Raw genomic sequence first — 98,844 nt, 5'->3', positions numbered from 1 at the left:
GGATAACGGGTAACGGATAATGGATAGCGGGTAACGGGTAACGGATAACGGATAACGGATAACGGATAACGGATAACGGATAACGGATAACGGATAACGGATAACGGATAACGGATAACGGATAACGGATAACGGATAACGGATAACAGCCTAAACAATGCTTCAATGCCACAGTAAATGTGATTCTTATTTCTGGACGGTTCTTTAGGCCTTGTAAAAAGTAGCCTGCTGTTCATCAACACTATAAATAAATAGTATTTTTATATAGGATATCCAGCCGGTTCCATAAACAGTCAAACCGGAATAGGCATCTTCATAATATGAGCCAAATACTGACCATCGCCCGCCCTGACGATTGGCATCTTCATCTGCGTGACAACAGCGCTTTAAGCGAAACCGTTGCCGCCACCGCCAGAACCTTCGCCAGAGCCATCATCATGCCGAACCTGGTGCCACCGGTGATTGATGCTGAAATGGCCAGCCAATACAAATCCAGAATTATTCAACACATTCCCGCCCAGTATGCATTTCAGCCATTAATGGTGATTTACCTGACGGATCGCACCACCCGGCAAACCATCCTGGATGCCCACAATCGGGGTGATGTGGTGGCAGCCAAGCTCTACCCTGCCGGTGCCACCACCAACTCGGCTTCTGGCGTGACAGATCTGGATAATGTTCAGGAAGCGCTGGAAGCCATGGCGGAGTGCGGCATGCCGTTACTGGTTCACGGTGAAGTCACCGATGCGGAGATCGACATATTTGACCGGGAAAAAGCGTTTATTGACCGCCATCTGATCAAACTGGCTGAGAAACTTCCTACTTTGAAGATCGTGATGGAGCATATCACGACGGCGGACGCTGCCGAGTTTGTGCGCGACGGACGAGATAATCTGGCAGCAACCATTACCGCACACCATTTACTGTACAATCGCAATCATATGCTGGTTGGCGGTATCAAACCTCATTACTACTGCCTGCCCATTCTCAAGCGAAACCGTCATCAGCAGGCACTGCTTGAAGCTGCCACCAGTGGCAATTCACGCTTCTTTCTAGGCACCGATTCTGCGCCTCACGCCGTTGAGGCCAAAGAGTCCGCCTGCGGCTGTGCCGGCTGCTATACCGCCCCCGCAGCCATCGAGCTATATGCCGAAGCCTTTGAAGGCATGGGTGCGCTGGATAAGCTGGAAGGATTTGCCAGTTTCTTCGGCCCAGACTTTTATGGTCTGCCCAGAAACCGTGATACCATCACCCTCATGAAAGAAGAGTGGGTCATGCCAGACTCCATTCCACTCGGAGATAACCGGGTGAAACCTCTGAGAGCCGGCGAAACCATTTTCTGGAAAATCAAGTAACTGGCGACTCAAAACTGATTAAGGAGACACCCCTTGCGGGCCGACGACAGCCATTCCATGGCCAGCCGATTCCGGGGCTTTCTGCCCGTGGTGGTTGATGTGGAAACCGGCGGCTTCAATGCCGCCACTGATGCTCTGCTGGAAATTGCTGTAACTGTTATCGAAATGGATGAACACGGCTTCGTCCATCCCGGTGAGTCTCAGTCTTTCCATATCAAACCCTTTGAAGGGGCCAATATCGAGAAAGCCGCTATCGACTTTATTGGTATTGACCCTTTTCACCCCCTGCGAATTGCCAGCGAAGAAGAAGATGCCATGAACCGCATCTTCAAAACCGTGCGCAAAGCGGTAAAAAGCCAGGGCTGTAGCCGTGCCGTTCTAGTCGGCCATAATGCGGCCTTTGATCTGGGGTTTGTCATGGCGGCAGCGGAACGGTGCGATGCCAAACGCAACCCATTCCATCCGTTTTCCTGCTTTGATACGGCAACGCTGGCCGGGCTTGCCTTTGGGCAAACCGTGTTAGCCAAAGCCTGTGCTGAAGCGGATATTGATTTCGATAAGGCTGAAGCGCATTCCGCGCGGTACGATACCGAAAAGACCGCCGAGCTTTTCTGCACCATTGTTAATCAGTGGAAGAATCTGGGGGGCTGGCAATAAGTATTAGATGGAGCTCAGCCTTGGGCTCCATCGTCCTGAACAGCACAAAATTTCCATTTACCTCTCCCCTCCTCTACTTAAGTTGAATAGCCGTATCCCCCTCCCACAACATAAGCTTTGGCTAATTCAATTTCATTCCATCCTATGAGGGAACGACACTGGTTATTACGGGCTACCCGTATCAACTTTAAGGTGATTTCATGATGGAATATTACTAAGGTAGGGGATAAAGCCATGTCAAACATAAAACGAGAAGCATCAGTTCAGGATCGAATTAAAACCTTCGAGGCATTAAGTCATCCAAAATATAAGGGAAAATCACAATCACGCTCTGCATCCCATAATTCTGAAAATAAAATACCTAAACAGCCTTCGCTATCAGATAGAATCAATGCACTGCTGAATGGTGGAGTTACTACACCAACTAAAGATAGAACTATTACTCACAAATCAAGTTCAATACCAAGTAATGAACACAATAATAAAGCACCGAAAACCAAACCAACACCAGAAGCTCAAGCACCTCTTAGCTCCTGGAAAGTAACAGGCAATCAGAGCCACTCAAAACAGCGTACTGAATCAAGCGTGACTAGCACTGCTAGCATTCACAATAAAACAGTGGCACAAGCCAAAACCAATCCAATTAAAACTACTCCAACCAGAATTGCACGCAGCGTTCGAAAACAAATATTGAATTCAATCTCTGGCATAAAAGTAAAACCGATGCCCCTATCCGCCAACTTGGAAAACAAATCAATACAGTTCGCCACTGCAGGTAATATTGCACCAGTTGTGAATAATAAGGCCTTGACTACACCTATCGATCGCTCTGTGGTCAAGAGCATAAAAGTAGAACACCCTGCTCCTACCAAGATAAATACTCTACGTGAACAAATCAGAAAAGCGCATCAGGAAGGTCTACTCAAGGGTATTCAGCGAACTCAATTGGATGCCCTGCGTACAAAACAGCTCAAGAATGCAGGTATTGACCATTATAGCGTCGTGATATCTGGCGCAGGTCCTGCTGGCTTGATGGCTGCCATTAGTCAAGCAGATAAGAACCGCACAGTTTGTGTATATGAATCCCGTAACGAAGACACCTGGGATATAAGATCCTCAGTATTGCGCATTAAAACATCAACGATTAATAATTTAATTAATATATTATCTAAGTTGGAAAGCAAAACAGGTTCGGATTTTGTATTTTCACACAAAGAAAAGCGGAGTAAAACACACCCAAAAAGCTTACTAAAGATCAAAAAAGATCTGGCATGGGCAAAAAAATTGTCGAAAATAGACAGCATCAGCACCATCCAAACTGATGTCCTCCAACGCATATACATGAAATATATCAATGTATTTTATCCAGAACTTATTCATATCATATATAGCGATAAGCTGGAAAAATTTGACCCATGGTTACAAACAGCCCAGTTAAGTCAATCTGGAAAAACAGTCGCCTTCGACTCGATCATTCATGCAAATGGTGGTAATAGCGATACACACCCAAAAATTTCAGAGCAATTAGGTGAAAAGATAGAGTATGTTAAAGCTGTGACTCACTTGCAAGGAAGAGCACAAGCAGCTTACCTAAACCACCCAACTTTCAACTTCACAGGCCACCTGTCTCAAAACCATAAAATCGTTGAAGACGAAAAAAGTAAACTAAGGGCGCTGGGTTGGTCTAAAACTACTTTTCCAGAAACCTATATATTTCCAGCTAACCCTACCTCACGTAAAATTTGGATATGTGGACAATGCCCGGATAACCTGACACCTGAACAACACTTGCAATGGAATACATTGATATGTCAGCTGGCCCTGCCTGCGGAAAAACGCAAACAACTGAGAAACCCAAGCCCTATAGAAATAAAAAATCCAACAGATCGCTCTCAAAAGAAGCTTAAAATTAGTGCCTCAATCTTTACTCTAAATAAGAGGATCATTAAACAAAGTACTACCAATCTACCGTTTGGAAAGTCAACCGTTATTGGCGATGCCAGAGAGACCGCAAATTTTATATTAGGAGAAGGCATTTCCAACATAGAAAGACACGTAAATAGTATGAATATCCCACAACCTTATCGTAATCAGATGGGAGATAACTGAGTAATAAGGGTAGGGGCAAATAAGAAATTCCCAGCGTCATCCCCGCGAAGGCGGGGATCCATTGTCATAAACGGCACTACAGGTTGGGATACCATCTTAAAAAATCGGTTTTGTTCGATAAATAGCTCGCTATTCGCCTTTCAAAACCGATTTTCTATCATCTCCACTACGTCACTATGCTCGATCAGGCTCAGCTTCAGAAATCGTAACGAAACTTGAAGCTGTAGTTATCAGAGCTGAAGTCATCTTTGTGCACGCGATCGTACGCTGCACTCAGAGACACATGATCACCGGCGGAGATATCAACACTCAAGCCAACCTCAAGGCTGTCACGTTCTTTGCTGGAGCCTTTCAGCTTATAGTCGTCTCCGGCAAAGGAAATGTCTTTATTGAGGGTATCTTTCAACACATCACGGAAGTACATAACGCTCAGACGTGGAGTGATGTAAACGCCACTTTCTTCTCTGGACAGAACCGTACTGAAAGCAGCACCGACACCCAGATCCATCTGCTTGAAATCAGCTGCGCCGGAGCTGTTGCCATTATAAGAGCCGTCATTATCATCTTTGTATTTGAAGCTGTCGAGATCGACATAGGTCATACGGGTGCTAACCATTGGCTCCAGCATGGCGTTGCCAACTGGCATATAGAAGCCAACAGTACCCTTGGCGCCTAACTGCCAGGAATCGTACTCAGCGGTTTCTGCGGCAGAACCGGCCCATATCTTACTCTCATGGTTTGAAGTACCTAGCGATAAACTGCCATCGACATACATGTCTTCCTGCTGCCAGATACTATAGAGTGACCCCATATAGGATTGAACAGAATCATTCTGGTCTCGGTTATTATTAAAGTCAGTATCGGAGTTACCGTAACTGAATGCCAAGCCAACGGTAACACCGTCGATATCACGGTCCGCACCAATGGTGAAGCCACGGAGTTTACCGTCATAGCCTAAGTCAGCACCATCAGATTTCTGCTCTGATTTGCCAAAAATACCCTGAACCCAGAATCCATCTGCAGAGAACATATCACCGGTGTTCACACCGGTTCTAACCGCTGCACCACGGCTGGAAATATTGCCAGAAACCGCATTGGCCATATCGACACCCGCCTCGGCATCGGCGCCGGAATCGTCTGGGCGGATTTTGTTGAGGTAGTCAGCCAGAGCAGCTTCACTTCCAATATTAAGAACAAGCGATCCGTAGAGTTCTTCGATATCTGAAATATCACCGGAGGTGATACCTCGCTGGAATTTTTCAGCAATTTGCTGAACCACATCAGGGAAGCCGAGTCCTGCAACAATGTCATCAACGGAGTTGGTTTCGATATCGACAACAATCCCTGTAGACGTCACCCTGGGATTGGTTATTTTTAATAGAATATTGCCCGCTTCTACACTAATTGAATCAGTCGCAGGATCGAAAGCACTTTCATCTTCTCCATCCTTGAATTGAAGTGTTCCTGAAGCAAGTGTGGGTAGGCCATCGCTATCAAAAACAATCAGGCTCATCAAAGGCACGTTTGTCACACTCAAACCTTCAATATTAACCCCCTCTATTGCTGTCAATGCTTCAAGGCCAGCAATACCGGCATCGGTTCTCAGGATAGTAGGGCTTGCTGATACTTTGATAACCGTTGAGGCGTCAACAACAAAGTTACCACCGCTAGTTGATAGCCCGAGCTCTGCATCTTCAAAGCTAAATTCTGTAGTACCACCGGCAGTATTAAAACTACCACCGTTCAAGCGACTACCACTTCGCAAAACCATGGTGCCTGTATTAGTAACTGAAGTACTTTGAACTAAAGAGTTCTGAAACTTGACATAAGCTACCCCTGAGTTTGAAAAGTTCAAACTCCCCACACCGTTAACCGACACCACACCGTTAATAAGGCCGTTATTGGTCACGCTTAAGTCGCCTGAAGCACTATTGTACTGAAGGGCGGTAGCCCCTGAAATTTGACCATTATTGATGACACTTTCAATGCCATCACCAATGACTAAACCGATTGCGGGCTCAAGGGCTTCTGTCTCGGTATTATCGGCGTCAGAAATAATGGAACCATTGATAACAACATCACCAGGAACAGCTCCACCTATCGTTAACGCCGTTCCTTCGCCACCTGTGTAGTTGGCAGACTGATCAAAAATCAAATCATCTTCGCCAGTCAAACCTGACGCGACATAAGTTTCATTAGCTCCACCTTCACTGACAGTTTCATCAGCATAAACCGAAGGTGCCACCCCATAAATAACACCAGCAATCGCCAACCCTAGCGCTTTCTTCCTTAAATGGTTCATCAACCACTCCCTGTCTATAAGCTATTCAAATAGGAACCCTGATCAGAAGTCAGCTGCCTGAAAACGACTTCGGCCAGCCAGCACTCAGGCTGAGATTCCTGATCCTCATAGTTATATCAACAGGTAGAGCAAAAAAATGAGTGTAAAATTCAGATTTTTTTACTGAATGAAGCAGCCAAACACAAATCGATTCAACTCAGGGTCGTGCCTTGCGCTTATAGATAATAAAAAGCCAGCTTGGTTTACCCTCAGAGCGCCTTGCAGGATCGCACCGGTATCTTAAGTAACGCCCTCCAATGCTCTACCCACCCTTCCTGATGACTGGCTCCGGCGACGATTTCACCTCGAATGCACTCAGGTTCCGGGAAGCTGGCTCTGTAGGCATCAAACACAACAGGGGGAATGGCATTATCCTCAGCACCCACCAAATGCAGCTGCGGAATACGCTTCAATTTATCAATAACGTTGGCTGGCGATGCCGCATCCGCCATAGGGGAGACATTATGAAGACGATTAACATGGTGTGGATCAAGATTCCCGGCAATCGTTCTGACAGAACGGATGTCGTCACGACCGGCGGCCACCAGAAGCGCGAGGGTAGCGCCACCAGAATAACCAATCAGCTCAATGTGCTGATAATTGCCCTTCTGCTTTAGAGCATCAATAACCTGGGCAAGGCTCACAATCGCTGACTGGCTGTATCGTTGGTCTGTCCAGGTGCTTACTTTACAGTTCTCCCCCTTAACGTACTGACATGGACGTGCGACATAAGCCTTATCCTCATAGGTATCAGCAGTCATCAGATTGAGAACTAATGGATTCACAGGGGTTGGGTCCATGGATGGCCGGTTTCGTCTGGCCCAGGCTCTGCCATCTCCTTCAATATAAATCCTTAGAACGTCATTCTTGCTAGAAAGCACATGTACCGTTTGCAGCGAGTATTCCTGCCCGATCACAACCTCTGCCTTTCCCCCTAAGTCAGTGGCTATATTGCGAATAAACAAAGAGTGATCAACCCTGCTTGAACAGCCACCGAGGATAAGTAATAGGATACCTATCAAAAGCGGGAAACAATTTGTTGAGATATGGTGTTTGCAACGCATCATATAAAGGCACGCCAAATGTCTTATCCTATCATTGGGTCACTTTTAAAGGGCAGGCTTGGGGTGTCATCACCCGGATATACAATTGATTGGATGGCCAATTGATAACCGCTCCTAGGAGCCTGTCGGACTTAGCACTGACCTACTGCGAAAAAGCCGGATTTGGCCAGTTTTTATGCTCCTTTTCGTTGAATAGCTCGCTATTCGCCTCAAACGAGCATAAAAACTGACTCAAACCGGACTTTTTCTCGCTACGGTCGGCTAAGTCCGACAGGCTCCTAGCTCTTGATACTCACAGCATCCTTTTCCAGCATCAAAAGCCAGCGCTTCATATTCAGGCCATGTGCGTACCCAGTCATACTGCCATTTTTCCCAATCGCTCGATGGCAGGGAACAATAATCGCCACCGGATTAGCACCATTAGCTGCACCGACAGCCCTTGAAGCGTTAGGGCGATGTATTTTTCTGGCGATATCCACATAGGAGCAGGTTTCACCATAAGTAATCTGCATCAAGGCCTGCCATACCGATTGTTGGAACTCGGTTCCCTGCAGGTCAAGGGCGACAGAAAATGCGGTTAAATTACCGGCAAAATAATCGGTCAGCTCTTTGATGGCTACCTTCAAATACTCTGAAATTTTATCACGATCCAGTACAGCAGGTTGATGATCAGCGGTTAACGGAATGTCATCATCGGGCAGAATGGACGAAATGCCTTTAGCGGTTGCCGTCACTTTCAAGACACCAACCGGAGTGCTTATTCTCCGATGACCTTCGACCACCGTCTTATGATTTACACCCCAGACAATTGCATCCATCAACCACACCTTCTACTTTGGTTATTCTGATTTAAAGGTTGTAAAGCCGAGCCAGATACTCCGCAACAGCATGATCATTACAGTGCCCGGTTTGCTCATAACCTGCCAACTGTTTGACCAGCGTCGGATCACTATTCCCCATCACCACACCTTTGCCGACCAGCGAGAGCATTTCCAGATCATTCATACCATCACCAAACGCGATGGCATCTTTCAGTTCCAAGCCTTTTAATTTCAGAACTTCTGAAAGTGCAGAACCTTTATGCACCCCAGACGCCATGATTTCAAAGCACTCCGGGAGAGAATACGCCATAGATAGCTGATCACCAAATAGCTCGGTGGCTTTTTCCGATATCGGCAAAAGGTCGGACTGCGAAGGCGCAATAAAAAAGATCTTTTGCACATTATGGCTGCCCATTCGATCAAAATCAGTCACCTGATAAGTGAAGCCACTTTCTTTATGAAACGCTTTCAGCTCATCCAGCTCAACTTCTAATAACCACTGTTCACCCTGATACACATTCGTGTGTGTGTTAGCGGCATGGGGTTTGCGTAAATCTAGCAGTGACGGAACCAGCTCCGGGCGAATATCGTGCTGGATAATCATTTCACCCTGAGGATTATGAACCCGGGCGCCATTACTGGTGATCAGGTACATATCCACACCGAGCTGTGCGCGAATACGCTCCACATCCTGATAGTGCCGACCTGTGGCAAAGATAAACTTGATGCCCTGTTGGCTTAACGTCTGAATGACTTCGCGGGTTCGGGGTGACAGTTCGTGCTGTTTATTGAGAAGGGTACCGTCTAAGTCGGAAACAACCACTGGATACATTGACTACCTCTGGAGAGTCCGTTTTATAAGCTCGCACAGTTAGGGGCAGCGACCAGCTCACCAGCAGTCAGCAAACCTATCTAATCTGACGATCTTTATGCCTCTTAAATTAAAGCCAGATAGCCTATTAATCAATGAGTAGTTTTCTCCCTCAAGAATACGCCTTACCAGTGTTAACCAAAAAAACTGCCGTATGTTTATCTTTTGTGGAACTAATATCCTTAATCTCAATCTAATCAGCAGAACGTAAACAATGAGAATCGGTAATGGATAACTCATCACAAATAGTACCAACGACTTCAGAAAACCTAAAGTACCCGACACAGGAGCAGACACCTCATAACTCAGGCAGTCGCTCAACTGCATCAGGGCGTAGCGTTTCATCCCTGTATTCCAGCCAAACATATTGTAATCAACAAAAAAAAGAACTGACTAGATACGGAAGGCAGCATGACTCTCGCACTGTAGACCAAGCAGCAGGAACAGCATCCCAAATAAATCTCAGTCAGCGAGATAGAGCCGCAAACACAGAAGACCTATGCAATGCTGCCAACAAACTGACTCCATATTTTCAACCTGAACATCGTTTACAGCTTTTGAACGCTCTTGCCAAAAATCTCGATGTATCCCATACACGCTTTTACGAGACTGCTGTCAATAACGATAAACAGCAGGTCAACGAAGCTCTATATCAGATCCTGCATCATTACACAAAGATGAAAGGCTCCGAAGCAACCTGCAACCATTTAAATCAGGGTATTGAGAAAACGACCAATCAATTGAATGCTATTCTTCATCGAATCAATACCAACGCACCACCATCCTATGATGGGAGTGATGATCAACTGAATCAGATTCAGTACCCCGATTCGCCTCTTACTGAAGCCAACAAGCAGCAAAAAACCAATGTCAAACACATTTACTATGCAAGAGAATCATTGATTATTTTCGCTTATTCACCACTCGGTCTATATACTCCTTTGAAGCACAGCCTTGCATCACATTTAAAGTGCGTACTCCCTAATGTAGAGCGAGTATTCGACGACCAAAGCAGCCGCAGCCTGCCAATGACTGAACAATTTTACCAATTATTTCATGAGCTCTTTATCAAACGAATGCCAGTAGACGACACCATTGAAAATCTGGTTACCATTGTTGAAAACATCAAACTGGACATGAATAAAAAGCGTCAGGAGTTTCAGGATATCCAGCATGATCGTTCGAACGAGTTATCGTACCCGCTATCAAACTTAAGACTAGACATGCCACCCCCTGCTTACGAACTCTCCGCCTCAATGGGGTCAGATTTCCCGAACCCGCAACATCAAGCAACAGGTGATGAAATCAAGGCTATTTGGGAATCGCTCCTGGAAGAGTGCAATATAGAAAGCGATGAACTCAATCGCAAAATATTGAAGAGTAAAGATCACAAATTATCGGCATTTGTTGACGCGTTTTCAAGCGCATGTGACATTGACAGACAGGCAGTTCAAAATGAAATTCTAACCAGCACCGGAAACCCTTTTTACCCGCTACTACAGACCAGCAGGCAGGAGCCTGAAAAGATTCTGACAGTGCTACGCAATTTCAATCGCAATCTGGAAGAAGACCTGTACTCAGCAGCCCAACAAACACCAGCACGATATCTTGAAACCGATCTATAATTCTTTTGAAGTCAGGCTCCTCCATTGCCATATGCGCCACTCAGCACAAAACACTCAAAATCAGGAAAATAAAAGCGAGTCATCTTTGACTGACACTTTGATAGTATCACCCGGCTTATACTGACCAGACAATATTGCCTCAGCCAGAGGGTTTTCAATACTGCGCTGGATCGCACGTTTTAGTGGACGTGCGCCGTATACCGGGTCGAATCCAACTTCTGCCAGCTGATCCAGAGCCTCATCAGACAGTTCAAGTTTAAGGTTATTCTCTGCCAGCCGTCGATCCAGATTTGCTAATTGGATGCTGGCAATGGCTTTGATCTGACTTGCCGCCAATGGATGGAACACCACTACTTCATCAATGCGGTTAACAAACTCAGGGCGGAAGTGGGTACCCACTACTTCAACCAATGTCTCTTTCAAATCTTCAAAGTTGGTTTCACCGTCTTTGTTCTGGAAGGTTTGAATCAAATCTGAACCCAGATTTGATGTCATAACAATCACCGTATTTTTGAAATCGACGGTTCTGCCCTGTCCATCAGTTAAACGACCATCTTCCAATACCTGCAGCAGAATAGTGAACACATCCGGGTGCGCCTTTTCCACTTCGTCCAGAAGTACCAGAGAATACGGCTTACGACGTACGGCTTCTGTCAGATAGCCACCTTCTTCATAGCCAACGTATCCCGGAGGTGCGCCCAATAGGCGAGAGACGGAATGCTTCTCCATAAATTCTGACATATCGATTCGGACAATGGCATCTTCCGTATCAAACAGGAATTCCGCCAGTGACTTACAAAGCTCCGTTTTACCCACACCGGTTGGGCCAAGAAACATAAATGAGCCATTGGGTCGGTTTGGATCTGCAAGGCCTGCTCTTGAACGGCGCACTGCGTTGGCAACAGCAACCACCGCTTCATCCTGACCAATCACTCGATTGTGCAGAACGTCTTCCATCTGAAGCAATTTCTCTTTTTCGCCTTCCAGCATTTTGGCGACAGGAATACCAGTCCACTTAGACACCACATCGGCAATCTGTTCATCGGTAACGCGATTTCGCAGCAACTGATTTTCGCCGCTTTCTACCGCATCGGCCTGTGCCAGTTTCTTATCCAGCTCTGGTAATGCGCCGTACTGAATTTCTGACATTTTGGTGAGATCGCCGGAACGTTTAGCGGCTTCCAACTCGATCAATAGTTTTTCTTTTTCTTCACGGAGTTTTTGTCCGCCTTGCAGCTGTGCTTTCTCGGCTTTCCAGACATCTTCCATGTCGGAATATTCACGTTCCAGCTCAGTAACCTGATCGTTGAGTTTCGACAAGCGCTCTTTGGACGCGGCATCGTCTTCTTTCTTCAGGGCTTCCTGTTCGATTTTCAATTGAATTAACCGACGTTCCAGCTTATCCATGGCTTCCGGCTTGGAATCCATCTCCATGCGGATTCGGCTGGCAGCTTCATCAATCAAGTCGATGGCTTTATCCGGCAGCTGTCGGTCCGTAATGTACCGTTGAGATAATTTAACGGATGCAATAATAGCTGGGTCGGTAATATCAACACCGTGGTGCGCTTCGTAACGTTCTTTCAAGCCACGAAGAATGGCTATGGCGTCTTCTTCGGTCGGCTCATCCACCAGCACTTTCTGGAAGCGTCGTTCAAGGGCTGCGTCTTTTTCAATGTATTTACGATATTCGTCCAGTGTCGTCGCTCCGACACAGTGCAATTCACCACGAGCCAGCGCAGGCTTTAACATATTACCTGCATCCATAGCACCATCACCTTTACCGGCACCGACCATGGTGTGGATTTCATCGATAAAGAGAATGATCTGACCTTCCTGCTTTGAAAGATCGTTTAACACGGCTTTTAACCGCTCTTCAAATTCACCACGAAATTTCGCACCGGCAATCAAGGAGCCCATATCCAGAGATAAAAGACGTTTGCCTTTTAAACCTTCCGGAACTTCACCATTGATAATCCGCTGAGCCAGCCCTTCCACAATGGCGGTTTTACCAACACCGGGTTCGCCGATAATAACAGGGTTGTTTTTGGTTCTGCGTTGAAGCACCTGAACGGTACGACGAATTTCATCGTCACGGCCGATCACCGGGTCGAGCTTGCCCGCTTCAGCCAGTTCAGTGAGGTCAACGGTGTATTTATTCAGAGAATCCCGATTATCTTCTGCATTAGCGTCATTAATTGAGGCACCGCCACGGATATTCTTGATGGCATTTTCCAGCGCTTTTTTACTGACACCCTGACTGGTCAGCAATTTGCCAATATCGCCCTCGTCTTCCATCATCACCAGTAGCATGGTTTCACTGGAGATAAATTGATCGCCGGCGTTCTGGGCTTTTTTATCCGCCAGATTCAGCATTCGGTAGAGGGGTTGGGAAGTTTGAATGTCACCGGTGGGCGTGCCGACCTGAGCCAGGTTTTCCAGCATGCCGTTCAGGTCACTGCGTAAGGTAGATACATCAAACCCGACCTGCATTAACAGCGGCCTGACCGAACCGCCTTTCTGATCAATCATTGCCAGCAGAAGATGTACGGGTTCAATCTGGCTGTTGTCTTTACCAATGGCCAGTGATTGAGCATCGGCCAGAGCAGATTGAAGCTTGCTGGTCAGTCGATCCATTCTCATGAAAAACCTCCCGGGTAAGAAAAATTACCTGTCGACACCTTTTAATATGGCGCTAGACGGGCGTAATTCAAGGCAGATGTTTCATATCTGTCGGAACTTATCCGTTATGATTGAATCCAAATCAGAGAAGCCATTCTTCCGGAAGTTTTGCCATCCCTTCGATAGGAATAAAACTGGTCTTGCTGATCAAACGTGCAGAAGCCTCCACCGTATATTTGCTGAACACCCATTCGATTCAACCGTCTGGTTGCCAGCGCATAAAGATCCGCAAACCAGCGGTCGCCTTTCCCGGGGATGAAAGCAGCTTCGCAACCCGCATCTGCTGTCAGAAACTGTTCTCGTACTTCAGGCCCCACTTCAAAATTTGACTGGCTGATGGCCGGCCCAAGCCAAGCCATGACAGTGGCCGGCGCAACGTTCATGGCTGTTACCGTAGACTCCAGCACACCGCTCACCAATCCCTTCCAACCAGCGTGAGCCGCGGCGACGACAGAGCCATTAACATTGGTGAACAACACCGGCAAACAATCAGCAGTTAACACGGCGGCAGACATACCCGGCTGACTGGAAACAGACGCATCCGCTTCCACTTCCTGATCACTGGTCGCTACATCAGCCACCTCGATGCCGTGAATCTGCTTTAGCCACAAAGGTGACTCTGCCAGCTTCAGATCATCCTGCAGTTGCTGTCGATTGGCCTGAATGACATCAACAGCCTCACCGGAATACAGCCCCAGGTTAAAAGCAGAAAACCCATCTTGCACATCAAAGCCTTCGCTCTGGCGGGTAGTGACCACCGCTTTAATATGGGAAGGGGCTGGCCAATCAACAGGAAGGTATCGTTTATTATTCACAGCATCGTGCCCTGTTTTGTCTAAGGGTAACGGTAGTAAGCAAATTACCACTGATTCGTCATTCCCGCGAAGGCGGGAATCTACCATGACAATGGATCCCCGCCTTCGCGGGGATGACGCTGGGAATTTCTTATTTGCCGCTACCCTAACCTGAAGGTTCACTGTTTTGTGGAACCTCCTGACTGTTTAGAGTTGTTCCGGCTTTGGCTCATTCGCCGCAAGAGAATCCAGCAGAGCCTGAAAATCGTCCGTTAAAGGGACTTCCCATTCCATGTATTCGCCAGAGGCTGGATGAATCAAGCCTAATTGACGCGCATGAAGCGCCTGACGACGGAAAGTACGAAGCATCGCTTCCAGCGCTTCCGGGCAGGATTTCGGCAATTTCAAACCACCGCCGTACAGATCATCGCCAACCAGAGGGTAACGCTGATGACTCATGTGCACACGAATCTGATGCGTTCTGCCGGTTTCCAATTGTAGGCGAATATGGGTGAACGACTTAAAACGCTTGAGCACACGATAGTGCGTGATGGCCGTTTTACCACCACGCACCACCGCCATTTTCAAACGATTCTGGGGATGGCGGCCAATAGGCGCATCCACAACGCCACCACTGGTCATCACACCTCTAACCACCGCTTCATATTCACGATGCACTGTTCGGTCCTGCAGCTGAGCCACCAGATCACCATGGGCTTCATGAGTGCGGGCAACCACCATCAGGCCGGTGGTGTCTTTGTCCAGTCGGTGCACAATACCAGCACGGGGAATGGCGGCATTATCCGGATAATGGTAAAGCAGTGCGTTCAGCAACGTGCCGGTGTAATTACCTGCTGCCGGGTGAACGACCAGGCCCGCCGGCTTATTGATGACAATAATGTCATCATCTTCATAAACAATATCCAGAGGAATATTTTCCGCCTGCCATTGCTTGTCGTTTTCAATTTCAACGGAAAGCGTCAGTTGCTCACCGCCGTACAGTTTATCTTTTGGCTTTCGGGATTCACCGTCCACCAACAGATGACCATCTCGAATCCACTCCTGCAATTTTGCCCGGGAAAATCCGGAAAAACTGGCGGCAGCCACCTGATCAAAGCGTCGGCCACCGAGATCATCAGGGACCGTTACGCTCTCTTGTATGGTTTTAACAACATCACCCATTCGGGACTCTCTACTCAAAAAACATCGACTCAAAAACAGGCAGTACCGTGTTAATCATACAAATGGCAAGCTTAGCCTTTTGCGATAACGGCATACTGTGTTTAAATGCAGTGATAACAGTGTTCGAAAGTTTACCACAAGAGACTATTCAGAAGAGATTATTCACAAGCGCCATGACATTACTGAATTACAAATTGCCCAGGTTCTTTTCACCTCTTGTGATCAAAACCACGATATTCAGATCAGTAGCCGTAACACTGACAGCACTTATTCTTGCCGGCTGTGCTTCTTCCGGTTCCGATGATGAACAACTGCCAGAGTCCCTCTCTGAAGCGGAACTCTATCAAATGGCCAGTAAATCCATTGATGATGGCCGCTATTCAGAAGCCGTGAAATCTCTGCGCACTCTCGAATCCCGCTACCCTTTCGGTGCGTTTGCCGAGCAGGCACAGCTGGACATCATTTACGCCTACTTCAAAAACACCGAGCCTGAAGCGTCCAAAGCAGCGGCAGACCGTTTTATCCGGCTGCATCCTCAGCACCCTGATGCCGACTACGCCTATTACATGAAAGGCCTGGCATCCAACACCGCCGCTATGGGCTTGCTGGAACGCTATCTGCCATTGGACCTGACCCGTCGTGATCCTGGTCAGGCGCGGGTTTCTTTTAATGAGTTTTCTGAACTATTAAGCCGCTATCCGGAAAGTAAATACGCTCCGGATGCTCGCCAGAGAATGATTGCCCTACGTAACCGTCTGGCTGAATATGAAATCCACGCTGCCAATTTCTATCTGAAGCGCAAAGAGTATGTGGCTGCCATTAACCGCGGGCAATACGTAGTAGAGAACATGCAGCAGACGCCTGCCGTGCCAGAAGCGTTGAGCATTATGGTTGAAGGGTATCAGCACCTGAATCTGACTCAACCAGCCACTCAGGCATTGGCGGTACTGAAACTGAACTACCCGGATCACCCATCACTGGATGCTGAGGGTAACTTTACCGGATACAAGGTATTCGATGATGTTGATCCATCCATCTGGAGCACGCTGACCTTTGGCTTGATTGGAGGCAGTAAACAGGAGCAGTCTCCTCTGTCGGCACCACAGCCTCCTCAGGCAAATTAATCGCTTCTTCTGTTCTGGTGCAGAAAATACTGCACCAGAACATTCCAACAGAATCCCAACATACCCAAAATCATGACCAAGACTGTTAACTGCCCTCATTGTTCCAAAGCTGTGAAATGGATTCCGGAAAACAAATATCGCCCCTTCTGTTGTGAGCGCTGCAAGCTGATTGATTTAGGTGCCTGGGCGAAGGAAGAGCACGCGATTCCCGGTGACCCTGCATTTGATGATTTAATGTCAGAAGAGATGGATGATTTTCCAACCAGACATTAACGACTGTTTATAAAAAAGCCGGGATTTGACTCTCGGCTCTTGTGTTATTTTCCTCAGTCAGACGAAAAGAAGTATCTGCTTCAGGCATTGGCCTCCAATTGCTCCGTGAGATCAATAACAGTAATAACCGATTCATCTGATGCGACGCTGTCTGTTTCTGAACCGCTTGAAAAGTCTGAAGCGTTCTGTTCTGACTGCTGTTGAGGAGCTGTGCTATCAGTATTGCTATCGATTGTGTCAGGTGTTTCGCTGGTATCAAAATATTCGTCATCACCTTCATCACCGTCAAATTCATCAAATGACCCTGGTGCTAAATTATTCATCTGAGGATCTCGTAGATATTCTTCAAGCCCTTGTTTCTCAAACTCTAGCTGACTGATTTCTGCATTTTTCTGATCTATGGTCACAGACAGTTCCTCAATCTCCTTATTTTTTTCTGCCAGCTCAGCCGCTTGCTCCCCCAACTGCTCCTTTATTTTCAGCTTGTCGGTCTTTAGCTCAGCTATAGACACCCCAGCGCGCTCTAAACTCAGTGACAGATTACTTTTCTCGAGCATGAGAGCAGAGTGTTCCTGATCGACTTTAGCACGTTGCGCCACATCTAATTTGAGCTGACATTGTTCATCCGCTAATCGGGCTGTAATCTCACGAACTTCGTCTTCTTTTGCAGCGAGACTTTGCCTTAATCCATCTATTTCCGCGCTATACGTTTCAACTTCAGCTTTGTGCTGAGACACAGTGTGATCTAATTGAGCTTCTGTGCGTCTTAACTCATCTTCAAGGGTCATAGACTCCTCATTTATTTCCAATAATTTTTTATTGAGAAAATTAACTTGCTCTGTACTTACGCCGAGTTCTTGTTCGACACCAGCCAGTTCGTTCTGCGCTTTATTTAAAGCAGTTTTCAGCTCATCATTCAGCCTTGTTAATTCAGTTCTCTGCTCTCCTATCAGCTTGTTTTTCTGTTTGTACAACTCAAATACTTCAAAAGTCTGTTGTTGAAAGCCGTTTACTATCTCGCCAATTGCTTCCCATTTTCTAACTTCAATCTCTTTCTTTGCACAAAACTCATCCAGCTTTACATACTGCTTTTTGTTATCTTGTAATTCTTCAGTGAGAGCGCTCAACTGCTCGCCCTTTTCTTTGATAGTTAAATTAGCCGTTGTAACTTCTGTTTCTAAAGCAGCCACTTTATCTTTTAAGGATGCAGCTTCATCTTTTAAGGATGCAGCTTCATCTTCTGTCTTTTTTAGTGGCTCAGATAAGGGTATTTTTTTCTGTACCCGCTCAGCCGAAATCACCGAACACTTCCGCTGATAGAGCGGTTTTCCAGTACATAGAATATACAGTCTGTTGACAGGCTCCAGAGCAAGAGAGCCAAGCGCTACTGTGCTTGCAGCAATGAAAGCTATCGTATTCACAAGCACATTGCATTTACGCCCAAAAATACTACGTACACCATGAAAAACATTCACACAAAGCCATTTCGAGCCCGACTCCTGCTCAGTCTGCAGTTGCTGCTGAGCCGTGGATGTTTGATTCAATTGAGTTTGAGTTGCTCCTGTAACCGGCATTAGTTCCTCTCTTATTCAACAATGAATTTATTGTACTGATGTTTTAGAGAGGGAGACTTTTAATTGGTTCCTTGGTCAATTATTCTAATTTAGAATAAAAAAATCATCTTATATTATAAAAAAACCCAAATTGCATGAATAGCAGCAACACCTTGAGCCCCTTTACTCTGGGCGACATCAATGTCTACTTCATCCATACCACCAAGCCAGTAAACCGGCAGCGCTGCACAGACTGTTAGTTGCTCAGCCATTTCATGTCCCAACGGCGCAGTCTCTGGGTGAGATCTCGTTTTGTTCACCGGAGAGACAGTGATGAAATCCATCCCAAGCGCCTGCGCTCTCTTAACCTGACGCTCGTCGTGACAGGATGCAGCCAGCAGCTTGCCATTGTGCTCTTTTGGATAATCTGTACACTCATCCAACTGGCGAGTCGTCAAATGAAGGCCGTGGCACCAAGACTCTTGAAGAAGCGCCAGATCGCCTTTGATCAGTAACGTGCCTGATTGTGCTTTAACCCGTTCAGAGAGTTCTCTAGCCATGTCGAGATAAACATTGCGCTCCAACCAAGGTGCTCGAAATTGAATTAAACGAATACCCTTGTCTAACGCAGCTGACACCTTTTGAAAAAGTTCGACCTTTTCATCAAAATGCCCTGTAATCATATAGCGATCAGGCAATGTAAATGCCCTGAGAATCGCTTTATTAGCTTCAGGAAATTCGTACTCGTCTAGACGAGAGGCTTCCACCCATTCTATGATTTGCCTCTCATTGCCTCTGGCGCACCCTGTAATACCTCTGACGATCCAGGCGTCCAAACGCACTGTTCTATCCGGGTAGTCATGACGGAGACAAATAAGCGGCTTGAAACGTTCCACTTCGATCGCTAATTCTTCTCTAAGCTCACGCTTCAAAGCCTCTGTCACTAACTCTCCGGGTTCAACCTTGCCGCCCGGAAACTCCCAGAGCCCGCCCATATGCTTACTATTCGGTCGTTTTGCCAGCAAAATCCGACCGTCATCACCAAGAATGACACCGACAGCCACATGAATGATTTTTTTATTGGCGATTTCAGGTTCGATATTCAGCATTGATCTTCACATAGTCATGGGATAAATCGGTGGTCCAGATCTCTTCAACGGCCTTGCCTTGCCCGAGCGCAATTCGAATGGTGATGGACTCCTGGCTCATTATCTTCTGACCTGCGGCTTCCGTGTAACCTGCGGCAGGCTGTCCACTGTTCACAATGGCAACATCATCCAGCCAGATAGACACCTGATCAACATCCAGTGTTGCAACGGGCGCTCTGCCCACCGCAGCCAGAATACGACCCCAGTTCGGATCACTGGCGAACAAAGCCGTTTTCACCAGCGGTGAATGCGCCACTGTGTAGGCAACCTCTAATGAATCTTGCTGGCTCGCTCCACCTTCGACACGAACCGTGACAAACTTAGTAGCGCCTTCACCATCTTTCACAATGGCTTGAGCAAGCTCAACAGACACTTCCTTTAGATTTTGGATGAATTTTTGCGCCAGATCGGATTCACTGGCATCGATAACGTCATTCCCCGCAGCACCGGTGGCTACCAGCATAAAACTGTCGTTAGTGGAGGTATCACCATCAATGGTAATTCGATTGAACGATTGGTTAGCGATGTCTCTCAATAACAACTGAAGGTAGTTCTGGTCCACAGCCACATCCGTTGCAATAAATGCCAGCATGGTGGCCATATCCGGCTTAATCATGCCTGCGCCTTTGCTCATGCCGGAAATTGTGTACAACTTACCTTCATGCACAAACTGACGGGATGCACCTTTCGGCCGGGTGTCTGTGGTCATGATACCTTCAGCCGCGCAGTACCAGTTATCTTCCTGTATATTCTCCAATGCACCGGGAATACCCTTACAAAGGCGATCAACCGGCAACTGCTCACCAATCACACCGGTAGAAAACGGAAGCACTTTATTTTCGTCAATACCGGCAACTCTGGCCAACTCAAGGGTTGTTATTTTTGCTGCAGCCATGCCGGCATCGCCAGTACCGGCATTGGCATTACCCGTGTTTACCAAAAAGTATTCAGGATCATTAGAGAGTCTTGCGCGACTAAGGTGTACCGGTGCAGCACAGAATCGATTACGGGTAAAAACACCGGCAACAGAGCTGTCTGAATCCCAGTTCATAATGACGAGATCACGTCTTCCGGGTTTTCGGATTCCCGCCATCGCAGTGCCCAGGCGAAACCCTTTTACGGGTTTCACTTCAACCCACTCATCGACTCCCGTTGCCATCAATGACTCCCACTTTATGCTTAAGTTGTTATAAGAAGCGTTGCAATAAAAAAAACGGGTCAGCTCTTAAAAGAACTGACCCGCAGTTTATGCCAGAAAATACAGTAGTGACAAATTACCCGTCAGTGATCAGGCAATTTTACCGTGACACTGCTTGTACTTTTTACCAGAGCCACATGGGCATGCATCGTTACGACCCACTTTGCGACCTTCACGAACAAAGGGTTGATGCGCTTCGGTATCTGGCGCTTCTTCACCAGACTCTCCTTCTACCACTTGAGCCTGAGCATGTTCAAACTGCATTCGACGAGCCATCTCTTCACGACGCTGGCTTTCCATCTCGGCAGTCCGATCATCTTCCTGAACCTGAACGTGGGAGATAATACGAATAGTGTCGTATTTAATATCTTCCAGCATTTGCTGGAACAGCTCAAAAGCTTCGCGTTTGTATTCCTGCTTAGGGTTTTTCTGGGCGTAACCACGCAGATGTATGCCCTGACGCAGATGATCCATAGTGGCCAGATGCTCTTTCCACTTATCATCGAGAATACGCAGTAAAATATGCTTCTCAAAATTACGCAGCACTTCAGCACCGGCCAGTTCTTCCTTCTTGCGATAGGAATCAATCACCGTTTGCAGGATACGCTCACGCAGCGCCTCTTCATCTAAGCGATCATCGTCGTCCAACCATTGTTGAACCGGCATCCGCTCATTCAGCTCACTGCCCAGTTTTTCTTCAAGGCCTTTCACATCCCACTGCTCCTCAAGGCTCTGAGGTGGAATGTACTGACTGATCAGATCATGCACCACATCTTCACGGAGTGCTTCGATACTGGAAGATACATCATCGGCGTTCAGTAGTTCATCGCGCTGGGTGTACACCACTTTACGTTGATCGTTCGCGACATCATCGTATTCCAGCAGCTGCTTACGAATATCGAAGTTGCGGCCTTCCACCTTACGTTGGGCTTTTTCGATGGCGTTGGTCACCATGCGGTGCTCAATCGCTTCACCCTTTTCCATACCCAGGGCTTTCATAAAGTTCTTCACCCGCTCCGAGGCAAAGATGCGCATCAGGCTGTCTTCCAGAGACAGATAGAAGCGGGATGAACCCGGATCACCCTGACGACCGGAACGACCACGCAGCTGGTTATCAATCCGGCGGGATTCGTGACGTTCAGTACCAATAATGTGCAAACCACCGGCTTCCAACACTTCTTTATGAAGCTTCTGCCAATCTGCTTTAACCTTATCGATCTGTTCTTGAGTTGGGTTATCCAACTCGGCCACTTCGGATTTCCAGTTGCCACCGAGCATGATGTCGGTACCACGACCCGCCATGTTGGTGGCAATGGTAACGGCACCCGGACGACCCGCCTGGGCAATAATCTCGGCTTCTTTTTCGTGGAATTTGGCGTTCAGTACCTGATGGGGAATGCCTGCCTTTTCCAAAGCCTGAGACAAGTGCTCGGAAGAATCGATTGAAGCTGTACCCACCAGAATTGGACGACGGGCGACTACCGTTTCTTTGATATCTTCAATAATAGCTTCGTATTTTTCGGCAATGGTCAGATACACCAGATCATTGCCATCCTGACGCACCATTTCTTTATGGGTTGGGATAACAATAACGTCAAGGCCGTAAATCTGACGGAATTCAAAGGCTTCGGTATCCGCTGTACCGGTCATGCCTGACAGTTTGTCGTAGTTACGGAAGTAATTCTGGAAGGTGGTGGAAGCCAAAGTCTGACTTTCTGCCTGAATGTTCAGGCCTTCTTTGGCTTCAATGGCCTGATGCAGACCTTCTGACAAACGACGCCCCGGCATGGAACGACCCGTGTGCTCATCAACCAGCATCACTTCATTGTTCTGTACAATATATTCAACGTTACGGGTAAACAGCACGTGTGCTTTCAGAGCCGAGTTGACATGGTGCAACAGGTTCAGGTTGTTCGATGCATACAGGCTTTCACCTTCTGGCAGCAGACCTTCTTTTTGCAGAACTTCTTCGACAAACTGATGCCCCAGCTCATTTAGCTCAACCTGACGACTCTTTTCGTCTACTGAATAGTGGCCGGTGAGTTCTGACACATCAACTTCACGGGGATCCTGATCTTCTGGCAATGGATCCTGGCGCTTTAGCATCGGTACCAGTAGATTCATACGACGATAGAGTTCGGAGGAATCTTCAGCAGGACCGGAGATAATCAGAGGCGTTCGGGCTTCATCAATCAGGATGGAGTCCACCTCGTCAACAATAGAGAAGAAGAGTTCACGTTGGAAACGATCTTCTTTTCTGAATGCCATGTTGTCACGGAGGTAATCAAAACCAAACTCGTTGTTGGTACCGTAGGTGATATCGGCTTTGTAGGCTTCTCTTTTTTCTTCCGGGTCCTGCTGTGGCACGACAATGCCCACACTCATGCCGAGAAACTCATAGAGAGGACGCATCCAGTTAGCATCACGACGTGCCAGGTAGTCGTTTACCGTAACCACGTGTACGCCTTTACCAGGAATAGCGTTCAGATAAGCAGGCAGCGTAGCAACGAGTGTTTTACCTTCACCGGTGCGCATTTCTGCAATATGACCTTCGTTAAGGGTCATACCACCGATCAGCTGAACGTCGAAGTGACGCATCCCCATGATTCGCTTACCCGCTTCCCGCACCACGGCGAAAGCTTCAGGCAGCATATCATCCAGGGTTTCCCCCTTTTCAAACCGCTCACGAAATTCCGCAGTCTTTCCCTTGAGCTCTTCATCACTCAGGGCTGCCAGACTTTCTTCAAGAGCATTGATGGATTTGACAGTTTTGCCCATCCGCTTGAGCTGGCGGTCGTTACGACTACCAAATATTTTCTTAATTAATGAAGCAAACATAAGTTGTTAACAGTCTCACACTCTGTTTCCGGAGCCGCCCTCCTACCAACAAATCCGGGCTGGAGCAGACAAGCGCGTAATAGCCCAACATTCTATGACAATCAAAGCAAAGTCTCATCTATATTAGCTGTATTTCTTTCTAGCAAGACGCTGTATGACGAAAAGGTCAGTATTTGGGGAGTGTATAGTGGACTTAATCAGCGCAGGATTGTGCTTTTTGCGCTCAATAATATAAAGTCTAAAAAAACATAAAGCCCTATAAAAAGGGCTTTATGAGATAGAAACAAATGGACGACAGAATCAAAGAGCTACTTACTGGCTCTGTAAATATATTTGGCTGGATCCTGTGGCTGTCCATCTTTCAACACTTCAAAATGCACATGAGGGCCTGTTGAGCGACCAGAACTCCCCATTTTGGCAAGAGCCTCGCCTCTGGAGACGATATCACCCACTTTCACCAGGCTTTCTTCATTATGGGCGTAACGGGTCAGGTATCCATTACCATGATTAACTTCCACCAGAAGCCCAAAGCCTGACCTTTTGCCAGACCAGACAACCACGCCAGCTGCCACTGAAATCACTTCCGAGCCACGCTTACCGGCAAAATCCACACCGTTATGCCAGGCTGGCCGACCAGTAAAGGGGTCCGTTCTGCGACCATAGCGGGAAGAAAGCCAACCTTTGCGAACAGGCAGGCCTGCAAGGAATGAATCATCATAAATGGTGCGATTGGAAATCAGACGATCAAGCAGATCAAGTTGCTGCTCACGGCTTTCAATCTGGCCAGATAGCTGATCAATAGCATCCATTAAGGTCAGCTGATGAAAGGCTTCGTCGGACGGCATTAAATCCTGCGGACCACCAATGGCTGGGGCTTCGCTGAAATCAAACTCACCATCATTCAGTTTGGCTTTGGTAGTTAACCGCTCTCCCAGAGCATCCAGACGAGTCAAACGACCTTGCAGCTCAGACATCCGAAGCATCAGAGCATCAACCTGATGCTGAGTCTGTTGCCTAACTATACCGATATCCTGCTGCTGTAACTCAATCACCTGCTTCCAGTTTGCAACGCCTTCCTGCGTCAAAAAATCAGCATGGCCGCGCTTCATCCAGAAATAGGTGACACTGCTGCCGAGAGCGGCTATCAACAGAAGAACACAGCCGAGCATCATACCAAAGCCCACGCTACTCCCAGCCATAGTTCTTGTGCGTGAGTGCTTTTCGTCTACAACTATGATCTTCATCTTTGACCCTTAATTCTTGATAACAAACAGGCTACACCTGTCAGCCCCAGAGGTATTTCACATGATCGACAGCTGAATGTGCAAGTACGGATATCAATTTTATCGTTGAAAATCATCATTCTTTTAATTTTTGTACAGATTCCAACAACAGGGGAACTCCCTGAAGATAGATTTTGGTAAGTGTTACACACAAAAACAGGGCCGCACTAAGCGACCCAACCCAGACTGCTTACGCAGTCTGCAAAGTATCATGATTCAGATCGGGACAAACAGCTCTATCAGGCGGGAACTGCTGCAGGCTTCTGGTAAGCGATTGGAGAAACCTCGGCATCTTCAAAGGTGACGATTTCCCAGAGATGCTCATTGGCCAGAATTTCTCTTACCAGTTTGTTGTTCAGCCCATGGCCAGACTTATAACCGATAAACTCACCAATCAGGCTATGGCCCATCAGGTAAAGATCACCAATCGCATCCAGCATTTTGTGCTTAACAAATTCATCGTGATAACGCAGGCCATCTTCGTTAAGTATGCGATAGTCATCAACAACAACGGCGTTATCCACACTGCCACCCAGAGCCAGGTTCTGGGAACGCATGTACTCAACATCGCGAATAAAACCGAAAGTACGAGCACGACTCACTTCTTTCACAAAGGAAGTACTGGAAAAGTCGATACTGGCAGTCTGTGAGCGGCTAGTAAATACCGGATGGTCAAAATCAATCGTGAAGCTGACTTTAAAGCCGTTGAACGGCTTGAAGGTAGCGGTTTTATCGCCATCCTTTACGGTCACTTCTTTTTTGATCCGGATAAATTTCTTAGGTGCATTCTGTTCTTGAATGCCTGCAGACTGAAGCAGGAAGACAAAAGGGCCTGCGCTTCCGTCCATAATAGGCACTTCATGGGCGCTAACTTCAACATAGGCATTATCGATACCCAGGCCAGCCATCGCAGAAAGCAGATGCTCAACAGTATCAACTCGAACACCATCTTTGTGCAGAGAGGTGCACAGTGTCGTCTGACCAACATTCAGGCCAAACGCAGGAATCTCAACGACCGGTTCCAGGTCGGTACGGCAAAAGATGATGCCGGTATCCACAGGTGCAGGTTTCAGGGTGAGATAAACTTTCTCACCAGAGTGCAAACCCACTCCTGTCGCTCTAATAATGTTTTTAAGTGTACGTTGTCTGATCATGATAAGGGTGTTCCGCGACCTTTACAGGCCTATATTCTTTGGATGCAACGTAGCATTGTAACAAAAGTAACATTTGACACAAGTTCACATTGCCACATCCAATTTAGTCTGCCTGCCGTCTTAAGAACGCTGGGATATCAAGATAGTCAACACTGTCTCCAGAGGAAGAGGGCCGCTTAGTCTCGCTACGCTGCTCAAGGCCTTCCTCATGTTTCTTTCTCTGTTCACGAATCAGAGGAGACACATCCAGACCTTTGTAATCCACGCTACCGTCGTTCTTTTTAGGCGCCGGTTTTTCGACAACCTTCAGAGGCTCTCTGGCTCCCGCAATACCAATACCGGTAGCAACAACGGTGACTCTGAGTTCGTCAGTCAATTCAGGATCAATAACTGTGCCAATAACCACGGTCGCATCATTCGATGCAAACTGGTTAACCACTTCACCCACCTGATTGTATTCACCAACCGTAAAGTCCAGACCTGCGGTAATATTGACCAGCACGCCTTTAGCGCCTTCCAGATCAACATCCTCAAGAAGCGGGCTGCGAATGGCTTTCTCAGCTGCTTCACCTGCACGACCTGAGCCAGTAGCAACACCTGTGCCCATCATCGCCATGCCCATTTCAGACATAACTGTGCGCACATCGGCAAAGTCAACGTTAATCAAGCCGTCTCGAGTAATCAGTTCCGAAATGCCTTGCACAGCGCCGAGCAATACATCATTAGCTGCACCAAAAGCGTTCAGCAGGCTGACATCGCTGCCCAAAACTGGCAACAGCTTCTCGTTAGGGATAGTAATCAGAGAGTCAACATGTTCCTGCAACTCTTTCAAACCTTCTTCAGCAATAGCCATACGACGCTTGCCTTCGAAACCAAACGGCTTGGTCACGACCGCTACCGTCAGCGCACCCATTTCACGGGCAATCTGAGCAACCACTGGTGCTGCACCGGTACCCGTACCACCGCCCATACCAGCAGCGATGAATATCATATCTGCGCCTTTGAGCAGCTCGGCAATACGTTCACGGTCTTCCATCGCCGCTTCACGGCCTACATTCGGATTGGCACCAGCACCCAGCCCGCGAGTGATAGAAGCACCCAACTGCAGATGAGTATGCGCCTGAACGTGTTGCTTTTTCAGTGCCTGAGCATCTGTATTTGCACAGACAAACTCAACCCCTTCAAGCTGGCTCTTGAGCATATGAACAACAGCATTACCACCGCCGCCACCAACGCCAATCACTTTGATGACCGCTTCCTGCGGTACGCTATCCACCAATTCAAACATGGTCATCTCCTTTTTATCACCCTTAATCTAACAAATTCAGAGCAATGCCGTCACCGATATTTACAGCACGCCGCCGCAGTATCAAAAAAGCATCAGAAATTCTGAAACCAGCGCTTCATTTTCTCAACAAGCCTGGTTTCCTGATTTTTACCTGGAACCGCCTTTTTCAGACCGTCCTTTTGCATTTTCTGTCCGTAATGCAGTAACCCGACACCTGTCGAATAAATCGGATTATTCACTACATCACTTAACCCTTTTACCGCCTGGGGAACCCCCAGCCTGACTGGCATATGGAAAATCTCTTCCGCCAACTCAATAGCGCCTTCAATTTTTGAGGTGCCACCGGTCAGCACAATACCCGCTGGAATCAAGTCCTCAAAGCCACTTCGACGGATTTCCGCATTTATTAATGTGAATAATTCGTCATAACGCGGCTCCACTACTTCCGCCAATGCCTGTCTTGACAACTCTCGGGGTGCCCGATCACCAACACTGGGGACTTTTATGGTTTCATCCGCCCCCGCCAGTTGCGCCAATGCACAGGCGTATTTAATCTTTATATCTTCTGCATTCTGGGTCGGTGTTCTCAAAGCCATGGCAATGTCATTGGTCACCTGATCACCCGCTATCGGAATCACTGCCGTATGACGAATAGCCCCTTCAGTAAAGATGGCTATATCGGTAGTACCACCGCCAATATCCACCATACAAACACCCAGTTCTTTCTCATCTTCAGAAAGCACTGAATAACTGGATGCCAGCTGCTCAAGAATAATGTCGTCGACTTCAAGACCACAGCGTCGTATACAGTTTTCAATATTCTGAGCCGCATTGACGGCACAGGTCACCAAATGAACCTTGGCTTCCAGTCTTACACCAGACATACCTTGAGGCTCTTTAATGCCTTCCTGGTTATCGATGGCATATTCCTGAGGCAGAATGTGCAAAATCCGCTGATCAGCCGGAATAGCTACGGCCTGAGCTGCATCAATTACCCGATCCACATCAGCACCATTCACCTCTCGCTCACGTATTGCCACGATACCGTGAGAGTTGAGGCTTTTAATATGGCTGCCTGCAATGCCGGCATAAACAGAGTGAATCTGACAGCCAGCCATCAGCTCAGCCTCTTCAACGGCACGTTTTATTGCGTGTACTGTGGAGTCGATATTAACCACAACACCCCGCTTCAGCCCACGGGAAGTATGCGAGCCGATGCCAATGACTTCAATGTCACCTTCAGCATTGAGTTCGCCGACAATAGCCACTACTTTGGAGGTGCCTATGTCCAACCCAACGATCAATCTTCCATTTTCCACCGCTGTCATGGCATCAACCTTCCCAAACGTCTCTATCCATCATAAGCCTGCGTCTGCTGCAGCCTTTTTTCGCCAGGCTACTGCAGCACCGTTCAAATATCGTAGATCTACCCGGTCAACCTCAGACCATCGCGATTCAAGTCTGGTGTGGTACAACCGCGTAAACCGCTGCAATCTTTCCATCTGTCGATCACGGCCAATATTGACCTGAACGTGACCAATAACAAACGACCATGAACCACTGTCTTTACGGGTGAGTGCTTTTAACCTCAACCCAATGGGGCGCAGCAGCTGACCAACAGCCAAATACTGCTGCATCACCTCTTCTGCGGACTCATCAGCACCGGCCAGAACAGGCACATCCGAAAAACCCTCAAGGCTATTCGGCTCGAATACCACACCTTCATTACTGATCAGGCGGTGCTTTCCCCATCTTGCTATGGCCTGCCGCTCTTCCAGATTAACCATGACACTGTCAGGCCACTGTTTTCTGACGGATGCTTCCTTCACCCAAGGCAAACCAAGCAATGCCTCTTGCATCGACTCAAGATCGAGACTGAAAAATCGCGCCTGCAGCATGGGCTCAAGCGCTTTTTCAACATCCTGTCTGGACTGGTGCTCAAACCCTGAATGCACTTCAACTCGTGCTATCGGCTGATTCAACCAGTCCATAATTCGCGGGGCAAAAGCCAACACCCCTGATATAAACGCTGCAGAAATCATCAACTGCAGCACTCTTTTCCAGTTCAAACTTCGCTTTTCCGGTTTATCCAAAAGCGATGCCGTCGGGCTTCTCGTTGCCCCTCTGGATGAACTGGAATGACCAAACGCCGCCATTCAACCTTACCTACCGCTGGCGGTGTTCAGTATCTCAACAATCAGATCATCAAAAGATAACCCGGCAGCATTGGCCGCCATGGGCACAAGACTATGATCGGTCATGCCTGGGATGGTATTCACTTCCAGCAACCAAAAACGTCCCTGCTGATCCTGCATGAAATCTACACGCCCCCAGCCTTCACAACCGATGGATTCAAAAGCCGTCAGGGCAATGGCCTGCAGCTCTTGCTCTTTCACCTCGGTCAGACCGCTAGGCAAATGGTAGCGGGTAGAATCCGATAAGTATTTCGCTTCGTAGTCATAAAATTCACTGGTTGCCTCTACCCGAATAGCAGGCAACACCTGACCATTAAGAATACCTACAGTGAATTCCGGACCATCAATGAACGACTCCACCAATACAGGCCCTTTATGCTCACCGGCACGGCGACAGGCGGCTTCGAGATCCTGACGACGATCAACTCGACTAATCCCAACACTGGAACCTTCCAAGGAAGGCTTCACAAATGCAGGCAACAGAGTTTCTGCGTATTCAAGACTATCGATATTGTCAAAATCCGTAATCAGCGCAAACTCAGCCGTTGGCAGACCAATAGACTGCCATAGCAGTTTACAACGATACTTATCCATGGCCAGAGCGGATGCCATCACACCACTACCAGTGTATGGAATACCCATGCTTTCCAGGAAGCCCTGCATAGTACCGTCTTCACCACCACGACCGTGAAGCGCAATAAATGCCAGATCCGGCTTGTAATTCAGTAACTGCTCGACATAACGCTCTGCTGAGTTGTGTTCAGCCGTGTCAATCAACAAGCATTCCACACCCTGACTTTTCAGGGAGTCAAAAATGCGCTGACCACTGTTCAGACTCACTTCCCGCTCCGCAGAGTGACCACCATAAAGTACAGCAACCTTGCCAAAGGATGCTGGATCAAACGGATCATCGCTCCGGTCGTACTTCATGCACTATATCCCTTTTCCTGAAAAAACGTGAGCTATACCCGTCGCCTTTCAAGTTGCTACTTTGTTGGCTGCGCTCGCTCACCCCAATCACCTACTACTTGTAGGCTCATGGGGATTCACTCGGTTGCCGCCGCGTAGCAACTTGAAATCCTTTGGGTATATATCAAATGTGAACCAGAACACATTATTGCCCAGAAGGCAGCTTCAATTCACTGCGTGCAAGCCGCAATGCGAGTGCTCCAATATCACCAGCACCCTGTGCCAATAGAAGATCGCCGTCCTGCAGCACATCCGCCAACACTGACTCAACATCTTCCGGACGACTGACAAATATCGGATCAATCTGTCCACGCTGACGAATACTGCGACATAGCGCCCGGCCATCAGCACCGGGAATTGGCTCTTCTCCTGCGGGATAAACCTCCATCAACAGAAGCACATCCACCTTGGAAAGCACATCCACAAAATCTTCATACAGGTCGCGGGTACGGGAATAACGGTGAGGCTGATAAATCATCACCAGTCGTTTATCTTCCCAACCATCACGCACTGCTTTAATCGTTGCATCCACTTCAGTAGGATGATGACCGTAGTCGTCTACCAACATTACCTCGCCAGCGGACGTATTGAAATCACCCAATACCTGAAAACGTCGACCAACACCATCAAAAAGACTCAAACCTTCTGCTATCACTTGATCCGGCACACCTTCATCCGCCGCTGTAGCAAAAGTGGCCAAGGCATTTAATACATTATGCCTGCCGGGTATTCCCAGCTCTACAGTTACTGGCTTGCTGTCAACGGACGCATCCTGGATCGATGGGCGAACCACCTCGAATGTAGTGTTCATGCCTTTCTGTCGTACGTTTATCGCACGATAATCTGCATCTTCGCTAAAACCGTAAGTAATAACCTGTCGTTTAATTTCCGGGATGAGCTCCCGAACCACAGGGCAATCAATGCAAACGATGGCAACACCATAAAAAGGCAGGTTATGAAGAAAGTCCACAAAGGTCTTCTTCAACTTACCAAAATCACCATCGTATGTAGACATATGGTCTGCATCGATGTTGGTAACAATGGAAACCATTGGCTGAAGATGCAAGAACGATGCATCGGATTCATCCGCCTCGGCCACCAGATAGCGACTGCCACCAAGCTTGGCGTTGGTACCAGCGGAATTCAAACGGCCACCGATAACGAACGTTGGATCCATTCCACTGAACCCAAGAACAGAAGCCAGTAAACTGGTGGTTGTGGTTTTGCCGTGGGTACCGGCAACAGCAATGCCGTGTCGATAGCGCATCAATTCCGCCAGCATCTGCGCTCTTGGCACGATAGGTAAACGACGACTTTCCGCTTCAACCACTTCAGGGTTGTCACTGGAAACCGCTGTAGACGTGACAATCACATCCGCATGGGCAATATTCTCAGCATGGTGGCCAATAAATACTTCAATACCAAGCGACTCCAGTCGTTCAGTGACCGCAGAGGCGCGGATATCTGAACCGGAAATCTGGTAACCCTGATTCAGTAGAACCTCGGAAATCCCACACATGCCGGAGCCGCCAATCCCGACAAAATGAATTTTACGAATCCGGCGCATTTCCGGCACGGCGACGACTGGAATTCGACTCTTTAGATCAGGCATAAGAAACCTCCTGGCCAGCCGCTTCAAGGCAGTTTCGAACCACGTCTGTTGTCGCTTGGGGCAGACCGGCTGATTTTGCTGAGGAGGCCATTACTTCAAGCTGAGCCGGATCATCCATCCACTCAACTATGTTTTTTGTTAATGCATCGATATCCAGATCGTGCTGTTGAATCATCAGGGCCGCACCTTGCTTAACCAGATACTGACCATTGACCGTCTGATGGTCATCCACCGCGTGGGGAAATGGCACCAGAATCGCTGGCTTACCCGCTGCGGCAAGCTCTGCCACCGTCAACGCGCCGGAGCGACAAAGTACCAGATCCGCCCATTCATAGGCTTGCGCCATGTCATCAATAAATGGAGCAACCCTGCAATCAGAGTCATTACCGGAGAAGCCCTGCTGCTGATATTGAGCCAGGCACTGCTCGTAGGTTGCTTTACCGGTTTGATGCCAGATTTCCAGTCGATTGTTACATCGCTTCATCAGTTCTGGCATTAACTCATTGATCGCCAGTGCACCACGGCTACCACCCACCACTAAAAGACGAAGTGGGCTATGGGGTTTATTGGCTCTAACGGCAGCGATCTCAGAACGCACTGGATTACCAGTCAAAACCGTTTTACCAGCGACGGATGGCAACGCTGCAAATGCATCCGGAAATGCCTCCAGCACACGTGTCGCAACCCGGGCTAACAATTTATTGGTCAGCCCTGCGACTGCATTCTGTTCGTGAATGATCAAAGGAATGCCCAGCAAACGGGCAGCAACACCGCCCGGTCCCGCTGCGTAGCCACCCATACCAATGACACACACGGGTTTCTGAGTTCTTAACACTTGAATCGCTTTAATTAATGACTTCATCAGACGCCAGGGCGCCTTTACAAAAAAGCCAACCCCTTTGCCACGCAACCCCGTCACCGGGATAAAGCTGATTTCAATGCCATGTTTTGGCACCAGCTCTGCTTCCATACTGCCGGGTGTGCCCAACCAATGGATCCTGTAGCCAGACTTTTCTAACTCATGGGCGGTAGCCAGTCCCGGAAAAATATGACCTCCAGTGCCACCCGCCATAATCATCACGACCGGTATCTGGAGCGATGACGAATCAGACATATCGCCTCCTTCCACCAATGATGCTTTGTGATGTTGTTTCAACCGTACGCTCCAATTCCTGTCGAGTTTTCTGCTCACTCGCTTTGCGACCAGCTACCGGTTTTTCTTCTACGGCTTTCGCCAGTCGTCGTTCATGATCAATCCGAAACAGAATGCCAAACGCCATGCAATTGACAATCATGCTACTGCCACCGTAACTGATCAGTGGCAAAGCCAATCCTTTAGTGGGCAGTAGTCCGGTATTTACACCAATATTGATAAATGCCTGGCTGGCGAACAACAGCGCAATACCGTAGGCCACATACGCGTGAAACAGTAGCCCTTTCGACTCAGCTCTTGAACCGATATGCAAAGAGCGCCATGCCACAAACAGAAACAACCCTAAAATCAGCAAGGAGCCAATAACGCCAAACTCCTCCGCCAGCACCGCAAATACAAAATCGGTATGAGCCTCGGGGAGATAAAATAGTTTCTGAATACTATTACCGAGCCCTTGCCCAAACCAGGCTCCGCGCCCAAAGGCAATCAAAGCCTGAGTCAACTGATAACCACTGCCATAGGCATGAGCCCAAGGGTCCATATACGATGTGATACGAGCCATTCGATACGGCTCCATCCAGATCAACAAAACGATCAGAAGTATCACCACACCGATCATGGCCAGGAACTGATGAAAACGAGCTCCCGCCATAAATATCATGCCCATCACTGCCACAGTAAGAACCACAAGGGCACCAAGATCCGGCTCTGCCAGTAACAGCAATGCCAAACCAAACATAACCACCATGGGCTTAATAAAGCCGCTCCACTGAGTACGAACTTCATCCAAGTGACGAACCAGATAGCCCGACATATAGATAACCACACAGAGCTTTGCTACTTCGGAAGCCTGCAGGTTGAAAAAGCCCAAAGGAATCCAACGAACACTGCCGTTTATCTCACGACCAACCACCAGCACAAGCAATAGCAGGGAAAAAGCAATCAGAAGACCGACCCAGCTGAATTGACGGATACGGTTCATGGGCATCAAGGTCATCACGGCCATGACCACCAAACCAACCGCCATAAACACCAGCTGTTTCAACACAATTTTTGCCGGGTCACCAAAAGTCTCTTGAGACACATCCATGGATGCCGATCCCACCAGCACCAAACCGATGGCCAGCAACGCAAACACCGAACCCAGCAGAATCATATCAACGCTCATTAGCGCTGATGGCTCTTGTGGCGCTGACGGCTCCTGTGGTGCGCCCGGTTTTGTGCGGGCTAAATGATGGCGTACCCGCTTCAGCATTCTTTCAACCTGTTAAGTAATCCATTTACCTGGGCGGTAAATTGTTCACCTCGATCTTCAAAACTTTTAAACATATCAAAACTGGCACACGCAGGCGCCAATAGAACCCCATCACCGGAGTCCGATAAATCTGCGGCCAATCTGACAGCCCTTTCAAGGTCACTGGCCGAATGTGTTTGCGCGGCTCCTTTCAAAGCATCACCAATCACCGGGCCATCTCTGCCAATCAGTATTACGTGTGACACATAACGCTGCACAGAAGGTCGCAATTCTGAAAAATCAGCACCTTTGCCATCGCCGCCGGCAATCAATATCACCTTTCCTGTTAAGCCAGTACCCAAGCCTTCAATAGCCGCCACTGCTGCTCCAACATTGGTGGCTTTGGAATCATTAAACCAGGCAACACCGTCAGCCTCACCAATCCACTGACAACGATGCTCCAGACCGGGGAAGCGCTTAACTGCTTCATACATTGCCTTTGGGTCAATCCCTGCTGCTTCCGCCAACGCCATAGCCGCCAGAGCATTCAGGTGATTGTGAGTTCCCTTGAGTTTCATCGCCTGAGTATTGAGTAGCTTATTCAATCCTTTACTCAACCAAACACCATCGTCGTCTGACAACAAGCCCATCTGACCAAGATCAGGCGACAGCGCAGTAAAACTCACACCACCGGCCGTGACCGGCAACAACGGCGATGTCAATGGATCATCACGGTTGTAGACGGCTGTCGCACAACCACGATAGATCCGTTGTTTTGCCTGATGATAGTCAGAAAGTGTCGTATAACGATCCATGTGATCAGGGCTAAGGTTAAGCACTGTAGCAGCAGTAGCACGTAAACTGTGCGTGGTTTCCAGCTGGAAACTGGACAGCTCCAGCACGTAGACATCAATAGACGAATCGTCCAGCAACTCAAGAGCGGGCGTGCCTATATTGCCCCCAACGCCTGGCTTTAAGCCGGCTTCCAGAACCATTTCACCCACAAGCGTGGTGACTGTACTCTTTCCATTGGAACCCGTAATGGCAATAACGGGTTTCTCTGGTGCAGTGCTATTAACGGCTCGGCAAAACAGTTCAATGTCACCAATAGCTTGAGCGCCATGCTCAATGGCTCGCGCAATCGCTGGCTCTGCAAGGGCAATACCCGGGCTGACAACCAGCTCATCCGCCGCCATCAACCACGCCTCATTAAAACCACCGGTATGGAGAGGTATTTCAGGAAACTCCTGACGACACTCTTCCTGCCCGGGCGGGTTCTCACGGGTATCGATAATCTTGAAGGGTAACCCCTGACGATAAAGATAGCGGGCACAGGAGAGTCCAGTCATACCAAGACCGATAATAACCCGATTACAACTTGAGCCTATTAACTCTACCTGCTTATTATTCATGTTCAGTATTCATTGCGTTGCTGCTCACAATCCCGTTACCTTTTGATACTCAGCACAAGCTGATCATCGAATCTTCAGTGATGCCAGACCAATCAGAACCAGCACAATAGTAATAATCCAGAAGCGAACAATAACCCGCGGCTCTGGCCAGCCTTTCAATTCAAAGTGATGGTGCAGCGGTGCCATACGAAATATACGACGACCGGTTAACTTATAAGACCCCACCTGCAAAATCACAGATACGGTTTCCATCACAAAAACACCGCCCATAATGATCAGCACAATTTCCTGTCGGACAATCACGGCAATGACACCCAGCGCAGCACCAAGCGCCAGAGCACCCACGTCGCCCATAAAGACCTGAGCCGGGTACGTGTTAAACCAGAGAAAACCAAGACCCGCTCCAGCAATCGCACCACAGAAGATCATGATTTCACCAGAACCTGACACAGCAGGAATCAACAAATATTGGGCAAAACTCGCGTGACCACTAAGGTAGGCAAACACCGCCAGCGCCGAAGCGACCATAACGGTTGGCAAAATCGCGAGTCCGTCCAACCCGTCTGTCAGGTTGACAGCATTACTGGAGCCCACAATGGTGAGATACGCCAGAACAATAAAGAATGGGCCTAGTTCAATCGTGAGATTTTTGAAGAACGGAATAATCAGCGTCGTTTCAGTGGCAGAAGGTGCGGTATAAAATAGAAAAATAGCAGCACCCAGCCCAGCCAGTGATTGCCAGAACATTTTCCAGCGTGCCGGCAAACCACGGGAGTTTTTCTCCACCACCTTACGATAATCATCCACCCAGCCAACGGCACCAAAAATACCGGTCACTACGAGAACCACCCAAACATAACGATTACTGAGATCAGACCAAAGCAACGTACTGATGGCAATACACACCAGAATCAGCGCGCCACCCATGGTGGGCGTTCCCGCTTTACTGAGGTGAGATTGCGGACCATCGCTACGCACAGACTGACCAATCTGATAAAAGCTCAACTTACGAATAAAGTGAGGCCCCAACCACAAACTCATCGCCAGTGCCGTCAATACACCGAGAATCCCTCTCAAGGTCAGATATTTGAAGACACCAAATCCATGGTAAAACTGTGATAAATAGTCTGCCAACCAAAGCAGCATCAGGCTTCTCCCTTCTCATCAGCTCCAGCCAGAGCCTCTACAATTTCCGTCATATTTACGCCACGTGACCCTTTAACCATGACCGAAACCGGCTCAGAGTGATCAGCACCAAGGTACTCATTCAGCCAATTCACCAGCTGAGGTTTTTCTGCAAAATGATGCCCGTCACCAAACGCCTCACTGGCCAGATGAGCAGAAGCACCAAAACTCAAAAATTTATGCACGCCCTGTGCTTTCGCATAGCGGCCAACATCTTGATGACGCTCATCTGAAACTTCACCAAGATCCAGCATATCCCCAAGCACCATGATTTTGATGCCTTCACAGTCAGCCAACTGATCAACGGCGGCCAACGTCGCTTTCGGATTGGCATTGTAGGTCTCGTCAATCAGCACTGCACCACTTTCATGGGCAAAACGTTGACCACGTCGCTGAAATGGTCGGGCATTTTCAAGCCCGCGGGCAATAATGTCCAGCGTCAACCCTTGAGCCATGGCAACTGCTGCCGCGCAACAGGCATTAGAAATCTGATGACGCCCCCAGAATGCGAGCTGAACTGATTGCTGAATCGCATTATCAGCCCCATCATTAAAATGAAGGGTAAAGCGTGTTCCCAGCTGATTTGGCGTAATATCGCTGGCAAACACATTGGCTGCTGCCTGCTCGCTGCTAAAGCTCACTACCGTGCGCTCGTTTGACTGCAAAGCTCGAGCCTGCCACTGGGGGAAGAAATGATCGTCCATATTAAGGACGGCGATACCATCCGCTGACAGCGCATCCAGAATATAACCTTTCTCTTGAGCAACTCCCGCCACGGTTTTCAAATCTGCCAGATGGGTTTCCGCGGCATTGGTAATCAGTGAAATATCCGGCCGGCCGAGATTGGCAATGTACTCAATCTCTCCGGGGGCGCTGGTGCCCATTTCAATGACCGCGAATTGATGATCACTGTTAATTTTCAACAACGTTAACGGAACACCCAGATCATTATTCAGGTTGCCTTCCGTCGCCAGAGTCGAACCCACCTCGGAGAAAATCGCCTGCAACATCTCTTTAACCGATGTTTTGCCACAGGAGCCCGTTACACCAACCAGACAACCTTCAAAAGCATCACGATTGGCAGCACCAAGTAAACCCAATGCCTGACGGGCATCAGTAACGACAATTTGCGGAATGGGCGAACCTTCACACACCTTTTCTGTCAATGCCGCCACCGCTCCAGAATCGGCGGCTTGAGCAAGGTAATGATGACCATCAAAACGCGGCCCTTTAATGGCAACAAACAAATCGCCAGACGTCAGCGTTCGTGTATCAATACTGACACCGGAAACCAGCAGCGATGCAGAGGCCACATCAACCAGCTCACCGTCAACAACACTGGCAACCTTGGAAAGCGACATAGGCTTAATCATCAAAGTCCACCTTCTTGCACACTTTCACTAAGTTGGGCTGAACTATTCCCGGATAACAAGGCTGCTTCAACCTGCTCTGCATCATCAAAATGATGGCGGACACCGTTGATCTCCTGATAATTCTCATGGCCTTTACCGGCGATCACGATAATGTCACCAGCACGAGCGCTTCTGATTGTGGAATGTATGGCAGTAGCACGATCAGGGATCACCGTGAGTCGTTGAGCAGCATCGTTATCGATACCTTCCTGTGCATCCGAGAGAATCTGATTCGGGTCTTCCGTTCTCGGATTATCACTGGTCAACACTGCTCTACCAGCACCTTTCAATGCCGCATTCGTCATTAAGGGACGCTTACCCCGGTCTCGATCACCACCACAACCATATACACAGACAATTTTGCCGGTAACTGGTTCGTTATTTTTTAACGCCCGTGAATGTTCTTGCAGTGATGTCAGTACACTTTCAATAGCGTCCGGCGTGTGAGCGTAGTCAACCAACACCAAAGGCTTATCGCCGCCGCCAAAGCGTTGCACTCTTCCTGGTGGGGTCGACATATCAGGCACAGCTGCCAGCAGTTGGTCAATGGCGTAACCTTGAACACCCAGTGCCGCAATAACGGCAAGCAGATTCTCCAGATTAAAACGCCCAAGCAGAGAGGTATTTAATAACCCACCGCCCCACGGCGTGTGAAGCATTGCCCTGAAACCTTCCGGCAGCACTTCAATCTCACTCAGATACACATCTGCCGACGCATCCTCCAAAGACCAGGTTGTGATCTGTGCGCCTGCAGGACAGGCAGCCATCATTTGCCCGGAGAAAACATCATCCTTGCCAATCACTGCAAAGCGGAACTGACACTGGGAAAACAGTTTTGCCTTAGCATCAACATACGCTTCAAGAGTGCCGTGGTAATCAAGGTGATCACGACTGATGTGAGTAAATAGCGCCACTTCAAAATGAATAGCATCGACTCGCCCCTGATCAAGACCATGGGATGACACTTCCATGGCCAGCGATGAAACGGACTCAGAGACAAGCTGATCAAGATAGCGCTGAAGGGAAACCACATCTCCGGTGGTATTCAACGATGTTTCTAACTGACCGGGTAAGCCTTTACCCACCGTTCCCATCAGGGCGCAGGGTTCGCCTAGCAGTCGCAATAGATCAGAGATAAACCAGCAACAGGAGGTTTTACCATTCGTGCCGGTAACCCCCATCACCTTCAGGCCTTTAGATGGGTGCCGATAAAACCGATCAGCCAACGCTCCCATCCTGTCTTTCAAACCAGGCACTAAAAAAACATTGTCGTTTTTGCGAATGTCAAACTGTTCAAACCCACTGTCGTCCACCAGAACAGCCGCCGCACCTTTCTCTAAAGCGCTGACAATATACTGCCTGCCATCAGACATAACCCCTGGCACAGCAATAAACAACTCACCCCCGATAATCTTGCGACTATCGAGGGTCAGATCGGTTACTTCTTTGTCTACAGCGACCGGGGGTAACTGCAACCCGGTGAGCACGCTGTTCAGCGTCTTCTCTTTATCAGCTGTCATTGCCTGTTTACTTCAACCTTTCTTTAACCTTTCTTTAAAGAGCTGAGCCTTGTTGCGCTATGGCGCGGCTCCATCATTTGGCCATCTGGCGTCAATCGCCAAGGCACATAGGCCATACTTCTGGCCGAATCATTCATTGCTCTGTCGATTGGCTCAACACCTAACAGCCTGAGCGCGCCAGCCGCCACATTGGAAAACACCGGTGCCGCCGTCAAACCACCGTAGTAGGTCTGTCCGATGGGATCATCAATCACAACAACGATGGCCAGTCGCGGATCATCAATGGGCGCAAGACCGGCGAACATACCGATATAACGGTCTTTGCTATAACCATTTTTGCCAACCTTCCGAGCGGTACCGGTTTTACCGCCTACTTCAAAAGCATCAATTCGTGCTCGCCCACCGGTACCACCGTGCACTACTTCCCGAAGCATTTTTCTCAGATCATCAGCAATCCGTTGATCCATTACACGAACACCGTCGGGTATGACGTCACGCTTGATTAAAGACACCGGCCGTAAAACACCGCCAGATCCCAGAACGGTATAAGCCTGAGCCAACTGCAGTGGCGTTACGGTTAAGCCATAACCAAACGACAATGTCGCTATTTCAATATCACTCCAGCGATCTCTGAATGGCAGATAACCTGAGCTCTCCCCAGGAAAACCAGTTCCCGTACTTTGACCCAGTCCTACTCGCTGTAATAACTCCAAAACTTTGTCTGGTCCAATAGCCAGCGCCATTTTTGAAACACCGACGTTACTGGACTTGCGCAACACTGTCGTAATATCAATAGAGCCATAGTTCCTGGGGTCTCTAACTTTATCCCGCCCCAGTCGCATAACGCCTGGTGAAGTATTGATCACCGACGTTTTCTGAAACTGACCACTTTCCAGAGCAGCCGCCACAGTAAACGGCTTTAAGGTGGAGCCCGGTTCAACCATGTCCGTGACCACCCGGTTACGCATTTTATAGGCCTGCATATCCGAACGGTTGTTCGGGTTATAGGCAGGCTGATTCACCATGGCTAACACTTCGCCGGTCTTCACATCCAGCATCACCAGAGAACCGGCACTGGCACGATGCTTCTCTACCGCCTGCTTCAACTCCCGATACGCCATGTATTGAAGCCGAAGATCAATACTGAGCATCAGCTCTTTACCGGGGCTGGCACTTTCCATCAATTCCGCTTGACGAGCCAACTGACCTTTTCGATCTTTCAACACCCGTCGCTTGCCCGGTTGGCCAGACAACCAATCATTGTAGGCTAACTCCAGGCCTTCCTGACCGGTTTCATCGATATCAGTAAAACCAACCAGGTGAGCCGTCACCTCCGCCGCCGGATAATAACGACGTTGCTCATCCGTTGCCTGAACGCCAGGCACTTTCAACTTCACAATGGCAGCGCCCTGCTCTGGAGTCATATGGCGCTTCAAGTACATAAAGTCTTTGTTCTTATTAACCTCAACCCGATCCGACAACCACTTATGGGGCACATCCAGCGCTTTCGCCAAATCCGCCCAGCGATCTTTGGCTTTATAAAGATCTTCCGGGTCGGCCCAGATCGTAACCACCGGCGTACTCACCGCCAGCGGATCACCATTGCGATCAAAGATGACGCCACGGTGTGCTGAGACCGGTTCATAACGAACGGACCGCTTATCACCCTCATTTTGCAGAAAGTGGCGATCAATCAGCTGCAAATCAACAACACGATAACCCAGAGCCAGACCTACAATAAGCAGGACGCCCTGCAACATTTTCAGGCGCCACTTATGAGTTGCCGCTTTTTTCACTCGCGAGAAAAAGCCGGGTCTTTTCTCGGATTCAGAACGCCTGTTGTACTGAACTCTTCGTCCCTGACTCATGGCAAAACCATTTCAATCTGATGGTTAGCGGGCACATCCATGCCCAGTTTACTTCTGGCGATCTTCTCAACCCGGGCCGGAGCCGTCAGGGTGCTGTGCTCCAACAACAGTCGTCCCCACTCAATCTGGGCATTGTTTTTATTATCAAACTCCTGCTGCATCCGGTTATGCAGGCGGCGATTTTCATAGGAAACGTAACCCACAGCCAGCCCCGAAATCACCACCAGCAACAACAACACCAAAGGCAATGCATAGGTCTGAAATATTCGGATGCCAAACAGGCCACTCTCCACCACAAGCGTTTTCATCAGGCGAGTTTTTCCGCCACACGCATCACCGCACTTCGAGAGCGAGGATTTTCAGCAACTTCTTCTTTGGATGGCTTAATCGCCTTACCCAGACTTTTCATACGTTTATTCAGTTGATCTTCTCTTACTGGTAACCAGCTGGGCAGGTCATCACCCTTTTCCTGCTTACGGATAAAACGTTTAGCAATTCGATCTTCCAGCGAGTGGAAGCTAATAACCACCAGGCGACCACCGGGCTTCAGCTTTTCCAATGCTCGATCAAGACAATCAATCAGATCATCCAGCTCACGGTTAATATGAATCCGAATCGCCTGAAACGCCCTGGTGGCAGGGTGCTTGCCTTTTTCCCGACTCGGACAGGCCGCAGCGATGATATCCGCCAAACGCTTGGTAGTTAAAATCGGCTCAATGTCCCGTTCCCTGACGATGGCACGAGCCATTCTTCTGGAAAAGCGGTCCTCACCGTACTCCCAGATCACTTTACTGATCTCCTGCTCTTCCGCCCGGGCCAACCACTGGGCTGCACTTTCGCCCTGCTGATGATTCATCCGCATATCCAGCGGGCCATTATTCATAAAACTGAACCCCCGCTCCGGATCATCCAGCTGCGGGGAAGAAACACCCAGGTCCAGTAAAATACCATCCACAGGCTCATCGCCATTAACAGCATCTACTTCTATAAAGGAACCATGATGAATAGAGAATCTTGAATCATCGCCAGCAAGGCTTTCACCGGTCGCGATGGCGGCTGGGTCTTTATCAATACCAATCAGACGCCCCTGTTCTGAAAGAGATTGCAAAATCAGGCGACTGTGCCCACCCCGGCCAAAGGTGCCATCCACATAGACACCGGAAGGATCCGTCAGTAACGCATCGACAGCTTCATGGAGCATGACGGTTTTATGCACAGCAGCCTTGAGCTCATCAGAATCCTTGAGCGGACTTTGGGTCGACTCAACTTCCAGGCTCTGACTTTCGACAGCTTCTAACGATTTCATAAACTCATTCACTAAATGAGCGGCTACCACAGGTAACCGCTCCTTATAAAGAAAGAGACTGCAGTTCTGCCGGTATTTCATCCGACTCACTGGCCTCTTTCAAATATTGATCCCGACGATCGTTCCAGCACTGTTCATCCCAGAGTTCAAACTTTTTACCCTGGCCCAATAGAATGCTGCGCTTTTCAAGACCGGCATAATCCCGCAACAGTGGCGGCACTAATATGCGTCCACTGCCGTCCAACTCAAGATCCGTAGCGTGACCAATAAGCAGCCTTTGAATCCGGCGGGTCATGGGATGAAAACTGGGTAATGATTCAATCTTCTGTTGAATCAGCTCCCATTCATCAAGAGGGTAAATCAGAAGGCAAGGTTCATCCGTATCAATGGTTGCCACCAGTGCGCCATCACAACGCTCCCGCAGCACACTCCGGTACCGGGCAGGTATTGCCAGACGCCCCTTGGCATCCAGATTGATGGCGTTAACACCTCGAAACAAGCAACCTTCTCCCTGGCTCGATAGATTGAAAACGCCTACTGCCTACGCACCCAAAGAACAAGCCTTATCCATAAGGAAAACCCGCAACGGATTAGGTATGTTCATCACACTCAACCCATCACATCCCACTTTAATCCACTTTTCACCACTACAGCACACTATAGGAATCTGAAAAACCCACGTCAAGGGATGGAACTCACTCGTTCGCAAAGTATGAGACAACCAACTTCCATAAGGGTTTCATAGAAAAAGAACGCTCTTAGAACTTCAGTCTGTAAAAACAGAGAAAATCGGACAGCGTCATCCGGCCGGCAAGCCAGATATACGACAGATAAAAAGAAACAGGAAAAAAAAGAAGTCGCGAGCCGGCCTGTAAGCCGGGTTCTGTCCAGCCTGTAAAACAGGCCTGGGCAATCATTCATCTGGGATGTCTGTCACCAGACACCTCAAGCAACCTACCCGAATCCAGTGCGGGACACACCTATAGGATTCCTATTTGGTCTTGCTCCAGGCGGGGTTTACCGTGCCATGAACTGTTGCCAGTCATGCGGTGCGCTCTTACCGCACCCTTTCACCCTTACCGGTCAACGCTCGAAAGCGTGACTTAGGCGGTCTACTCTCTGCTGCACTTTCCGTAGGCTTTCGCCCCCCAGGCGTTACCTGGCGCCCTACCCTATGGAGCCCGGACTTTCCTCCACCTATTAATTCCGAAGATGCATTATCCAAAGAAATAACAAACAGCGATTGCCCGGCCAGCTCGCGGCCGCGAATATTACTTGCCTGCGAGCCGATAAGCAAGTTTATCTCAATCGTTATCTTTTAATGTAAGACCATGCTCGTAAAGGGCTTTTTTGCGCAGCCCGGTCAAATCGGCAACCACGGCAGCGGCCTTTTTGATAGGAAGCTCTTCCAACAGGCGCTGAAGCATTTTTTCCGCTTCTGGTGTAATCTCAGATACGGCTTCCTTTTTACAACCGTCCACCAAAATAACAAACTCACCACGCTGCTGATTACTATCCGATTTAACAATATCCAGCACATCAGACACCGAACCGGCCAACACCGTTTCAAAGGTTTTGGTGATTTCCCGGGCGATCACAATATAGTGTTCATCGCCCAGCACCGCCTGCAAGTCTTCAAGGGAATCCAGAATACGGTGAGGCGATTCATAAACACCCCAGGTATGTTCAAAAGCCGACAAAACTTCCATCCGCTTTCGACGGGCACCAGATTTAGCCGGCAAAAAACCTTCAAAGAAAAAACGATCTGTGGGTAAGCCACTGACCGACAATGCCGCCACAAAAGCACAAGCACCCGGCACCGGCACCACCCGAAAACCCGCCTCACGCACTGCTCTCACCAAATAAAAGCCAGGATCGGAAATCAACGGCGTGCCCGCATCACTGATCAGCGCCACAGACTCACCATTACGCATTCGGTTTACAATCGAATCTGCCTGCTGCCGCTCATTATGATCATGACAGGGAATTAATGGTGTATTGATACCAAAATGACTCATTAATCGCTTACTGTGCCGGGTATCTTCCGCTGCAATCACATCAACCCGCTCAAGCACCTCAACAGCCCTGGGCGTCATATCCCCAAGATTACCAATCGGTGTCGATACTATATAAAGGAGGGATTCTGTCATGAGAGATGGGAACTCATAAAAATTTCGACTATCTTACCATCTTTTGGTAGAGACAAAGAGCTTACCCTATAGTGTCGATTCCAACGGCTGTGTACAATAAGACAATTATTACAGTACTCTCAGTACTCTCAATATTCCCAGTACTCCCAGCCCCAGAGAGCCAAGCACAATTACCAATGATGAACTTTATCACCGCGCTACTTTCAAAACTGAAAGCTGAACGATTGCAGGAAAAACTCCCCGCTGTTGCCATGGCGCTGCTAGTTCCTGTGCTAATCACAGCCTGTTCATCAACGCTCGGGGGGAAATCATCTTCTTTAACGCAACCTAAAAGCATTGAACAGCAATTGGTTGAAGTGGCTAAATTCAGTTATCCGGAAAGAGCCAGCTTGACACTGGAACTGACCAGCCAGCTGGCCAATGACAATCCTGCAAGAGCCAAGCAGGTGCTCGACGAATTGCCCTATGATCAGCTACCAAAAACCATTCAGGCAAAGTTGGCCATTCAGCAAGCTCAACTGGCACAGGCCAATAACAAAGACTGGGCTATTTTTGACTGGCTGGACAGAGAAGCCGTCATCATCAGCAACGATCGCAACATCAACGCACAGTCCCACATTCTTAAAGCCCTCGCTTACGGTCGCTTTGGAGAACATCAGGCGTCACTGGATGAGTGGATTCTGGCTGGGCCATATCTGACAGACAGTGAAAAGCAACCTTATTACGATCGCTTTTGGCAAACCCTGCTACACGTTTCACCGGAGCGTTTGAACCTACTCCACCAACAGGAACGCTCCAGAGCCATGAAAGGCTGGCTCTCACTGGCTCTCATCTATCAAACAGGCACAAGTCTCGATCAACAACTGGCGGGGCTTGAACAATGGAAACAGGAATGGGCAACCCATCCTGCAAAACAGTTTCTGCCGGGGGACTTTGAGGTTCTTAAAGGCAGCTCTGCTGAGCGCCCAGACCGAATTGCCGTACTGCTTCCCCTCACTGGCAGGCTGGAGAAGATGGGTGCCGCCGTACGCGATGGCATGATGGCGGCTCACTTCGAGGCGATCCAAAGCGGAGAACAGCTGACCGAGCTTCAGTTTTACGACACTCATGGCAGCAACATTAATGACCTTGCCTATCGAGCTATTAATGAAGGCGCTCAGCTGATCATTGGCCCTCTGAATAAATCGAACGTCAAAGAACTCAGCAGCGATATCACCAGCAGAGTCCCTGTTCTGGCGCTGAACTATATCGATGATCATACCGACGAAACAGCTGCACCTCAGTTAAATCAACCACAAAACCAGTACCAGAAACTGTACCAATTTGGCCTGTCCGCTGAAGATGAAGCCGTATTAGCAGCCCACAGAGCCCGGCTGGACGGTCATCAAAGAGCCCTGCTGATCACCCCGAAAACCGAGTGGGGCAAACGGGTAAACACTGCATTCCAAAATCAGTGGTTAGCACTGGGCGGCGAGATTGTCGGCTCCGGTGAGTTTGAAGGAAAAACCCAGTTCAGCAGCCTTGCCGGCTGGCTCATGCACACCGACCAGAGTGAAGCCAGAGCACGACAGTTAAACCGGGTATTGGGCGAAAGCCTGGGCTTCCAGGCAAGGCGTCGTCAGGATGTGGATATGGTCTTTATTGGCGCCACACCTCAGGAAGCTCGCCAAATCAAACCTGCACTCGCCTACCAGTACGCCAGCAGTGTGCCAGTATACGCAACATCCAGTGTTTTCTCCGGTGTCAGCAACAAAACACAGGATCAGGACATGAATGGCATTCGCGTACCTATCATGCCATGGCTCCTGCCGGAAACTCACTTACCTTTAAAACGTCAGATCAACAGCCAATGGCAACAATCACGCAGCCAGCTGGGCACACTTTACGCCCTCGGTGTTGATGCTTATAACCTTTACCCCAGACTGCAGCAACTGGTTGCACTGCAAGGCAGCCAACTCCACGGCATGACCGGCTCTCTCAGCATTAACACCGATGGCAAAGTACAACGTGAACTCTCCTGGCAGATTTTCAAGAATGGCAACCTGTCACCACTGCCAATCATTAAGCCGAAGGAAACTGAAAAGCCACTGACCGTCAGCACCATGGATTTCCTACCACCTGAGTACCGCACCACAACGCCTGATGTTCTGGAAACTGAATCTCAGGAATAACCCTGGGCTTCAGGCCGAGAATCAGGCTCTGCGCTATCTGAAGCAGCAGGGCCTGAAATCTGTCGCTAGAAACTTTGCCTGCAAATCTGGCGAGATTGACCTCATCATGCTGGATAATGAAAAACTGATCTTTATCGAAGTGCGTTTTCGCAGTAAAAGCAACTTCGGTTCCGCCGCTCAAACCATCAACCACCACAAACAGACAAAAATCAGAAAGACGGCCGCCGTTTATTTGCAAAACCACCGTCAGCACAATCACAGAATTTGTCGATTTGACGTAATCGCCATTGATAACAGTGACGCCAAATGCGAAAACACTTTAAAATGGATTAAAAATGCGTTTTAGTGAAGACTAACTTTAGATTGATTAATTTTTCACAACCATCCATCTGATGTGTGACAACAGGAGCAACATGAAAACCCTACCGGTTTTCATCTCAGGATTTCAGGCATGCATGAACGTATAACCCAGCATTTCTCCGACAGCATTGACGCCAAAATCCGTTCAGCTGACGCACTGCCACCCGTTATTGCCGAAGCCGCTGAAATGATGGTTCAATCACTGTTAAGTGAAGGAAAGGTCATGGCCTGCGGTAATGGTGGCGCTGCTGGTGACGCTCAACACTTCGTCTCTGAACTGCTCAACCGTTTTGATCGTGAGCGCCCGGCGCTGCCCGCATTGTCTCTTTGTGCCGACAGCATGACCATGAGCTCCATTGCCAACGACTCCAGCTTTAATGATGTTTACTCAAAACAAATTAGAGCACTGGGCCAGGAAGGCGACATTCTGCTGGTCGTTTCGGCCCATGGAAATTGTCCGAACATGGTGAAAGCCATTCAGGCAGCACACGACAGAAACATTAATGTTGTTGCTCTTACCGGGAAAGACGGCGGTGATATGTCCAGACTGCTGCACCCGGAAGAGGTGGAAATCCGAGTGCCGGACAACAACCCTCACCGCATTCAAGAAGTTCACACACTGATTATTCACTGCCTGTGCGATCTCATTGATGAAATGCTGTTTTCCGGTGAATAAATAATACCAATGACTGATACTGCTTTTCTAATTTAAACAAAGGGGGAACCATGAAACCAATCAGAACCGTACTTCTGGCTGGCGTACTGGCTCTGTTAGGTGGCTGCGCCGTACTCGTTGACTCGGTTAATGAAGAGCCCGTTAACATTGATCACACGAAGCGCACCTGGGGAGCCTGGGTAGACGACCAGACCATTGAAACCGTCACGGCAGTCAATATCAACAAAGCCGATCCGGAACTCAGAACATCACGAGTGAAAGTGGTTAGCTTTAATGGCACCGTCCTTCTTGTCGGGCAAGTGCCCAGTGAAAGATTGCGCTTACTGGCTGGCACTACTGCCCAGAATACGGAGACAGTGCGGAAGGTTTATAACGAATTAACCGTCGGCAAAAATGCAGATATTATTGATCAGAGCAACGACAGCTGGCTGACCACGAAAATTAAAACGTCGATGGTCACCAATGAGTCCATCAACGCCGATCAAATCAAAGTGAATACCGAAAAAGGTACGGTTTATTTATTGGGCCTGGTCACACCGCAAATGGCGCATGAAGCGGTCACTTTGGCAGCCAATACCTACGGCGTTAAAAAAGTCGTTAAAGTGTTTGAGTACATAAATAAGTAGCATAATAAATAACGGAGGCTCTCTACCCAATGGCACTGACTTAAGCTTCTAACCCTTGGTAACTAAGGACTCGCCCGGAAAGAAAATCGACCATATAAAGTCAAACCAAAGTTTCAGGTTTTATGCAGGTCAGGAATTTACATTGTCGTAAACTTCAAGTAGTCAAAGCATCTGATTCAAACTGTTTCGAGGTATTTTGATTCTGTGAGGTTTTCAGCAGCGTTCAAAATCTCTGATTGTAAATCTTCTGATTTTTACTTTGGGGCCAGTCGTACTGGCTGCAAATTTACGCCACAGTTTAACCATTTTACGGGCTTACGCAGCTAAGTCGGGTAAGGGCTGGTCTTTCTCCAGCCCTCCCCACAGCACCCGGCATGCGTGTCCGCACCGGGCGGCTCACCGAGGATGGTGAAACCTGATCCACAAGCCTTTCAATGAAATAAGCCCAAGTTTAGCGGGGTAACTGTTGTTGAGCGCTTGATTAACTGCATAGGTTTTACTCAAACGGTAATATCCTTTGCTGCTGGCTGCGATCATGGCGGCTTTGACTTTATCAACGCCTAACCTGACCAGATTTCTGAAACGGGTTTTCGGCTTGCGCCATTGCTTTAAGAAACAGCAACGAATTCGCCGACGTATCCATTGATCCAGTTTGGGGATTGACCGGCAATATTCCGATAACCGGAAGTAACCCATCCAACCCCGAACATTTAAGGAAATCGATCCAGATCGAGATTACATAGATCAATATATTGAGGACTCATTAGTAAAATTGGGGTGCAAAAATATAGAAGAATGCATAACAAATCAATCAAATGGGGAGCAGTAAACTGCGCCTTTTATTGAGGCGTTAGCCGACCTATCACTGAACGTAATTACTAACTAATTATTTCAAAAGCCAACAATATTTTAAGCGCATTAACAAACACTTACTTTAGAAGAAAAAGCTTGACAAAAAAAGGCAAGCGGAAACAGTTAAACAGTAACTAATACTGGATTGAGCATCATTGCCAAGTCCAATGCCTCTTAAAAGACCAATGCTAGCAAATAATACAGAAACAGGAATGCAAATGGCAGCACCAGCTTCCAAAATAGGAGATACAGTATTAGCATTGACCATGGAAACAGCACAAGCAAAACAAGCAGCAACGCCAACAAGGCCACCCATAACGCCACTGCGTACTGTGCTTTCTGGAGGGTCGGGGACAAATATTGTTCGATCTGCAAGTGCCCGAAATGAAGTTTGCCATCCTGATAATTCTGCAGGAAAGGTATCTAAACAACACACAGGACATATAATACTCACCCTAGCCCACGTATTTATGCAGCTCCGACCAAACGCATGCTGACAGTTAAGTCTAAAAGCATCATGCCCTGTAGACTCATCATATGGTTCACGACAAATACAGCAAAGATCCTCTGTTGAATATGGAATGTCCATAAATTAATACGCTCTACTTTAATTATTTATTACTTTGATTATTTATTACTTTGATTATTTATTACTTTGATTATTTATTATGACTCTAAATAATCCATAAAGTTCAAAAATTAGGTTTTTATCATGCCGGTCGGCTAAATCGGGTAAGGGCTGGTCTTTCTCCAACCCTCCCCACAGCACCCGGCATGCGGGTCCGCACCGAGCGGTTCGCCGAGGATGGAGAAACCTGATCCATAAGTATTTCAATGAAATAAGCCCAAGTTTAGTGAGGTAACTGTTGTTGAGCGCTTGATTAACTGCATAGGTTTTACTCAAAAGGTAATATCCTCTGCTGCTGGCAGCGATCATGGTTGCTTAGATTTTATCAACGCCTAAGCTGACCAGATTCTTAAAACGGGTTTTCGGCTTACGCCATTGCTTTAGGAAGCAGCAACGAATTCGCCGACGTATCAATTGATCCAGTTTGAGGATTGGCCGGTAATATTCCGATAACCGGAAGTAACCCATCCAACCCCGAACATATTCCGCCAATTTGCGTATCCGATGCGCCATTGAGACACCCCAGCGACGCTTGGTCAGCTTGAGTATTTTATATTCGAACTGGTCCAGAGCCTTCTGTGTCCACCGAATTTTCTTCCCTGTGAAGGTGAAACTCAGGAATTCGCTTTCTGACATCAGGCTCTCGATATCAGAGCATCGTGATTGACCGTATGACCGCCATGAAAGGTGGGAAGTCTGGTTTTGCAGGCGCAAAAACCAGCCAAAGAATTTACTCAGATCAACGTCAACCGCGTAATTCAGCCCGCTGTTGATCAGTTGCTTAACCTGACAAACTCCATCGTGTGCTGAATGAGTCTGTCCATCATGGTAGGGATACCCAACAAGCGTTCACCACCATCCGGCTTTTCTATGACATGCCGGAGTACTGGTGAAGGTTGGTAGGTTCCGTCCAATAAGGCTTGGCGTACTGAAGGCCAATGCTGCTTGGCAAAGTCTGGGTAAGCGTCAATGGTCATTCCGTCTATGCCCGGACAACCCTTGTTGCTTTTGACTCGTTTCTCGGCTCTGGCTCCTGCTTCGCTCTACCTCCTGCATCCATGCAGTCGCATGCACTGGCCAGATTGGCCGGTTCAAGTACGCAACTTAATAGATCATGGTTCAAAGCTGGTTAAAGATTCAGTCGCCAAGTACGGTGAGTCGCCGGACGGCTACATCGCCTTGAGGGAATCAGTCTCCTCTTTGTCATCGGTGTTAGGCCCTTCGCTGGTGACATTCCATCGGTTAACGACTGTTGTCTACCAACTACGCGATAACTGCTCCTGCGTTACTCTAGCTCCTGCATCCATGCAGTCGTATGGCTTCTGCTGATAAGGCCATGGATGGCCTGTATGCCGACTATTTAAGCCAAGAAGGCAGGAGCAATTTTCGGTCTTCTGTTCAATCACCAACAGGGTTTTACCCCTGCGGCGCTATTGGTTGCCATCGGGTTTGCTCGAACAGAATGATGAGTAACTGTTCGCCGAGCCTGTTGTAACCAGTGGCTGAGAACTGAGAATTATCAATCGCATGTTGAATAGATCTCCCCGCTCTTTATAAACAAGAGGGAACATGAACTTTCAGTGCACAAAGCTTCCGCGTCCTGCTCACGCCCCTCACCTGCATCCATGCAGGCGACCGCCGCATTTACCCTGTCTCACGAACCGGAGGGCTTTGTGATCTTTGGCTCACTCGCCCAGAAACTTGGCCTTATATGCGATTTCTGTACGTCGGCTCGCACCTTCGCCTAAAGTACCTACTTTTGGTGCACTCAGACTGCCTCCGCACAGCCCTTCGCGGGACTGCACTTGCCTTAAGCTAGTGGTGGTTGTCATCAGCAGGCGTCTTTACCGCCAGTCAGATGTAGGTTCTCCCACAGGGGACTTTCACCCCACTAGTTCATGCCCATGCCGGGCGTACCAAAAACTTCAAGTTCGTTCCGGGCTTCGCCCTCCATCGGACGCGCCTACGGCGCGCCGCTTAAGTTGGCGTTAGCTGCTGTATTTCTTCCAAAGTTGCAAACCCGTGAGCATTACTGCGTTGGAAGTTTTTTTTGTTCTGTTCTATCCGGTTAGGAGGTTCCACAAATTATTCCCATCTACAAATTTAGCGCCCGGAAATGATTGATTTCAGTCTTCCCCAGAGTGACTTAGGTGCCGATTTGGAATCAATGGGATTCCAATATTGCGCCGAAAAACCGAAGGAGGAGGTTCTATGGCGCTCTCAGTGCGGATAACGACCGCCCGGGGAGGATCCCGGTCGAGTTACAGGGACAGTGGCTGAGACAGGAACGGCTTCATCTGCATTGCCAGCGGCAGCGCATCGATCGCCCGATTCACCGGTGACCCGTCGGCGTCCAGGTTCTCGACCAGGCGGCTCCGGATGCTGGCCCGGCACCAGTGCTCCAGGGAATGGACTTGAAGTGCTGGGGGGATGAAAGTCCGCAGGGTCTTGGCGATCTCCCGGTGGCCCTTGTTAACCGCCTGCTCCAGTGCATCCAGTGCATCCAGTGCATCCAGTGCATCCAGTGCATCCAGTGACTGAGCGGGCGTGGCACCGTTGGCCATCAGGGTCCGGACGATCTCCAGGTGGCCATTGTTAGCCGCCGACCACAGTGCATACGTTGACTCAGCGGGCTTGGCACCGTTGGCTACCAGGGTCTGGACAACCTCCAGGTGGCCATTGTTAGCCGCCGACCACAGTGCACTCGATAACTGAGAGGGCTTGGCAACGTTGGCCAGCAGGGTCCGGACGACCTCCAGGTGGCCATGTTCAGCCGCCAGATCCAGAGCTAACATTGACTCAGCGAGCGTGGCACCGTTGGCCACCAGGATCTGGACGACCTCCAGGTGGCCTTTTTCAGCCGCCCGCTGCAGTGCACCCCGTGACTGAGCGGGCGAGGCACCGTTGGCCACCAGGGTCCGGACGACCTCCTGGTGGCCATTGATAGCCGCCAGCTGCAGTGCACCCGGTAACTGAGCGGGCGTGGCACCCTTGGCCAGCAGGGTCAGGACGACCCACAGGTGGCCATGGCAAGCCGCCAGCTCCAGTGCACACGGTGACTGAGCGGGCGTGGCACCCTTGGCCAGCAGGGTCCGGACGACCTCAAGGTGGCCATTACTAGCCGCCCAATTCAGTGCGAACGGTGATACAGCGGTATTGGCACCTTTGTCCAGCAGGGTCTGGACGACCTTCAGGTGGCCATTTTTAGCCGCCAACTCCAGTGCCTTCGGTAACTCCGCGTTCTTGGTACTTTTGTCCAGCAGGACCTGGACGACCTCCAAGTGGCCATTTTCAGCCGCCAACTCCAGTGCCTTCGGTGACTCCGCGTGCTCGGCACCATTGTCCAGCAAGGCCTGGACGACCTCCAGGTGGCCATTTTCAGCCGCCAACTCCAGTGCCTTCGGTGACTCAGCGGGCTCGGCACCGTTGTCCAGCAGGGCCTGGACGACCTCCTGGTGGCCATTTTCAGCCGCCAACTCCAGTGCCTTCGGTGACTCATAGGGCTTGGCACCGTTGTCCAGCAGGATCTGGACGACCTCCTGGTGGCCATTTTCAGCCGCCAGCTCCAGTGCCAACGGTGACTCAGCGGGCTTGGCATCGTTGTCCAGCAGGATCTGGACGACCTCCTGGTGGCCATTTTGAGCCGCCAGCTCCAGTGCCTTCGGTGACTCGGCGGGCTCGGCACCTTTGTCCAGCAGGGCCTGGACGACCTTCAGGTGGCCATTTTGAGCCGCCAGCTCCAGTGCTTTCGGTGACTCAGCGGGCGTGGCACCGTTGGCCAGCAGGGCCTTGACGACCTTCAGGTGGCCCTTTTCAGCCGCCCATTTCAGTGCTTTCGGTGACTTAGCGGGCGTGGCACCGTTGGCCAGCAGGATCTGGACGACCTTCAGGTGGCCATTGCTAGCCGCCATCTGCAGTGCACCCGGTGACTCAGCGGCCTTGGCACCTTTGTCCAGCAGGATCCGGACGACCTCCAGGCGGCCCTCTTCAGCCGCCAAAAACAGTGCTAACCATGATGACTTAGCGAACGCCAGTGGGCTCTTGATAAGCTCCAGGTAGCCATTGCGAGGCTCCCAATGCGATGCGTTATATTTTTCTATATCCATTATTCTATTCCTTACTCCTTACTCCTTACTCCTTACTCCTTACTCCTTACTCCTTACTCCTTTTACTTAGTTTGTTTTTTGCTTAGAAAGTTCCCCCCCCTGCAGGCCAGGGCTGATCTCGCGTTCGAGAAAAACGGCTCCCGCCTTATTGATTTTCGCAAATGTGATAAAAAGCTGGGCAGCAAAGATGGTTTATTTAAACTGACACGGCCAGTTCGCCCCAGCTGGATGAGTAGTGAACTTTATGCGCAGATCCCCGAAGAGCTTGCACCTTTTGGACGTTGAAAAATACCCCCGTACAGAAATTATCGTACTGTATCTGAAGCGCTGGCATGTTGAGACAGATATAAATGTCATCAAAACAATCATGAAAATGGATATGCTGCGCTGCAAAAGTCCGGCCATGGTGAGAAAAGAAATACCCATCAACTTTCTGGTATACAACCTGATACGATCCTTGATGGGGCGCGCAGCGAAGCATGTTGATAAAGATCCACGAGAGATCAGCTTCAAAGCAGCACAGGACACGCTGGTATCATTCCTTCAGATGCTATTGGGGGCAATGGGCGAGAGTCTGGAAACGAAAGTAATCAATATGCTGGAAATCATAGGCCAGCATATTGTTGGCAATCGATCAGGGAGGTCGGAGCCGAGAGTGGTTAAGAAACGTCCGAAACCGCACAAAAAGCTACAACACCCCAGATCACAGGCACGCAGACTCAAGAGATACCAAGGGAAGTGAGCTTAAGTCAGTGCCATTGGGCTCTCTGCCTCCGCTTTTTATTCATCCATCGCCTTACGGTTTCAGTATCAACACTGAAGCCGCCTCAGCATCCAAATCCACCTTGCGGTACTCACCACTCACATAGGTTGCAGCCTGATCATCATAATGATGGTCGAACGGGTTACCGCTCTGCCCACCGGGCAAAATACTCAGTGATTTTTGTGGCGCACTGAAATCCAATAAGCGGCGGGTTGAAGGCCCGGAAGTCACCCATTGCATTCCGGTACTTAATTTCTGCGACAGGTTGTTAGGCACCGCATGGGAACCATCCACGGCAACAGGACCAAGATTAAACAAGTGATTCAATGGCTGAACGGAACCCAGCGGGTGTTTCTGCTCAAACAAGTGAACTTCGCTCCACTGCCAACCCGAACTGTCTCCACCCAGATTTTCAGTTAACCGATTCATAGCAATATCAAACGCCTGGTTAACAACCTCTTTACGGGATTGAGCCTTACCCTGATTACTCCACCATGAATTCTCTGATAAACCAATTAACTGATAAAAGCCATGATCTGAACGACGGGTACGAACAAAGAGCTTAAACAACTCTTCGCCCAATTCATCAGCAAAGGTCTGCTCAAACAGGGCAAACTGCCACTCAGTAAAGAGCGTTGCCGCCACAGAATCCAAAGTAAACGCGCCTTGCCAAGCATTCAATGCTTCTAATAATTCCGGAGATAATCGCTGCTTTTGCGCCGGATCCAATTCAGCAAGCATGATCGACAGAGCATCCGCCGCGTACTCACTGCGAATATTCAGCTGATTATTTTTTTCATTTTCAAGGTTGGTAACCCCTTGGCCAGCAATATCATCAATCAGCAATTCTGCCCGGGCAGGAAGGTTGTAATAACCCGGCATCATAACACCTTCATAAGCGTCAGGGCGCTGATTCGCCGACACAATAAAACCTTCTGGTGGGTTTAATTTGTGCGGGTTATAGCTGAAATCATAAAAGCCTGTGGGTAAATCCTGATTAGAAGAGCCATCCATAATTTTCCAGGGCGCCACATGATCCGGTCTGACAGGAACCAATCCTGCTGACCACCAGGCAATATTGTCATCCGTATCCGCATACATAAAGTTAAGGCCCGGTGCATGCACCTGTTTCAGCGCTTCACCAAAGGCGTCCACAGACTCCGCTCGGCTTAACTCATAAAAAGCATTCATCAATGGATTCGGTGTTTTCAAAAAAGCCCACCAAAGAGAAACCGGTTGAGCATTATCAAATCCTTTGTAGACATCATTGATAATAGGACCGATAGAGCTGGTTCTCACGGTAATATCTACTGGGCTACTGTCTTTTACCTGAATCGTCTCGTTAATCAGCGTTAGATCTTCATAACCTTCTTCACGCTTAACCTGATTCACATTCTGCGGATTTACCTGCTCAAGATAGAAATCCATATCGTCGTTCTGGAACATGGTAACGCCCCAACCAAAACGACGGTTATGCCCCATCAAGGCCACCGGCACCAACGCTTGATGGAAGCCATAAAATTCATAATCTCCAGAAACCAGATGCGCTTCGTACCAAACACCCGGCGCTGAGAATGAAATATGAGGATCACTGGCCAGAATAGGTTTACCATTTTTTGTTTGAGAACCACTGATCGCCCAGGCATTACTGCCTTCCAGCTGACCAAGTTCCTGATCGAGAATAGAGGCATTACCCAACTTTGCTAAAGATTCATAGGTTGCACTGTCCAATGGATGATTGGCAGAACCCGCAGGCATATCCAGATCAAAAATAGCCAGATACTCTTCGCCCAGCTGATCAGCGATAAACGTCATCACCGGTTCAGTCCTGAAACCCACGGCAAAACTGTAAGCAAGGTATCCAGAAACACTGATTGAATCTTCAGGCTTGAACGGCCTTGGTGTTAGGCCCAACACATCAAACTCTACCGGGAGGTTCCCCTGATCCTGAAAAGCATTAACTCCAGCGATGTATTGCTCAAGCGCCCGCCAGCTGTTCGACGATTTATCAATATCTGCCACATATTGTTTGGCATGACGATGAATGCCAACCGTGCGAAATAAACGATCGGTGTCTACCAGTTTCTCACCAAACATTTCCGCCAGTTGTCCCTGAGCCAGGCGACGCATCAATTCCATCTGAAACAGGCGATCCTGTGCATGCACATAGCCAAGAGCAAAGTAAAGATCGGCTTCTGATTTGGCCTCAATCCTGGGCACACCAAACTCGTTATATTGAACAGTAATACTGTCCACCAGACCATCCAGGCTAACGTCACCGTCACGCTGCGTCTGATATTGAAACTGGGTTATCCACACCACAGCCGTGATAAGCACCAGCACCAATACAGCCAGTAGTTTCTTGATACTTGAAATCATCAGATACTCTTAATTGTTTTTGTTAGTAGTCGTATAAACGGCAAATAAGGAACCATAGTACAATTTTATACAAGCTAGCTTATACAACAGCAGGCCGCACAAAACAATCCCACCGAATCACTGCTTCTAAAAACAGAACCATCGTGGAACTTTTATACATCGCATGGCTCTAACCTTCCGATTATTTATTCATAACCATCCAGAAAAGCTCTCCCGGAGGAAAGGATGCCATTATCGGTTAGCCTGTCATCAAGCCAACCACCAGAGCTTTTCGGTGCTGATTCAAAAACCAAATCTGATGCCGAAAACACAAAGCCTTATCTTCCACGCGCTCTTACGCCATTGCCGCAGCATCCCCCATTATCAGAAAGAAAAATGGCTCATATCCCTTCTGATAAAGCGGTTCGCAGGTATTACAACATTGAAAATGACTCAGACCGCCAGAGTATTATCCAGTCATTCCGGGAGTGGCATCGCACCCAAGGGGCAGGCAATGGCAAGCATGGCAAACAGGTATTTTATATAGGCTCTCCGGATGACCTGGATAAACATTCTGAGCGACTCTTCCGGCAAACGCCGATCACCCTGATTATCGATTTTACTTCCATGGAGCCTGGAGCCGGAGAAATCGCCCGTTTTAACGATTTGCTTGAAACCCCGGCAAAATTGAATGGCCACCCCATCAGTCATCACGTCAATCTGGTCATCCTTAACAACAGCAACACCGCTCAACTCCTGGGACCTGATTCATGGCGCCGAATCAAGGTGGGTTTTCCTCTAGGCTCACCACAGGATTACGCCGGCCACAATACAACCGACAACCAGACCCTGCTGCTAAATGCCATAAAGCCCTTGCCTTCAATGGCTGATAATACAGCCTCTATGAAAACACTCTCTTTTTATGGCGATGAAAAATCCTGGGAAAGAGTATTGTTCGGTGAATACCAGTCCGATAACAATCATCAGTTTCATTACCTGCCAGGGTTGTTATTCACCCTGCAACCCGGCGAAACGCTTCTTTTTCAAGATGCCCCATGGCAAAACACCCAGTTCAAGTCTGCCCTGAGCGAAGTGCTTCGAGAGGGCGGTTACGAGGCAGCAGACGGCCAGTGGTATTCGGTGAGCCCTGAGATAAAGCTCTATAGAAGCGACTATTCCGAGGCGCTATTGACTCAGGATAAAGCGAAACACCGTTTCGCCAACTACGATTCAGAAACAAGTCACGTGTCGTTAAACCGGCAAACGATAGAATTCCTGACTACACAGGGTCATATAAACGACTATGGACATATACAAAGCATTAACCCCCTCGCCGAGCTCTGCAAACACAGTGAGCAACTGTGCATTACAGAAAGTCTGTCGCTGCAACAATGGCATCGGGTGTTGGATCTGCTGTCCAAAATACCGGAGAATCATCGACCTGTCTTGGTAGAAGCAGCACCTGACTCATCATCGCAACCAGAGTCCGGGCTAAAGATCATCTATCGTAACGATGATAACAAGCCCGATCCATCAACCGCCGATTTCTCTTACCAGTTCACCGAAGCGGACAACCGTGACGGGCTATTTGAACAGATCGAAATAGAGAATACCAAAGCGCAACGGTTCATCGTAAAACAGAGCTCACTTCTGCAGGCCATTAAAGCGGAAAAGCATGTTCATATTCATGCCTCCAGTGATAACCCGCAGGCGATTGCACACTGGTCAACATTAAATGATTCACCCGCATTTTTACTCATTAATGGCAAAAAAGTGATACTTCCCAGTGCGTCCGTCACATTGTTTGTCAATCAGGTTCGCCCTGGCTCATCGAATAAACCCACCGCCTCTGAGGCCTACACCCGGGTATTCGAGTTCTGGGATCAACCGGGCAATCACGATAAAACAGCCAAAGAGATTATCGCAGGCTTCCCGGAGATTGCTCAAGCGTTCGAGCAGGAAACAACTCGTTTAGCATCGGATAAGGAAGCCCATTCCCGAATTCAGAAGGAGCCTGATTTGTTTTCTACCTTGTTCCTACTGCGTGGCTATCTGAAAGAGATTACCGGGAAGTCAGACAAACACCCAGATTGGAACATATCATTTGAACGATTGGTGCATGCATGTTGTTGCTTTGATGCTGTTATTGACAGACCATTGAACACGTCCAATAATCCCGCCGTTGCTTACACTCTTCCAGTAAGATCACACTTAATGAGTTTGCTCCATTCAAGCTGCATTGGCGATGAGAACCTATACGGTTACATATCTGCGCAATTAAAGAGCGCACAATGTACCAACGCAATAGACTGGTTCGAACCTATAGAAACAACTGATCAAAATGAGCTCGCATATGAATTCACAAAACCCGCTGCTGACAAGTTTAGCTTTTCTTTATGGTTAAAGCGCCATCAGGCAACTGATCGTACTTTGTTAGAGAATACATTCAGGGCGTCAGCCCCAAGCTTACAAAATATCCACACTCTGCCTCATAGTTTCTCAGCCCCCTCCAATGAGGCTTTAACTGATTTGGCAAAATACCTGACGGGGACTGCTAAATCAAAACAACAGACTGAAGCTCTGGCCGGAAGGCTGAGCATCAATATAAAGGAAACTGAAAACCTACCCTACTACAGGGGTTTGATCGGAAAGATCATGGAGCCATATTTTTCACTTTATTCTACATCCATCCGCAATGTCTCCTTATTTGATTTTTTTGCTCTGTTGAAATACGCCAGTACAATGTTCGCAGCAAACCAACTATGTGATAACGCCGATGTAAATTATACGGATGTGATATCCACTTTTGAACAGAAAATGAATGAGGCTATTAATCTTGCTGGTAACGCTCCTGAAAGAAAACAAATATTAGCGCAAAACACCAGGATAGCCGCACACGCGTTGCTTGGTCAGGTAACCATTAGTTATTTTCAGCTTTATAGCGCTTTGCACACATTGTGCGCCCGCCTTTCATCTGAACCCATCATTCTTCTTGGGCTGCCAACTTCAGGCCGTCTTCATAAAAATGAACTAAGTGCACTATTCGAAAGTTACCGATATTGCCCCAAAAACTTTCGACACATAATCGATCATTACTCGTACAAGGAAGTTTATCAGGATCACCAAAACTCCCCAGAGCACTTGTTTACCCAGCAGGCGTTCGATAACAACTGCCAGTCGAGCCACAGCATCGACGGCCCTGTGCTGGCATGGGCCAAAGACAACAACCCGCCCCTGCTGATTCTCCATGGCGTGGATCGCGCACCGGCAGAAATACTGGAACCCCTCAGCGGGCTACAACAACACCCACCCCGGTTGTGCTTTGGGGGCGAGTCTATTCCCCTGACCGAAAAGCATAAAGTGGTCATGATCTGCGATCTCGACCATATCAATAGCCCCTCTCTGGCAGCACTGTTTCCGGAAGCGGTACAGCGGGTCGCCATCCCCCGGGAAGATGCACAAATGCAGGCTCAATTCACACTGCTCCCCCGACTGGATGGCCCTTTCCTGGCGCGAAGCCAATACGCCTGCGCCTGTATTCTTGCTCTGTTCAATCAATATCAAGCCTTGAATCCTGACCATCCCATGGGCAGTAGCGACCTTGAGGATATTCTCAGTTATATGACCTTCGCCGTACAACGAGCGCTGGATAACACCCCCTCTCTGACTCTGACCGAAGCGCACATTCATGCGCTGACATTACAAGCAACCGAGCTATACCTTGGCAGTACCATACCGGCAGAACGCCAGCAGGCTCTGGCTACAGTGAAAGACACCTTCCGACAACAGTTTCCCTGCGACGACGACATACTGGCACCGGTCAATGTCCAATTTAACGATTTTCTCACACTTCTGAAAAAGAATAACCCTGATATCGATCTGGAAACCGATGCCGTTGTTAAACTGGTGCGCCAATACTGGCAGAGTTTGATAACACGCTCTGGCGGCAAAATCATTACCGTGGTTGAAGGGCCAGCAGGCTGGGGCAAGGATCTGATCATTAACCGGGTGCTGACTCTGTGGCTCAAGCTCAACAGCCAGCTAAGCAACCGCTACCATCATGTAAACGCCAGTCCGGGACAGTGGCAAACCATTCTGAAAACAAACGAAGTCGCCATGAGTCAGGGCGAAATGATGGTGATCAGCGAATTAAACATCATCCCCCCGGATCAGCTGGAAAGCTTATTCCGCTTGATTGACTGCACCCCCAAAACACCGGGATATCAATTATTTGCCACGGTGAACCCTCCGTCCGGTTTTCCGGGACGAGAAGAACTGACTCAATTTTCCAAAAGCTGTGCCCGAGTGGTGCTGTTGAACCCATTGGATCTGGAAGCAATAACCGGGGTTATTACCCGTACCAGGCAACGTATTGGTCTGAACTCAGGTCACTGCGACAACGGCAAACATCACGATCGCTGGCTGGCCAGACACTTTTACACACTGACCCGTCTTCTACAGCAGGCAGAGCTGAGCATTTTACCGGGCATGGCGGAATTGATCACCCTGGTTCACAGCGTTTCAGAAGTCCCGAACCATCAATGGCCAGAGGTATTTGCCCGGCGGTTCGCCCTGGAGCTGGGGCTGCTGAACCTTTCCATGGCGGATCTGATAAACAAAGCCAGACAATTGCCGGAGGCAGTCACTGCCCGCACACCAACCACTCAATCCAACCCAGCTGAACTGACGGGCAAAACACATTCCGGCGCTGAAACAGCATTGGTTCAACAGACTCGGGAGCAACGACTGGTTGAGCTTAGCGGCCTTCCGGAATTTATGGTGCTTCCGGAAAAATACCCTTTACTGACCCGTGACCACCTTATTACAAAACCGATGTTTCCACATTACGGCAATTGCAATGCATTGGATGCTCCATCTCACCCCATGAGCACCATTTTTAAAACTGATAACATCCGCAAGGCGATAGAACAAACAACAGGTCAAACGGTAAATGGGGATGTCACTTTATTCAATGAATACCATTTCAGAACGTTGTTTCATTCTAACCGTTACGACACCCATGACTATCGATTAACTCTCTGGAGGCTGACGTTCAGCCTCCCTACCGTTTTCACCCAACCAATATGCCCGGTATCGGACGGTGTCACACCGATCAACCCCTCCCTTCAGAAAGGTAAAAAAGCGAATACGCAGTCTGCCAGGGAAAAAGAGACCGCGGTCAAAAGTAGCTACGAGGCCAAGGTATCTCATAACTGGCAACCATTACCGGGGCTAAGTTCTGCCGATAAACTGTTGAGCCTGAGCTGCCCTCCAAACATCAAACTGGAAACCGCCCGCAGCAAAGCAACTGGCCAGTTGTTGATTCGCCTTGATCCATCCATTGAGCAACAGACAGTATCGTTGAAACTAGTGTTCTGGATAGAACCCTGCTTCACACAACAGCCAAATCCAGTAACGGAGGTATCCCCTGACATCGAATTACTGGATAATGATATTCAAAACAGGTTAAAAACGAAGCTGTTTAAAACGAAGCTGTTTAAAACGAAGCTGTTTAAAACAAAGCTGTTTAAAACGAAGCTGTTTAAAAACAGTCCCCGAAATAAAATCGATAGTCGCCATGAACTGAAAAAAATCGGGGAGACCCAAAATCTGGCTGAAAGAATGCAAAAGCTGGCCACCTGGCTCAAAAGCTTCGATGACCAGTACGATAGCACTGGTAATGATCTCAATACCCTTTTGGACCTGATTAAACATAAAAGCGGTACTTGCGTGCACCGATCCATAATCTTTGAGCTCCTGGCTCGCTACTGGGGCATACCTGCCCGGCAAGCTGGCAATAGCATTCACCGTTTTGTTGAATACAGCCTGGACAACCGAAACACCTGGATTAAGGCAGACCTCTCCGGGGTTGGCAATTTCAGCATGACAACAGAACCGTTTCAGGATTATGAACCTGACATACAAAAGCTACAGAACTTGCCGGAAGAACTAGCAAAGGATGATCGGGAGCATTCATCGTCACCCACCTTGTTGGAGGGCAGAAAAAGAGAGTATCTCGCTACCAATAATACCATTCCGCCAATAGAGAAATTTAGACAATCCCTTTCAGACGAAAAAAAACAAATTATCAGTGACTGGAACAATAGCTACACGCCAAATAGCATCGAAGCAATCAAGTACGCCCCAGAAGACGCGTACTCATTTGAAGCAACTGCATTGAAGTTCGCTGCGCTTATACTGGAGACTGAGCAACTGGATGCCCCGCAGGAAACAATTACTGAACTCCAACAGTTAATCGAGCAAACTCCACAATCAACGGCCAGCGTGTATTTACACAATCGTTTGCGACACTTCCTGTTATCTGATCACTACCACTCGCTGCTGATGCACAATGCCAGTCATATTTCGCTATTGACAAAGACTCTGGATAATCTTTCTCTTCACAACAGGGAGTCTCTGATCCGCAGTTTCGTTACCGCGCTGTGTCACAAAGACAGACTTATCTCACCGGCCCTGGCGGAAATTGCCCTAGGCTATCTTAAAGAATGTTCAGACCAGTACAGCCCATGGATTATCAGAGCCCGGGAAAGTCTGACCCAAAAGCAGCCGGATATCACGCAGCTATATCAAATGCTTGATCAAAAACTGGATCAACCGCTTGCCGATTTCTATCAGCACACCCTGACGAAACCCCAAGCCTGGCCCGAACTGCCAGCAGCGCAAAAACAACCTTCCAATTCTTCACAAACGACGTTGGATCACTGCAAACATCTGAACAGCCTCCTGGCGTGCTCTCGAACCGGCGACGCCTGGCAAGCCGAGCCCAATGGCACCGCGCCCGATATCGATAGATTACTTCGCCGTGAAAAGTGCTATAGAAAACTGACCACGAAAGTTGCCCGAAAACCGGCCATTATTCATATGGATGCCAGTTTATACGACACACTTAACGGGATATTTGCCAGCAAACATCAGGGGGTAGACGTAGAGCACGAATGCACTCAATACAGTGAAGGTTATTCAGCTATCGACACCTCCTTTTCCAAAAGAAGTTGTGATAGCGCTGCCTCAAATCATCAACAAGAGACATCTCCTCTAACTTTTCCATGGACATTATTTGACACGACGCTTAATGATTTTTTGAATACATTACGAAGACAACAAGGATTCGATCAGTGGCGCTGGATTCTTTCCCAAGGCTCAGAAACTGACACCAAAGCCAAGGAAACAAAACTCCAACCCGGCTGTTACAGCACACCTCCTGAAGCAATACACCTGAAACAATTCAAGCGCTGCCACCCTGTCAGCGAGCCCTGGAATCTGGACAGTGCACGCCTGAAATCTGCATTAAAAATGCAATCAGCTGCGGTATTACAAACCCGAGAACTGTGCACTATTTTCCAGAATTTCCTGAATGATCATTAGTCATTCTGGCGGCTCCGTTAGAGCCTATCGGTGATAGATTTCGCTAATAGCACCATTGATTTTTATCGCTGAAGATCTCGGCTAATACCTAGATCGAATCTCCTTTTGAGCTGATAGCATGAAGCCATAAATCAGCCCCTACCCAAAAAAGGCTGACTTAACTAAACGACTTCTGCTGTTTGATTTCGAGGATCAATATAATGAAAGGCATTCAAATCACTGCCAGCGACAATAGCGCCCTGATCAATTCCATCTGGTTGCTGGATGAAGCCGCAGGCGAAGCTCGGCTGATCTGTGCAAAAACGGATGATTTCAAGCAAGATGAAGTCGTTTCTCTGGAAACTCTGGGTCAGTTCGAATCCCGTGATTTGGAGCTGGAAGTACAGGAAACTGCTGTTCGTGAAGGCGGGCAGCACTTGAACGTCAACGTCCTCTCCCGTGAAATGCTGGAAGAAGCCGCGGCAAACCCTGAGAAATACCCATCTCTGACCATCCGCGTTTCCGGTTATGCAGTGCGCTTCAACTCACTGACACCAGAACAACAACGGGATGTTATTACCCGCACATTTACTCAAAATATGTGATGCATACTTTAAACGACCACAACCTGTGGTCGTTTTTACTCACGGCTACATACCATTCCTATAGGTCTTGTGATCTATCACACCACTGGAACGGACGTGAATCAACCCCGCCGAATACTCTCTAAGCAGCTTCAAACAGTAATCCACTCGCTCACCAAGATGCTCATCGCCCTCCGCATCTTTTCCTGCGAACACTTGACCTACGTTTCTGATAATCAAATGCTCCGGCAGATAGCAGATACGACAATTCTTGTAACCACTCACTCTTAACTCATCCACCGGGTAAGAGCCGCCCTGCCCTGCAGATATCGTAGTGATCAGTGCTGGCTTGTGACCTAGCTCCGCAGCACCAAATAAGAGAAAGAAGTTCTTCAAACCCGGGGGTACCATGCCATTCCACTCAGGAGAAATGACAATCAGGGCGTCTGCCGACTGCAATGTCTGTTTCCAGGGTGCCAAACGCGCCTTCCAGTCTTCATTACCAGCCCAGATCGACTCATCCCAAAGCGGTAGTGGATTGCCCGCTAAAGAAAGAACCTCAACACTGTCAAATAACGATAAGGTTTGAACCCTGTCCTGCAAATGCCTTCCTATGCGTTCACTTTCTGAGTTTTTACGATGACTACCGCTGATTATTGCAAGCTTCATTTTTATTCCTATTGGACAACCCACGTTTTCTCATGCACTTCCAGTGGCTGCTTGACGCATGACTGGAAAACAAACAATAAATCTTGAACATAAAAAAGCCGGTTCATTTTAAAATGAACCGGCTTTTTTACCAGTAAACGTCACTTCACCACTTTAAGATGAGGTCGTCCTGGCTTAGGCGGTTTAGAAGGTTCATCCGTCGCTTCAGGCTCATCAGTTTCCTGCTCCTGAAACACGTCTTCTTCCTCTTCATAGGGCTCAGTTTCAAACACCATGCCCTGTCCATTCTCCTGAGCGTAGATAGCCATCAGGGCTGGAATCGGTACAACAATCGTAAGAGCGCGACCACCAAAGCGGCCATCAAACATAACGAAGTCATTAGCGATATTCAGAGTTCGCACCGCAGTGGGAGAAATATTCAGAACAATCTGACCATCCTTAACATATTCCTGAGGTACCTCAACACCTGGTCGATGAGCATCCACCAGAATGTAAGGGGTACAATCATTATCAAGAATCCACTCGTACAACGCTCTAGCAATGTACGAACGACTACTGGTCATTGTCATATCTATCTCCGGGCCACCACTCTATGCTCAGAACCTTTTGCGACAGCATTACTGATCACAAACACGCTTACTCGCGCATTTCCTTTTCAAACTCAGAAAGGCTTTCCTGGAATGATTCGCGCTCAAACAGACGATCAGCATAGTCCAGAATTGACTTGCCCTGTTTCGGCAGCTCAACACCCAGAATCGGCAAACGCCAGAGAATCGGTGCAACGCAGCAATCAACCAGAGTGAACTCTTCACTCATAAAGAACGGCATTTCTGCAAAGATTGGCTCCACCGCCAACAGGCTTTCACGCAGCTCTTTACGAGCACGAGCCGCCGGCGTCTCTTTGGTCGCCGGATTCAGAATAGTGTCCACCAGGGCACACCAGTCTTTCTGAATACGGTGCATCATCAAACGGCTCTGGGCACGACTGACCGGATACACTGGCAACAGTGGTGGGTGCGGGAAACGCTCGTCAAGATACTCCATCATGACGTTTGGTTCATACAGAACCAGCTCCCGATCAACCAAAGTCGGCACATTGTTATAAGGGTTCAGATCGGAAAGCTCCCTGGGTGGGTTTTCCGGGCTTACATTCTGAACATCAACAGCAACGCCCTTCTCAGCAAGGACGATGCGAACCCGGTGACAATAATGGTCAACTGGATCCGAGAAAAAAATCATGGATGACTTTTTGGCAACTACGGCCATGAAGTACCCCCGCCTTCATGAAAAGGATGAGAGAATTCGGCAACAATCCCTACCGATCGGTCATTAGCAACTTTTCTAACCACTGCTGATCACTGATCGATGGGAAATTCAGCCGCCCGTGAAATAACGGTGTATCATAGCAAACTTTGCCTACATCATCATAGCCCTGCTTGCGTCAATTCCGAAAGATTCCTCCGAAACACCGCTATTCCCCCCAACTATTTTACTCACTTCACCATGCAGAGGGGGAAATACTCATCAAAAAGCCTACTCTGAAACCGTTTCTTCATTTGCACCGTATAGGCTGATCTGATAACCATAAGGGTCTGTTGACGTTTCGTTGCGTGCTCAGCGGATCAGGGCGCACCTATAACTAGGCGCAGCATCGCAGGAATGCTTTTTGCCTTTCAAGATGCTGGAACGACGGGATAGGGGCGCCCTGATCCGCCCTTCGGGTGACTCAGAAAAACGCCACCCGCTTTGTCAGGCTTGCTTGGCGTAGGATAACTACGCACGGCACAACCCTTTCGCGCGCTTGACGTTTTTCTGAGTCACTGAGTCTCGCAACGAAACGTCAACAGACCCTGGTAATAAGAAAAATAACTACGTATGGAAACACGTCATTGAAGCCGGATCTTCCGCCGAGCATCACCTGACACTCAACGAGGATAAATCCCTTGGATATTACTGCCAGCACCCTTGATAACACCAGAGCCAACACCGAAGCAATCACTCGCACGCCGATACTGAACACAGGCACCCCAGAAGCAAAACGCAGGGAGCTGCTGAATTACTTTCAGGCCACCTTTGATCAATACGAGCAACTCTTCCAAACTCTGGCCAAAGAGGATGCCTGGTTTGAAAAAGCCATCCCCCTGCGTCACCCGCTGATTTTTTATTACGGCCATACCGCCGCTTTTTTCGTCAACAAGTTAATGACTGCCAAGCTAATTTCGGAGCGTGTAGATCCTTATATTGAATCCACTGTTGCCATCGGTGTGGATGAAATGTCCTGGGATGATCTGGATGATAAAAATTACCGCTGGCCCTCTGTGAAACAGGTTCACGAGTATCGTCAGAAAGTGCGAGCTGTGGTGTGCGATTTTATAGAGTCAATGCCCATTGAAATGCCCATCCACTGGGAAAGCCCGGCATGGATTATTCTGATGGGCATTGAACATGAACGCATTCATCTGGAAACCTCGTCCGTACTTATTCGCCAACTCCCGATCTCATGGGTCACTGCAAATGATGATTGGGCTCCCTGCCGAAAAAGCGATGTCGCCCCCGACAACCGTCTGATCGATGTGGCGGGGCAATCCCTAAAACTCGGCAAAGATTATGATAACGAGCTTTACGGCTGGGACAATGAATACGGTCGTTTCGAGGTAAATGTCGCACCTTTCAAGGCCAGTGAGTTTCTGGTGAGCAATCAGGAATTCAAAACCTTTATGGACGCCGAAGGCTACGACACCGAGCGATGGTGGACAGACGAAGGCTGGGCCTGGGCCACCTTCAGCAAAACCCGCCACCCCGAGTTCTGGGTATCGGATGGCAAGAATTATCGCTATCGCACAATGCTCGAAGAAATAGAGATGCCCTGGAACTGGCCCGTGGATGTCAATTGCCACGAAGCACAGGCTTTTTGTCGCTGGAAATCGGAAGTCAGCGGGAAGCAGATTCAACTGCCCAGCGAAGCGGAGTGGTATTGTCTGCGGGAGTCTATCGATACCGACCAGCCCTATTGGAATACAGCACCGGGCAACATCAATCTGGAATACTGGTCATCCTCCTGTCCGGTGGATCGTTTTCGTACCGGTAATTTCTGCGATGTTATTGGCAATGTCTGGCAATGGACGGGCACGCCCATCGATGGCTACGATGGATTTCGGGTTCATCCTTGCTACGATGATTTTTCCACCCCAACCTTTGACGGCCGGCACAACCTCATCAAAGGTGGATCATGGATTTCCACCGGCAACTACGCTATCAAAGATTCTCGCTACGCCTTTCGAAGGCACTTCTTTCAACATGCAGGTTTCCGATACGTGGAGTCCACCGCCGTGACCGATACTTCTGATAATCCCTACGAAACTGATGAACTGGTTGCGCAGTATCTGGCCTTCCACTTTGGAGAAGACTATTTCAACGTCACCAACTACCCCCATGCTTGCGCACAAATCTGTCTTGAAGCCTCAAAGAGCACTGCGCAAACCCGCGCGCTGGATCTTGGCTGTTCAGTCGGCCGAACCAGTTTCGAGTTAGCCAGGGATTTTCAACACGTCGACGGCATCGATTTTTCAGCTCGTTTTATTTCTGCGGCAGCAGAGCTTCAGGAAAAAGGCAAAGTTCGCTACTTCATCCCAACGGAAGGTGAACTGGGCGATTACGCCGTTGCCGATATTACTGAACTGGGCTTCGATGATATTGAGATGGGCCGAATCCGTTTTACTCAGGGTGACGCTTGTAATCTGAAACCCATTTACAACGATTACGACCTGATTTTTGCGGGCAACCTGATTGACAGGCTCAATAATCCAACACAGTTTCTCAGCACAATCCACGAACGACTTCGCCCCGGTGGCATTTTGGTGATTACGTCACCCTACACCTGGCTGGAAGAATACACACCGAAAAAGAATTGGCTTGGTGGAATACGGGAAAATGGTGAGGCTGTGGACACCTACACCGGATTACAAAGAGTGCTAAGCGAACACTTTGAAGAGGTGCAAGCGCCTCAGGACGTGCCTTTTGTCATCCGAGAAACCGCTCGAAAGTATCAGCACTCTGTTGCGCAATGCACAACCTGGAAGAAAAAAGAATAAGAATAAATAGATAAACAACAGTCTCAAATAAATATATTCAAAAGCCCATAATCAAGGGCTTTTGAATTTCCTCGCACGTATCCCTGAACTTTCTCAAGAACGAGCTGTCATAGACATTTGTTCCTACACCAAAACAATTCACAATGGCTCCCAATGTTTAACCCATTCACAAATGATCATCAACCCTATGTACCGCCCAATCACTCCCCAGCGCAAAACCACCGAGCAGAGCAACCAAATGCCGTAAAATATGGACCATGGACGCTTCAACCCCATCCACAACCATCCCATATACCAAGAGCGACTTTTCGGTATGCTCATCACGATACCCCAACTAATACCCAATCCTCCCTTGAACAAAATTATTCCAATTTATTCAGTGGGATCAGTGAAGTTTTTAATACCAGCACCAGCAAAAACACATTTTCACCCGCATCCTTTACAGACATAGTTTGCCAAAAGGGCAGAGAACAACGTGAATCAATTCACACAGAAACACCTCCCCCCTTCCAGAATCATAAACAAACCATATTCAAACCCAGCGACTTCGTCACAGCAGAGCTGCCTTCAGATAGAAGCACAAGGCAAAACACCCCCGAAGCCATTCAAAAACCGGAGAATCCACCCAAGAATTATATTGCTGGCTATACGCCATCAGCACAGGAAGTCACAACACATCAGCCTGTCGGCAAGAGCTCATTTGATGATGATTTTTTCCGACGGTATACCCAGCCTGCAGAAAACCATGTAAACACAGCATCTCGTATGGCGCTCCCTTTCAGCCTTGTCGGCTACCCCCGAGAATTTCAGGGAGTTCAAGTGCGAAACACCGAATCATTTTATACACCAAATGAGATACCCCCAAGATCCAATAATCTTAAGAAAACTGGCACCCCAATAAAACTAATGAACTTTATGCAGACAAAGGAAGCCCCTCAACAAACCACTAAATATAACCCGCGGTCTTCAGAGGCATCGGATATTCAAGGACAGAAGCTCATTAATTTCACAAAAGGGAGGGAGCTTGAATCTTTTTTCTCTCATTTGGAGAAGGCCATTAATTTCCATCATGGCATTTACATTAACCTTATACCTGAATTTAAAGAATCCCTGGAGCAATCATCATTCCCAGATTATTTTAAGCTTTTTTTCAACGCCATTATTGATGAACGGATGACGGTTCCTTCTCATGAAGAACTTAACCTATTCACGACTTTCAATTTTGAGGCGATCACCCGGGTCGTCCAGCGCAGTTTGGAACATCATGAGTTCGGAAATCTTATCCGCATTGAAAATAATTATGGAAGTTGCCTACAAATCGAGGGACACAGGGTAATGCTCAGAGAAGAAGTGACCGGGAGGAACCTCTACCCACATCCGGCAAGAACACAGGTAGATGATGGGTGGGGCTAAGCGTCTGAAAAGATAACACCTGCAGCCTGATAGAGATTACCCTCCTCAACGGATCCTTTTCTCAGCCAGACTACCAGAGTGCGTTATGAGCTCCGTTTACGGATCCAATACACATACTGATTATCCTGCTCATTCTGGTTCAACAAAGGATGATCCAGAAAATTGCAAAACTTCGGGATATCTCGCTGGGTAGAAGGGTCTGTGGCAACCACTCTGACCACTTCGCCACTTTTCATATCCCGAATCTTATTGTGCAACATCATCACCGGTTCCGGGCAAAACAGGCCGCAAGTATCCAGCTCATGATGCACTTCAAACGCTTCGTTTTTTACAACAGTCGTCATATCAGACTCATAGCACACTTAGTATCTCTCAAACCAGTTCCTGCCGATCGGCAAACCACCTATCCCGAGCACTGAATCGTCGGAAGACCCAAATCAAACCAACACCTCGCGCACCCATAAACAGGGTATAAGCCAGCCACAACCCCTGATTCCCCAACCCCTTAAACACAAACCACAAGGGAAGGAATACCAGAACCGTAGCCGCCAGCATCGTGTGCTGCATCATATCGGTTCTGACGGCACCAATAAAGACGCCATCCAGCCAGAAACACCAGACAGCAATCAGCGGCATCACCACCAACCAGGGCAGATAAACCGATGCTTGATCCACCACTTCTGGAATATCGGTCAACAACCCCAGCAAGGCATGACCGCCAACGCCCAGAATAAGGCAGAATAAACCACCGCAGATCAGGGAGCACCAACCCGTCACCCGGATCACTTGCGCAAACAGTTTACGGTCTTTTCTTCCGATGGCTTCACCGGTCAGCGCTTCTGCTGCATGAGCAAAACCATCCAGACCATTAGAAATCAACACCATCAAATTTAATAACAGGGCATTAGCGGCCAGAATGTCATCGCCGAGCCGAGCCCCCTGGGCAGTGAAGAAACTCTGAACAAACAACAGGCATAAGGTGCGCACAAATAAGTGGCGATTCAACAACACCAGCCGGCGTAACCCAACGGCATCCATCAGCATTGCCCATGAAAACTCGCCGCCGGTTTCCTGAAGTGTTCGATTTACAATGTATAACCCACCAGCCAGCGCCAGATAATCCGCAATCACGGTGGCCAACGCAGCGCCCTGTGTCGCCCAGCCAAGCCCGAGTACAAACCAGAGATCCAGAACAATATTGACCACATTGCCCAGCACCAGAATAAACAGCGGACCTTTGGGTTTCTGCATTCCGATCAGCCAACCAATCAACGCATAGTTGATCAACACCGCCGGCGCGGAAAAAATACGGGTGGAGAAATAGATGTCAGCCTGCCGGGCAACCACAGCACTGGCATCAAAAAAAGGCAACACCACTGAAAAGATCGGTGACGAAAAGAGAATCAACAACACCCCAATCGCTGCAGCAAAAGCCACGGATTGCAACAGCCACTTTCGGCAGGCGTCTCGATCACCACGCCCTTTTGCTTGAGCCACCAGGCCGGTCGTCCCCATCCGCAAAAAACCAAATGCCCAGAACACCATGCTGAACAAGGTTGCAGCAATGGCAACACCGCCTAAATATTCCGGTGAAGGCAGGTGACCAAGCACCGCTGAATCCACTAAACCAAGTAGCGGTACTGAAATATTTGAAACGATTGCTGGCCAGGCAAAGTGCCACACTCTGTGCCAGACCGGTAGGGATATTTCCATTTTAAAAACAACGCCAAGTGTCGGGGCACAAAATCTTAATGAGTATCATCAAGTTTTAATACAGGCATGCGTAAAATAAACTTTTTGACCCCTGCTTCCACTTGCTGCTTTTCAGTTCCATATTTAAGCACATTGTCCAGCCAATTCATCATCTCCACACTGCTCTCCTGCTTCTCACCACCAGCAAAGGTTTCACCAACAGCTTCAAGCATAGCCTGACACTTCGCTGCCATTTTATCGGGGTAAGTATCCGCCAATGCATCCAACTCATCCTGAAGCCCTTTATCACAAGAGATACGCTCTTCTTTAACAAATGCCTGCGCATCGGCTAATGTTGCACAATCAATAAACCGAGGATTTTCCAACAAACTACTCACCTCCTGCCAACAATGAAAATGCATATATTCCAGCCCCGATACAAACACTTCTTTCGAATCGAATCGCGTATAAACCGTTTCAAGAAGTTTTAATATTTCGTAGCGTCGACAAAAGGGGAGCGACTCATAGTCTTTGGATACCACTTGATACCATTGCTCACAAATCCCCTTAGAATCGTCTTCATCAAGCACAATATTTTTAGAATCATTAACAATTATGTTTGCTGCTTTAGTTAACCTTTCCTGCATCACAGCAGAGTTAAAATAGCATGAGTATTTACGCTGCCCCAAAACCATCAACTTTGCCAAAAAAACACTTAACCCGTCATGCTCACTGCAATATGATGCCTGCAACATTTCCAGTTCGTTTATTAGCGCATTAAAAGAGTCGGGTGCTGCTCTATAGGATTGAATCGATTCATAGAAAGCAAAAATAAGTTTGCTCAACGCTTCCCGTAATTCAGGCTGCTTTATTTCATTTTCTTGTAGTTCAAGTTTTTTCCAGAGACGCTCAAGATGTTCTTTACCGATAGCCCAACACCCATCGCTATAGATAACCCTTGCATCTTCATCCTCTTCAACAAACGCCTTTAATATTGATAAACAATCTTCAAGCCGTTCTAATTCACATTGGTTCACCCCATTGACACACCTTTCAACCAGAATTTTCAGAACTGGCGAGATCGCATCATCAACTGCTTTCCATTTATTAAACGAGGCCTGCATGTCCCCATTGATAACAACGTTTCTCTGGCAAATATTACAACAGGATTGATTATCAGGAAGCCTGCGACTCACTCTCTCTAAACAATGACTATGAAGAAAATGCCCCGAATGACAATTAGACAGAGACACAACCCGTAAAGATCTTTCACAATGCCATAAACAATATTTCTCTGTTCTGGCATCCTCTGAAAACATCTGGTCACAGATATTGCAGGCTTGCCCTTCAAGTGCCGAATGTTTTGCTCTTGTCGCCACCTCAGGTGCCTGCTGTGGATGCGGTATAGCGGGGGTTGGTGTAGTAGCGTCTAAACCTGGCATAAATCACCCTATATTGACGACATCCTTATCGGCTTCATGTTATTAATATCTGACCAGGACATTACAAGGTAACCCCCAAGTATTAACACCTATCAGATATGTACAAAAATACATTGATCTAAAACACGATGATTAGTTTCATATTGACGTAGAATTTTCGATTATTTTTTCTGGGTGAAGAACCATCCAGACAAACAACCAACAATTAACCAAATGTTATTTTCAGGGTTTCAGATCATGCCAACTCCCCAAACCGGAATAATACCCAGTGCCAATACCGACGCACTATTCATTGTATTTTCTATCAATAATGCTGAAAACCCCAGCTCACAGCGTATCAAGCAATCACTCTCCTCAGTTCCAGAGCTAACCCAAACTCTTAGTGATCGTCACCCTGACGCACATTTAACTTCAACCATCAGCATTGGCAGCAAAGCCTGGGAACAACTGTTCCCCAATAAAAAACCGGCAAACTTACATCCATTTATCGCTCTGGAAGATGGCCATAGAAAAGCCCCCGCAACGGCTGGCGACCTACTCCTGCACATCCGCTCCAACCGAAAAGACCTGAACTTTGAATTAATGCAGCAAGTGATGGCGTTGTTTGACGATACCGTGAAAGTCGAAGAAGAAGTCTATGGCTTCCGCTACCTGGACTGCCGCGACCTTACCGGTTTTGTCGACGGCACTGAAAATCCGGAAGGCGACAACCGTGCAGCCGTGGCGATTGTCGGTGAAGAAGACAGCGATTTTGCTGGCGGCACGTACATTCACACTCAGCGTTATGTGCACGAGCTGAAACAGTGGGCACAGTGTCCGGTTCACCATCAGGAAGCCATTATCGGACGAAGCAAAGAAGAGAACATTGAGTTCAGCTCTGACGACAAATCACCGGATGCCCATATCAAACGGGTCAATTTGAAAGATGCGGATGGCAAAAGCATGGAGATTCTTCGTCACAGCATGCCTTATGGCGATTCAAAAGAAGCGGGATTGTACTTTGTGTCTTACTGCAGAACGCCAGTACATTTTGAGCTGATGCTAGAAGCCATGATTCATGCAGACAGCGATGGTCACTACGATCATCTGATGAAGTTTTCAAACGCCGTTACCGGCTGTGCGTTCTTTGCACCATCCATTGAGTTTCTGGAAAGCGCTTCAAACTAAAGCGCCTTCCTTTAACAAGCCGCGCAAAACTCGTGAATACAAACAACACTGGTTTGCAGATGATCTTCGTGAGAAAAACCTGATACCTTTCTGGGTTTCAAGTCATGATTACCGTCTGCCAGCCAGTGAATACTCACATTAGGAGACAATAAGTATTCACCGACGGTTTCCCTGCCGCCCATGGCATCCCGCTCACCCTGCATCACCAATACAGGCGTATTTATTTCCTGTAAATGGTCAATTCTGGGTTTGTCATGCTTACCTGCGGCATAAAAGGGATACCCCAGACAAACCACACCCTTGATAGGCACCGGGCTTTCTCGCCCCTCATTTTCAGACTGAGCAACCAATAATGTTGCCATTCTTCCGCCCATGGATTTGCCACCAATAAACAACGGCCTGCCCACTTCTTCATACACTGCGTCTAACACCCGTTCCCAACAAGCCAGCAATTTTGGCTGACGATCTGGCGGTCGACGAGAACCGGTTTCCCGACGCTGCTGCATATAATCGAATTCAAAACGGACGACAGTGACTCCTGATTCACAGATCAATTCAGCCATTCGTTCCATAAACTCGCTATCCATTGCCGCACCTGCACCATGGGCCAGTATCAGTACTTCCGCATTATCTGATGCTTTATTCCAGATTAATTCCATATAAGAACCTCAGGCTAGTCGTACATAAATACCACTGGAACCACGATTAAGTACAGACCGAAAAAGCATTAGCGGGCACACCTATATTTCGGTATCATGGCGGCGGAATGTGGGGGCATCCTCTTACAAGATGCTCTGATTCCGATGAGGATAACTGAAGCGTTAAATGACCAAAAAAGAGTCATACACGGCTGAGAAAAAGAAAGTCAGGACTGTTACGACAAGACGTCTGTTTTTATAAGTAGGTTTTATAGAACAAGAGTAAGCAGGAGCTGGTGTTTGCAATTTTCTTTCAGCATGATGTTGGCTGCACCATCATACGAAAAGTAATTCAAAAGACACGGTTCATCTTCCACTTTTTCAAACTGTTTACATGGACGAGAACGGTCGTTCACTGGAACTGCTTCGCAAAACAGATAACGCTACAACACTTCTGCCTTCCAAACAAAGCCCTCAGGCTCAGTTTTTGACCGGATACTGATCTGCGTCAATACAATTCCACTTCGGTTTACCCACAATATTACGAACTCTCATAAGTATAACCCGAAGGTAACATGGAGCATGAGTACTGCAACGTTACAGCCGAGCTATCAAGACACGGCATATAACTACAACGTAGTTCGGCAGTTTGCCATCATGGCCGTGGTCTGGGGTGTTGTTGGTATGGCGGTAGGCCTGCTGATCGCCTCTCAAATGGTCTTTCCTGAACTCAACCTGGGCCTGCCATGGACCAGCTTTGGACGTTTACGACCACTGCATACTAATGCGGTAATTTTTGCGTTTGGTGGTTGCGTATTGTTCGCGACTTCCTACTACATCGTACAGCGCACCTGTCAGGCGACACTGGCTCTGCCCAAACTCGCCGCCTTCACCTTCTGGGGTTGGCAACTGGTGATCGTGCTGGCCGCCATTACATTGCCACTGGGCATGACCTCTTCTAAAGAGTATGCCGAGCTGGAATGGCCCATCGATATTCTGATCGCTGTGGTCTGGGTCAGTTATGCGATCGTGTTCTTTGGCACCATCATGAAGCGTAAGAGCAAGCACATTTATGTGGCTAACTGGTTCTTCGGCGCATTCATTATCACCGTTGCGGTTCTGCACATTGTCAACAGTGCTGCACTGCCAGTGAGCATGACCAAATCCTACTCCGCTTATGCCGGTGCCATGGATGCCATGATTCAGTGGTGGTACGGTCACAACGCGGTCGGCTTCTTCCTGACGGCGGGTTTCCTGGGCATGATGTACTACTTCGTACCGAAGCAGGCAGAACGTCCGGTTTACTCTTACCGTTTGTCCATCGTGCACTTCTGGGCACTGGTGGCCATTTACATTTGGGCTGGCCCTCATCACCTGCATTACACCGCTCTGCCTGATTGGGCTCAGAGTTTGGGCATGGTGATGTCTCTGGTCCTGCTGGCACCTTCCTGGGGCGGGATGATCAACGGCATCATGACGCTTTCCGGCGCGTGGCATAAACTGCGCACCGATCCAATTCTGCGCTTCCTGGTTGTCTCTCTTTCCTTCTACGGTATGTCTACCTTTGAAGGCCCAATGATGGCGATCAAAACCGTTAACGCCCTGTCTCACTACACCGACTGGACCATTGGTCACGTACATTCCGGTGCTTTGGGTTGGGTAGCCATGGTGTCCTTCGGTTCTCTGTATCACCTGATTCCGAAACTGTACGGCAAAGAACAGATGTACAGCGTTAGCCTGATCAACACGCACTTCTGGCTGGCAACCATCGGCACCGTGTTGTACATCGTTGCCATGTGGGTAAACGGTATCATGCAAGGTCTGATGTGGCGTGCAGTGAACGAAGACGGCACCCTGACTTACAGCTTTATTGAGTCTGTTGAAGCCAGCCACTTTGGTTATGTGGTGCGGGCGATTGGCGGTGCGTTCTTTGTGCTGGGTATGCTGTTGATGGCTTATAACGTCTACCGCACAGCCACTGAAACAGAAGACACCTCTGTGAATGAGAATGCTCAGCCGGTTGCAGGGAGCTAATAACAATGATTAAACACGATATTGTTGAAAAGAACCTTGGACTGATGGTGATACTGGTGGTGGTTGCCATCAGTTTCGGCAGTCTGGTGGAAATCGTCCCGCTGTTTTTCCAGGATGAAACCACTCAACCCGTTGAAGGGCTTGAGCCCTACAGTGCACTGGAACTGGAAGGCCGCGACATTTACATCCGCGAAGGCTGTGTTGGCTGTCACTCCCAGATGATTCGCCCACTTCGTGCAGAAGTGGAACGTTACGGTCACTACTCGGTTGCCGGTGAATCTGTGTACGACTTCCCATTCCTCTGGGGTTCCAAGCGCACCGGACCTGATCTGGCTCGTGTGGGTGGTCGTTACTCCGATGATTGGCACCGTGCTCACCTGATCAACCCAAGAGATCTGGTACCACAATCCATTATGCCGGCGTACCCATTCCTGGCAGAAACACCGGTGGATAACAGCCTGACTGCAAAGAAAATGAAAACTCTGCGCATTCTGGGCGTTCCTTACACCGATGCGGATATTGCCGGCGCTAAAGATGCAGTGAAAGGTCATACCGAGCTCGACGCTCTGGTGGCTTATCTGCAAGGTCTCGGAACCAACATTACGAGTAAGCGCTGATGGATATCAATACGATTCGAGGACTGGCGACAGTTGTCGCTCTGATCGCCATGCTATCAGTGATCATCTGGGCATACAGCAGCAAGCGTAAAGGCGACTTTGATGAGGCAGCTTCACTGCCTTTCGCTGACGACACTGAAGTCGCTAATGGCTCAGATAGTAATAGTCCGGTTACGGAACACCGGGAAAATGACAATGTCCATAGCGGGACAAAGAACTCCCCAGAAAGAGGAGTAGCATAACGATGAGTAATTTCTGGCACTGGTGGATTGTTCTACTAACCTCCGCCTGCCTTGTACTGGTCACCTGGGTACTGTTTTCTACCCGTAAAGCCCAGCGCAGGGACATGACTGATGAAACCACAGGTCACGCCTACGACGGCATTGAGGAATACGACAACCCTCTGCCGCACTGGTGGTTTGTGATGTTCGTGGCCACTCTGGTGTTCACTGTGGGCTACCTGATTCTTTATCCGGGCATGGGTAAATGGGCCGGTGTTCTGGGTTGGACTCAGGTCGGCGAACTAAAAACCGATCAGCTGAAACACGAACGCAGATTCGCACCAGAGTTTCAGCGTTACGCGGCAACCCCCATCGAAGAGCTGATTAAAAACCCAAAAGCTCTGAAAATGGGTGAGCGGGTGTTTATCAACAACTGTGCACTTTGCCACGGTATGGATGCAGGCGGTAACTTCGGTTTCCCAAACCTTGCCGACAACGACTGGCTCTATGGCGGCAGCGCTGATGCGATTAAAACCACCATCGCTCAGGGTCGACGAGGGCAAATGCCCGCCTGGGGTGCGGTGATTGGTGACAAAGGCGTTAAGCAGGTTGCCAGTTATGTCCGTGAATTGTCTGGTATTGATTCCGGCGCCAGCCAGGATGATCTGGATGCAGGCAAGAAGGTGTTCAGTACGACGTGTGCCGTTTGTCACAGCGCCGATGGTACTGGCAACTATGCACTGGGTGCGCCAAATCTGACTAATAACGTTTGGTTATACGGCTCCAGTCAGACTCAGGTTGAATACACCATTCGAAAAGGCCGTAACGGCGTAATGCCACCCTGGCATGACATTCTCGGACCAGAGAAAGTTCACCTGGTGACTGCGTACGTTTACAGCCTGACCCATAAGGCTGAGTAATATTGTAGGTCGGTAACCCAAAGGGTTGCCGGCAATGATAATCGAACCCAAGTGTCGGCAATTCTTTCAGAATTACCGACCTACCAATCTATCCTAATCACAAACCCACACCGGTAATTTCGGCGCTATGAACACACAAAATGCCAACCAGGAACCGGAACTGATAGATCTCTACCAGAAGCCCGAAAAAATATACACCCGAAGCTTTTCTGGTCTTTATCGTAATTTACGATTGGCCGGCGGTACTTTCCTGTTTCTACTGTTTTTTGGCACCGCCTGGCTCAACATCAACGGTCAGCAAGCAATTCTCTTTGATCTGCCCGCCCGACAGTTTCATATTTTTGGCACCACCTTCTGGCCCCAGGATTTTATTCTGCTCACCTGGCTGCTGATCATCTGCGCCTTCGGTCTTTTTGCGTTGACGGTTTTTGCCGGTCGAATCTGGTGCGGATACACCTGCCCACAAAGCGTCTTCACCTGGGTATTCATGTGGGCAGAGCGTGTTACCGAAGGTGAACGCAACCGTAGAATGAAGCTCGATAAAGAGCCGATGTCTGCTGACAAGTTTCTGCGAAAAGCCGCTAAACACGCCATCTGGGTTGCCGTTGCATTCACCACCGCGCTTACCTTCGTTGGCTACTTCACACCTATACGGGAACTGGTGGTCGATCTCACCACGGGTGACGTCAACGGCTGGGGTGTTTTCTGGCTGGTCTTCTTCACTGTGGCCACCTACGGCAACGCCGGTTATCTGCGTGAACAAGTGTGCATGCACATGTGCCCTTATGCCCGCTTCCAGAGTGTCATGTTTGACAATGACACCCTCGTTGTCGCCTACGACGAGCGCCGTGGGGAAAGTCGTGGCGCCCGAAAGAAAAGCGTTGACCCGAAAAGCGTAGGCCTTGGCGATTGTGTCGATTGCAGCGTCTGTGTTCAAGTCTGCCCAACGGGTATTGATATTCGTGATGGCCTGCAATACCAATGCATCGGCTGCGCCGCCTGTATCGATGCCTGCGATACCATTATGGATAAGATGGGTTATGACAAAGGACTGATTAGCTACACTACAGAGCACCAACTCGCCGGAGGTAAAACCCACTGGTTGCGTCCACGCTTAATCGGTTACGCCGTTGCTCTGATTGTCATGATCGGGTTGTTCTTCGTAACGCTGAATAATCGGGTTGCACTGGAGCTTGAAGTATTGAGGGACCGAAATGTGCTCTATCGCACACTCAGTGATCAGCGCATTGAAAATATCTACACTCTGAAAATTGCCAATAAAGATCATGTGGCCCATGAAGTGCAGATTCAGGTAGACGGCTTTGATGGTCTAACCATTTCCGGTGAGACATCGCTTATGATCGAACCCAACAGTGTGGCGCAGGAAGTCATTCGCGTGATCGCACCACAGCTTGATGGTGCGCCAATAACCCGTCCTATTGAGTTCAGCATCATTTCAAGCAAGCCTGATCTTGGTGCCATCAAGACAGAAAGCCGGTTTATGATTCCTTCCAGATAATCTGATCAGCCGTGTCGCTCTATGCGCCACGGCCACTTCTCCCACCATTCCATCCCCTTAAACATCTAAACGGATGGTAAAGGTACTGCCATGACCCGGTTCAGATTCCAGATGAATGGAGCCACCCAGGTTATCGACAATGGCAACAGCCAGAGAGAGCCCCAGACCATAGCCTGCAGAAGCATTTCTACTGTCGTCTACTCGATATAATCGTTCAAACACCATGCCCTGATAAGGCTTTTCAATACCAATACCAGTATCTCTGACACTGATCTCAATCCTGTGCTGATCCAGACAAATTGCGCGAACACAGACACTGCCACGATCCGTATACTTAATGGCATTATCAACAAGGTTTAACAGCGCCTGAGTCAGCTTTTCGGGATCAGACTGAATGATGACCGGTTCGGGGACATCGACCTTAAGCTGAATCTGTTTGTCATCCGCAACGTCTTCGTACCATGACACAACTGTACGAACAACGTTCCCAACATCCGTGGGTTTATACATGCCCTGACGTTTACCGGTCAGCTCATCATTCAACTTCATCAATGTAGTGAGCATGGTATTGGCCTGCATGGCATATTCTGCACTGTCAGACAGGGCTTCCCTCATTTGTTGGGGGTTTTGATCGTCCAGCAGAGCCGATTGTGATGAAAGGATAATTCTCGACAACGGCGTTCGTATATCATGTGCAATGGCGTCTACTGTCGTATTAAGAGTAGTGGTGATCTGATGCAGTCGTACCATAGCATCATGGACACTGGCACTGATCACACTCAGCCCACCAGGGACTGGTTTTGGAATAGCTTCTGGGTTCAGATCGCCCTGCTGAATTTTCGATAATGTTTTACCCAGTGAAATCAATGGCGACATGACTCCCCGTATCATTCTCTGGATGAAAACAGTGGTCACAATAACAATCAGCACCATTGCCAGAAGGGTCATCACCCACTTGTTGTAGGCAATGAAATAACGGGCTCGATTATCAAGCACCAGCCAAAAATCACTGTCCACTCCGGGAATCACATAAGTGGTGTAAGGGTTTAGAAGAAACGTTTGCCACCAGGGCTTCTCTCCTATGGTATACAAAGAGAAATCGATATCGGAGGGAACGTTTGGATAACCCGCCAGTAATTCTATTGAATAGGCATTGTTTTGTACGTATTTTTTTGGGCGTTCAAACGCGGCAATGTGATTGCCCAATAAGCGTTCACTGCCAGCCTGAAAGACATGCCGCAATCTGTCAGCAGAATCATACGTCAGTATTCGTTGATACTCCGCTCTCATGTTGGTCATCACTCTTTTTTCCTGCCAGTAAAGATCCAGAAAAAACAGTGAACCAACAATAACCTGCACCACCAGCAAGCAGAGCAGCAGCAACAGGATAAATCGTCTGAGCAATGTGTTGTGTACTTTGCTTAGTGCCCGCTCAACACTACTTCCTGAGGACATAACCAACGCCTCTCAGAGTATGAATCAACGGAAGCTCAAACCCCTTATCCACCTTACCTCGTAAACGACAGACCAGCACATCCACCACATTGGTTTGCGGATCAAACTGATGCCCCCAAACCTGCTCCAGAATGGTCGCCTTGGAAATCACCACTTCCGGATTTTCCATCATTAGTTTGAGCAAAATAAATTCACGCTGATTGAGGTGAATCACGTCACCACTGCGTTCAACGTCATGACTTAATAAATCCAGTGATAAATCCTGATAACTCAGACTCAGACTTTGCACCGCGTTTTGATTCTGACTCTGCCGACGACACAGTGACTGACAACGAGCAAACAACTCTGAAAATGCAAAGGGTTTGACCAGATAATCGTCTGCCCCCGACTGAAGCCCCTGGACCCGTTCCGACACAGAATGCTTGGCACTCAGAATCAATACTGGCGTCAAATGCCCCTGCCCTCTTAACTGTGATAAAACACCAAAGCCGTCCAGTTCTGGCAACATGATATCGAGAACGATCACATCATAGGAGCCGGTGATTGCTTCATGCAGCCCATCCACTCCGTTGGCAGCATGAGTGATCGAACAACCTTCCTGCTGAAAGCCGGTGATAAGAAAGTGAGATATGCGGGCATCATCTTCGATCAAAAGTATTTTCATTGGTATCAGTACATCAATAGCAACCCCTGGCAGAAAGACACTATCACACAATCGTTTAATTCTGCTGAACATTGCAGTTTTGTAATGCTTCTGAAAGCCCTTGGTAATTCGTACTTCGTTAGAGTGGTCGCCGTTGAACAATAAAACCCTGAAGGAGTGAATATGAAAAAGATTAAAATGACCGCTCTGGCCGCCACCCTTGGCTTAATGTCCATCTCTTTTAACGCATCAGCCGCCGATAAAAACCAGACTGTATCCGTGACAGAAATTGCTTCTGCCATTGCGTTTCAGCTGGCTCAAGGTGCTGTGAAGCAGTGCACGGCACAAGGCTATAAAGTGTCTGCAACCGTGGTTGATATGTCGGGTAACGTGCTTGCCCAACTTCGAGAAAATGGCGCAGGCATCCACACTCTGGACAGCTCACGCAAAAAGGCATTTACGGTTGTTAGCATGAAACGCCCTTCCGGAGACCTTATGAAACTGGTGGCCGACAAGCCAATCATGCAACCACTGCAAAACATGGATGAGAATTTGTTATTCCTGACTGGCGGCATTCCAGTAACGTTGAATGACGTTCAGATTGGTGCCATCGGTGTCGGTGGTGCTCCAGGTGGGCATTTAGACGTTGCCTGTGCAGAAGAAGCCATCAAAGCTGTTTTCTAATAACAATCAGATGTCGTAATAATAAAAGGCTGAGATGTCCGTCAGATTCACTCAGCCTTCTAAACATCCTTAAGTAGTTGTGCAAATGGAATCGAATATTTCTGGGTGAGTGGACAGTTACTATGCAAGGCACAACGCCGGGAGCATAGCCATAGCTATGTGACCAGAGTTGTAACGCAGTAGAGTGGCTGGCCACTTGCTCAGAAAATATGATTTCATTTGCTCAACTACTTAGTCATTAGCCGCACATAATTGTTTTATTCTCCATTCATTCAACATCAACGGATGTTTAGCAAAATCCATCAAGTCAGCTATATTAGCTCACGATAACTGACATCAATCACAGACGCTATTCAATGCCTTCGAAGAATAACAAAACAACCACAAGCCCCGAATCCGTATAAAAAACGAGATTAGATTATTCACTTTCTATACTTCTACTTAATTATACGCATCATAAAGCTCACTCAATGCGACAGCCTGACCTTTCAGAGAAGACATCCGTTTAGGATAATAGGCTAACGCTTTTTTGTAATAATGCAGAGCTTCTCCGAAACGTTTCTCTTTCAATAAAAACTCAGCATAAAGCTCATTCGCTGGTTTCACAGTCAATGGAATACCATGTTCATGCACCATGGTGACTTCCAGATTAGCTGCTCGGGATAACTTCAACTCACCGGCGTCAGAACGTTCATTTTGCAAATCTTCAAGCGCCCGGGTTAATAAGCCCATTATTTTTACAGCATCCTGCTCTGGCGGCGATAAATGCTGCAGATCATTATCCATTAACTGGTGATAACGACGATTAGCCTTGGCAATCATACCGTTATTTCCCATCTGCCAGCCAAGGTAAGCCTCCGCCAAAAGGTCAGCACCAGTTGCTGCCGATATCATCCTTTGGTGATCAACCCGCTGCTTAAGAACGAGCTTACTTTCTTTACTACCAACAGGTGCATCAACCAGAAACCCGGCCCGTGCAAACAACAGATAACGTCTAATGGTTGAAGACGGGTTTTTATCAAACTCCCGATACAGCTTGTTCATTTCAGCCAGTGCTTCTTGATAGTTACCCTGTTGTAACAGTCCATAGATCACCCAGCCCTGACCGTGATACTCAAACGTGTCGCTGCCCAACCCTGATTCATAAGCCCTGCGAATAGATGCGCTCCAGGCCATACGATTAATATCAACGACCTCCTGCCACTCACCTCGAGCAATGTAATAATGAGAGGGCATATGCAATGTGTGTATGGCAGCAAACACAATGTCATTGATCGTCTCTGCCGCATCACGGGCTAGATAGGCCTGAACCGGGTTTTCCGCTGCATGAAGAATAAAATGCAATGCTCCAGGGTGGTCAGGGTTTTCATCGAGCACTTCATCAAACAGCGTAATCGCTTTCAGATTGGTTTTATAATCACGAACTCCGTGGCGGGTTCCAAGAATACTGTAGCCGTATAAAACCTTCACTTCATGATTCAATGGAAAACGCTGATATAAGCCCTCCATTTTGTTTCTGAATTGCCAGGCAGACGATCCTTTTTCAAAAGGTTTCAGTGTCTCATCTTTGGAAACCAATACTTTTGCTGCACCGATCAGCCCTTTTTCCAAATCAGTAAGCAGGGATAAATCTGCATTTTCCTCCAGTCGTTTCAAGGCGGATTGCCCCTGTTCATCATTACGGCTGTACCAGACCAACATCCGGCTGGCGATAATCTCCCCCCAATAAGCCATGGCAAACCCGGGATCCAATTTCTGTGCAGCTCTTAGTGACCAGGTGGCTTCTGAAAATTCATAAGCATGGAGTAGTTTAAGCCCCGTCAGAAAATGCTGACGAGCTGACTCATTTTCAGTAGACACCTCAAGGGAAAGTTCTCCAAGCCCCCGGCCATTCTGCCAAGGCGGAAAAGCTTCTACATCGTCATGGTAGTGTGCTGGAAAGGCAGTCCGGACAAAAAGCATCAGCCCCATAGATAAATAAAGCATCCGTAACACTGTCATTATGAAATTCCTTTTCATGATGAGAGTCAGACAGTTTGCATGGTCAACATCGAATCAACAGCTAGATAGCGGTCAACCAAAAATGATCAATGCAGGTTATATATATTATGAGTCTAACGATTATCCACTATCTAGTTCCAGTCTTTCCTTTGTTCGACTGTTGTAGCTTATCTAAAAAAGGCTCTATAAGTCCTTCCAAGGGCACCAGTTTATATTCATCCAATTTTTTATTTTTGAGATCAGCCCTGCTCATTTCATCAAAAAGGAAAACTCTCAGTGCTTGCACAACTTGCTCTTTTTCAAGTCCATTCTTTCGTGCAATAACGTTGATTCTGCTATCAAATCCGCCAGGAGCATCCCGGCTGAGCAAACGGCTAAGTTTATAGTCTGACAACCCAGCGCAACTTGCATCGGATGGAATGCCGCTGATAGAATCCGTACTTTCTACGCTGGAGCTACTGTTGAAATCGAAAGGTTGGGCTGACTGATTTTCAGCGCCCTCAGTAACGCTTTGCATCATCTGCCCCATCCAGTTATCCAGATGACCTTGTGATGAGCCAAATGCTGTGTAAGACGTTGCAGGCATACATTGTGCAACACTGCGTTCCCGATATTCACCAGCCTTCATAGGCAGCATCAGAATGGTCATATCATCTCTTGATCTATCACTATTTCCACTAACCCGATAGCCATAGTGCATAGCATCCAGAGCACTGGCGGCAGCATCACCTCTATGACTGCGATTACTTTCAGCACTCTCTTTGGCTAATGTACGTGGATTAATAATGTCTGAGAAACCGTCACTGCATTGAACCAACAGGTATTCTTTACCGGGCTGTAAATCGTATTTAATGATAGTCGGGAGGCAGGACATTCCTGTGCTTCGGAAATCTCCGATGGATCTGGCCATGTTTATCCCTCCACCAGCCACACGATCTTCTCCGGAAATTTTGCCGCCTCGTTTATAAATTGACTTCAAATGTAAGTCGCTTACTTCCTTTTCAATGCCTGGTTTACTGCTTGTATCAAACTTGGCATCAATACTCAGCGGGACATATTCATTATTTTCTGCGTCGACAAGCAGCGCCTGACTGTCACCAATATTGGCCACATAAAGATGACCGCCAATTCGTATAGCAATGTTTGCTGTTGTGCCAGAATGACCTTGCTTAAGAAAGTAATCATGCTGCAAACGCCATATCGCAACATCAATGGCAGTATAGACATCATGATCGCAAAGTTGCTGACGATCACTGGTCAGCAGCTCAAGCGCTTCAGCCAGATAGTCTGCAAGATTATCCTGAACAAACTGGGAACATTGTGAACTACCATGGCCGTCCAGAATGGCCGTGAAAGACACCTGCGGGTAATACTTGCCTGCGAGCCACAAGCTTCGTAAATCAGCAACATAGCGATCTTCATTACCTCTTCCTGAGAGGTGAGCCTGCCCTGTTGCAGTTGCCACTCCAACTGCAGGGTGCTTTTGGGGGCTTACTTTCTCTACTGTCCCGTTCGGAGCAGTCGCTGAACTTGTTCTAAGCCTGGAAACAAACTCGTTGGAGCCTTCAAACTTCATGGAATCCAAATTCAATTTGTTACCATCACAATGGAACAGGTAGGTTGCCGGTTCAAATGGATCACGCGTATCCTGCCCAGCTTTCTGTCTTTTAGCCAGAGCCAAATTCTTTTTATTCTTGCCAGGTAACGCATCTTCAGTCCTTATCCGATAATCACAACCGAGACGTTTTTTCTCATCGTCAGTCCCACACCAGTCCCGAATAAATACCCTGGCAATATCCTCTTTACTAATACAGCTGTGCTTGAAGCGCCCCTTTTCAACAATGCCGCGTTCAGCGAAGGTGATCTTTTTTTTCTGAGCCGGCTGGAAGGCATTTTCAGCAATAACAACCTGCCGGGATGTTGAAGGTAAATTAGAAAAAGATAGCCTCATCTTGATATCCTTATCCTAGGTTAGAGTGATTAAGATTTTACTCCCTACCCTATTATTGAGCGTTCGTACCAAAAAAAGTTCCTACTTTCTTAGCAATTTGTTCAAAACCCATTATTTTACAATCAGTTATAAAATACAGTTTGAGACTAAAACACTGATTTCGCTTACCAATTCTTGTGGAAATAAAAGCGAACAATCTATATTCTACGTGCTTATACTCACTGACCGGTGTTTATAAGAATCCAACCACCGGCCACTCCCACAGGACGGGATATACCCGGAGCTCCTGCCTTCCGGATCACGCAAAGACAATAAACACTCAGGAAGCTGTTTCGTGACTGATCTCAAAGAACCCTTCACCCCCTGGTACCGAGAACCCTGGGCCTGGTACATCGTTGGTATTTTACTGGTCACTTTTGTCTGGGGCAGCTTTCAGGTTTACACCGCCTTTACCCATAAAGACAGTGTTGTGATTGATGATTATTACAAAAACGGTAAATCCATTAATCAGGACATGACACGGATTCACAACGCCTCCGATTTACACATCGAAGGCATTCTCACCATTGATGATTTGATCGGTGAGGTTCGAGTCAAGCTGACCGGTGACACTGAACAATGGCCTGGACAGTTAAGCATGAGCTTTCTTTCTCCGGTTTTTAAAGACAAAGATAAGCGGATTCTGCTTAACCGTTCTTTTGGTGCGGGCTCTGATACTGGAACACATGTTTATGTTGGTCAACTGAAAGCGTTGGTGTCTGGTCGTTATTACCTGCAACTGGAAACACTTGATGAGCTGATCCCGGAAGTCGGCTATGAAACCGGTTGGAAAATCACTCAAGAAGCACGGGTGACTCCGGGCACACCCTTAGCTTTGAAAAATCCGGAAATCTGATGAGCAAAACCCAATGCTTTCATTGCTCACTGCCGGCACCCGAGCCGGTGGTGTTTTTTGCAGAAGTTGAAGGCAAGCAGCAACCCATGTGCTGCCCCGGCTGCAAAGCCGTTACCGAGGCAATTATTGCTGGCGGGCTGGAAAACTACTACCAACACCGCACCGAGAGCGCCAACCCAATTGCCGACTTAAGTCAGCGCATACTGGAAGAGCTCCGAATTTATGATCGCCCGGAAATCCAGAAAGACTTTGTCCAGCCTGCAGATAATACTAAAAGCGACGATAGTCGTTTGGTTGCCAATCTGCTGATTGAGGGCATTACCTGCGCCGCCTGTGTATGGCTACTGGAAAACCACCTGCAATCCTTGGATGGTGTTGAACGAGTGATTGTAAATCTCAGTACCCATGAAGCTCAGGTCACATGGCACAGCGACCAAATTCCCCTGAGCGATATCCTTCTGGCTATCCATCGAATCGGTTACAAAGCATATCCATGGCGTGCCGATCACCAAGAAGCCATGCTGAAGCAGGAAAACCGTACCTTTATACGACGACTGGCGGTAGCAGGCCTTGGGGCCATGCAGGTGATGATGTACGCCATCGCGCTATATTCTGGTGCCATCAGCAATGATATGCCGGAAATGTATCGCAACCTGCTTCGGGTGGTCAGCGCAATGGTTGCTACACCTGTCGTGTTTTATGCGGCAGCACCTTTCTTTAAAACGGCGTGGCGCAATATTAAAACCCGCCATCTGGGCATGGACGTACCGGTCTCCATTGCCATTGGTGGTGCTTACCTTGCCAGCCTGTGGGCGACATTCTTTGCCAATGGCGAGGTGTATTACGACTCCGTCTCCATGTTTACCTTCTTTCTGCTCACCGGGCGCTACCTGGAACTGCGGGCACGCCATGCAACCGCGAGAGCTGCAAGAGCACTGACCAACCTGATGCCGCCCAGCTGTCTGAAAGAGATCGACGGTGAGTTTGTGCGGGTACCGGTTTCCGAGCTACAACCAAACGACAAAGTAAGAATACTGCCCGGCGATGCGATTCCGGCGGATGGTATTCTATTGAGCGGCTCCACCAGCGTGAATGAATCCATGCTTACTGGTGAATATCTGCCCATTGAAAAACAAACTGGCGACACGTTGCTGTGCAGTAGCCTGAATGTGGATCACCCGGTAGAGATTCAGGTCACCAAAATTGGCGATGAAACCCGTGTTGCCAGCATCATCAAACTGTTACAAAGAGCGCAGCAGGATAAACCTGCTATCGCTAAACTGGCGGATAAAGTGGCCGGATGGTTTGTTGCTGCTGTTCTGCTGGTTGCCATCTGCGTTTACTGGGGCTGGAGTGGCGTTGCACCGGAAGATGCCTTCTGGATCACGCTCTCGGTGCTTGTGGTCACCTGTCCTTGCGCTCTTTCTCTGGCTACACCGGCAGCACTCACGGCAGCTACCGGTTATCTCCACAAACTGGGCTTGCTGGTCACTCGCGGGCATGTTCTGGAAGGTCTGCATACTATTGATCATGTCATCTTTGATAAAACCGGCACCCTGACAAAAGGTGAGCTCTCACTGACTCAGGTGATTCCTATTGAAGACTGCACCCAGTCTCTGGATCAACTGACAGCCATGGCTGCCGCACTGGAAGCCCATTCAGAACACCCCATTGCCAGGGCTTTCTCCATAACCAGCCAGACTTTTACCGCCAGCGAAGTAAAGAATCATTTAGGCATGGGGATTGAAGGAACGATCAATCAACAGCAATTACGTATTGGTCGCCCTGATTTTGCGTTTCCGCAATCAACACTGAAAACTCCGGAATCCGACGGCAAATGGCTGCTGCTGGCAGACGACAACAAACCACTATGTTGGTTCCGAATTACCGATAGCCTTCGCCCGGAAGCTGCCGCCACTGTGAAACGACTGCAGAAAATGGGTAAGACTGTCATCCTGCTCAGTGGCGACACCGAAAGCATTGTCGCCAACACTGCTGAATCTCTGGGTATTAACCAGTGGCAGGCTGAAAGCAGCCCTGATGATAAGCTGTCGTATATTCAGAACCTTCAGTCCAAAAGCCACAAAGTGCTGATGGTTGGCGATGGCATCAACGATGTTCCCGTTCTGGCCGGTGCCGACATTTCAATGGCGATGGGTAACTCATCGGATCTTGCCCGCACCAGCGCTGATGCGGTGTTGATCTCCGGCAACCTGGAGCGATTGGCTGATGCTTTTAACCTGACCACCAAAACCCGTAGAATTATCGGTCAGAACCTTGCCTGGGCACTGGGTTATAATCTGGCGGCGTTGCCGCTTGCCGCTGCGGGTATGATTGCTCCCTGGATGGCGGCAACCGGTATGGCGCTCAGTTCTCTGATCGTCGTTGCCAACGCCCTGCGTCTGAGCCGTTCTGCGAAACCAACGCATTCATCAGGCAATCAGCACGCTGACACTTTCACCAAGGAGGCTGTCGTCTAATTATGGAAAGCCTGATTATTTTAATCCCCATCGCACTGGTATTGATTGCGCTAGCGGTCAAAATATTTTTCTGGGCTGTAGATGATGGTCAGTTTGATGATCTTGAAGGGCCTGCTCACAGCATTCTTTTTGATGAGCCTCAAAGAAAGTCATCATCAAACAGTGATACAACAAACACCTCTGATAATAACCAATAAGTAGTTGATACCGAGCTATCACCATGACTATCAATGAAGCGCCCACTCTGCTTTCAGCCCTTGTTTTGGGTTTGTTAGGCAGCGCCCACTGCATTGGCATGTGTGGCGGTATTACTTCCGCTCTCAGCTTATCCCTGTCTGGGCGATCGAAAGCACAGATTTTCTGGCTGATGCTGACTTACCACTTGGGTCGTGTCACCAGTTATGCTTTTGCCGGTCTATTGCTGGCCAGTGTTGGCTGGTATCTGGGCGGCATCAGCCCCGAAGTTAAAATGGCGCTTCGTTACTTTGCCGCCATCATGTTGATTACCATGGGGCTCTATCTCACCGGTTGGTGGAGAGGGCTGACCTATCTCGAGCGCGCCGGCAGTAAGCTGTGGCAGTATATTCAACCCAAAGCCAAAGCTCTGCTCCCCATTAAAAATACGCCAAACGCCTTTGCCATTGGTTTGCTCTGGGGTTGGTTACCCTGTGGATTGGTGTACAGCACACTGGCCTGGAGTGCTACTCAGGGCGATCCTGTTCAAGGCGCTCTTTTGATGGCAGCATTTGGCTTTGGAACGATTCCCTCTGTCTTCTTATTGGGTGCATTTTCACGACAGTTTGTGGATATCATTCAAGCTAGCCTCACTCGTAATCTCGCCGGAATCACCATCATTCTTTTTGGGCTTTGGTCAATGCCCGGCCCTCATCAGAAATGGGTCATGGCCACACTTCATCACTTGACCATGTAATCTCGATTATTCACTCTCAACTGTATATAATGCGCCTCCTTTGACTTACTCCTGATTAAATTTTCAACACCCGTTATACGAATACAACCCGATCACAATTCGGTTCATACTTATTGACACGAATCAAAGAACACTGAGCCACAGCCCTTTAAAATAACACCCAACATTATGCCCGTTTGCCCACGATAGAGACGCGAGACGCCTTTACTATCCAGAACTCTGACGGCACCCATGACCCAATAAATGTAGATTGAGACTGATGATGAATAGCACTCCTATCTGGGATCAGAACCTGATTCAACGATACAACGGGTCAGGCCCCCGTTACACTTCCTATCCCACAGCCGTGCAGTTCGACAGTCAGTTCGATATCCAGAAATATGAGAACAATGCCCGCTACAGTGCTGAACAAATTAAACCACTGTCGCTTTATTTCCATATCCCGTTCTGCTCCCATATTTGCTATTACTGCGCCTGTAATAAAATTGTCACTAAGCACCGTGATCGCGCTGACGTATATCTGGATTACCTGTACAAAGAAATTGAAATGCAGGCTGCACTCTACAGCCCTGAACAACGAGTAGAACAACTGCACTTTGGTGGCGGCACACCGACTTTCCTGAGCGAAAAACAGATTACCGACTTGATGAACCACATCAGAAAGCACTTTAATTTAATGGACAGTGAGTTCGCCGATTACTCCATTGAGCTGGATCCAAGAGAAGTGGACTGGTCAATGATGGGAACGTTACGAGATCAAGGTTTCAACCGCATCAGCATGGGTGTTCAGGACCTTGATCCGAAGGTTCAGGCAGCCGTTAATCGTGTGCAGCCAGAAAGCATGATTCAATCCATTCTGGATGCCTCTCGGGTGATGGCTTTCCAGTCCGTTCATATGGATTTGATTTACGGCCTGCCATTTCAGAACACCGATAGCTTTATGAACACCATTGATCGGGTTATCGACATGGCACCGGATCGTCTGTCTTTGTTCAACTATGCCCATTTACCACACCGTTTCAAACCACAGCGACGCATCAATGATGCGGATCTGCCAGCCCCGGAAATGAAACTGGAGATTCTCCAGAAATCCACAGAAAGGTTACTCGAACAAGGCTATGTCTATATCGGCATGGATCACTTCGCCCTGCCGGATGATGACCTTGCCATTGCCCAGGAAGACGGGACTCTTCACAGAAACTTTCAGGGTTACACCACCCACAGTCATTGTGACTTGGTCGGTATGGGTATTTCGTCTATCAGTCAGGTAGGCGACACTTACATTCAAAATTCCACAGAAGAAGCGCAATACTACGGCGCGCTGGATAAAAACCAGTTACCCACTGTTCGTGGCCTGCAAATGACGGATGATGATAAAATTCGTCAGGCGGTGATTACCCAGCTTATTTGCCAGTTTGAGCTTGAGTTCGACAAGATTGAAAAACAGTTTGGCATCAACTTTAGAGACTATTTCCATCAGGAGCTGGAAAGGCTAGAGCCCATGTTGAACGATGGACTGCTGAGCCTCTTCAATGACAACAAACTTAAAGTGTCGCCAAGTGGCAAACTGCTGATTCGTAATATTTGTATGCAGTTTGACTATTATCTGAACCAACCCGAAATGAAAGAAAAGCCGCTTTATTCAAAAGTCATATGACGTATAAGTACCCAACCATATAAAATCATATTTTCTGACTCATTGATCAGACCCTCTTACTGCGTTGCAACTCTGGTCACATAGCTCGCTATGCTCCCGCCGTTGCGCCTTGCAGAGAACCTGATCAACAAGCCAGAAATATTCGATTCCATATGGCCGGGTACTTAGAAGGGTCGGAAATACATCTGACCCTCTTCCCACCTACACAACACCTACACAACACCTGCCCAACAGCTCCTACTGAAGATCACCTATCGGCATAAATACTCACATTGATTTAATCAAAACATCAGTGCAAAATCCCCTTCCAGCCGTAAGATGATCTATATCAAGTTTTTATGGTCGAATATTGTTCAATAAAGTAATGGGGTGAACCCCAAATGACTGTTAATTTATAAGTATTTGCCAGATTGTCTCAGTGATAACATTTTCCTTACAATAGTGTTAAATCTTGCAAATACGACTTTGAGGCCTCTCAATGACGTCAAAGCCCAGCGTCCGACAGCCCAGCCATGTTGCCTGCAGAGACTGCAGTCTAAGTTCGCTGTGCCTGCCACTGGCACTCAGCATCAAGGATATTGACCAGCTTGATCACATCATCAAGCGTGGGCGTCCATTGAAAAAAGGCGAGCACCTGTTCCTTGAAGGTGATCCTTTTGACAGCCTCTACGCCGTTCGTTCCGGCGCTATCAAAACCTACACCGCCACAAACGAAGGTGAAGAACAGATCACCGGCTTCTACCTGCCCAGCGAAGTACTTGGTTTGAGCGGTATGGACACTGATGCCTACCCGGTATCAGCACAGGCCATGGAAACCACCATGATCTGTGAGATTCCTTTCGAGCAACTGGAAACACTCTCTGATCAGTTCCCTGAACTTCGTCGTCACATGATGCGCCTTATGAGTAAACGCATCCGTGAAGACCAGCAGATGATGATGCTGCTCTCCAAGAAAAACGCCGATGAACGTATTGCGACTTTCCTGATCAATCTGGCCAGCCGTTTCCGACGCCGTGGTTTTTCATCACAGTCGTTCCGCCTGTCCATGTCCCGCAACGAAATGGGTAATTACCTTGGACTGGCTGTAGAAACGGTGAGTCGTGTATTCACCCGATTCCAAAAAAGTGGAATGATTTCTGCGGTGGGCAAAGAGATTGAAATCCACAACCCGGTTGAGCTTTGCTCTCTGGCCGGTGGCAAGAACATCGATGTAAATCAGATCGCCACCGGCGCCTGACTTTATTCTCGCAAGAAGCTACCATGGTAGCTTCTTATCATTTCATTCCGCCCAAAAAAAGACATGCATACGAACGAAACCTCCGACGTTCAGGACTCTTTATCCGCTGATGGCTCCTTACCCGTTCAGGACTATCTTCAGTCACAGATCAGAACCATTCCGAACTGGCCCCATGAAGGCATCCTGTTCAGAGACATCACCACTCTGTTTGAAAACCCTGAAGCTTGGCGTAAGACCGTAGACGTTCTGGTAAAACGCTATGAGCAGAAAGAATTTGATCGTATCGGCGCTCTGGATGCCCGTGGCTTTCTTATGGGTTCTACGCTGTCTTACCTGATGAATAAGCCACTGATTCTTTTCCGCAAGAAAGGAAAGCTGCCAGGAATCACCTTAAGCGTTGAATACGATTTGGAGTACGGAAAGGCGACACTGGAGATGCATGACGACTCAGTTAAGGCCGGTGAAAAGGTCCTTCTGGTTGATGACCTGATCGCCACCGGTGGAACGCTGTTAGCGGCGGATGAACTGCTGAGAAAGGCAGGAGCAAGCACGCTGGAAGCGGCCGCCATTATCAACCTACCTGATTTGAAAGGTGCAGACAGATTGAATCAGGCGGGCATTGCCACCTATTCATTGTGTCAGTTTGAAGGTGAATAAACCTCACTTGAATTGACGTTTATTCCAGGTAAAGAAAAGGGGCTTCAAAGCCCCTTTTTTTGTTTCTTAGCGAATCAGATTAATCTGATAAAGTGCAAAACCGTTGTCGTCCATTCCAACCTTCTTCACATCGTATGCTGATTTAGCCTGAATAAACTGGCTAGCCTTCTCTGATGGAGAGGTTTCAAAGGTGACATTCAATTTCTTGTCAGACTTGATGGGAGCCAGACGCCAGTTATTATCCGCACTCGGAATAACCTGACCCTTTTCCTTGGTCTGAGCCGAAATGTAGTTAGACAAAATCGTACGATTTTCATCGGGAGAAGCAAACACAATATAATCTTCACCGGTACCTGCGAAGTTACCACCGCCATAGGCACGATAATTATTAGTTGCAATAATAAACGGCTGATCATCTTTCACCGGTTTCCCTTGATAGCTCAGGCCGATTATTCGATGAGTGTCGTTAGCCAGCTCACCTTTCTCGTTATAGCGGGCAGGCTTGGAAACATCGATCTGATACTCAACGCCGTCAATAACGTCGAAGTTATAGGTGCGGAACGTATCCCAGTTCAACAGAGACTGGTGCTCAGTGCTGTTCACATCAATCTGGTTGAATTGACCAGCTGCACGCTCCAGCCACGCCTTCACCTCTTTACCAGTGACTTTCAGTGCCACCAGTGTATTCGGGTACAGGTACAAATCCGCGGCATTACTAAACGTCAGAGTACCGGATTCCACTTCGGTGTAGCCGGATGGGTCATCTCTACGACCACCTGCTTTGAAAGGCGCAGCCGCTGAAAGCACAGGAACACCTTCCAGATCCGGATCACCCTGAATGAAACGCTCCACGTAATCGATCTGGGCATTATTGACGATCTGAACCGTTGGATCGTCCTGAACCAGTGCCAGGAAGCTGTACATCACATCGGACGCTTTACCAATTGGCTGATTGACAAAATCCTGAGTGCCTTCATGCTCAGCTTTTATACTGGCAACCAGCTCAGCATCCGCTTCAACCGTTGGCTTGCCGGAAGCACGGTCGAAAATTGGACGCACAGAGGCTTTACCGGAAACCACTTCCCAATCACCACTCGCGTCATCCAACGTCAGATCAACCATTCCCAGATGACTGCCCCAGCGGCCTGGCATAACGGAAGGTACGCCATTGATGGTGCCTTTTTCCAGATCAACGCCCGGAATTTTTTCAAAGCCTTTGCCCGGGAACACAGCGTGAGCATGACCAAACATGATGGCGTTAATGCCTTCCACTTCCGACAGGAAGTACACCGAGTTTTCAGCCATTGCCTTATAAGGCTCAGAGCTCAGGCCAGAATGAGGAATGGCAATGACGACATCTGCCCCCTTCTTCTTCATTTCCGGTACGTATTTTTTGGCGGCTTCAAGAATATCCTCAGCAATCACCTTACCTTCGAGATTTTTCTTATCCCACTGCATCACCTGAGGCGGTACAAAGCCAATGTAGCCTACCTGAATGGTTTGCATTTTACCGTCGGAGTCTTTGAACGACTGATCTTTGATAATGTATGGCTGGAAGATAGGCTTGCCGGTTTTGGCATCGACAACGTTGGAGCAGATATAAGGGAAGTTAGCGTCATTGACGGCTTCGTTAAGGAAGTAGAGGCCATAGTTGAATTCATGATTCCCTATGTTGCCAACATCATAATCCAGCAGATTCATTGCCTTGTAAACCGGATGAACATCCTTGGGGTTCAAGCCTTTGGCTGCCATATAGTCACCCATAGGGGAACCCTGAATCAGGTCGCCATTATCCACCAGCACACTGTTGGTCACCTCATCACGAGCCTGGTTAACCAGCGTCGCTACCCGAACCAGACCATGCTTGGCGGTAGGTTTGCCTTTGTAATAGTCAGCAATTCCCGCTGAAGTGATTCCAGTCAACAGCACCAAGGCTTCTAGCCAGTTTTACTTATTCCGGAATCGCAA

The 98,844-nt window shown here is 48.4% G+C and carries 77 protein-coding genes, 1 other RNA gene and 1 pseudogene; 29 read left to right on the top strand and 50 right to left on the bottom strand.

Translation table 11 applies throughout. The annotated features are described in order from the left end of the window. Window positions 1-320: 320 nt before the first annotated feature. The 3 genes from pyrC (at window position 321) to Q1B11_RS12655 (ending at window position 4,121) form a co-directional block, all read left to right on the top strand. Window positions 321-1,355, top strand: a complete 1,035-nt coding sequence (gene pyrC, locus Q1B11_RS12665; protein WP_299733163.1) for a dihydroorotase — start codon at window positions 321-323, stop codon at window positions 1,353-1,355. Window positions 1,356-1,412: 57 nt separating this feature from the next. After that, entirely contained in the window at window positions 1,413-2,012 is a 600-nt protein-coding gene (gene rnt, locus Q1B11_RS12660) for a ribonuclease T (protein WP_299733175.1), read from the top strand. A 234-nt stretch (window positions 2,013-2,246) separates the two neighbouring features. Further along, window positions 2,247-4,121, top strand: coding sequence for an NAD(P)/FAD-dependent oxidoreductase (locus Q1B11_RS12655; protein WP_299733160.1), 1,875 nt, complete (start codon window positions 2,247-2,249; stop codon window positions 4,119-4,121). 196 nt (window positions 4,122-4,317) lie between these two features. Here the strand turns inward: Q1B11_RS12655 and Q1B11_RS12650 are convergent, their stop codons facing one another. The 4 genes from Q1B11_RS12650 to Q1B11_RS12635 all read right to left on the bottom strand — a co-directional run bounded on the left by Q1B11_RS12650 (window position 4,318) and on the right by Q1B11_RS12635 (window position 9,179). Further along, window positions 4,318-6,423: an autotransporter outer membrane beta-barrel domain-containing protein gene (locus tag Q1B11_RS12650; RefSeq protein ID WP_299733157.1), complete on the bottom strand. Its 2,106-nt coding sequence runs from the start codon at window positions 6,421-6,423 to the stop codon at window positions 4,318-4,320. A 248-nt stretch (window positions 6,424-6,671) separates the two neighbouring features. Next, complete coding sequence (locus Q1B11_RS12645) at window positions 6,672-7,427, bottom strand: hypothetical protein (RefSeq protein WP_299733154.1); 756 nt, start codon at window positions 7,425-7,427, stop codon at window positions 6,672-6,674. Between the two features lie 377 nt (window positions 7,428-7,804). After that, window positions 7,805-8,344: a methylated-DNA--[protein]-cysteine S-methyltransferase gene (locus Q1B11_RS12640; RefSeq protein ID WP_299733151.1), complete on the bottom strand. Its 540-nt coding sequence runs from the start codon at window positions 8,342-8,344 to the stop codon at window positions 7,805-7,807. A 31-nt stretch (window positions 8,345-8,375) separates the two neighbouring features. Then, window positions 8,376-9,179 carry a Cof-type HAD-IIB family hydrolase gene (locus Q1B11_RS12635; protein WP_299733148.1) on the bottom strand — a complete coding sequence of 268 codons (804 nt, stop codon included), beginning with the start codon at window positions 9,177-9,179 and terminating at the stop codon, window positions 8,376-8,378. Window positions 9,180-9,445: 266 nt separating this feature from the next. Here Q1B11_RS12635 and Q1B11_RS12630 point away from each other — a divergent pair, with 266 nt between their 5' ends. After that, on the top strand, window positions 9,446-10,843 hold the full coding sequence (locus tag Q1B11_RS12630; protein ID WP_299733145.1) for a hypothetical protein: 1,398 nt from the start codon (window positions 9,446-9,448) through the stop codon (window positions 10,841-10,843). Window positions 10,844-10,903: 60 nt separating this feature from the next. Here the strand turns inward: Q1B11_RS12630 and clpB are convergent, their stop codons facing one another. From clpB to rluD, 3 genes are all read right to left on the bottom strand, one after another. After that, entirely contained in the window at window positions 10,904-13,483 is a 2,580-nt protein-coding gene (gene clpB / locus Q1B11_RS12625; RefSeq protein ID WP_299733142.1) for an ATP-dependent chaperone ClpB, read from the bottom strand. A 104-nt stretch (window positions 13,484-13,587) separates the two neighbouring features. Next, the gene (gene pgeF, locus Q1B11_RS12620) at window positions 13,588-14,337 is read right to left on the bottom strand and encodes a peptidoglycan editing factor PgeF (protein ID WP_299733139.1); all 750 of its coding nucleotides are present in this window, start codon (window positions 14,335-14,337) and stop codon (window positions 13,588-13,590) included. A gap of 186 nt (window positions 14,338-14,523) precedes the next feature. Beyond that, the gene (gene rluD / locus Q1B11_RS12615) at window positions 14,524-15,498 is read right to left on the bottom strand and encodes a 23S rRNA pseudouridine(1911/1915/1917) synthase RluD (protein WP_299733136.1); all 975 of its coding nucleotides are present in this window, start codon (window positions 15,496-15,498) and stop codon (window positions 14,524-14,526) included. A 218-nt stretch (window positions 15,499-15,716) separates the two neighbouring features. Between rluD and Q1B11_RS12610 the strand changes: the two genes are divergently transcribed. Beyond that, window positions 15,717-16,622: an outer membrane protein assembly factor BamD gene (locus tag Q1B11_RS12610; protein ID WP_245673382.1), complete on the top strand. Its 906-nt coding sequence runs from the start codon at window positions 15,717-15,719 to the stop codon at window positions 16,620-16,622. A 72-nt stretch (window positions 16,623-16,694) separates the two neighbouring features. Beyond that, a complete protein-coding gene (gene yacG / locus Q1B11_RS12605; RefSeq protein WP_067514642.1) occupies window positions 16,695-16,895 on the top strand; it encodes a DNA gyrase inhibitor YacG in 201 nt (66 codons plus the stop codon). An 80-nt stretch (window positions 16,896-16,975) separates the two neighbouring features. On the opposite strand, the gene Q1B11_RS12600 is transcribed toward yacG, so the two are convergent. From Q1B11_RS12600 to rsmI, 23 genes are all read right to left on the bottom strand, one after another. Next, window positions 16,976-18,469 carry a hypothetical protein gene (locus Q1B11_RS12600; protein ID WP_299733127.1) on the bottom strand — a complete coding sequence of 498 codons (1,494 nt, stop codon included), beginning with the start codon at window positions 18,467-18,469 and terminating at the stop codon, window positions 16,976-16,978. Window positions 18,470-18,582: 113 nt separating this feature from the next. Continuing rightward, window positions 18,583-19,557 (bottom strand): Nudix family hydrolase, encoded by a 975-nt coding sequence (locus Q1B11_RS12595; protein WP_299733124.1) that lies wholly within the window; start codon window positions 19,555-19,557, stop codon window positions 18,583-18,585. Then, window positions 19,538-20,755, bottom strand: coding sequence for a bifunctional glutamate N-acetyltransferase/amino-acid acetyltransferase ArgJ (gene argJ, locus Q1B11_RS12590; protein WP_299733121.1), 1,218 nt, complete (start codon window positions 20,753-20,755; stop codon window positions 19,538-19,540). Before argJ ends, Q1B11_RS12595 begins: the two co-directional genes overlap by 20 nt. A 129-nt stretch (window positions 20,756-20,884) precedes the next feature. After that, complete coding sequence (gene secA, locus Q1B11_RS12585; RefSeq protein WP_299733119.1) at window positions 20,885-23,632, bottom strand: preprotein translocase subunit SecA; 2,748 nt, start codon at window positions 23,630-23,632, stop codon at window positions 20,885-20,887. A gap of 308 nt (window positions 23,633-23,940) precedes the next feature. Next, entirely contained in the window at window positions 23,941-24,876 is a 936-nt protein-coding gene (locus Q1B11_RS12580) for a M23 family metallopeptidase (RefSeq protein WP_299733116.1), read from the bottom strand. Window positions 24,877-25,154: 278 nt separating this feature from the next. After that, a complete protein-coding gene (lpxC, locus tag Q1B11_RS12575) occupies window positions 25,155-26,069 on the bottom strand; it encodes a UDP-3-O-acyl-N-acetylglucosamine deacetylase (RefSeq protein ID WP_067514660.1) in 915 nt (304 codons plus the stop codon). Window positions 26,070-26,172: 103 nt separating this feature from the next. Next, window positions 26,173-27,357 (bottom strand): cell division protein FtsZ, encoded by a 1,185-nt coding sequence (gene ftsZ, locus Q1B11_RS12570; RefSeq protein WP_067514662.1) that lies wholly within the window; start codon window positions 27,355-27,357, stop codon window positions 26,173-26,175. Window positions 27,358-27,449: 92 nt separating this feature from the next. Beyond that, window positions 27,450-28,685 carry a cell division protein FtsA gene (gene ftsA / locus Q1B11_RS12565; RefSeq protein WP_299733112.1) on the bottom strand — a complete coding sequence of 412 codons (1,236 nt, stop codon included), beginning with the start codon at window positions 28,683-28,685 and terminating at the stop codon, window positions 27,450-27,452. A 30-nt stretch (window positions 28,686-28,715) separates the two neighbouring features. After that, window positions 28,716-29,513: a cell division protein FtsQ/DivIB gene (locus Q1B11_RS12560; protein WP_299733109.1), complete on the bottom strand. Its 798-nt coding sequence runs from the start codon at window positions 29,511-29,513 to the stop codon at window positions 28,716-28,718. Between the two features lie 6 nt (window positions 29,514-29,519). Beyond that, window positions 29,520-30,482 carry a D-alanine--D-alanine ligase gene (locus tag Q1B11_RS12555; RefSeq protein WP_067584190.1) on the bottom strand — a complete coding sequence of 321 codons (963 nt, stop codon included), beginning with the start codon at window positions 30,480-30,482 and terminating at the stop codon, window positions 29,520-29,522. Between the two features lie 184 nt (window positions 30,483-30,666). Continuing rightward, on the bottom strand, window positions 30,667-32,133 hold the full coding sequence (gene murC, locus Q1B11_RS12550; RefSeq protein ID WP_299733103.1) for a UDP-N-acetylmuramate--L-alanine ligase: 1,467 nt from the start codon (window positions 32,131-32,133) through the stop codon (window positions 30,667-30,669). Continuing rightward, on the bottom strand, window positions 32,126-33,247 hold the full coding sequence (murG, locus tag Q1B11_RS12545) for an undecaprenyldiphospho-muramoylpentapeptide beta-N-acetylglucosaminyltransferase (RefSeq protein ID WP_299733100.1): 1,122 nt from the start codon (window positions 33,245-33,247) through the stop codon (window positions 32,126-32,128). The genes murC and murG overlap by 8 nt, the downstream gene beginning before the upstream one ends. Continuing rightward, window positions 33,240-34,541, bottom strand: coding sequence for a putative lipid II flippase FtsW (ftsW, locus tag Q1B11_RS12540; protein ID WP_299733097.1), 1,302 nt, complete (start codon window positions 34,539-34,541; stop codon window positions 33,240-33,242). The genes murG and ftsW overlap by 8 nt, the downstream gene beginning before the upstream one ends. Beyond that, a complete protein-coding gene (gene murD, locus Q1B11_RS12535; protein ID WP_299733094.1) occupies window positions 34,535-35,932 on the bottom strand; it encodes a UDP-N-acetylmuramoyl-L-alanine--D-glutamate ligase in 1,398 nt (465 codons plus the stop codon). The genes ftsW and murD overlap by 7 nt, the downstream gene beginning before the upstream one ends. Before the next feature lie 63 nt (window positions 35,933-35,995). Beyond that, the gene (gene mraY / locus Q1B11_RS12530) at window positions 35,996-37,078 is read right to left on the bottom strand and encodes a phospho-N-acetylmuramoyl-pentapeptide-transferase (protein WP_299733091.1); all 1,083 of its coding nucleotides are present in this window, start codon (window positions 37,076-37,078) and stop codon (window positions 35,996-35,998) included. Further along, window positions 37,078-38,490 carry a UDP-N-acetylmuramoyl-tripeptide--D-alanyl-D-alanine ligase gene (murF, locus tag Q1B11_RS12525; protein ID WP_299733088.1) on the bottom strand — a complete coding sequence of 471 codons (1,413 nt, stop codon included), beginning with the start codon at window positions 38,488-38,490 and terminating at the stop codon, window positions 37,078-37,080. The genes mraY and murF overlap by 1 nt, the downstream gene beginning before the upstream one ends. Then, window positions 38,490-40,049 carry a UDP-N-acetylmuramoyl-L-alanyl-D-glutamate--2,6-diaminopimelate ligase gene (locus Q1B11_RS12520; RefSeq protein ID WP_299733085.1) on the bottom strand — a complete coding sequence of 520 codons (1,560 nt, stop codon included), beginning with the start codon at window positions 40,047-40,049 and terminating at the stop codon, window positions 38,490-38,492. The genes murF and Q1B11_RS12520 overlap by 1 nt, the downstream gene beginning before the upstream one ends. A 23-nt stretch (window positions 40,050-40,072) precedes the next feature. Further along, window positions 40,073-41,917 carry a penicillin-binding transpeptidase domain-containing protein gene (locus Q1B11_RS12515; protein ID WP_299733082.1) on the bottom strand — a complete coding sequence of 615 codons (1,845 nt, stop codon included), beginning with the start codon at window positions 41,915-41,917 and terminating at the stop codon, window positions 40,073-40,075. Next, the gene (ftsL, locus tag Q1B11_RS12510; RefSeq protein ID WP_067514680.1) at window positions 41,914-42,225 is read right to left on the bottom strand and encodes a cell division protein FtsL; all 312 of its coding nucleotides are present in this window, start codon (window positions 42,223-42,225) and stop codon (window positions 41,914-41,916) included. The genes Q1B11_RS12515 and ftsL overlap by 4 nt, the downstream gene beginning before the upstream one ends. Further along, window positions 42,225-43,223 (bottom strand): 16S rRNA (cytosine(1402)-N(4))-methyltransferase RsmH, encoded by a 999-nt coding sequence (gene rsmH / locus Q1B11_RS12505; RefSeq protein WP_299733079.1) that lies wholly within the window; start codon window positions 43,221-43,223, stop codon window positions 42,225-42,227. Before rsmH ends, ftsL begins: the two co-directional genes overlap by 1 nt. A gap of 43 nt (window positions 43,224-43,266) precedes the next feature. Next, complete coding sequence (mraZ, locus tag Q1B11_RS12500) at window positions 43,267-43,722, bottom strand: division/cell wall cluster transcriptional repressor MraZ (protein WP_067514681.1); 456 nt, start codon at window positions 43,720-43,722, stop codon at window positions 43,267-43,269. Between the two features lie 357 nt (window positions 43,723-44,079). Further along, window positions 44,080-44,482: RNase P RNA component class A (rnpB, locus tag Q1B11_RS12495), an RNA gene on the bottom strand. Window positions 44,483-44,527: 45 nt separating this feature from the next. Beyond that, window positions 44,528-45,373: a 16S rRNA (cytidine(1402)-2'-O)-methyltransferase gene (gene rsmI, locus Q1B11_RS12490; protein ID WP_299733071.1), complete on the bottom strand. Its 846-nt coding sequence runs from the start codon at window positions 45,371-45,373 to the stop codon at window positions 44,528-44,530. A 176-nt stretch (window positions 45,374-45,549) separates the two neighbouring features. Here rsmI and Q1B11_RS12485 point away from each other — a divergent pair, with 176 nt between their 5' ends. From Q1B11_RS12485 to Q1B11_RS12470, 4 genes are all read left to right on the top strand, one after another. Then, entirely contained in the window at window positions 45,550-47,544 is a 1,995-nt protein-coding gene (locus Q1B11_RS12485) for a penicillin-binding protein activator (protein ID WP_299733068.1), read from the top strand. Beyond that, the gene (locus tag Q1B11_RS12480; protein ID WP_299733065.1) at window positions 47,516-47,890 is read left to right on the top strand and encodes a YraN family protein; all 375 of its coding nucleotides are present in this window, start codon (window positions 47,516-47,518) and stop codon (window positions 47,888-47,890) included. Before Q1B11_RS12485 ends, Q1B11_RS12480 begins: the two co-directional genes overlap by 29 nt. A 105-nt stretch (window positions 47,891-47,995) precedes the next feature. Continuing rightward, entirely contained in the window at window positions 47,996-48,580 is a 585-nt protein-coding gene (locus Q1B11_RS12475) for a phosphoheptose isomerase (protein WP_299733062.1), read from the top strand. A 50-nt stretch (window positions 48,581-48,630) separates the two neighbouring features. Beyond that, complete coding sequence (locus Q1B11_RS12470) at window positions 48,631-49,206, top strand: BON domain-containing protein (protein ID WP_299733059.1); 576 nt, start codon at window positions 48,631-48,633, stop codon at window positions 49,204-49,206. Between the two features lie 396 nt (window positions 49,207-49,602). Here Q1B11_RS12470 and Q1B11_RS20460 read toward each other — a convergent pair whose 3' ends face one another. The 7 genes and pseudogenes from Q1B11_RS20460 to Q1B11_RS12445 all read right to left on the bottom strand — a co-directional run bounded on the left by Q1B11_RS20460 (window position 49,603) and on the right by Q1B11_RS12445 (window position 54,792). After that, on the bottom strand, window positions 49,603-49,926 hold the full coding sequence (locus Q1B11_RS20460; RefSeq protein ID WP_366139466.1) for a group II intron maturase-specific domain-containing protein: 324 nt from the start codon (window positions 49,924-49,926) through the stop codon (window positions 49,603-49,605). A 214-nt stretch (window positions 49,927-50,140) separates the two neighbouring features. Then, a complete protein-coding gene (locus Q1B11_RS12465; RefSeq protein ID WP_299733057.1) occupies window positions 50,141-50,374 on the bottom strand; it encodes a hypothetical protein in 234 nt (77 codons plus the stop codon). Between the two features lie 126 nt (window positions 50,375-50,500). Further along, window positions 50,501-50,647: pseudogene (locus Q1B11_RS20455) on the bottom strand (RING finger domain-containing protein); the annotation flags it as partial. A gap of 354 nt (window positions 50,648-51,001) precedes the next feature. Continuing rightward, window positions 51,002-51,322 (bottom strand): group II intron maturase-specific domain-containing protein, encoded by a 321-nt coding sequence (locus Q1B11_RS12460; RefSeq protein ID WP_299733055.1) that lies wholly within the window; start codon window positions 51,320-51,322, stop codon window positions 51,002-51,004. 137 nt (window positions 51,323-51,459) lie between these two features. Beyond that, the gene (locus Q1B11_RS12455) at window positions 51,460-51,663 is read right to left on the bottom strand and encodes a hypothetical protein (RefSeq protein WP_299733052.1); all 204 of its coding nucleotides are present in this window, start codon (window positions 51,661-51,663) and stop codon (window positions 51,460-51,462) included. A 708-nt stretch (window positions 51,664-52,371) separates the two neighbouring features. Next, window positions 52,372-52,518 (bottom strand): hypothetical protein, encoded by a 147-nt coding sequence (locus Q1B11_RS12450; RefSeq protein ID WP_299733049.1) that lies wholly within the window; start codon window positions 52,516-52,518, stop codon window positions 52,372-52,374. Between the two features lie 429 nt (window positions 52,519-52,947). Beyond that, window positions 52,948-54,792: an ankyrin repeat domain-containing protein gene (locus Q1B11_RS12445; RefSeq protein ID WP_299733046.1), complete on the bottom strand. Its 1,845-nt coding sequence runs from the start codon at window positions 54,790-54,792 to the stop codon at window positions 52,948-52,950. Between the two features lie 244 nt (window positions 54,793-55,036). On the opposite strand from Q1B11_RS12445, the gene Q1B11_RS12440 reads away from it, so the two are divergent. Further along, complete coding sequence (locus Q1B11_RS12440) at window positions 55,037-55,534, top strand: transposase (RefSeq protein WP_299733043.1); 498 nt, start codon at window positions 55,037-55,039, stop codon at window positions 55,532-55,534. A gap of 54 nt (window positions 55,535-55,588) precedes the next feature. Here the strand turns inward: Q1B11_RS12440 and Q1B11_RS12435 are convergent, their stop codons facing one another. Further along, a complete protein-coding gene (locus Q1B11_RS12435) occupies window positions 55,589-57,934 on the bottom strand; it encodes a penicillin acylase family protein (RefSeq protein ID WP_299733040.1) in 2,346 nt (781 codons plus the stop codon). Between the two features lie 225 nt (window positions 57,935-58,159). On the opposite strand from Q1B11_RS12435, the gene Q1B11_RS12430 reads away from it, so the two are divergent. Together Q1B11_RS12430 and grcA are read left to right on the top strand one after the other, a co-directional pair. Beyond that, window positions 58,160-65,299: a transglutaminase domain-containing protein gene (locus tag Q1B11_RS12430; protein WP_299733037.1), complete on the top strand. Its 7,140-nt coding sequence runs from the start codon at window positions 58,160-58,162 to the stop codon at window positions 65,297-65,299. Window positions 65,300-65,499: 200 nt separating this feature from the next. Further along, the gene (grcA, locus tag Q1B11_RS12425) at window positions 65,500-65,883 is read left to right on the top strand and encodes an autonomous glycyl radical cofactor GrcA (protein WP_366139464.1); all 384 of its coding nucleotides are present in this window, start codon (window positions 65,500-65,502) and stop codon (window positions 65,881-65,883) included. A gap of 45 nt (window positions 65,884-65,928) precedes the next feature. Here the strand turns inward: grcA and Q1B11_RS12420 are convergent, their stop codons facing one another. The 3 genes from Q1B11_RS12420 to Q1B11_RS12410 form a co-directional block, all read right to left on the bottom strand. After that, entirely contained in the window at window positions 65,929-66,531 is a 603-nt protein-coding gene (locus Q1B11_RS12420; RefSeq protein WP_299733034.1) for an NAD(P)H-dependent oxidoreductase, read from the bottom strand. A 140-nt stretch (window positions 66,532-66,671) separates the two neighbouring features. Next, a complete protein-coding gene (locus tag Q1B11_RS12415; RefSeq protein ID WP_366139463.1) occupies window positions 66,672-67,100 on the bottom strand; it encodes a ClpXP protease specificity-enhancing factor in 429 nt (142 codons plus the stop codon). Window positions 67,101-67,167: 67 nt separating this feature from the next. After that, a complete protein-coding gene (locus Q1B11_RS12410; protein WP_067522265.1) occupies window positions 67,168-67,797 on the bottom strand; it encodes a glutathione S-transferase N-terminal domain-containing protein in 630 nt (209 codons plus the stop codon). A 677-nt stretch (window positions 67,798-68,474) separates the two neighbouring features. On the opposite strand from Q1B11_RS12410, the gene ovoA reads away from it, so the two are divergent. Beyond that, window positions 68,475-70,622, top strand: a complete 2,148-nt coding sequence (ovoA, locus tag Q1B11_RS12405) for a 5-histidylcysteine sulfoxide synthase (RefSeq protein ID WP_299733032.1) — start codon at window positions 68,475-68,477, stop codon at window positions 70,620-70,622. A 153-nt stretch (window positions 70,623-70,775) separates the two neighbouring features. After that, window positions 70,776-72,035 (top strand): hypothetical protein, encoded by a 1,260-nt coding sequence (locus tag Q1B11_RS12400; protein ID WP_299733030.1) that lies wholly within the window; start codon window positions 70,776-70,778, stop codon window positions 72,033-72,035. A gap of 83 nt (window positions 72,036-72,118) precedes the next feature. Here the strand turns inward: Q1B11_RS12400 and tusA are convergent, their stop codons facing one another. Genes tusA through Q1B11_RS12385 form a run of 3 tightly spaced genes read right to left on the bottom strand, consistent with a single transcriptional unit; the run spans window position 72,119 to window position 75,169 of the window. Next, a complete protein-coding gene (tusA, locus tag Q1B11_RS12395; protein WP_299733027.1) occupies window positions 72,119-72,379 on the bottom strand; it encodes a sulfurtransferase TusA in 261 nt (86 codons plus the stop codon). A 28-nt stretch (window positions 72,380-72,407) separates the two neighbouring features. Then, the gene (locus tag Q1B11_RS12390) at window positions 72,408-73,748 is read right to left on the bottom strand and encodes an MATE family efflux transporter (protein ID WP_299733024.1); all 1,341 of its coding nucleotides are present in this window, start codon (window positions 73,746-73,748) and stop codon (window positions 72,408-72,410) included. A gap of 35 nt (window positions 73,749-73,783) precedes the next feature. Next, the gene (locus tag Q1B11_RS12385; protein WP_299733021.1) at window positions 73,784-75,169 is read right to left on the bottom strand and encodes a hypothetical protein; all 1,386 of its coding nucleotides are present in this window, start codon (window positions 75,167-75,169) and stop codon (window positions 73,784-73,786) included. Window positions 75,170-75,406: 237 nt separating this feature from the next. Between Q1B11_RS12385 and Q1B11_RS12380 the strand changes: the two genes are divergently transcribed. Continuing rightward, a complete protein-coding gene (locus Q1B11_RS12380) occupies window positions 75,407-76,336 on the top strand; it encodes a Dyp-type peroxidase (RefSeq protein ID WP_299733018.1) in 930 nt (309 codons plus the stop codon). Window positions 76,337-76,347: 11 nt separating this feature from the next. Here Q1B11_RS12380 and Q1B11_RS12375 read toward each other — a convergent pair whose 3' ends face one another. Beyond that, entirely contained in the window at window positions 76,348-76,995 is a 648-nt protein-coding gene (locus Q1B11_RS12375; RefSeq protein ID WP_299733015.1) for an alpha/beta family hydrolase, read from the bottom strand. Between the two features lie 561 nt (window positions 76,996-77,556). Between Q1B11_RS12375 and ccoN the strand changes: the two genes are divergently transcribed. The 5 genes from ccoN (at window position 77,557) to ccoG (ending at window position 82,285) form a co-directional block, all read left to right on the top strand. After that, complete coding sequence (ccoN, locus tag Q1B11_RS12370; RefSeq protein ID WP_299733012.1) at window positions 77,557-79,008, top strand: cytochrome-c oxidase, cbb3-type subunit I; 1,452 nt, start codon at window positions 77,557-77,559, stop codon at window positions 79,006-79,008. Window positions 79,009-79,016: 8 nt separating this feature from the next. Next, window positions 79,017-79,625: a cytochrome-c oxidase, cbb3-type subunit II gene (gene ccoO, locus Q1B11_RS12365; protein WP_299733166.1), complete on the top strand. Its 609-nt coding sequence runs from the start codon at window positions 79,017-79,019 to the stop codon at window positions 79,623-79,625. Continuing rightward, a complete protein-coding gene (locus Q1B11_RS12360) occupies window positions 79,625-79,867 on the top strand; it encodes a cbb3-type cytochrome c oxidase subunit 3 (RefSeq protein ID WP_299733009.1) in 243 nt (80 codons plus the stop codon). Before ccoO ends, Q1B11_RS12360 begins: the two co-directional genes overlap by 1 nt. Window positions 79,868-79,869: 2 nt before the next feature. Continuing rightward, a complete protein-coding gene (gene ccoP / locus Q1B11_RS12355; RefSeq protein WP_299733006.1) occupies window positions 79,870-80,766 on the top strand; it encodes a cytochrome-c oxidase, cbb3-type subunit III in 897 nt (298 codons plus the stop codon). A gap of 127 nt (window positions 80,767-80,893) precedes the next feature. Continuing rightward, complete coding sequence (gene ccoG / locus Q1B11_RS12350) at window positions 80,894-82,285, top strand: cytochrome c oxidase accessory protein CcoG (RefSeq protein ID WP_299733003.1); 1,392 nt, start codon at window positions 80,894-80,896, stop codon at window positions 82,283-82,285. A gap of 57 nt (window positions 82,286-82,342) precedes the next feature. On the opposite strand, the gene Q1B11_RS12345 is transcribed toward ccoG, so the two are convergent. Together Q1B11_RS12345 and Q1B11_RS12340 are read right to left on the bottom strand one after the other, a co-directional pair. Continuing rightward, window positions 82,343-83,740 (bottom strand): HAMP domain-containing sensor histidine kinase, encoded by a 1,398-nt coding sequence (locus Q1B11_RS12345; RefSeq protein ID WP_299733000.1) that lies wholly within the window; start codon window positions 83,738-83,740, stop codon window positions 82,343-82,345. Then, window positions 83,724-84,476 (bottom strand): response regulator transcription factor, encoded by a 753-nt coding sequence (locus Q1B11_RS12340; RefSeq protein WP_299732997.1) that lies wholly within the window; start codon window positions 84,474-84,476, stop codon window positions 83,724-83,726. Before Q1B11_RS12340 ends, Q1B11_RS12345 begins: the two co-directional genes overlap by 17 nt. Window positions 84,477-84,566: 90 nt before the next feature. Here Q1B11_RS12340 and Q1B11_RS12335 point away from each other — a divergent pair, with 90 nt between their 5' ends. Further along, window positions 84,567-85,067, top strand: a complete 501-nt coding sequence (locus Q1B11_RS12335) for a heme-binding protein (RefSeq protein WP_299732994.1) — start codon at window positions 84,567-84,569, stop codon at window positions 85,065-85,067. Window positions 85,068-85,508: 441 nt separating this feature from the next. Here Q1B11_RS12335 and Q1B11_RS12330 read toward each other — a convergent pair whose 3' ends face one another. After that, entirely contained in the window at window positions 85,509-87,068 is a 1,560-nt protein-coding gene (locus Q1B11_RS12330; RefSeq protein ID WP_299732992.1) for a hypothetical protein, read from the bottom strand. Between the two features lie 127 nt (window positions 87,069-87,195). Further along, window positions 87,196-89,019, bottom strand: coding sequence for a PP2C family protein-serine/threonine phosphatase (locus tag Q1B11_RS12325; protein WP_299732989.1), 1,824 nt, complete (start codon window positions 89,017-89,019; stop codon window positions 87,196-87,198). A gap of 334 nt (window positions 89,020-89,353) precedes the next feature. Here Q1B11_RS12325 and Q1B11_RS12320 point away from each other — a divergent pair, with 334 nt between their 5' ends. The 7 genes from Q1B11_RS12320 to Q1B11_RS12290 all read left to right on the top strand — a co-directional run bounded on the left by Q1B11_RS12320 (window position 89,354) and on the right by Q1B11_RS12290 (window position 96,876). After that, on the top strand, window positions 89,354-89,914 hold the full coding sequence (locus Q1B11_RS12320; protein ID WP_299732986.1) for a FixH family protein: 561 nt from the start codon (window positions 89,354-89,356) through the stop codon (window positions 89,912-89,914). Further along, window positions 89,914-92,394: a heavy metal translocating P-type ATPase gene (locus Q1B11_RS12315; protein WP_299732983.1), complete on the top strand. Its 2,481-nt coding sequence runs from the start codon at window positions 89,914-89,916 to the stop codon at window positions 92,392-92,394. The genes Q1B11_RS12320 and Q1B11_RS12315 overlap by 1 nt, the downstream gene beginning before the upstream one ends. Window positions 92,395-92,396: 2 nt before the next feature. Next, window positions 92,397-92,591 (top strand): cbb3-type cytochrome oxidase assembly protein CcoS, encoded by a 195-nt coding sequence (ccoS, locus tag Q1B11_RS12310; protein WP_299732980.1) that lies wholly within the window; start codon window positions 92,397-92,399, stop codon window positions 92,589-92,591. A gap of 23 nt (window positions 92,592-92,614) precedes the next feature. Beyond that, a complete protein-coding gene (locus Q1B11_RS12305) occupies window positions 92,615-93,325 on the top strand; it encodes a sulfite exporter TauE/SafE family protein (RefSeq protein WP_299732977.1) in 711 nt (236 codons plus the stop codon). A 259-nt stretch (window positions 93,326-93,584) separates the two neighbouring features. Further along, window positions 93,585-94,982, top strand: coding sequence for an oxygen-independent coproporphyrinogen III oxidase (gene hemN, locus Q1B11_RS12300; RefSeq protein ID WP_299732974.1), 1,398 nt, complete (start codon window positions 93,585-93,587; stop codon window positions 94,980-94,982). A 478-nt stretch (window positions 94,983-95,460) separates the two neighbouring features. Beyond that, complete coding sequence (gene fnr, locus Q1B11_RS12295) at window positions 95,461-96,219, top strand: fumarate/nitrate reduction transcriptional regulator Fnr (protein ID WP_299732971.1); 759 nt, start codon at window positions 95,461-95,463, stop codon at window positions 96,217-96,219. Window positions 96,220-96,282: 63 nt separating this feature from the next. After that, a complete protein-coding gene (locus Q1B11_RS12290; RefSeq protein ID WP_299732967.1) occupies window positions 96,283-96,876 on the top strand; it encodes an adenine phosphoribosyltransferase in 594 nt (197 codons plus the stop codon). A 66-nt stretch (window positions 96,877-96,942) separates the two neighbouring features. Here Q1B11_RS12290 and Q1B11_RS12285 read toward each other — a convergent pair whose 3' ends face one another. Next, complete coding sequence (locus tag Q1B11_RS12285; protein ID WP_299732964.1) at window positions 96,943-98,805, bottom strand: bifunctional 2',3'-cyclic-nucleotide 2'-phosphodiesterase/3'-nucleotidase; 1,863 nt, start codon at window positions 98,803-98,805, stop codon at window positions 96,943-96,945. Window positions 98,806-98,844: the final 39 nt, after the last annotated feature.

The sequence above is a fragment of the uncultured Endozoicomonas sp. genome (assembly GCF_947495845.1).
Taxonomy (GTDB): domain Bacteria; phylum Pseudomonadota; class Gammaproteobacteria; order Pseudomonadales; family Endozoicomonadaceae; genus Endozoicomonas.
Note: the sequence above shows the minus strand (reverse complement) of the source record. Positions and strands in the feature narration are given on the sequence as shown.

Excerpts from the sequence above, each read along its gene's own strand:
- Q1B11_RS12520 (WP_299733085.1), bottom strand. The coding sequence starts at position 40,049 with ATGACAGCTGATAAAGAGAAGACGCTGAACAGCGTGCTCACCGGGTTG.
- rsmH (WP_299733079.1), bottom strand. The coding sequence starts at position 43,223 with ATGAAATCGTTAGAAGCTGTCGAAAGTCAGAGCCTGGAAGTTGAGTCG.
- Q1B11_RS12315 (WP_299732983.1), top strand. The coding sequence starts at position 89,914 with ATGAGCAAAACCCAATGCTTTCATTGCTCACTGCCGGCACCCGAGCCG.
- Q1B11_RS12415 (WP_366139463.1), bottom strand. The coding sequence starts at position 67,100 with ATGACAATGACCAGTAGTCGTTCGTACATTGCTAGAGCGTTGTACGAG.
- Q1B11_RS12655 (WP_299733160.1), top strand. The coding sequence starts at position 2,247 with ATGTCAAACATAAAACGAGAAGCATCAGTTCAGGATCGAATTAAAACC.
- rluD (WP_299733136.1), bottom strand. The coding sequence starts at position 15,498 with ATGGGTGATGTTGTTAAAACCATACAAGAGAGCGTAACGGTCCCTGAT.
- grcA (WP_366139464.1), top strand. The coding sequence starts at position 65,500 with ATGAAAGGCATTCAAATCACTGCCAGCGACAATAGCGCCCTGATCAAT.
- Q1B11_RS12580 (WP_299733116.1), bottom strand. The coding sequence starts at position 24,876 with ATGAAGATCATAGTTGTAGACGAAAAGCACTCACGCACAAGAACTATG.
- Q1B11_RS12595 (WP_299733124.1), bottom strand. The coding sequence starts at position 19,557 with ATGCTGAATATCGAACCTGAAATCGCCAATAAAAAAATCATTCATGTG.
- Q1B11_RS12410 (WP_067522265.1), bottom strand. The coding sequence starts at position 67,797 with ATGGCCGTAGTTGCCAAAAAGTCATCCATGATTTTTTTCTCGGATCCA.
- Q1B11_RS12420 (WP_299733034.1), bottom strand. The coding sequence starts at position 66,531 with ATGAAGCTTGCAATAATCAGCGGTAGTCATCGTAAAAACTCAGAAAGT.
- lpxC (WP_067514660.1), bottom strand. The coding sequence starts at position 26,069 with ATGATCAGACAACGTACACTTAAAAACATTATTAGAGCGACAGGAGTG.
- Q1B11_RS12630 (WP_299733145.1), top strand. The coding sequence starts at position 9,446 with ATGGATAACTCATCACAAATAGTACCAACGACTTCAGAAAACCTAAAG.
- murC (WP_299733103.1), bottom strand. The coding sequence starts at position 32,133 with ATGCCTGATCTAAAGAGTCGAATTCCAGTCGTCGCCGTGCCGGAAATG.
- ccoP (WP_299733006.1), top strand. The coding sequence starts at position 79,870 with ATGAGTAATTTCTGGCACTGGTGGATTGTTCTACTAACCTCCGCCTGC.
- ccoG (WP_299733003.1), top strand. The coding sequence starts at position 80,894 with ATGAACACACAAAATGCCAACCAGGAACCGGAACTGATAGATCTCTAC.
- Q1B11_RS12560 (WP_299733109.1), bottom strand. The coding sequence starts at position 29,513 with ATGGCGGCGTTTGGTCATTCCAGTTCATCCAGAGGGGCAACGAGAAGC.
- Q1B11_RS12340 (WP_299732997.1), bottom strand. The coding sequence starts at position 84,476 with ATGTTCAGCAGAATTAAACGATTGTGTGATAGTGTCTTTCTGCCAGGG.
- ccoS (WP_299732980.1), top strand. The coding sequence starts at position 92,397 with ATGGAAAGCCTGATTATTTTAATCCCCATCGCACTGGTATTGATTGCG.
- Q1B11_RS12460 (WP_299733055.1), bottom strand. The coding sequence starts at position 51,322 with ATGTCAGAAAGCGAATTCCTGAGTTTCACCTTCACAGGGAAGAAAATT.
- rnt (WP_299733175.1), top strand. The coding sequence starts at position 1,413 with ATGGCCAGCCGATTCCGGGGCTTTCTGCCCGTGGTGGTTGATGTGGAA.
- Q1B11_RS12345 (WP_299733000.1), bottom strand. The coding sequence starts at position 83,740 with ATGTCCTCAGGAAGTAGTGTTGAGCGGGCACTAAGCAAAGTACACAAC.
- Q1B11_RS12480 (WP_299733065.1), top strand. The coding sequence starts at position 47,516 with ATGTTCTGGAAACTGAATCTCAGGAATAACCCTGGGCTTCAGGCCGAG.
- ftsW (WP_299733097.1), bottom strand. The coding sequence starts at position 34,541 with ATGCTGAAGCGGGTACGCCATCATTTAGCCCGCACAAAACCGGGCGCA.
- tusA (WP_299733027.1), bottom strand. The coding sequence starts at position 72,379 with ATGACGACTGTTGTAAAAAACGAAGCGTTTGAAGTGCATCATGAGCTG.
- yacG (WP_067514642.1), top strand. The coding sequence starts at position 16,695 with ATGACCAAGACTGTTAACTGCCCTCATTGTTCCAAAGCTGTGAAATGG.
- Q1B11_RS12430 (WP_299733037.1), top strand. The coding sequence starts at position 58,160 with ATGCCATTATCGGTTAGCCTGTCATCAAGCCAACCACCAGAGCTTTTC.
- rsmI (WP_299733071.1), bottom strand. The coding sequence starts at position 45,373 with ATGACAGAATCCCTCCTTTATATAGTATCGACACCGATTGGTAATCTT.
- Q1B11_RS12400 (WP_299733030.1), top strand. The coding sequence starts at position 70,776 with ATGTTTAACCCATTCACAAATGATCATCAACCCTATGTACCGCCCAAT.
- Q1B11_RS12325 (WP_299732989.1), bottom strand. The coding sequence starts at position 89,019 with ATGAGGCTATCTTTTTCTAATTTACCTTCAACATCCCGGCAGGTTGTT.
- Q1B11_RS12375 (WP_299733015.1), bottom strand. The coding sequence starts at position 76,995 with ATGGAATTAATCTGGAATAAAGCATCAGATAATGCGGAAGTACTGATA.
- murF (WP_299733088.1), bottom strand. The coding sequence starts at position 38,490 with ATGATTAAGCCTATGTCGCTTTCCAAGGTTGCCAGTGTTGTTGACGGT.
- Q1B11_RS12450 (WP_299733049.1), bottom strand. The coding sequence starts at position 52,518 with ATGACAACCACCACTAGCTTAAGGCAAGTGCAGTCCCGCGAAGGGCTG.
- ftsA (WP_299733112.1), bottom strand. The coding sequence starts at position 28,685 with ATGACAGCGGTGGAAAATGGAAGATTGATCGTTGGGTTGGACATAGGC.
- clpB (WP_299733142.1), bottom strand. The coding sequence starts at position 13,483 with ATGAGAATGGATCGACTGACCAGCAAGCTTCAATCTGCTCTGGCCGAT.
- pyrC (WP_299733163.1), top strand. The coding sequence starts at position 321 with ATGAGCCAAATACTGACCATCGCCCGCCCTGACGATTGGCATCTTCAT.
- argJ (WP_299733121.1), bottom strand. The coding sequence starts at position 20,755 with ATGGCAACGGGAGTCGATGAGTGGGTTGAAGTGAAACCCGTAAAAGGG.
- Q1B11_RS12515 (WP_299733082.1), bottom strand. The coding sequence starts at position 41,917 with ATGAGTCAGGGACGAAGAGTTCAGTACAACAGGCGTTCTGAATCCGAG.
- Q1B11_RS12290 (WP_299732967.1), top strand. The coding sequence starts at position 96,283 with ATGCATACGAACGAAACCTCCGACGTTCAGGACTCTTTATCCGCTGAT.
- Q1B11_RS12330 (WP_299732992.1), bottom strand. The coding sequence starts at position 87,068 with ATGACAGTGTTACGGATGCTTTATTTATCTATGGGGCTGATGCTTTTT.
- Q1B11_RS12475 (WP_299733062.1), top strand. The coding sequence starts at position 47,996 with ATGCATGAACGTATAACCCAGCATTTCTCCGACAGCATTGACGCCAAA.
- Q1B11_RS12305 (WP_299732977.1), top strand. The coding sequence starts at position 92,615 with ATGACTATCAATGAAGCGCCCACTCTGCTTTCAGCCCTTGTTTTGGGT.
- Q1B11_RS12335 (WP_299732994.1), top strand. The coding sequence starts at position 84,567 with ATGAAAAAGATTAAAATGACCGCTCTGGCCGCCACCCTTGGCTTAATG.
- Q1B11_RS12445 (WP_299733046.1), bottom strand. The coding sequence starts at position 54,792 with ATGGATATAGAAAAATATAACGCATCGCATTGGGAGCCTCGCAATGGC.
- hemN (WP_299732974.1), top strand. The coding sequence starts at position 93,585 with ATGATGAATAGCACTCCTATCTGGGATCAGAACCTGATTCAACGATAC.
- Q1B11_RS12485 (WP_299733068.1), top strand. The coding sequence starts at position 45,550 with ATGATGAACTTTATCACCGCGCTACTTTCAAAACTGAAAGCTGAACGA.
- Q1B11_RS12650 (WP_299733157.1), bottom strand. The coding sequence starts at position 6,423 with ATGAACCATTTAAGGAAGAAAGCGCTAGGGTTGGCGATTGCTGGTGTT.
- Q1B11_RS12360 (WP_299733009.1), top strand. The coding sequence starts at position 79,625 with ATGGATATCAATACGATTCGAGGACTGGCGACAGTTGTCGCTCTGATC.
- Q1B11_RS12435 (WP_299733040.1), bottom strand. The coding sequence starts at position 57,934 with ATGATTTCAAGTATCAAGAAACTACTGGCTGTATTGGTGCTGGTGCTT.
- Q1B11_RS12640 (WP_299733151.1), bottom strand. The coding sequence starts at position 8,344 with ATGGATGCAATTGTCTGGGGTGTAAATCATAAGACGGTGGTCGAAGGT.
- Q1B11_RS12440 (WP_299733043.1), top strand. The coding sequence starts at position 55,037 with ATGCGCAGATCCCCGAAGAGCTTGCACCTTTTGGACGTTGAAAAATAC.
- murD (WP_299733094.1), bottom strand. The coding sequence starts at position 35,932 with ATGAATAATAAGCAGGTAGAGTTAATAGGCTCAAGTTGTAATCGGGTT.
- secA (WP_299733119.1), bottom strand. The coding sequence starts at position 23,632 with ATGTTTGCTTCATTAATTAAGAAAATATTTGGTAGTCGTAACGACCGC.
- Q1B11_RS12470 (WP_299733059.1), top strand. The coding sequence starts at position 48,631 with ATGAAACCAATCAGAACCGTACTTCTGGCTGGCGTACTGGCTCTGTTA.
- fnr (WP_299732971.1), top strand. The coding sequence starts at position 95,461 with ATGACGTCAAAGCCCAGCGTCCGACAGCCCAGCCATGTTGCCTGCAGA.
- ftsZ (WP_067514662.1), bottom strand. The coding sequence starts at position 27,357 with ATGTTTGAATTGGTGGATAGCGTACCGCAGGAAGCGGTCATCAAAGTG.
- Q1B11_RS12455 (WP_299733052.1), bottom strand. The coding sequence starts at position 51,663 with ATGACCATTGACGCTTACCCAGACTTTGCCAAGCAGCATTGGCCTTCA.
- Q1B11_RS12555 (WP_067584190.1), bottom strand. The coding sequence starts at position 30,482 with ATGAAGTACGACCGGAGCGATGATCCGTTTGATCCAGCATCCTTTGGC.
- ccoN (WP_299733012.1), top strand. The coding sequence starts at position 77,557 with ATGAGTACTGCAACGTTACAGCCGAGCTATCAAGACACGGCATATAAC.
- Q1B11_RS12390 (WP_299733024.1), bottom strand. The coding sequence starts at position 73,748 with ATGGAAATATCCCTACCGGTCTGGCACAGAGTGTGGCACTTTGCCTGG.
- ftsL (WP_067514680.1), bottom strand. The coding sequence starts at position 42,225 with ATGAAAACGCTTGTGGTGGAGAGTGGCCTGTTTGGCATCCGAATATTT.
- Q1B11_RS12385 (WP_299733021.1), bottom strand. The coding sequence starts at position 75,169 with ATGCCAGGTTTAGACGCTACTACACCAACCCCCGCTATACCGCATCCA.
- mraY (WP_299733091.1), bottom strand. The coding sequence starts at position 37,078 with ATGCTGCTTTGGTTGGCAGACTATTTATCACAGTTTTACCATGGATTT.
- Q1B11_RS12635 (WP_299733148.1), bottom strand. The coding sequence starts at position 9,179 with ATGTATCCAGTGGTTGTTTCCGACTTAGACGGTACCCTTCTCAATAAA.
- murG (WP_299733100.1), bottom strand. The coding sequence starts at position 33,247 with ATGTCTGATTCGTCATCGCTCCAGATACCGGTCGTGATGATTATGGCG.
- Q1B11_RS12600 (WP_299733127.1), bottom strand. The coding sequence starts at position 18,469 with ATGCCGGTTACAGGAGCAACTCAAACTCAATTGAATCAAACATCCACG.
- Q1B11_RS12465 (WP_299733057.1), bottom strand. The coding sequence starts at position 50,374 with ATGGGTGGCCTTGTTGGCGTTGCTGCTTGTTTTGCTTGTGCTGTTTCC.
- Q1B11_RS12380 (WP_299733018.1), top strand. The coding sequence starts at position 75,407 with ATGCCAACTCCCCAAACCGGAATAATACCCAGTGCCAATACCGACGCA.